General features: G+C 53.5%; 112 protein-coding genes, 1 tRNA gene, 1 other RNA gene and 1 riboswitch (2 of these 115 running past the window's edge). Of the genes, 69 read left to right on the top strand and 45 right to left on the bottom strand.

Annotation, left to right across the window (positions count from 1 at the left end; translation table 11 throughout):
- Positions 1-72, bottom strand: partial view of an RrF2 family transcriptional regulator gene (locus AC6CHM_RS13095; protein WP_307280830.1) — the start only. The gene continues 414 nt to the left of window position 1, outside the view; 72 of the gene's 486 nt are visible here — the first part of the coding sequence; it begins with the start codon at positions 70-72; its stop codon lies beyond the left edge, outside the window.
- A 415-nt stretch (positions 73-487) separates the two neighbouring features.
- On the opposite strand from AC6CHM_RS13095, the gene AC6CHM_RS13090 reads away from it, so the two are divergent.
- The 6 genes from AC6CHM_RS13090 to phoB all read left to right on the top strand — a co-directional run bounded on the left by AC6CHM_RS13090 (position 488) and on the right by phoB (position 7,016).
- Entirely contained in the window at positions 488-1,537 is a 1,050-nt protein-coding gene (locus AC6CHM_RS13090; protein ID WP_115054150.1) for a PstS family phosphate ABC transporter substrate-binding protein, read from the top strand.
- 88 nt (positions 1,538-1,625) lie between these two features.
- Complete coding sequence (gene pstC, locus AC6CHM_RS13085) at positions 1,626-2,999, top strand: phosphate ABC transporter permease subunit PstC (RefSeq protein WP_115054151.1); 1,374 nt, start codon at positions 1,626-1,628, stop codon at positions 2,997-2,999.
- Entirely contained in the window at positions 2,992-4,731 is a 1,740-nt protein-coding gene (gene pstA, locus AC6CHM_RS13080; RefSeq protein WP_498173459.1) for a phosphate ABC transporter permease PstA, read from the top strand. The genes pstC and pstA overlap by 8 nt, the downstream gene beginning before the upstream one ends.
- A gap of 14 nt (positions 4,732-4,745) precedes the next feature.
- A complete protein-coding gene (gene pstB / locus AC6CHM_RS13075; RefSeq protein WP_307280822.1) occupies positions 4,746-5,561 on the top strand; it encodes a phosphate ABC transporter ATP-binding protein PstB in 816 nt (271 codons plus the stop codon).
- 23 nt (positions 5,562-5,584) lie between these two features.
- Positions 5,585-6,313 carry a phosphate signaling complex protein PhoU gene (gene phoU, locus AC6CHM_RS13070; RefSeq protein WP_115054154.1) on the top strand — a complete coding sequence of 243 codons (729 nt, stop codon included), beginning with the start codon at positions 5,585-5,587 and terminating at the stop codon, positions 6,311-6,313.
- A gap of 16 nt (positions 6,314-6,329) precedes the next feature.
- Positions 6,330-7,016 (top strand): phosphate regulon transcriptional regulator PhoB, encoded by a 687-nt coding sequence (gene phoB / locus AC6CHM_RS13065; protein WP_008128223.1) that lies wholly within the window; start codon positions 6,330-6,332, stop codon positions 7,014-7,016.
- Between the two features lie 163 nt (positions 7,017-7,179).
- Here phoB and AC6CHM_RS13060 read toward each other — a convergent pair whose 3' ends face one another.
- Positions 7,180-9,033, bottom strand: coding sequence for an ABC transporter ATP-binding protein/permease (locus tag AC6CHM_RS13060; RefSeq protein WP_498173674.1), 1,854 nt, complete (start codon positions 9,031-9,033; stop codon positions 7,180-7,182).
- Between the two features lie 166 nt (positions 9,034-9,199).
- A complete protein-coding gene (locus AC6CHM_RS13055) occupies positions 9,200-10,993 on the bottom strand; it encodes a chloride channel protein (RefSeq protein WP_498173457.1) in 1,794 nt (597 codons plus the stop codon).
- A gap of 271 nt (positions 10,994-11,264) precedes the next feature.
- On the opposite strand from AC6CHM_RS13055, the gene AC6CHM_RS13050 reads away from it, so the two are divergent.
- The 9 genes from AC6CHM_RS13050 (at position 11,265) to AC6CHM_RS13010 (ending at position 20,548) form a co-directional block, all read left to right on the top strand.
- On the top strand, positions 11,265-11,498 hold the full coding sequence (locus AC6CHM_RS13050; protein WP_115054158.1) for a hypothetical protein: 234 nt from the start codon (positions 11,265-11,267) through the stop codon (positions 11,496-11,498).
- 212 nt (positions 11,499-11,710) lie between these two features.
- Entirely contained in the window at positions 11,711-12,709 is a 999-nt protein-coding gene (locus AC6CHM_RS13045) for a BMP family protein (RefSeq protein WP_115054159.1), read from the top strand.
- Between the two features lie 273 nt (positions 12,710-12,982).
- Positions 12,983-14,545, top strand: a complete 1,563-nt coding sequence (locus AC6CHM_RS13040) for an ABC transporter ATP-binding protein (RefSeq protein WP_498173454.1) — start codon at positions 12,983-12,985, stop codon at positions 14,543-14,545.
- Positions 14,545-15,630: an ABC transporter permease gene (locus AC6CHM_RS13035; protein WP_115054161.1), complete on the top strand. Its 1,086-nt coding sequence runs from the start codon at positions 14,545-14,547 to the stop codon at positions 15,628-15,630. The genes AC6CHM_RS13040 and AC6CHM_RS13035 overlap by 1 nt, the downstream gene beginning before the upstream one ends.
- A 1-nt stretch (position 15,631) precedes the next feature.
- Positions 15,632-16,573: an ABC transporter permease gene (locus AC6CHM_RS13030; protein WP_498173453.1), complete on the top strand. Its 942-nt coding sequence runs from the start codon at positions 15,632-15,634 to the stop codon at positions 16,571-16,573.
- Between the two features lie 7 nt (positions 16,574-16,580).
- Entirely contained in the window at positions 16,581-17,873 is a 1,293-nt protein-coding gene (locus tag AC6CHM_RS13025; RefSeq protein WP_498173673.1) for an amidohydrolase family protein, read from the top strand.
- Between the two features lie 111 nt (positions 17,874-17,984).
- Positions 17,985-18,932: an ABC transporter substrate-binding protein gene (locus tag AC6CHM_RS13020; protein ID WP_115054163.1), complete on the top strand. Its 948-nt coding sequence runs from the start codon at positions 17,985-17,987 to the stop codon at positions 18,930-18,932.
- Between the two features lie 57 nt (positions 18,933-18,989).
- Entirely contained in the window at positions 18,990-19,766 is a 777-nt protein-coding gene (locus tag AC6CHM_RS13015; RefSeq protein WP_307280797.1) for an ABC transporter permease, read from the top strand.
- Complete coding sequence (locus AC6CHM_RS13010) at positions 19,763-20,548, top strand: ABC transporter ATP-binding protein (RefSeq protein WP_307280793.1); 786 nt, start codon at positions 19,763-19,765, stop codon at positions 20,546-20,548. Before AC6CHM_RS13015 ends, AC6CHM_RS13010 begins: the two co-directional genes overlap by 4 nt.
- A 5-nt stretch (positions 20,549-20,553) precedes the next feature.
- Here AC6CHM_RS13010 and AC6CHM_RS13005 read toward each other — a convergent pair whose 3' ends face one another.
- Positions 20,554-20,811 carry a GlsB/YeaQ/YmgE family stress response membrane protein gene (locus tag AC6CHM_RS13005; protein WP_115054166.1) on the bottom strand — a complete coding sequence of 86 codons (258 nt, stop codon included), beginning with the start codon at positions 20,809-20,811 and terminating at the stop codon, positions 20,554-20,556.
- Between the two features lie 348 nt (positions 20,812-21,159).
- Between AC6CHM_RS13005 and AC6CHM_RS13000 the strand changes: the two genes are divergently transcribed.
- The 6 genes from AC6CHM_RS13000 (at position 21,160) to AC6CHM_RS12975 (ending at position 26,941) form a co-directional block, all read left to right on the top strand.
- Positions 21,160-22,200, top strand: a complete 1,041-nt coding sequence (locus tag AC6CHM_RS13000; RefSeq protein WP_115054167.1) for a glutamine synthetase beta-grasp domain-containing protein — start codon at positions 21,160-21,162, stop codon at positions 22,198-22,200.
- Positions 22,201-22,337: 137 nt separating this feature from the next.
- A riboswitch (cobalamin riboswitch) is annotated at positions 22,338-22,561 on the top strand.
- Between the two features lie 102 nt (positions 22,562-22,663).
- Entirely contained in the window at positions 22,664-22,927 is a 264-nt protein-coding gene (locus tag AC6CHM_RS12995; RefSeq protein WP_498173450.1) for a hypothetical protein, read from the top strand.
- Positions 22,924-23,697: a precorrin-6A synthase (deacetylating) gene (gene cobF, locus AC6CHM_RS12990; protein ID WP_498173448.1), complete on the top strand. Its 774-nt coding sequence runs from the start codon at positions 22,924-22,926 to the stop codon at positions 23,695-23,697. The genes AC6CHM_RS12995 and cobF overlap by 4 nt, the downstream gene beginning before the upstream one ends.
- Positions 23,698-23,836: 139 nt before the next feature.
- Positions 23,837-24,808 carry a GAF domain-containing protein gene (locus AC6CHM_RS12985; RefSeq protein WP_307280781.1) on the top strand — a complete coding sequence of 324 codons (972 nt, stop codon included), beginning with the start codon at positions 23,837-23,839 and terminating at the stop codon, positions 24,806-24,808.
- A 170-nt stretch (positions 24,809-24,978) separates the two neighbouring features.
- Complete coding sequence (gene adh, locus AC6CHM_RS12980) at positions 24,979-26,496, top strand: aldehyde dehydrogenase (RefSeq protein ID WP_115054171.1); 1,518 nt, start codon at positions 24,979-24,981, stop codon at positions 26,494-26,496.
- A gap of 94 nt (positions 26,497-26,590) precedes the next feature.
- The gene (locus tag AC6CHM_RS12975; RefSeq protein ID WP_460897140.1) at positions 26,591-26,941 is read left to right on the top strand and encodes a DUF779 domain-containing protein; all 351 of its coding nucleotides are present in this window, start codon (positions 26,591-26,593) and stop codon (positions 26,939-26,941) included.
- Here AC6CHM_RS12975 and AC6CHM_RS12970 read toward each other — a convergent pair.
- On the bottom strand, positions 26,934-27,344 hold the full coding sequence (locus tag AC6CHM_RS12970) for a DoxX family protein (RefSeq protein WP_307280773.1): 411 nt from the start codon (positions 27,342-27,344) through the stop codon (positions 26,934-26,936). The two genes, AC6CHM_RS12975 and AC6CHM_RS12970, sit on opposite strands and share 8 nt — an antisense overlap.
- A gap of 132 nt (positions 27,345-27,476) precedes the next feature.
- Here AC6CHM_RS12970 and AC6CHM_RS12965 point away from each other — a divergent pair, with 132 nt between their 5' ends.
- Complete coding sequence (locus tag AC6CHM_RS12965) at positions 27,477-28,031, top strand: DNA-3-methyladenine glycosylase (protein ID WP_307280770.1); 555 nt, start codon at positions 27,477-27,479, stop codon at positions 28,029-28,031.
- A gap of 35 nt (positions 28,032-28,066) precedes the next feature.
- Here the strand turns inward: AC6CHM_RS12965 and AC6CHM_RS12960 are convergent, their stop codons facing one another.
- The 6 genes from AC6CHM_RS12960 to AC6CHM_RS12935 form a co-directional block, all read right to left on the bottom strand.
- Positions 28,067-29,509, bottom strand: a complete 1,443-nt coding sequence (locus tag AC6CHM_RS12960; RefSeq protein ID WP_115054175.1) for a TRAP transporter large permease — start codon at positions 29,507-29,509, stop codon at positions 28,067-28,069.
- On the bottom strand, positions 29,506-30,114 hold the full coding sequence (locus AC6CHM_RS12955) for a TRAP transporter small permease subunit (RefSeq protein ID WP_115054176.1): 609 nt from the start codon (positions 30,112-30,114) through the stop codon (positions 29,506-29,508). Before AC6CHM_RS12955 ends, AC6CHM_RS12960 begins: the two co-directional genes overlap by 4 nt.
- A 151-nt stretch (positions 30,115-30,265) precedes the next feature.
- Positions 30,266-31,318 carry a response regulator gene (locus AC6CHM_RS12950; protein ID WP_307280762.1) on the bottom strand — a complete coding sequence of 351 codons (1,053 nt, stop codon included), beginning with the start codon at positions 31,316-31,318 and terminating at the stop codon, positions 30,266-30,268.
- Positions 31,315-31,752, bottom strand: a complete 438-nt coding sequence (locus tag AC6CHM_RS12945) for a response regulator (RefSeq protein WP_115054177.1) — start codon at positions 31,750-31,752, stop codon at positions 31,315-31,317. Before AC6CHM_RS12945 ends, AC6CHM_RS12950 begins: the two co-directional genes overlap by 4 nt.
- A gap of 4 nt (positions 31,753-31,756) precedes the next feature.
- A complete protein-coding gene (locus tag AC6CHM_RS12940; protein ID WP_498173443.1) occupies positions 31,757-33,244 on the bottom strand; it encodes a sensor histidine kinase in 1,488 nt (495 codons plus the stop codon).
- A 102-nt stretch (positions 33,245-33,346) separates the two neighbouring features.
- Positions 33,347-34,219: a DMT family transporter gene (locus tag AC6CHM_RS12935; protein ID WP_498173441.1), complete on the bottom strand. Its 873-nt coding sequence runs from the start codon at positions 34,217-34,219 to the stop codon at positions 33,347-33,349.
- Between the two features lie 229 nt (positions 34,220-34,448).
- On the opposite strand from AC6CHM_RS12935, the gene AC6CHM_RS12930 reads away from it, so the two are divergent.
- Complete coding sequence (locus AC6CHM_RS12930) at positions 34,449-35,603, top strand: fumarylacetoacetate hydrolase family protein (protein WP_498173440.1); 1,155 nt, start codon at positions 34,449-34,451, stop codon at positions 35,601-35,603.
- 8 nt (positions 35,604-35,611) lie between these two features.
- On the opposite strand, the gene AC6CHM_RS12925 is transcribed toward AC6CHM_RS12930, so the two are convergent.
- The 8 genes from AC6CHM_RS12925 to AC6CHM_RS12890 form a co-directional block, all read right to left on the bottom strand.
- Positions 35,612-36,553 (bottom strand): phosphatidate cytidylyltransferase, encoded by a 942-nt coding sequence (locus AC6CHM_RS12925; protein WP_115054181.1) that lies wholly within the window; start codon positions 36,551-36,553, stop codon positions 35,612-35,614.
- Positions 36,546-37,202: a lysophospholipid acyltransferase family protein gene (locus tag AC6CHM_RS12920; protein ID WP_337354271.1), complete on the bottom strand. Its 657-nt coding sequence runs from the start codon at positions 37,200-37,202 to the stop codon at positions 36,546-36,548. Before AC6CHM_RS12920 ends, AC6CHM_RS12925 begins: the two co-directional genes overlap by 8 nt.
- Positions 37,199-37,609 carry a hypothetical protein gene (locus AC6CHM_RS12915; RefSeq protein ID WP_115054183.1) on the bottom strand — a complete coding sequence of 137 codons (411 nt, stop codon included), beginning with the start codon at positions 37,607-37,609 and terminating at the stop codon, positions 37,199-37,201. Before AC6CHM_RS12915 ends, AC6CHM_RS12920 begins: the two co-directional genes overlap by 4 nt.
- Positions 37,602-38,939, bottom strand: a complete 1,338-nt coding sequence (locus AC6CHM_RS12910; protein WP_336442056.1) for a phosphatase PAP2/dual specificity phosphatase family protein — start codon at positions 38,937-38,939, stop codon at positions 37,602-37,604. Before AC6CHM_RS12910 ends, AC6CHM_RS12915 begins: the two co-directional genes overlap by 8 nt.
- Complete coding sequence (locus tag AC6CHM_RS12905; protein ID WP_498173438.1) at positions 38,936-40,711, bottom strand: bifunctional alpha/beta hydrolase/class I SAM-dependent methyltransferase; 1,776 nt, start codon at positions 40,709-40,711, stop codon at positions 38,936-38,938. Before AC6CHM_RS12905 ends, AC6CHM_RS12910 begins: the two co-directional genes overlap by 4 nt.
- Positions 40,712-40,735: 24 nt before the next feature.
- Complete coding sequence (locus AC6CHM_RS12900) at positions 40,736-41,344, bottom strand: CDP-alcohol phosphatidyltransferase family protein (RefSeq protein WP_115054186.1); 609 nt, start codon at positions 41,342-41,344, stop codon at positions 40,736-40,738.
- A 294-nt stretch (positions 41,345-41,638) separates the two neighbouring features.
- A complete protein-coding gene (locus AC6CHM_RS12895; RefSeq protein WP_498173436.1) occupies positions 41,639-41,875 on the bottom strand; it encodes a hypothetical protein in 237 nt (78 codons plus the stop codon).
- A 250-nt stretch (positions 41,876-42,125) separates the two neighbouring features.
- Entirely contained in the window at positions 42,126-43,136 is a 1,011-nt protein-coding gene (locus tag AC6CHM_RS12890; RefSeq protein WP_337354276.1) for a DNA topoisomerase IB, read from the bottom strand.
- A 130-nt stretch (positions 43,137-43,266) separates the two neighbouring features.
- Between AC6CHM_RS12890 and ku (AC6CHM_RS12885) the strand changes: the two genes are divergently transcribed.
- Positions 43,267-44,067 (top strand): non-homologous end joining protein Ku, encoded by an 801-nt coding sequence (gene ku / locus AC6CHM_RS12885; protein ID WP_115054189.1) that lies wholly within the window; start codon positions 43,267-43,269, stop codon positions 44,065-44,067.
- On the opposite strand, the gene ligD is transcribed toward ku (AC6CHM_RS12885), so the two are convergent.
- From ligD to AC6CHM_RS12855, 6 genes are all read right to left on the bottom strand, one after another.
- The gene (gene ligD / locus AC6CHM_RS12880) at positions 44,064-46,625 is read right to left on the bottom strand and encodes a DNA ligase D (protein WP_498173434.1); all 2,562 of its coding nucleotides are present in this window, start codon (positions 46,623-46,625) and stop codon (positions 44,064-44,066) included. The genes ku (AC6CHM_RS12885) and ligD overlap by 4 nt on opposite strands.
- 3 nt (positions 46,626-46,628) lie before the next feature.
- Positions 46,629-47,480, bottom strand: coding sequence for a non-homologous end joining protein Ku (ku, locus tag AC6CHM_RS12875; protein WP_354343401.1), 852 nt, complete (start codon positions 47,478-47,480; stop codon positions 46,629-46,631).
- Between the two features lie 60 nt (positions 47,481-47,540).
- The gene (locus tag AC6CHM_RS12870) at positions 47,541-48,845 is read right to left on the bottom strand and encodes a CynX/NimT family MFS transporter (RefSeq protein WP_498173433.1); all 1,305 of its coding nucleotides are present in this window, start codon (positions 48,843-48,845) and stop codon (positions 47,541-47,543) included.
- Complete coding sequence (locus AC6CHM_RS12865; protein WP_336442063.1) at positions 48,842-49,519, bottom strand: FadR/GntR family transcriptional regulator; 678 nt, start codon at positions 49,517-49,519, stop codon at positions 48,842-48,844. Before AC6CHM_RS12865 ends, AC6CHM_RS12870 begins: the two co-directional genes overlap by 4 nt.
- A gap of 105 nt (positions 49,520-49,624) precedes the next feature.
- Positions 49,625-50,071 (bottom strand): GNAT family N-acetyltransferase, encoded by a 447-nt coding sequence (locus tag AC6CHM_RS12860; RefSeq protein ID WP_115054270.1) that lies wholly within the window; start codon positions 50,069-50,071, stop codon positions 49,625-49,627.
- Positions 50,072-50,083: 12 nt separating this feature from the next.
- Positions 50,084-50,683 (bottom strand): DUF1993 domain-containing protein, encoded by a 600-nt coding sequence (locus tag AC6CHM_RS12855; protein ID WP_115054194.1) that lies wholly within the window; start codon positions 50,681-50,683, stop codon positions 50,084-50,086.
- A 142-nt stretch (positions 50,684-50,825) separates the two neighbouring features.
- Here AC6CHM_RS12855 and ssrS point away from each other — a divergent pair.
- The 7 genes from ssrS to AC6CHM_RS12820 all read left to right on the top strand — a co-directional run bounded on the left by ssrS (position 50,826) and on the right by AC6CHM_RS12820 (position 55,170).
- Positions 50,826-50,982: non-coding RNA, 6S RNA (ssrS, locus tag AC6CHM_RS12850), on the top strand.
- Between the two features lie 46 nt (positions 50,983-51,028).
- On the top strand, positions 51,029-51,634 hold the full coding sequence (locus tag AC6CHM_RS12845; RefSeq protein WP_498173432.1) for a 5-formyltetrahydrofolate cyclo-ligase: 606 nt from the start codon (positions 51,029-51,031) through the stop codon (positions 51,632-51,634).
- A gap of 19 nt (positions 51,635-51,653) precedes the next feature.
- Positions 51,654-52,478, top strand: a complete 825-nt coding sequence (locus tag AC6CHM_RS12840) for a TIGR00282 family metallophosphoesterase (protein WP_115054195.1) — start codon at positions 51,654-51,656, stop codon at positions 52,476-52,478.
- 85 nt (positions 52,479-52,563) lie between these two features.
- Positions 52,564-53,304 (top strand): TerC family protein, encoded by a 741-nt coding sequence (locus AC6CHM_RS12835; RefSeq protein ID WP_115054196.1) that lies wholly within the window; start codon positions 52,564-52,566, stop codon positions 53,302-53,304.
- A gap of 32 nt (positions 53,305-53,336) precedes the next feature.
- Entirely contained in the window at positions 53,337-53,912 is a 576-nt protein-coding gene (locus AC6CHM_RS12830; protein WP_440810502.1) for a biotin transporter BioY, read from the top strand.
- Positions 53,909-54,337 (top strand): DUF1284 domain-containing protein, encoded by a 429-nt coding sequence (locus tag AC6CHM_RS12825; protein ID WP_440810500.1) that lies wholly within the window; start codon positions 53,909-53,911, stop codon positions 54,335-54,337. The genes AC6CHM_RS12830 and AC6CHM_RS12825 overlap by 4 nt, the downstream gene beginning before the upstream one ends.
- A gap of 83 nt (positions 54,338-54,420) precedes the next feature.
- Complete coding sequence (locus AC6CHM_RS12820; protein WP_115054198.1) at positions 54,421-55,170, top strand: YebC/PmpR family DNA-binding transcriptional regulator; 750 nt, start codon at positions 54,421-54,423, stop codon at positions 55,168-55,170.
- A 66-nt stretch (positions 55,171-55,236) separates the two neighbouring features.
- Here the strand turns inward: AC6CHM_RS12820 and AC6CHM_RS12815 are convergent, their stop codons facing one another.
- From AC6CHM_RS12815 to rpmE, 3 genes are all read right to left on the bottom strand, one after another.
- On the bottom strand, positions 55,237-56,658 hold the full coding sequence (locus tag AC6CHM_RS12815) for an APC family permease (protein ID WP_115054199.1): 1,422 nt from the start codon (positions 56,656-56,658) through the stop codon (positions 55,237-55,239).
- A 62-nt stretch (positions 56,659-56,720) separates the two neighbouring features.
- Positions 56,721-57,368, bottom strand: a complete 648-nt coding sequence (locus AC6CHM_RS12810; RefSeq protein WP_115054200.1) for an Asp/Glu racemase — start codon at positions 57,366-57,368, stop codon at positions 56,721-56,723.
- A gap of 84 nt (positions 57,369-57,452) precedes the next feature.
- A complete protein-coding gene (gene rpmE / locus AC6CHM_RS12805) occupies positions 57,453-57,674 on the bottom strand; it encodes a 50S ribosomal protein L31 (RefSeq protein ID WP_115054201.1) in 222 nt (73 codons plus the stop codon).
- A 214-nt stretch (positions 57,675-57,888) separates the two neighbouring features.
- Here rpmE and AC6CHM_RS12800 point away from each other — a divergent pair, with 214 nt between their 5' ends.
- Both AC6CHM_RS12800 and AC6CHM_RS12795 read left to right on the top strand, forming a co-directional pair.
- The gene (locus tag AC6CHM_RS12800; RefSeq protein ID WP_498173428.1) at positions 57,889-59,703 is read left to right on the top strand and encodes an ABC transporter transmembrane domain-containing protein; all 1,815 of its coding nucleotides are present in this window, start codon (positions 57,889-57,891) and stop codon (positions 59,701-59,703) included.
- A gap of 24 nt (positions 59,704-59,727) precedes the next feature.
- Positions 59,728-60,081 carry a DUF1304 domain-containing protein gene (locus AC6CHM_RS12795; RefSeq protein ID WP_498173427.1) on the top strand — a complete coding sequence of 118 codons (354 nt, stop codon included), beginning with the start codon at positions 59,728-59,730 and terminating at the stop codon, positions 60,079-60,081.
- Here the strand turns inward: AC6CHM_RS12795 and AC6CHM_RS12790 are convergent.
- The 6 genes from AC6CHM_RS12790 to AC6CHM_RS12765 all read right to left on the bottom strand — a co-directional run bounded on the left by AC6CHM_RS12790 (position 60,078) and on the right by AC6CHM_RS12765 (position 65,585).
- Positions 60,078-61,109: a peptidoglycan -binding protein gene (locus AC6CHM_RS12790; protein WP_498173425.1), complete on the bottom strand. Its 1,032-nt coding sequence runs from the start codon at positions 61,107-61,109 to the stop codon at positions 60,078-60,080. The two genes, AC6CHM_RS12795 and AC6CHM_RS12790, sit on opposite strands and share 4 nt — an antisense overlap.
- Positions 61,110-61,111: 2 nt before the next feature.
- Positions 61,112-62,134, bottom strand: a complete 1,023-nt coding sequence (locus AC6CHM_RS12785) for a MotA/TolQ/ExbB proton channel family protein (protein WP_115054273.1) — start codon at positions 62,132-62,134, stop codon at positions 61,112-61,114.
- A 155-nt stretch (positions 62,135-62,289) separates the two neighbouring features.
- Positions 62,290-63,081 carry an inositol monophosphatase family protein gene (locus tag AC6CHM_RS12780; RefSeq protein WP_498173424.1) on the bottom strand — a complete coding sequence of 264 codons (792 nt, stop codon included), beginning with the start codon at positions 63,079-63,081 and terminating at the stop codon, positions 62,290-62,292.
- Between the two features lie 72 nt (positions 63,082-63,153).
- Positions 63,154-63,717 (bottom strand): elongation factor P, encoded by a 564-nt coding sequence (gene efp / locus AC6CHM_RS12775; protein WP_498173423.1) that lies wholly within the window; start codon positions 63,715-63,717, stop codon positions 63,154-63,156.
- A 115-nt stretch (positions 63,718-63,832) separates the two neighbouring features.
- Positions 63,833-64,903, bottom strand: coding sequence for a tetratricopeptide repeat protein (locus tag AC6CHM_RS12770; protein WP_115054274.1), 1,071 nt, complete (start codon positions 64,901-64,903; stop codon positions 63,833-63,835).
- Positions 64,904-64,922: 19 nt separating this feature from the next.
- Positions 64,923-65,585, bottom strand: coding sequence for a thiamine phosphate synthase (locus AC6CHM_RS12765; protein ID WP_498173421.1), 663 nt, complete (start codon positions 65,583-65,585; stop codon positions 64,923-64,925).
- Positions 65,586-65,786: 201 nt separating this feature from the next.
- Here AC6CHM_RS12765 and AC6CHM_RS12760 point away from each other — a divergent pair, with 201 nt between their 5' ends.
- From AC6CHM_RS12760 to AC6CHM_RS12660, 21 genes are all read left to right on the top strand, one after another.
- Positions 65,787-66,560: a TSUP family transporter gene (locus AC6CHM_RS12760; protein WP_115054208.1), complete on the top strand. Its 774-nt coding sequence runs from the start codon at positions 65,787-65,789 to the stop codon at positions 66,558-66,560.
- A 134-nt stretch (positions 66,561-66,694) separates the two neighbouring features.
- Positions 66,695-67,876 carry an OpgC domain-containing protein gene (locus tag AC6CHM_RS12755; RefSeq protein WP_115054209.1) on the top strand — a complete coding sequence of 394 codons (1,182 nt, stop codon included), beginning with the start codon at positions 66,695-66,697 and terminating at the stop codon, positions 67,874-67,876.
- A gap of 171 nt (positions 67,877-68,047) precedes the next feature.
- Positions 68,048-69,697: an acyl-CoA synthetase gene (locus AC6CHM_RS12750; RefSeq protein ID WP_498173420.1), complete on the top strand. Its 1,650-nt coding sequence runs from the start codon at positions 68,048-68,050 to the stop codon at positions 69,695-69,697.
- Between the two features lie 394 nt (positions 69,698-70,091).
- Entirely contained in the window at positions 70,092-70,625 is a 534-nt protein-coding gene (gene rcdA, locus AC6CHM_RS12745) for a protease adaptor protein RcdA (protein ID WP_498173672.1), read from the top strand.
- 74 nt (positions 70,626-70,699) lie between these two features.
- Positions 70,700-71,227 carry a crossover junction endodeoxyribonuclease RuvC gene (gene ruvC, locus AC6CHM_RS12740; protein ID WP_440810487.1) on the top strand — a complete coding sequence of 176 codons (528 nt, stop codon included), beginning with the start codon at positions 70,700-70,702 and terminating at the stop codon, positions 71,225-71,227.
- A complete protein-coding gene (gene ruvA, locus AC6CHM_RS12735) occupies positions 71,224-71,841 on the top strand; it encodes a Holliday junction branch migration protein RuvA (RefSeq protein ID WP_115054212.1) in 618 nt (205 codons plus the stop codon). Before ruvC ends, ruvA begins: the two co-directional genes overlap by 4 nt.
- Positions 71,842-71,880: 39 nt before the next feature.
- Positions 71,881-72,921, top strand: a complete 1,041-nt coding sequence (gene ruvB, locus AC6CHM_RS12730; protein WP_115054213.1) for a Holliday junction branch migration DNA helicase RuvB — start codon at positions 71,881-71,883, stop codon at positions 72,919-72,921.
- Positions 72,921-73,358, top strand: a complete 438-nt coding sequence (ybgC, locus tag AC6CHM_RS12725; RefSeq protein WP_115054214.1) for a tol-pal system-associated acyl-CoA thioesterase — start codon at positions 72,921-72,923, stop codon at positions 73,356-73,358. The genes ruvB and ybgC overlap by 1 nt, the downstream gene beginning before the upstream one ends.
- Before the next feature lie 238 nt (positions 73,359-73,596).
- Positions 73,597-74,304: a protein TolQ gene (tolQ, locus tag AC6CHM_RS12720; protein ID WP_008128090.1), complete on the top strand. Its 708-nt coding sequence runs from the start codon at positions 73,597-73,599 to the stop codon at positions 74,302-74,304.
- A gap of 39 nt (positions 74,305-74,343) precedes the next feature.
- On the top strand, positions 74,344-74,793 hold the full coding sequence (tolR, locus tag AC6CHM_RS12715; RefSeq protein WP_115054215.1) for a protein TolR: 450 nt from the start codon (positions 74,344-74,346) through the stop codon (positions 74,791-74,793).
- A 6-nt stretch (positions 74,794-74,799) separates the two neighbouring features.
- Complete coding sequence (gene tolA, locus AC6CHM_RS12710; protein WP_115054216.1) at positions 74,800-75,906, top strand: cell envelope integrity protein TolA; 1,107 nt, start codon at positions 74,800-74,802, stop codon at positions 75,904-75,906.
- 38 nt (positions 75,907-75,944) lie between these two features.
- Positions 75,945-77,261 carry a Tol-Pal system beta propeller repeat protein TolB gene (gene tolB / locus AC6CHM_RS12705; protein ID WP_115054217.1) on the top strand — a complete coding sequence of 439 codons (1,317 nt, stop codon included), beginning with the start codon at positions 75,945-75,947 and terminating at the stop codon, positions 77,259-77,261.
- A 231-nt stretch (positions 77,262-77,492) separates the two neighbouring features.
- A complete protein-coding gene (gene pal, locus AC6CHM_RS12700) occupies positions 77,493-77,993 on the top strand; it encodes a peptidoglycan-associated lipoprotein Pal (RefSeq protein WP_115054218.1) in 501 nt (166 codons plus the stop codon).
- A 158-nt stretch (positions 77,994-78,151) separates the two neighbouring features.
- Entirely contained in the window at positions 78,152-79,111 is a 960-nt protein-coding gene (ybgF, locus tag AC6CHM_RS12695) for a tol-pal system protein YbgF (protein ID WP_498173415.1), read from the top strand.
- Positions 79,086-80,459, top strand: coding sequence for a tRNA lysidine(34) synthetase TilS (gene tilS, locus AC6CHM_RS12690; protein ID WP_498173414.1), 1,374 nt, complete (start codon positions 79,086-79,088; stop codon positions 80,457-80,459). The genes ybgF and tilS overlap by 26 nt, the downstream gene beginning before the upstream one ends.
- A 93-nt stretch (positions 80,460-80,552) precedes the next feature.
- Positions 80,553-82,484, top strand: a complete 1,932-nt coding sequence (gene ftsH, locus AC6CHM_RS12685; protein WP_115054277.1) for an ATP-dependent zinc metalloprotease FtsH — start codon at positions 80,553-80,555, stop codon at positions 82,482-82,484.
- 256 nt (positions 82,485-82,740) lie between these two features.
- The gene (gene glmM / locus AC6CHM_RS12680; RefSeq protein WP_115054220.1) at positions 82,741-84,084 is read left to right on the top strand and encodes a phosphoglucosamine mutase; all 1,344 of its coding nucleotides are present in this window, start codon (positions 82,741-82,743) and stop codon (positions 84,082-84,084) included.
- A gap of 199 nt (positions 84,085-84,283) precedes the next feature.
- Positions 84,284-85,057, top strand: coding sequence for an outer membrane protein (locus AC6CHM_RS12675; RefSeq protein ID WP_115054221.1), 774 nt, complete (start codon positions 84,284-84,286; stop codon positions 85,055-85,057).
- Positions 85,058-85,225: 168 nt separating this feature from the next.
- Positions 85,226-86,401, top strand: a complete 1,176-nt coding sequence (locus AC6CHM_RS12670) for a phosphoserine transaminase (protein ID WP_498173411.1) — start codon at positions 85,226-85,228, stop codon at positions 86,399-86,401.
- A 71-nt stretch (positions 86,402-86,472) separates the two neighbouring features.
- On the top strand, positions 86,473-88,068 hold the full coding sequence (gene serA, locus AC6CHM_RS12665; RefSeq protein WP_115054223.1) for a phosphoglycerate dehydrogenase: 1,596 nt from the start codon (positions 86,473-86,475) through the stop codon (positions 88,066-88,068).
- A 15-nt stretch (positions 88,069-88,083) separates the two neighbouring features.
- A complete protein-coding gene (locus tag AC6CHM_RS12660) occupies positions 88,084-88,599 on the top strand; it encodes a GNAT family N-acetyltransferase (protein WP_115054224.1) in 516 nt (171 codons plus the stop codon).
- Here AC6CHM_RS12660 and AC6CHM_RS12655 read toward each other — a convergent pair.
- Positions 88,577-89,488 carry a DMT family transporter gene (locus AC6CHM_RS12655; RefSeq protein WP_307280645.1) on the bottom strand — a complete coding sequence of 304 codons (912 nt, stop codon included), beginning with the start codon at positions 89,486-89,488 and terminating at the stop codon, positions 88,577-88,579. The two genes, AC6CHM_RS12660 and AC6CHM_RS12655, sit on opposite strands and share 23 nt — an antisense overlap.
- Positions 89,489-89,674: 186 nt before the next feature.
- On the opposite strand from AC6CHM_RS12655, the gene AC6CHM_RS12650 reads away from it, so the two are divergent.
- Together AC6CHM_RS12650 and AC6CHM_RS12645 are read left to right on the top strand one after the other, a co-directional pair.
- Entirely contained in the window at positions 89,675-90,967 is a 1,293-nt protein-coding gene (locus AC6CHM_RS12650) for an adenylosuccinate synthase (protein ID WP_115054226.1), read from the top strand.
- Positions 90,968-91,021: 54 nt separating this feature from the next.
- The gene (locus tag AC6CHM_RS12645; RefSeq protein ID WP_498173408.1) at positions 91,022-92,605 is read left to right on the top strand and encodes a transcriptional regulator; all 1,584 of its coding nucleotides are present in this window, start codon (positions 91,022-91,024) and stop codon (positions 92,603-92,605) included.
- Between the two features lie 54 nt (positions 92,606-92,659).
- Here AC6CHM_RS12645 and rpoH read toward each other — a convergent pair whose 3' ends face one another.
- Together rpoH and AC6CHM_RS12635 are read right to left on the bottom strand one after the other, a co-directional pair.
- A complete protein-coding gene (gene rpoH / locus AC6CHM_RS12640) occupies positions 92,660-93,571 on the bottom strand; it encodes an RNA polymerase sigma factor RpoH (RefSeq protein ID WP_115054228.1) in 912 nt (303 codons plus the stop codon).
- Positions 93,572-93,797: 226 nt separating this feature from the next.
- The gene (locus AC6CHM_RS12635; protein ID WP_115054229.1) at positions 93,798-94,799 is read right to left on the bottom strand and encodes an RluA family pseudouridine synthase; all 1,002 of its coding nucleotides are present in this window, start codon (positions 94,797-94,799) and stop codon (positions 93,798-93,800) included.
- 92 nt (positions 94,800-94,891) lie between these two features.
- On the opposite strand from AC6CHM_RS12635, the gene AC6CHM_RS12630 reads away from it, so the two are divergent.
- Together AC6CHM_RS12630 and AC6CHM_RS12625 are read left to right on the top strand one after the other, a co-directional pair.
- Complete coding sequence (locus AC6CHM_RS12630) at positions 94,892-95,290, top strand: fimbrial protein (RefSeq protein WP_115054230.1); 399 nt, start codon at positions 94,892-94,894, stop codon at positions 95,288-95,290.
- Between the two features lie 76 nt (positions 95,291-95,366).
- Positions 95,367-95,441, top strand: a tRNA-Glu gene (locus AC6CHM_RS12625).
- Between the two features lie 22 nt (positions 95,442-95,463).
- Here the strand turns inward: AC6CHM_RS12625 and AC6CHM_RS12620 are convergent.
- Together AC6CHM_RS12620 and AC6CHM_RS12615 are read right to left on the bottom strand one after the other, a co-directional pair.
- Positions 95,464-96,099 (bottom strand): glycosyltransferase family 29 protein, encoded by a 636-nt coding sequence (locus tag AC6CHM_RS12620; RefSeq protein WP_115054231.1) that lies wholly within the window; start codon positions 96,097-96,099, stop codon positions 95,464-95,466.
- 4 nt (positions 96,100-96,103) lie between these two features.
- Positions 96,104-97,294, bottom strand: coding sequence for an alpha-hydroxy acid oxidase (locus tag AC6CHM_RS12615; protein ID WP_498173405.1), 1,191 nt, complete (start codon positions 97,292-97,294; stop codon positions 96,104-96,106).
- Between the two features lie 173 nt (positions 97,295-97,467).
- Between AC6CHM_RS12615 and AC6CHM_RS12610 the strand changes: the two genes are divergently transcribed.
- Positions 97,468-98,391, top strand: coding sequence for a 2-hydroxyacid dehydrogenase (locus AC6CHM_RS12610; protein WP_337354297.1), 924 nt, complete (start codon positions 97,468-97,470; stop codon positions 98,389-98,391).
- A gap of 33 nt (positions 98,392-98,424) precedes the next feature.
- Here AC6CHM_RS12610 and purU read toward each other — a convergent pair whose 3' ends face one another.
- The 5 genes from purU to cobG form a co-directional block, all read right to left on the bottom strand.
- On the bottom strand, positions 98,425-99,279 hold the full coding sequence (gene purU / locus AC6CHM_RS12605) for a formyltetrahydrofolate deformylase (protein WP_115054234.1): 855 nt from the start codon (positions 99,277-99,279) through the stop codon (positions 98,425-98,427).
- A gap of 157 nt (positions 99,280-99,436) precedes the next feature.
- On the bottom strand, positions 99,437-100,852 hold the full coding sequence (cobJ, locus tag AC6CHM_RS12600; protein ID WP_498173403.1) for a precorrin-3B C(17)-methyltransferase: 1,416 nt from the start codon (positions 100,850-100,852) through the stop codon (positions 99,437-99,439).
- Positions 100,849-101,589, bottom strand: a complete 741-nt coding sequence (locus AC6CHM_RS12595; RefSeq protein WP_115054236.1) for a precorrin-2 C(20)-methyltransferase — start codon at positions 101,587-101,589, stop codon at positions 100,849-100,851. Before AC6CHM_RS12595 ends, cobJ begins: the two co-directional genes overlap by 4 nt.
- Positions 101,589-102,215 (bottom strand): precorrin-8X methylmutase, encoded by a 627-nt coding sequence (locus AC6CHM_RS12590; protein WP_498173402.1) that lies wholly within the window; start codon positions 102,213-102,215, stop codon positions 101,589-101,591. Before AC6CHM_RS12590 ends, AC6CHM_RS12595 begins: the two co-directional genes overlap by 1 nt.
- The gene (gene cobG / locus AC6CHM_RS12585) at positions 102,208-103,590 is read right to left on the bottom strand and encodes a precorrin-3B synthase (protein ID WP_498173671.1); all 1,383 of its coding nucleotides are present in this window, start codon (positions 103,588-103,590) and stop codon (positions 102,208-102,210) included. Before cobG ends, AC6CHM_RS12590 begins: the two co-directional genes overlap by 8 nt.
- A gap of 120 nt (positions 103,591-103,710) precedes the next feature.
- Between cobG and cbiE the strand changes: the two genes are divergently transcribed.
- From cbiE to surE, 10 genes are all read left to right on the top strand, one after another.
- On the top strand, positions 103,711-104,925 hold the full coding sequence (cbiE, locus tag AC6CHM_RS12580; protein ID WP_498173400.1) for a precorrin-6y C5,15-methyltransferase (decarboxylating) subunit CbiE: 1,215 nt from the start codon (positions 103,711-103,713) through the stop codon (positions 104,923-104,925).
- Between the two features lie 147 nt (positions 104,926-105,072).
- Positions 105,073-106,119, top strand: a complete 1,047-nt coding sequence (locus tag AC6CHM_RS12575; protein ID WP_115054240.1) for a DUF475 domain-containing protein — start codon at positions 105,073-105,075, stop codon at positions 106,117-106,119.
- A gap of 65 nt (positions 106,120-106,184) precedes the next feature.
- The gene (locus tag AC6CHM_RS12570; protein WP_498173398.1) at positions 106,185-106,982 is read left to right on the top strand and encodes a mechanosensitive ion channel family protein; all 798 of its coding nucleotides are present in this window, start codon (positions 106,185-106,187) and stop codon (positions 106,980-106,982) included.
- A 185-nt stretch (positions 106,983-107,167) separates the two neighbouring features.
- Complete coding sequence (locus AC6CHM_RS12565) at positions 107,168-108,175, top strand: AI-2E family transporter (protein ID WP_307280600.1); 1,008 nt, start codon at positions 107,168-107,170, stop codon at positions 108,173-108,175.
- A gap of 271 nt (positions 108,176-108,446) precedes the next feature.
- Positions 108,447-108,812 carry a hypothetical protein gene (locus AC6CHM_RS12560; protein WP_336442095.1) on the top strand — a complete coding sequence of 122 codons (366 nt, stop codon included), beginning with the start codon at positions 108,447-108,449 and terminating at the stop codon, positions 108,810-108,812.
- Positions 108,813-109,161: 349 nt separating this feature from the next.
- A complete protein-coding gene (locus AC6CHM_RS12555) occupies positions 109,162-110,148 on the top strand; it encodes an ABC transporter substrate-binding protein (protein WP_337354303.1) in 987 nt (328 codons plus the stop codon).
- Between the two features lie 228 nt (positions 110,149-110,376).
- Positions 110,377-112,080, top strand: a complete 1,704-nt coding sequence (locus tag AC6CHM_RS12550; RefSeq protein ID WP_307280592.1) for an ABC transporter permease — start codon at positions 110,377-110,379, stop codon at positions 112,078-112,080.
- Positions 112,068-113,135, top strand: a complete 1,068-nt coding sequence (locus tag AC6CHM_RS12545) for an ABC transporter ATP-binding protein (RefSeq protein ID WP_498173395.1) — start codon at positions 112,068-112,070, stop codon at positions 113,133-113,135. Before AC6CHM_RS12550 ends, AC6CHM_RS12545 begins: the two co-directional genes overlap by 13 nt.
- A complete protein-coding gene (locus AC6CHM_RS12540) occupies positions 113,135-114,286 on the top strand; it encodes an MBL fold metallo-hydrolase (RefSeq protein ID WP_498173393.1) in 1,152 nt (383 codons plus the stop codon). Before AC6CHM_RS12545 ends, AC6CHM_RS12540 begins: the two co-directional genes overlap by 1 nt.
- 12 nt (positions 114,287-114,298) lie before the next feature.
- Entirely contained in the window at positions 114,299-115,036 is a 738-nt protein-coding gene (gene surE / locus AC6CHM_RS12535; RefSeq protein ID WP_498173392.1) for a 5'/3'-nucleotidase SurE, read from the top strand.
- On the opposite strand, the gene AC6CHM_RS12530 is transcribed toward surE, so the two are convergent.
- A protein-coding gene (locus tag AC6CHM_RS12530) for a DMT family transporter (RefSeq protein WP_115054248.1) crosses the window boundary here: on the bottom strand, positions 115,037-115,343 show its end. The gene runs 584 nt beyond the window's last position; only the last 307 of its 891 coding nucleotides appear in the window; its start codon lies off the right edge, out of view — the gene reads right to left on this strand; the stop codon is at positions 115,037-115,039.

Genomic DNA, 115,343 nt, shown 5'->3' with positions numbered 1-115,343 from the left:
ATGGTTTTCCGGCAGCCCGGCCAGAAGGGCGCAGCAATGGAGTACCCATTCGACCTGACTTTTCAGTATCATTGCTCAATCCTGCCCATGACAGTTTTAGGGCTCAAATGCTTGATTTAAGGATAATCAATATCCTTAAATAGGAAATTTGTAAATCATATCAACGGCAGGGCGAAAATGGGCCTGAAATTTTTGCCAGCATTGCGCAGGACAAGAACGGACATCCATCAAATGGAGAGCTGCATCCCCTTTCGACGGGCTCCGGATATCGTGATATAATTCAACAGGGATGTAATTCGCCGCCGAAGTTTCATTTGCTGCCACGGGAATAAGCGTGGCTAAAATATATAATAAATACAAATGTTTAATCGTAACGCTTTTGCGGCTCGCTCATTGTGATCAAACCGTAATATTAGTGTCACATGACTGTTATAAACCTTCTGTAGATAGCGGTGACTTCAAAAGTTTTCAAACAGGAGTAAAACCCATGAACAAGCTTTTTTCAACGGTGGCAATTGCGGCCATCGGCATTGCAGCCTCGCTCGGCACTGCATCTGCACGCGATCAAATCCGCATCGTCGGGTCCTCGACGGTTTATCCTTTCACCACTGCTGTTGCAGAAAATTTCGGCAAGACATCCGGCATGAAGACGCCAGTTGTCGAATCCACCGGCACAGGTGGTGGCATGAAGCTTTTCTGTGAAGGCGTTGGCGAAAAGTTCCCGGATGCAACCAATGCATCGCGCGCAATCAAGAAGAGCGAATTTGCCGATTGCAACAAGAACGGCGTCAAGGACATCGTTGAAATTCTTGTTGGCTTTGATGGTCTGACCGTTGCCCAGGCAAAGGCCGGTATTCCTCTGAAGCTTTCGCGCAAGAACTTCTTCCTCGCTCTTGCCAAGGAAGTTCCGGGTGCTGATGGCAAGCTCGTTGCCAACCCATACAAGAATTGGTCTGAAATCGATCCTTCATTGCCTAACGAGAAGATCGAAGTACTTGGCCCGCCTCCAACATCCGGCACACGCGATTCCATGCATGAGCTTTTCATGGAAGCCGGTGCGCTTGAAATTCCTGCTCTGAAGGAATTGAAGGGTAAGGACGCCAAGGCATTTGAAGCTGTCTGGAAGTCACTTCGCGAAGATGGCGCCTATGTGGAAGCAGGCGAGAACGACAATGTGATCGTTCAGAAGCTTGAAGCAAATCCAAAGGCATTTGGCGTATTCGGCTATTCCTTCCTTGAGGAAAATGCATCGAAACTGGCCGGCGTGCCAATCGACGGTGTTGTTCCGACCTTCGAAACAATTTCCGACGGTACTTACAAGCCTTCTCGTGAACTTTATGTCTATATCAAAAAGGCCCATGTCGGCGTTATCCCGGGTCTGGACAAGTTTGCTGCTGAATACGTATCGGACACTGCAAGCGGCGAAGAAGGTTACCTTTCCGAAAAGGGCCTCGTGCCACTGCCAGCAGAGCGCCATGCTGAAGCTGCCAAGGCTGTTCTGGCCATGGAGACCATCAACGGCGACAAGCTGAAATAAGCTTTATATCAAGAATGGCAGCCGGTGATCTGACCGGCTGCCATTCAAATACATTGAAGCCAAGCCTTGGACCTGGATCGGTAGGCCTATGACCGCAACATATTTCCTGATACTCGCGCTATTGACAGTCTCGCTGTTTCTGGTGGGTCGCCAAAGGGCGTCATCCCTTGCCGGAGCGGAGCCTTCGTCTCTCCATTCGCTTCCGTCCTATCACGGCATGTTTCTTGCGGCTTTGATCGCGCTGTCCATGCTTCTGGTCTATGTTCTGGGAGCGCCGCTTGCCAATCGATATGTCGAGGCTCAGGCACTTGCGGGTATTGACCCGGCCACTATTGCTGATGGTCTTGGCCGCAGCGCGGTGTTTCGCGACATTCATTCAATTCTTGCCGGTACTTATGCAGGCACTGCCTCGCCCGAACTGGCCAATGCCGCATCGGCCTATTCAAGCGCTGTCAGCCTTACTGGCTGGTTATTGCTGATTGGCGGCGTTGCCCTTGCATTGGCCGCCGCAATGATGGGTTTTCGTCTGATCGGGCCGCAGTTTCGCGCGCGAAACAGCGTCGAGCGACTGATCAAATATGTCTTGCTGGCCTGTTCGGCCATTGCTGTCCTGACGACAATCGGCATTGTTTTTTCCGTGGTTTTCGAAACCATCCAGTTCTTCACCAAAGTATCGCCGATCGACTTTTTGTTTGGTCTGCAATGGTCGCCGCAAACGGCGATCCGGGCTGATCAGGTCGGTTCATCCGGCGCATTTGGCATCGTGCCGCTGGTGGTCGGCACATTGCTGATCACTGTGATCGCTATTGCAGTTGCTGGTCCGCTCGGCCTGTTTGCAGCGATCTACATGGCTGAATATGCCAGCCCGCGCACGCGTGCAATTGTGAAGCCTATTCTCGAAATTCTGGCCGGTGTGCCTACTGTTGTGCTCGGCTTCTTCGCTGCCTTGACAGTCGCGCCATTCATCCGCGGATGGGGCGAAACCTTCGGTCTCTCGGTTTCGTCGGAATCGGCACTCGCTGCCGGGCTTGTCATGGGCATGATGATTATCCCCTTCGTGTCGTCGCTTTCGGATGATGTGATCAATGCCGTGCCTCAAAGCCTGCGCGATGGTTCCTATGCGATGGGCGCAACAAAGTCCGAAACCATCAAGAAGGTTATCCTTCCTGCGGCTTTGCCGGGCATCGTGTCGGCATTCATGCTGGCAATTTCCCGTGCAGTCGGCGAAACGATGATCGTGGTCATGGCAGCCGGACTTGCTGCCAACCTCACATTCAATCCGCTCGAAGCGGTTACGACCTTTACCGTGCAGATCAAGACCATTCTGGTTGGAGATCAGGAATTCGACAGTGCCAAAACGCTCTCGGCTTTCGCTCTCGGCTTCGTGCTCTTCTTCTTCACGCTTGTCCTCAACTTCATCGCGCTCCAGATCGTCAAGAGATATCGGGAACAATATGACTGACATCACCATATCCAACGGCATTCCCGTTACCGACTACCCACGCGATGCATTGGTCAAGAAGCGCTACCGCGCAGAGCGGCGCTTCAAGTTCTACGGGATCGCGGCAATTATTCTGACGGCACTGTTTCTGTCGGTTGTTCTGCTCGATGTTCTGTTCAAGGGCTTGCCCGCGTTTTCAGAATATCGGGTGGATCTGAAGGTTACCGCAGATCAGGCGGCACTGGATCCACAAAATACCCGCGATCCTGTGACGCTTCTTGCTGGTAATTACGACAAGATCATTCGTGACGCATTGGCTGCTCAGTTTCCTGATGTTTCAACCCGTGCGGAACGTCGCGCGTTGAATGGCCTGCTCAGTTCAGGTGCATCCGACGATTTCCGCCGCATGATTTCGGGTAATCCTTCGCTGATCGGTCAGGAAGTGACCGTCCCTGTTCTGCTTTCAGATGATGCAGATCAGTTCCTGAAGGGTTATCAGACATCGGAAATCGTGCTGGAAGGGACGGGAACGCTTTCCCAGACCCTTAACGGCGAGACCTATTCGCTGCGTTCAACGGGTGATGATTTCGCCAAGGCTTTTCAGGAAATGCAGGGTTTTCTATTTGAGCGTCTGGAAAAGTTGACGACAGAATCCGCACGTCTTGAAAAGCTGATCCCTGGCCTTGATGCAAATGCAGCAAGCTCGTTGCAAAGCCAGATCGATGCGATCAAAGCAGAGGCGCAGACGCTGAATGCCCGCATCACCGACACTAATGTCGCTATTGAGTTGGATGAGAAGCTGCCAAGCCTGCTTGTCAACGTTAATGGCGGGACGATCAAGGCGAGCCAGATCAGCCCCTCGGGTATTGATGGCGTCAAGCTGATAACACCTGCAAGCGCCGAAGCTGCTGCTCCCGGCAGCTGGTCCATGCTGACGCTTGTCACGCCGGAATCAAACCGCCGCGTGCAGGATCAGGCTGCGATCTGGCTCACAAAGATGAAGTCCGAGGGCCTGGTGGAACGTGCTTTTGCGACCCGCTTCTTCACCTCGGGTGACTCGCGTGAGCCTGAACTTGCAGGTATTCGCGGTGCATTGACCGGAACGCTCTGGACGCTCGCCGTAACATTGCTACTCTGCCTGCCACTAGGGGTCGGCGCTGCCATATATCTTGAAGAGTTTGCGCCGAAAAACCGCGTGACCGAGATCATTGAAATCAACATCAACAATCTTGCAGCCGTTCCATCAATTGTCTTCGGCTTGCTCGGACTGGCGATGTTCCTGAATTTCTTTGACCTTCCACGTTCCGCCCCTTTAGTTGGCGGGCTGGTGCTGGCACTGTTGGTAATGCCGACAATCATCATTGCATCGCGCGCTGCACTTCGCTCCGTACCTCCTTCAATCAAGGAAGCGGCGCTGGGCGTCGGTGCATCGCATCAGCAGGCCATCTTCCACCATGTGCTGCCTCTGGCCATGCCCGGCATCATGACCGGCACGATTATCGGCATGGCGCATGCTCTGGGCGAAACGGCTCCGCTGCTGATGATCGGCATGGTCGCGTTCATCGTCGATATTCCTGGTGGGATAACCGACGCTTCGACGGTGCTGCCGGTGCAGATTTATCTGTGGTCCGACCTTCCTGAAGTCGCCTTCCAGGCAAAGACTGCCGCAGCCATTCTGGTGTTGCTGGTGTTCCTATTCGTGATGAATGCTGCGGCGATCATGCTGCGCCGACGTTTTGAACGTCGCTGGTAATGAGGTACAAGGACATGAACATGTTATCCGAAGTTGATGTGGAAAAGAAATTGCATAACTCCTCGAACCAGCCTGCGATAAAGATGAAGGGCGAAAACGTCTCCGTATTTTACGGAGCCAAACAAGCGCTCTTTGAAGTCAGTCTCGATATCAGGGAAAAGGAAGTCACCGCGCTTATCGGACCATCGGGTTGCGGCAAGTCGACTTTCCTGCGTTGCCTGAACCGCATGAATGATACGATTTCGATCTGCAGGGTCACGGGCAATATCACGCTTGATGAGCGCGATATCTATGATCCCAAGATCGACGTGGTTCAGTTGCGCGCCCGTATCGGCATGGTGTTCCAGAAGCCAAATCCATTTCCGAAGTCGATCTTCGAAAATGTTGCCTATGGCCCGCGCATTCATGGTCTTGTCAAAAGCAAGAGTCATCTCGACGAAATCGTGGAAAAAAGCCTGCAGCGCGCAGGCCTGTTTGCGGAAGTGAAAGACCGTCTGCATGAATCTGGCACCGGTCTTTCCGGCGGACAGCAGCAGCGTCTTTGCATCGCGCGCGCCATTGCGGTCAGTCCGGAAGTGATTTTGATGGACGAGCCTTGCTCGGCGCTTGATCCTATCGCGACGGCAAAGGTTGAAGAACTGATCGACGAATTGCGCCAGAACTACACGATCGTCATCGTCACGCACTCAATGCAGCAGGCGGCACGCGTGTCGCAACGCACGGCAATGTTCCATCTTGGAAATATTGTTGAAGTCGGTGACACTGAAATGATGTTTACCAGCCCTACCGAAAAGCGCACGCAGGACTACATTACCGGACGTTTCGGTTGATCTCACGGGAAGAGGGTTAGACAATGACTGACACAGCACAACACACCGTCCGCTCTTATGACGATGAACTGAAGTTTCTGACGCACAAGATTGCAGAGATGGGCGGACATGCGGAGCGCATGGTCGAACAGGCTGTGTCGGCCATGGTCAATTCGGACAATGCGCTTGCCCAGCGCGTGATCTCTGATGACCTTATCCTCGACGCCGGTCAGCGCGAGATTGACGAAAAGGCGATCACCATCATCGGCAAGCGCCAGCCAATGGCGATCGACTTGCGCGAAGTAATCGGCACGATCCGCATTTCATCCGATCTTGAGCGTATCGGCGATCTTGGCAAGAACATTGCCAAGCGTGTCGTAGCCGTCAACGATACGCGCCAGACGCTCTCTGTCTATCGCGGCCTGCAGACCATCGCAGAACTGGCATTGACACAACTTAAGGATGTTCTCGACGCTTATGCAACACGCTCGGTGGCACAGGTCAATATCGTCCGTGAACGCGATGATGAGATTGATGCGCTTTACACGTCGCTGTTCCGCGAACTCCTGACCTATATGATGGAAGATCCGCGCAATATATCCGCTTGCACGCATCTTTTGTTCTGCGCCAAGAATATTGAGCGCATCGGTGACCATGCCACCAATATCGCCGAGACGGTCTATTACATTGTAACGGGAACACAGCTTCCGGCGGAACGCCCGAAGGAAGATCAGTCGCATACCGTTATTCTTGACGAGCCAGTAACGCCATAATTGCCGGAAGCAGACCATGCCTATAGCTCCCAGAATCACAGTCGTTGAAGACGAAGATGCCCTCAGTGTTCTCCTGCGTTATAATCTGGAGGCAGAAGGCTATATTGTCGAAACCATCAGCCGTGGTGACGAAGCCGAAATCGCCTTGCGCGAAAAGGTGCCGGATCTGCTGATCCTCGATTGGATGCTTCCAGGCCTTTCCGGTATTGAACTTTGCCGCCGCCTGCGTGCTCGGCGCGAGACAGAAATCCTGCCGATCATCATGTTGACCGCGCGCGGTGAAGAAAGCGAGCGTGTTCGCGGTCTTTCAACCGGTGCGGATGATTACATGGTCAAGCCGTTCTCGACACCGGAATTGCTGGCACGCATCAAGTCCATGCTACGCCGGGTCAATCCAAGTCTCTTGTCGCATGTGTTGAGCTTTGGAGATCTGAAACTTGACCGCGAACAGCACAGGGTTTTCCGTAAAGAGCGTGAACTCAAGCTCGGACCGACAGAATTCCGCCTGCTGGAATTCCTGATGCAGTCCCCAGGCCGGGTGTTCTCGCGCGGACAGCTCCTGGACAATGTATGGGGCGCGGATATTTACGTCGATGACCGTACGGTTGACGTGCATGTTGGCCGTTTGCGCAAGGCAATCAATATTGGCAGATCGCTTGATCCGATCCGGACCGTACGCGGTGCAGGCTATTCCTTCGGATAGGATTAAATCGCGTTTTTCTTTATCGAATTCCTGTCTCGGCCGGGAAACAGAATTGGCGTTATATGAGCCAATTTGCGCTAGAGACGGCTTGCGCAAATGACCGGTAGTCTCATTTAAACAGAACTGCTTCTGCCGGACAAAAAGTGCCGTGTTCCGAAAAGGGCTATTCGGCGGCAATCAGCGGGAAGTTTGTTGCTCGTAGCGGATCTGGCTCGACCAATGTCTCCAGAAGTGGCCGCTGGATAGCTGTGCCGCCATTGATCTCCAAAATATGCGTATAGAAGTTTTCGCCGGTAACCGAGCGTGGCGCTTCGATCTCATGCATCACGCTGATGACGGTGGTTCCGGCACAATGATCCTTGATGGCCTGATGGAAGGCGATCTTGGAGTCCGGGTCCAGCGCGCCGGTTGCTTCATCAAGAAACAAAACCGCAGGCTTGTGCAGCAATATGCGCGCAAGCACCAGTTTCTGCTTCTGACCACCCGACAGGAGCTGGTCCCAAGACGTGCCATCGCGGCATTCTTCACCAAGGTTTTCAATAAAGTCGCCCATGCCGGCGCGGTGCAGGGCGGCCGCAACGGAGGAATCGCCAAAACGGCTCTCATCCATTGGGAGGCATACGAGCTGTTTCAGCGAGACGCCGGGAAGTTTGACCTCTTGCGCCGCATACATCGTTGCCGCATCTTTCGGGTAAAAGATTTCACCACGGCCATAGCCCCAAAGCCCGTTCATTGCTTTGAGCAAACAGGTTTTTCCACTACCGGAATCGCCCTTGATGTAAGCCCATTGGCCCTTGCGCAACCGCATATTTCCAAGCGTGAGAAAAGCCTTGGCCTCGCTGTCGCGGTGCATCAATTCAAGTCCCCGCACCGAGACGCCAAAGGCTTCGTGCTGTGTTGCAAATTTGAACTCACTGACACCGGTGGACCGATAATATTCCGAGGGCTGGCTGACACGCTCGACCGCTTGGGCCAATTCGGTAACGCGCCGTGCATTTGCCTTCAAATTGGCAATTGCGGGCATGACATGGATAAACCAGGAGCATTCATTGATCATCGAACCAACAAGCTCGGAACCGGTAATATAGTTCTTGAAGCTGATCGTATTACCCATATAGGGCAGAAGACCGGGTATATAGGCGACAATACGGGCGGAAAAGAAATTGTAGATCGAGGTGAACGACATATAGCAGGCATCGAACACATTGAAACGCCCCCAATTATTGTCGACGCTTCTGTAAAGCTTGTCATTTAACGACTTTTGAACAGTCTCGCCATTGGCAGCGGCAACCTGAAAGCTGCGGCGCAACAATGTGGTCAGCTCACTTCTGTAACTGCCTTCGGATTGCTGCATGGCGAGGGTGAGTTTTTCAAGAGCGCGACCAATACGCATGGCAATCCATGTGCTGACCGGCACGTAGAGCGCAATGGCCGTAAAGGCCAGCGTGGCACTGCCATAATCTCCAAGAAAATCAAGGCCGGGTATTGGCGTTGAAAGTTCAATGAGTTTCTGGCCCACGAAAAGAATGGACATTGTGACGCCCAGCACGCCCATGGCCAGCCCAATGGCGCCGCCGGTCATTCCCTTGATGGATTCCTGAATGCGCTGGTCGATATTGTCGGGAGTCTGCTCCGCCGAACTTCCCTGCTGCAAATGATAATGTGTGTGCTGTTCATCAAGCAGCGCCTCACCGAAGCGGCCATTGAGCCAGCCGCGCCATTTACGATGCAAGGTTGTCGAAAGGAGATGACGGACACCGATGAAGCCAATTTCCTTGACTGCAACAATTGCAACGAGAATACCGGCATTTGCGAGGATCACATTGAGCGGATTAACGACAAAAGGGTCGTGTATATCGACCAGCGAGTTGATCAACTCGCCCGACGCCATCGCCATCCAGACGCTGGCCTTGCTGGCTGCGGCGGTCAAAAGCGCAATGGCGATTGTCAGCGTCCAGGCTTCAACCCAGCGCTCGGAGGTCCAGTACGCCCTAAGCAGTCCCCAGAAGCTGCACATTGATGCCAATGCGGAGTTTCCGTTGACGGGAGATGATTTCCCAACTGACTTGGTGCCTGATTGCAAGAGATTGCCCCGGTTTGATTCCAATTACAGTAACACAATGTTACGCATTGCAACAAACCGTGGTTAAAATGGGGTTAAAATTTGCGAATATGATGAGCGATCAGATTTCGCCGGACACGTGTCGGCGTTGCCGGTCGAGCTCTTCACTGTATCGCCGCAGCGTGTGGCTTTCGCTCAAAAGCCCGACGACCTTCAGTTCCACAATGTCATTAACGACGGCCAAAGCTTCGGCTTCGGCATTGTCGAACAGGCGTACGGCCTGTCGCGCATTCATTTGCGGTTGTAGATACTCACCCTGATATTTGATCAATGGGCCAATAGGTTGCGCTTCATCGGTTGTCTCCGTGATGCCTGAATGCGCTTCCGCAACGATTATGATGCCGACATACTTATTCTCATCGCTGACAATGATGACACGTTGCGTTGAGCCGAGCGGAAACTCCTGACGGAATTCGCTGATGCTCATCTTGTCGGAAGCCGTGCGCACATCTGTACGCATCAGCTTGGCCACTGTCAGATTGCGAATCCAACCCACATCATGGGCGCTACGGATGCTTTCACCCCGCAAGTGAAAGCGCCATGTGGCAAAGGAGTAGCCGAATGTGTTCCGGACTGTAATGGATGCCGCAATGACAGCGGCAAGCACAAGAACCGTTATCGGAAAGTCCCCTGTGATTTCCAATGCGAGGAAGGTCATCGTCAAAGGGCCACCGATCACCGAGACTGCCAGAGCGCTCATGCCGACAACCGCATAGGTCACGGGCGTCAGGGTTGCGTGGGCAAAGACATAGGGTGCGGAAAAAGCAAAGAGTTTGCCAAGGAGTGCACCTAGGAAAAGTGAGCCGAAGAACAGGCCCCCGCGAAAACCCGAACCGATGGAAATGGCGGACGCAAGCGCTTTCAGCAGGATAATACCGATAATGCCGGCAATAGGCCCTGTGTAATCCAGATTGAGATGCAGCGCGCCATGACCTCCCGACAGCACCTGCGGTGAAATCAAGGCCAGTCCGCCGACAACCGCACCGCCAAGGACGGGTCGCATCCAGAATGGGATGAAGCTTTTGCGGGCGAGTTCTTCAACGAAAGCGACGCCCTTCATCAGCGCGATACCAGCACCGGCACAAAGCAAGCCGAGGAGAAGCGCCGGGACATAGTCGGCGGGAACAACGGTGCCGAACTCGCCAATGTCGATAACGAAATTATCACCGGCAAGTGCCCGCGCGACAAGATTGGATACAAGTGCGGCGGCAACAACGGGTGTCAGGCTTAAAATAGTATAGGAACCAATGATCAGCTCGAAGGCATAGAATGCGCCAGTCAACGGAGCGTTGAACGCGGCGGCGATAGCGCCGGCAGCGCCGCAACCAACGAGGATGCGCATATCCGAACGTCTCAAGCGCAAGGACAGACCAAACTTTGACGCCAAACCGGAGGCGAGCTGGGTATAACCTGCCTCCAGTCCCACGGAAGCGCCAAAGCCATTGGAAATCAGATTCTGGACGGTGACGATGATGCTGTCATTGAGTGAGAGACGGCCACCATGCAGGGCATTCGCCTCAATCGGATCGACAATCGGCTTTTTACGGTAGAGCGCCAGAAGGAAGAGCAGGACACCAAGAATAGCACCCCCCACAATTGGAGCGAAAAAGAGCGCCGTATGACTTGCGGACATTGATGATGACAGACGTTCACCGGGTTGCAGGTTGAAGATCACCAAGTGCAGATATTGGGCGATGCGGCTCATCGCGGTCACGACGAAACCTGAAAAAATGCCGACGAGTACGGCAACCAGAACAAGGCCTGCTTCATGACTTCGTGCAAAGGCACGCAAGCGGCTCGGTGCGAGAAAAATGGAGAAGACGCCGAGACGACGCAATGTAAACTTACGGAGCATGGAACGGTCTTTGAATTATTCGAACTGCGGGAAAATATGCCGTTTCGGGCGTCTTTTGGTTATAGCGACAAGCCCTGACCCTAAGCCGCTTGGCAGCAAAATTCAAATGATGCATGCGCATGCGTCCATTGATTGCTTTTGGAGTTTTCCACTTTATGGCAAGATTTTTCAGATCGCCTGAAGCAATTCTTACAACCGCCATAATGACGACATGCAAGCGACATTGAGCGCGGTCAGATTGCCAGCACTGTCATCATTTGAGGAGAGAATCATGCTGGAAGCGATTGAACCAACACTGAACGAATTGCTGGCTGAACCGATCATCCGTCAAATGATGGCGAGTGATGGCGTGAAGTCGGATGAGGTTCGCACATTAATGGCGCGCGTCGGCAGGCTGAGCCAGGCACCGCAAAGACAGGAACGCGCATTTCACGTTCTGAAAATGCCACCCAATTGGCTTTATCGTCCGGGTGCGGCAGAGCGTTCAATGTGCTGCCCGAAATAGAGCTGCATGATATACCGGACCTTCCGGCATGAGATGGCGCCTGTCCTGCCCGACACGGCGCCAATTTCTTTTGGTGCTCTTGCGCAGTTGAGCTGTGCAGAATTTCGATAATCCTCTTGTCATTTTCCCTTTCACATTGCGAAAAACTGCCATTGCCTATTAAGTAGCGGTGATGGGGTTGTGATCAAAAAATAAACAATAAGGGGAATGATATGAAAACTGTTTTCCAATTAGGCCGCAGGGCTTTCATCGGGCTCGTCGCTGGCGCTGCCTTGACAATGGCCGCTTTTGGACCGGCGGCAGCTCAGGAAAAAATCAAAGTGGTTGGCATCTACACGGTTCCGATTGAGCAACAATGGGTTAGCCGGATTCATCTGGCGCTAAATGCCGCCAAGGAGCGTGGCGATATTGACTATTCCTACTCGGAAAATGTCTCCAATACGGATTATGAGCGCGTTATGCGCGAATATGCCGAACAGGGAGCAAATCTGATTGTTGGCGAGGCATTTGGCGTTGAAAAGCCCTCGCGCGCTGTTGCCGCCGAATATCCAGATATCAAATTCCTCATGGGTTCTTCGCTACCGCCGGTAGAGCCGAACTTTGCCACCTTTGATAATTTCATTCAGGAGCCTGCCTATCTGACCGGGCTCATTGCTGGCGCCAAGACCAAAAGCAATATAATCGGGCTTGTCGGTGGCTATGCAATTCCGGAAGTTAACCGGCTGATGAATGCCTTTATTCAAGGCGCCAAGGAAACCAATCCTGACGTCAAGTTCCTCGTGACCTTTATCAATTCCTGGTATGATCCGCCCAAGGCCAAGGAAGCGGCATTCGCGATGATCGATGCCGGTGCGGACATTATGTATGCCGAACGCTTCGGCGTGTCCGATGCTGCCAAGGAGCGCGGCGTTCTGGCCATTGGCAATGTGATCGATACATCCAAGGATTATCCCGGGACAGTTCTTGCCAGCGCGCTTTGGCATTTTGAGCCGACGGCCGACAAGGCGATCGCGGAGGTGAAGGCGGGCAGCTTCAAAGCGGCTGATTTCGGGATCTATTCATTCCTCGGTGCCGGCGGCGGCAGCATCGTCGTCGATGAAAAGCTTGCAACCCCGGAATCAATCACGATCGCAAAAGCCAAGGAAGCCGAGATCAAGGCGGGGACGCTGAAGATCGAGATCAATGACGCGGAACCCAAATCGACGAAATAGGGCAATCAAGGCAGACTATAACGCATTGAAGAGGGTGGATTAATTGCACAGTTTGCGCTGCGTGGTTCGCCCTTCGACAAGCTCAGGAAGCTCGCCACGAGGGAGGTGGGTTGATTGCGTGGATAATCGCGACTGTGCAAATCATTGCTTCTTGCCAAACGCCACCTTCCTCATGGTGAGCTTCCTGAGCTTGTCGAAGGGCGAACCACGCATGATGTGTATGCCAAGGATAATATGGGAAATGGACAAGATCGCTTTTGGTGAGGCAGAGACATGATACAGACAAAAGGACAGGCGGAGAATGGCTCTGTCGTCCTGGCTCTCGACAACATCACCAAGCGCTTCGGTTCTCTCGTTGCCAATGATGATTTGAGCCTTTCCCTCAAACGGGGTGAGATACTCGCGCTTCTCGGCGAAAATGGCGCCGGGAAGACGACATTGATGAACGTTCTTTTCGGGCATTATGTGCCGGAAGAGGGAGCCATACGTGTCGCGGATGATTCAGGTATTCTGCATGAATTGCCCAAAGGCTCGCCGAGTGCAGCTCTGGATGCTGGTGTCGGCATGGTGCATCAGCATTTCACATTGGCCGAAAATCTGACGGGTTTCGACAATATTGTGCTTGGCACGGAATCGCTATGGCAGGTCTGGCGCAGCCGTCGCGCCTTGCGCAAACGGATCGACGCAATCATGCGTGAAAGCGGGCTGACGGTCGATCTTGACGTGAAAACCGCCCAACTGAGTGTCGGTGAAAAACAACGTATCGAGATTCTCAAGGCGCTTTACCGCGATGTGCGGGTGTTGATTCTGGATGAACCGACCGCAGTATTGACGCCGCAGGAAGCGGACGGGCTTTTTATTATTCTACGCCGGCTTGCTGCAAGCGGATTGGGCGTTATTTTCATCTCACACAAGCTGGGTGAAGTATTGGCGGTTTCACACCGCATCGCGGTGTTGCGGGGCGGCAAGAAGGCCGGAGAATTGACTACGGCTTCTGCGGATAAACGTTCGATCGCTGATATGATGGTCGGGCGCGCTGTGCCGCCATTGCAGCGCAAGCCATCGCAGATTGGCGCGGCAGTGCTGGAATTTGATCAAGTGTCGTTGAAACGCGGATCGGTGCGTCAATCGCTCAACGAGGTTTCCTTTGTCATCAAGGCAGGGGAGATTGTCGGCGTGGCGGGTGTGTCAGGCAATGGCCAATCGGCAATTGCGGCTTTGGTTTCAGGCCTTGAGACAGTCGATAAAGGTTCGGTGCGGCTCTATGGCAAGCCCATGAAAACTGGCGATCCGCGCGCTTTGGTTGCGGCGGGCGTTGCACGCATGCCGGAAGATCGCCAGCATGATGGTGTGGTCGGGTCCATGTCGGTGGCCGAAAATATTGCTATAGAAGATCTGCACGGCAAAGAGTTTCAGACCGCCGGATTCATCAAGCGCAAGGCCATGCGCAAAAGGGCGAGCGATGCCATCAAGGCCTATGACATACGCTGCCAGGGACCAGATGCACAGGCGCGGCTTCTTTCGGGCGGCAATATCCAAAAGCTCATTCTGGCGCGTGTATTGGAGCGTTCTCCCAAACTTATCCTCGCCAATCAACCAACGCGCGGCCTCGATATTGGCGCCCAATCGGAGGTCCATCAGCGTATTCTCGCTGCCCGGGATCGTGGTGCAGGCGTGCTTCTGATCTCGGAAGATCTGGATGAGTTGTTTGCACTTTCCGACCGGCTGCTCGTGGTGCATACGGGCGAAGTGATGGATGCAGGACCAGCAGAAGGACTGGACCGGGGATCAGTAGGAATGATGATGGCGGGACATACCCTACAGGTGGCATCGTGATGCGGATATCGTTGCAGCCTCGTAATGATGTTTCGCTCAATGCGCGCATCATCATTTCCGTTATAGCTGCGCTTGCCGCTTTTGCCTTGGTGGCTGTGCCGGTGAGTTTTGCGGGCGTATCGCCGCTGACGGCCTATTGGCTCATGTTCAAGGGCTCGTTCGGTTCCATGTTTGCCTTTTCCGAGACGCTTACCCGGGCAACACCGCTCGTTTTGACCGGCCTCGCCGCTGCCATCGCATTCCGTGCCAAGCTCTGGAACATTGGTGCGGAGGGCCAGCTTTATGCCGGAGCTCTCGCGGCAGTTGGTGTGGGCAGCGGGCTTTTATCCTTGCCGGGACCTTTGCTGATACCCGCCATCATCCTTGCCGGTATCATTGCCGGTGGTCTGCTGATGATCGTTCCTGCGCTGCTGAAACTACGCTTTGGTGCCGATGAAGTCGTGGTGACATTGCTGCTCAATTTCATCGTCATACTCTTCGTTCAGATGCTGATAGAGGGGCCGATCAAGGACCCGCTTGCGTTGGGCTGGCCACAATCGGTTCCATTGGCCGATGCAGCTGCCTTTCCCAAACTCTTTGCGCGCATGCGTGTCCATGGCGGGCTGATTATCGGCTTGGTCGCAGCGCTCATTTTGTGGATTACCGTTTCCAAAACTGTTCTCGGTTTTGAAATCAGGGCTGTGGGTGAAAACAAGCCAGCGGCGCGATTTGCCGGAGTGCCTGTAAATGCGACTGTGCTGAAAGTGGCCTTGATCTCCGGTGGACTTGCAGGTCTGGCAGGGGTGAGCGAGGTGGCCGGTGTCAAGGGCTATCTTTCCGCCGACCTGTCGCCCGGTTTCGGTTACTCCGGCATTGTCGTTGCGATGCTTGCTGGTCTGCATCCCCTTGGCGTCGTCCTTGCGGCACTGTTTGTGGCGGCAGTCTTTGTCGGCGCGGATTCCATGAGCCGCGCGACGGGCGTTTCCAACTATCTTGCTGATCTCGTGGTCGCGCTGTCGCTGCTTTGTGTTCTCGTGGGCGGATTTTTCCTGCGCTACCGTTTGAAATTCGAACGTGGCATTTCGCCCCTGCAGGCAGGAGAGTAGAATGGAAATTCTCGAAATCCTGTTGACAGTAAATTTCTGGGCGGCAGCCATCCGCATCGCAACGCCATTGATTTTTGGCGTGCTCGGAGCATTGCTCTGTGAGCGTGCCGGCGTGCTCAATCTCGGCATTGAAGGCATTTTTACTGCTGGCGCGATGGCCGGGTGGATGGCGGTCTGGATGGGCTGCGGCCTATGGACCGGCGTGCTGGTCGCGGCGCTGGCAGGAGCAATCTTCGGATTGCTGCATGCAATTCTGACGGTGGTGCTGGGCCTGTCGCAGCATGTTTCCGGCATTGGCATAACGCTGCTGGCAACAAGCATGGGATATTTCACCTATCGCACGGCCCTGCCCAATGTGTCGACGCCACCGCGCATTGTCCCGTTTCAGCCGCTTGATATCCCGGTTCTTTCCGATATCCCGTTTATTGGTCCGGTACTGTTTCAACAGACAGCATTGACCCTATTGGCTTTCGTCCTGGTCGGCGTGGTCGCGTGGCTGCTTTACCGCACGCCGCTTGGCCTTGCATTGAGGGCTGTTGGCGACAATCCATCCTCAGTGGAAGCGCAGGGCCTTTCGGTGCGCGGCCTGCGTATAGGTGCGGTAATTGCCGGATCTTCGCTTATGGCTCTTGGCGGTGCATTCCTTACAATGTCAGCCTTTGATGCTTTCTTCTTCGGCATGGTCAACGGACGTGGCTGGATATGCATTGCGCTCGTCGTATTCGCGTCATGGCAACCGGGAAAAGCGCTGCTCGGAGCCTTGCTGTTTGGCGCATTTGATGCGTTTCAAATCAGGCTGCAAACCGAAGTGGGAGCATTCGTTCCAGGACAGGTTTTCCTGATGATGCCCTATCTCCTTTCCATTCTGGCGCTGGTTCTGGTTGCCCGCAAGGCTGACTATCCGGGCTCATTGCTCGTGCCCTGGTTCAAGGGTCAAAGATAAAGGTTTCATCATGTTCGATCTGAAAGTAACCAATGCAACCCTGCCTGATGGTCGCTCAGGCATGGATATCGGCGTAATATCCGGGCGTATTGCAGCGGTTGAAGCCAATGTGACCGGCGAAGCGGGTGAGGTGATCGATGCGGCGGGTCTCCTGGTATCGCCGCCTTTCATCGACTGCCATTTTCACATGGATGCAACGCTGTCGCTGGGTCAGCCGCGTCTGAACGAGAGCGGCAGGCTGCTGGACGGAATTCAGATATGGGGTGAGTTGAAGCCGCTCCTGACGCATGAAGCCGTGATTGAGCGCGCAATGCGCTATTGCGATCTGGCGGTCACGCAAGGGCTGCTTGCTATCCGCACCCATGTCGATATTTGCGATGATCGACTGCTTGGCGTCGAAGCCTTGCTTGAGGTCAAAAAGCGCGTTGCGCCCTATATTGATTTGCAACTCGTGGCTTTCCCGCAAGACGGTTACTATCGCTACCCCGGCGCGGTCGATCTGCTTAAGCGCGCACTGGATTTGGGTGTCGACGTTGTCGGCGGCATTCCTCATTTCGAGCGCACCATGGCAGATGGGGCGGCAAGCGTTCGGGCCTTGTGCGAAATCGCTGCCGAGCGCGGGCTGATGATCGATCTGCATTGCGACGAGACTGACGACCCGCTGTCACGCCATATCGAAACTCTGGCCTATGAAACGCAAAGGCTCGGACTTGGCGGTCGCTCGACAGGCTCGCACCTGACATCCATGCATTCGATGGATAATTATTATGTCAGCAAGCTCTTGCCGCTGATTGCAGAAGCTGGTGTGGCCGCAATCGCCAATCCGCTGATCAATATTGGCATTCAGGGCCGCCATGACACTTATCCCAAGCGCCGCGGAATGACACGCGTTCCGGAACTTCTGGCTCATGGCGTTACTGTCGCCTTCGGCCATGATTGCGTGATGGATCCTTGGTATTCGCTGGGGCAGGGCGATATGCTGGACGTTGCCAGCATGGGACTGCATGTGGCGCAGATGACCAGCCGCGACGCCATGCGCCAGTGCTTTGCTGCGGTGACGACAGAGCCGGCCAAGATTTTGAATCTTGAAGGCTACGGGCTTGATGTCGGCTGCAAGGCCGACATGGTGCTGCTGCAAGCCGCCGATACGATAGAAGCCATACGCCTGAAGGCAACCCGCCTTGCTGTTATAAAGGGCGGCAAAGTGATCGCGAAAACACCGGCAAAGGTGAGCGCGCTTGATCTTGCAGGCAGGCCAGAAAATATTGATCCTGCAAGTTATGCGCCGCGGCTCGGGTGAGTTGGGTTCACATAAATTCTTCGAATATGTGTAGACAAAAGAAACCCGGCCTGCCTATCATATAGTCAGATATCTGCTTGCCAAAAAAATAAACAAAGGGGTTCTGTCACGATGAGTTTAAAAAAATACATCGCAATCGCGTCTGTTGCTTTTGCACTTTTTCCCACCGCTGCACTTGCAGAAACAGCAGTTTCCGTCGGCCTTTCCGGATGGACAGGTTTCGCGCCGCTGACGCTGGCAAAGCAGGCCGGAATTTTTAAGAAGAACGGTCTTGATGTGACGCTGACCAAAATTCCGCAAGCCAGCCGTCATCTGGCGCTTGCTTCCGGCGATGTTCAATGCGCGGCAACCACCGTGGAAACATGGATTTCGTGGAATGCCAATGGTGTCGCGACGAAGCAGATTTTCCAGATGGACAAATCCTTTGGCGCGGACGGAATGGTGGTACGCAGCGATGTCAACGCGATTGCTGACCTCAAGGGCAAATCTGTTGCGGCCTCTGCACCTGGCACCTCGCCTTATTTCGTGCTGGCATGGATGCTGAAGAAGAATGGTCTTTCGATCAAAGACGTGAAAGTAGTCAATATGGAACCTGGACCGGCGGCACAGGCTTTTGTCGCTGGGCAGAATGACGCGGCCATGACCTATGAGCCATATCTGTCCACTGTTCGCGCTGCGCCAGACAAGGGCAAGATCATCGCCACCACATTGGATTATCCGGCTGTGATGGATACTTTCGGCTGCACGAATGAGTTTCTGGAGAAGAATCCTGAAGCTGCAAAAGCGCTGGCCAAAAGCTATTTTGATGCATTGGCCTTGATTGCTTCAGACAAGGATAAATCCTTTGAGATCATGGGAGCAGATGTAAAGCAGTCCGGTGCAAAGTTCGCAGAATCTGCCCAATACCTGAAGTGGCAGGATCAGGCTGCAAACAAGATCTTCTTCGAAAAGGAATTCATGACCTTTTCTGAGGAAGCTGCAGAATTGCTGCTTGAAATTGGCATCATCAAAAAGAAGCCCGATCTTTCAACAATTGTAGATACCAGCTTCATACAATAATGAGGCTTGCGCGAAGAGCGGGCATTGTCCGCTCTTCGTTTTTGCCAAGGGGACTTTATGTTCAGACCTTTACAGCCCATCGGGGCGCAAGCGCGGATACTTCTGGGTATTCTGTTTTTCATTCTCTTTGTCGGTGGCTGGTCTTTTGCGACTTTCGGCGGCTTTGTATCCAGCACCTTTCTTGCAGACCCTCTGACCATGGTGAATGATGGCTGGATTTTGCTGTCGGAGCAGAACTTTCTCTATGATATCGGAATGACGATCTGGCGTGTTGTTGGCGGCTTCATCATTGCTGCCATTATCGCCGTGCCGCTTGGCATTGCGATGGGAGCTTACAAACCGATCGAAGCCCTGCTTGAGCCATTTGTATCCTTCGCGCGTTATCTCCCTGCATCGGCATTTATTCCACTTCTCATTTTGTGGGCGGGTATCGGCGAATTGCAAAAGCTGCTGGTGATTTTCATCGGTGCCGTTTTTCAAATCATTCTCATGGTTGCCGTTGCCGTTGCCAATACAAGGCGAGACCTGGTGGAAGCGGCCTATACACTCGGCGCCAATGACCGAGGTGTGGTCAAGCGCGTGCTTATTCCTGCCAATGCCCCGGACGTGGCTGAGACATTGCGGCTGGTTCTAGGCTGGGCGTGGACCTATGTCATCGTGGCTGAAATGATCGGCGCATCCTCCGGTATCGGGTATATGATCATCAACAGTCAGGCGCTGCTCGCTACAGGTCAGATTATTTTCGGCATTATTGTTATCGGCATTATCGGTTTGATTTCAGATTTCCTGTTCAAGTCGGTCAATCGCCGCCTTTTTGCATGGAGGCTCGCATGAGCACGCTCATCATTAAAGGCGTGAGCCGTGTCTTTCCGGGTGTTCGCGGCGGGCAGCCTGTGCAGGCGCTGCAACCGACGGATTTGACTGTTCCGCACAATGATTTCGTGTCCATCCTCGGACCATCCGGCTGCGGAAAATCCACGCTGTTACGTATTGTTGCGGGGCTTGACCGGCCGACCACGGGCACGGTCACGCTTGATGGCAAAGAGGTGAAAGGTCCAGGCGCAGATCGCGGTGTCGTGTTCCAGTCCTATACGCTGTTTCCATGGCTGACGATCGAACAGAATATCGGTTTCGGCCTGACAGAACGCGGCGTCGGCGCAAAGGAAAAAGCTGAAATTGTCGCCTCTTACATCGACAAGGTGGGACTTAAAGGATTTGAAAACCATTGGCCAAAGCAATTGTCCGGTGGCATGCAGCAGCGCACGGCAATTGCCCGCGCCTTGGCGAATGATCCGAAAATACTACTTCTCGATGAGCCTTTCGGAGCGCTGGATAACCAGACGCGAGGCTTGATGCAGGAACTGCTGCTCAGTATTTGGGAGCGGGAACAAAAGACAGTTATCTTTGTCACGCACGATATTGAAGAAGCGATTTTTCTGGCGTCACGCGTGGTTACGATGTCAGCGCGGCCGGGCCGTATCAAGTCGATCACGCCGGTACCGCTGGGACATCCGCGCCATTACACGGTTAAAGCCGCACCCGAGTTTGCCCGGATACGGCTTCAATTGACCGAGGAAATTCGCAGCGAGGCTATACTCGCTGCCGTTTCTCATTAATCAAATCAGGCTGTTCGTTTGAACATGCGGGCAACAGCGATAAGAATACAGGCGCCGATAAAGCCTGCAATCAAATAGCCCAGCCAGCCTGTAAGGACGACGCCGACCATGGAAAGGATCGCGTTGGCGATTATCGCGCCCACGATCCCGAGTATGATGTTCATGATGACGCCCATGTTGCTCTTCATGAACATCTCTGCAAGCCAGCCCGCAACGCCACCAATGATGATTGCTGCGATCCACCCGATTCCGGCACTTTCCATAATACTCTCCATTTCGTTCATTCCAGATCGTTAATCCGGAAGTGAGTTATTGGTTCCAAGCTCGCGACAGAATTTGCGCCTTATCATGCCTAGAAATTCCGCACCTGCCTAAAAATGCATCAACGTGGCGATTGGTAAAAGCGGTTTTTTTGAGCCGTCAGCATAGCAATGGCAGCTTCAAACTGCAAAAAGCACCGCTAAAAATATCCGGCTAATATGTTTTTCAAATTTTTGCGATCCGGCTGAGCGAATTGGCACGCTGTTTGCATTGTCAATTCTATCTGCGAACTGCGCTCCACGATGCAGGCCTCGCAACCGGTCTGCACAATAAAATATGAGAGAAACGGAATGGCAAAATATAAACTCGAATATATCTGGCTCGACGGTTATGTCCCTTCGCCAAATCTTCGCGGTAAGACGCTGATCAAGGAATTCGACGTATTTCCGACGCTGGAACAATTGCCGCTTTGGGGCTTCGATGGAAGCTCGACAATGCAGGCAGAGGGCAAAAGCTCGGATTGCGTATTGAAGCCTGTTTCTCTTTATCCGGACAGTGAACGCAAGAATGGCGTTCTCGTCATGTGCGAAGTCATGATGCCCGATGGCAAGACACCGCATCCTTCCAACACCCGCGCAACAGTTCTTGATGATGACGGCGCATGGTTCGGCTTCGAACAGGAATATTTCTTCTACAAGAACGGCCGCCCGCTCGGCTTCCCTGAGACAGGTTTTCCTGCGCCGCAGGGCCCATATTATACAGGCGTTGGCTACAGCAATGTTGGCGATATCGCCCGCAAGATCGTTGAAGAACATCTCGATATCTGCCTGAATGCCGGCATCAACCATGAAGGCATCAATGCTGAAGTGGCAAAAGGCCAGTGGGAATTCCAGATTTTCGGAAAAGGTTCCAAGAAGGCTGCCGATGAGGTCTGGATTGCACGCTATCTCCTGCAGCGCCTGACTGAGAAATACGGCATCGATATCGAATATCATTGCAAGCCGCTCGGCGATACTGATTGGAATGGTTCGGGCATGCATGCCAACTTCTCCACCACCTATATGCGTGAAGTCGGCGGCAAGGATTACTTCGAAAAGGTCATGGCGGCATTTGAGCAGAATTGCGCTGCCCATATCGCCGTATATGGACCGGACAATCATATGCGCCTTACCGGCAAGCATGAAACCCAGTCGATCCACCAGTTCAGCTACGGCATTGCTGATCGCGGTGCATCAATCCGCGTTCCGCACAGCTTTGTAAACAATGGCTATCGCGGTTATCTTGAAGATCGCCGTCCGAATTCGCAGGGCGACCCCTACCAGATCGCGTCGCAAATCCTGCGGACAATTTCTGAAGTGCCGGAAGATGCGGAAGAAGTTCTCGCCGCTTGATCTTGTTTGAATAGTTTGGAATGGCGCGGGCACCAGCCTGCGCCATTTTCTATTGGTGATACGCCGCATTCAGCCGTTTACCGGTTTCCCCCCGATAAATTTACGCCTGCCCTGTTGACCTCAATAGGTGGGCTGGGTTCTTATAAGAGTGTTCCGGTTCTCCCCGTGCTGCAAAGCCGGGAGCTAAGAGGGAAGCCGGTGAAGTGATATTCACCAATGCCGGCGCTGCCCCCGCAACTGTAAACAGCGAGTTGCTGTCGCTTGAATTCGTTCAGGCAAAAGGTCACTGGGATTTCCCGGGAAGGCCAGACAGCAATACTGACCTGTGAGCCAGGAGACCTGCCGAAACATGATGAACGTCCACGGGCGGGGTGTCCCGGTGTGTCGCTTGCAATGGTTTGCCGCAGGCTGACTATCTGCAATCTTCGCGCTTGACCCTTGTCCCCAACAATCGGGGTTAAGCATGATACTCGGCGCCAATACAAATCAATATAGCAACCCACAATCGGTCAACGCGGCAACTGTGCCGGAAGACGTGTTTTTTGCCTGGCTGCTCTCCCGGCCTCGCGGCACCAATATCGTTGCAGCTGCAAGCCAGGAGATTATAAAGCTTGAGGCCTATGCCGGAAAACATGTGGGGGCAAAACGCCTCCACGAACTGTTCTGTGCTTTGATCGAAGAGAGTCAAAGGTCGGAACTATCGTCGGCCTCGCGTGTGCCCCAGTGAAACGCAAAGTGCTCATCATCGGAATTGGCGCGGGCAACCCAGACTACGTGACCATACAGGCAGTCAATGCGCTCAATCAGGTGGATGTATTTTTCATTCCGGATAAGGGTGCCGAGAAAGAGCAGCTATCGCGTATCCGCCGGGAAATTTGCGAGCGGTTCATTACCGACCCAAACTATCGCATGGTGGATTTTGAAACACCGCTGCGCCAGAAGCCTTCCTCGACCTATCGTGCGAGTGTCAATGACTGGCATGATAAGGTGGAGGCAACCTATGAGCATCTGCTGATGGAGGAACTGGGCGATGATGAATGCGGCGCATTCCTCGTCTGGGGTGATCCATCGCTTTATGACAGCACGATCCGCATTCTCGACAGACTGAACGCAAAGGGCAATTTCGAACTGGACTATGATGTCATTCCCGGCATTACCAGCATTCAGGCGCTCACGGCAAAGCATAAGGTTGTGCTCAATCGAATCGGCGAGTCCATTACGATAACCACCGGGCGCAAGCTTGCCGAAGGTTTTCCGAACAATTCGGAAAGCGTGATTGTGATGCTCGATGGCGAGGGCGCGTTCAAGGCAATTGATGAAGATGTCGATATTTATTGGGGTGCTTACATAGGAACGGAAGACGAGATTCTCATGTCCGGCAAGCTGCGCGATGTCGTTGACGATATTGAGCGGTTGCGAAATGTTGCGCGCACGCAAAAGGGCTGGATCATGGATACATATTTGCTGAAAAGGTCATATGACGAGATTGGAGAATAGCTGCGATTATAACCGGGGGCGTTTTGGACCTACGCCTTTAAATCGCGTCGGTAGAGCAGCCCCGGTTGCCGCCATCAATAGGTGACTTGACGTAGGCGAGAACAGGCGTCACCCTGTACATGGACTTCGGAGGAGGACCATGGGAACGCAGGATGACGGCTTACATGCCGAGCATATCCAATCTGCCGTGACAGGTGACGCTGCCGCGCAGTCAGCGGTTGTTGCATCCTGGGGGCGTTCAATGCGTCTCTACGGCTTGAAGCCTGATGAGGGCACGCCGCCAAACATGCTGACCGATCAGGAATTGCGTGAAGCGCGTGAAGAGCTGGGATCTCTCATAGAAACCGCAGAAATCGCACTCGACCGGCTTTATTCGGCGGTGGGTGGTGCGGGATGTTGTGTCCTTTTAGCGGACAAGAATGGTGTTCCAGTCGATCGCCGGGGCTATGAGGGCGATGATGCCACCTTTTGCAAGGCGGGACTTTGGACGGGCGCAGTCTGGAGCGAAGAGTGCGAGGGCACCAATGGCATTGGCACAGCGCTGGCTGAACAACGTGCCCTGACGATCCACCGCGACCAGCATTTCCGCAGTCGCAACACAGCGCTTTCTTGTACTGTAGCACCGATTTTCGATCATCGCGGGCGGCTGATGGCGGCGATTGACGTATCGTCGGCACGTTCCGATCTGACCGAGGGCTTTGTCAAACTCATTGCCATGGCTGTGGTGGATGCCGCCCGGCGGGTGGAAGCGGAAAATTTCCGATTGGCCTTTCCCAAAGCGCGCATCGTCATGGCACAGGGTAGCGAACGCGGCCATGACCGGGCTTTGAACGCATTGATTGCAGTGGACGAGGATGATCTTGTGGTTGGCGCATCGCGTTCGGCGCGTGCACTTCTCGGGCTGACTGACGAAAGCTTGAACAGTCCGTTGCCGGCGGCGAATCTGCTCGGGCAGGATACCGATGCGGAACGAGGATTTGCAGCCGCCGAACGCAGCGTGATCCAGCGAGTTCTGCGAAAAGCAGATGGCAATGTTTCCATTGCCGCGAACATGATGGGCATGAGCAGGGCTACCCTGCATCGCAAGCTTAAACGGCTTGGCTTGAACTGAGACTTTCATGTGTCTCAATATTGCGACAAATCCTGCATTCGCTTTGCCTGCCAGGGATGACACTCAAGGTGTAAAGCGCGATCCTCTGAATATGCCGCGAGGAGGCGGTATGGAAATCGTGCAATGCGTCCGGTCCTTACCCTGACGCGTTGCTTCAGGGAGGAAGTTCAATGAACAAGGTAGAATTCAACCGAACCGTCAAACCCAACTTCAAGAAACGCTACGGCAACTTCATTGGCGGGAAATTCGTCGAGCCGAAGGCAGGCCGTTACTTCGAGAATACATCGCCGGTCAACGGGCAGGTGCTGTGCGAAATTGCCCGGTCTGATGCCAGCGATGTGGAGGCCGCGTTGGACGCCGCTCATGCTGCAAAGGATGCCTGGGGCCGGACAAGTGCCGCTGAGCGCAGCGTCATGCTCAACAAGATTGCACAGGTAATGGAAGATAATCTTGCTGTGTTGGCGCAGGCTGAAACCTGGGACAATGGCAAACCAATCCGCGAAACGACGGCAGCCGACATGCCGCTTGCAATCGATCACTTCCGCTATTTTGCCGGTGCCATCCGTGCGCAGGAAGGCGGAATTTCAGAGATTGACCACGATACTGTGGCCTATCACTTCCACGAACCGCTCGGTGTTGTCGGACAGATCATTCCGTGGAATTTCCCAATATTGATGGCTGTGTGGAAACTCGCCCCGGCATTGGCGGCGGGCAATTGCGTGGTGCTTAAACCTGCCGAGCAGACCCCGGCCTCCATTCTGGTACTTGCGGAACTGATTGCCGATATCCTGCCGCCGGGTGTTCTCAACATCGTCAATGGTTTTGGTCTGGAAGCAGGAAAACCGCTCGCGTCGAGCCCGCGCATTGCCAAGATCGCCTTTACCGGCGAGACCACGACGGGTCGTCTGATCATGCAATATGCCAGCCAGAACCTTATTCCCGTTACGCTGGAGCTGGGCGGCAAGTCACCAAATATATTCTTCAAGGATGTGGTGGCTGAGGATGATGACTTCTTTGACAAGGCCATCGAGGGTTTCGTCATGTTTGCGCTTAACCAGGGCGAGGTCTGTACCTGCCCGAGCCGCGCGCTCATTCACGAGTCAATCTATGATCGTTTCATGGAGCGTGCCCTTAAGCGCGTGGAAGCCATCGTACAGGGCGATCCGCTTGATCCAGCGACCATGATTGGTGCGCAGGCATCCAGTGAACAGCTGGAAAAAATCCTGTCATATATGGACATTGGCAAACAGGAAGGCGCTGAGGTTCTTATCGGCGGCGAACGCAATGTTCTGTCCGGCGATCTTGCCGGGGGGTATTACGTGCATCCGACCGTGTTCAAGGGTCATAACCGGATGCGGATTTTCCAGGAAGAAATCTTTGGCCCTGTCGTTTCAGTGACGACGTTCAAAGATGATGACGAGGCCCTGTCTATCGCCAATGATACGCTTTACGGCCTCGGCGCAGGCATTTGGAGTCGTGATGCTAACAGGTGCTACCGCTTTGGCCGCGCCATTCAGGCCGGTCGCGTCTGGACCAATTGTTATCACGCCTATCCGGCTCATGCCGCGTTTGGCGGATATAAGCAATCGGGCATCGGCCGTGAAAACCACCTGAAGATGCTTGATCACTATCAGCAAACCAAGAATATGCTGGTAAGCTATAGTCCAAAGAAACTCGGCTTCTTCTAAAAACCCATAATTCAACCTGGCGGGCATCTCGGCTCGCCAGGTTGAGTTTCCAAAAGGTTTTACCCAAGGATTGGCAATAGAAGGTATGGGAAACATGGAGGAGAGAGTTGAAGACAAGGTGAGCGCCACGCCTGCTGCGCTTGAATTGATCGCAACCTTGCAATCGGAATATGGGCCGATCCTGTTTCACCAATCTGGAGGCTGTTGCGATGGCTCATCGCCCATGTGCTATGCGCAGGGTGACTTTATCATCGGCGATAATGATGTGAAGCTTGGTGAGATTGGCGGTGCGCCGGTTTATATCAGCGCGTCGCAATATGATGTCTGGAAGCATACCGAGCTTATTATTGATGTGGTTCCCGGCCGCGGCGGAATGTTCTCGCTGGATAATGGCCGGGAAGTCCGATTTCTGACGCGATCGAAAGTTTGCGCCACTCCTAATTGAATGGGATAAGAGCCCGAAGGCGACGGTCACGCAGATAAAGACCTCCCCACATGATCAGGCCAAGATAAACGCCGAAGAACAGATGCGTAAACAGCGGATTGCCAATGCGCAATTGTGTGAGGATTGCGCCGCCGAGATAGCCTGTGAGCAGGATCGCACCCAGTATGGAAGTGCGCGGCCAGGCATAGAGAGCGGTACAGACCAAACCCAAGATACCAAGGCCGCGCGCGAATGCCACCGTGGTTGGAAGCCCGATTTCAGCGCTTGTCTGGATAACAATATCCAGTGGTACGAGCTTGATGCCGCCATCAAAGATCATGAACAGTATAAAAATGCCGCTGAGGATACGGCCAACCCACAGGCTCTTGCCGGAAATGTTGCCGGCATATGCGATATTTTCCATCTTCGTTCGTCCTTTTGAGTGTGATGTAGTGCCTCAAGGACGAACCATGGGTAATATCTCCTACAAGTGCTCTTAAATTTTTTCAAAGCGTTGAAGGATGAAAATTGTGGCGGCTAATTTAAAGGAGGTGCGATGATTACGCCGGAGTTCTTTCAACGTGACGCGGTTACAGTTTCAAGAGATCTTATTGGCGCGAAGCTCTTTCTTCATGGTGTCGGCGGACGGATTGTCGAGACTGAAGCCTATACGCAAGACGACCCGGCATCGCATAGTTTCAGAGGCCCTGGCCCTTCCAACAAGGCAATGTTCGGGCCAGCGGGAAACGCCTATGTCTACCGATCATACGGCATTCATTGGTGCCTGAATATTGTCTGCCTGCCCGGCTCCGCAGTTTTGATCAGAGCATTGGAGCCTTTGCTGGGTATGGAGACGATGAGTGAGAGGCGGTCAACCGACAATCCACGACTATTGTGCTCGGGGCCGGGCAGGGTTGCGCAGGCTCTCGGTGTTACCAAGTCCCACGATGGTTTGCCTATTCTGGAAGCGCCCTTTTCTCTGGAACAGCGCGCGGATCCGATTGAACTAAGCATCGGACCGCGTATCGGCATCACAAAGGGCGCGGAAACGCCTTGGCGGTTTGGCGCGAAGAGCTCCCGTTTCCTCAGCAGAAAATTTGCGGAAGGTTAAATCGGCGAAATTTATACTTCGCCGATTTATAGCAATCATTTGAACGAGGGTGGCTGGCCGAGGTCAAATGATGGTGCGTTGCCAAGATCATTCGCTGGCGCATTGGGCAGCTCGATCTTGAAGTTCTCCATATCCACGGCCACAGCAGGATCAAGGAAATAGGTCACCATGCCGGGGAAGGCAATGAGGAGGCCAACCAGAATCAATTGCAGCACCAGCCATGGGATTGCGCCCATATAAATATCGCTGGTCTTGATTGATTTGGGTGCAATACCTCGCAGGTAGAACAGTGCAAAGCCGAATGGCGGGTGCATGAAGCTGGTCTGCATGTTGGCGCAGATCATGACGCCGAACCAGATCAGATCGATGCCCAATGCGCTGGCGGCGGGGGCCAAAAGCGGAATAATGATGAAGGCGATTTCAAAGAAATCCAGGAAAAACGCGATGACGAAGATAAAGATATTGACGAAGATGAGGAAGCCGACAACACCGCCAGGCAAGGATGTCAGCATACCTTCGATCCAGTGACTGCCGCCCACACCCTGGAAAACCAGGCTGAAAACGCGCGCGCCGAGTAGGATGAAAACAACCATGGCGGTTAGCCGCATGGTCATGGTCATTGCTTCATAGACGAGTTTCCATGTGAGGCGGCTGTTCAGCCAAGCCATGAGCATGGCGCCAACAACGCCCATCGCGCCAGCTTCTGTCGGCGTAGCAAGGCCCATGAAAATGGTGCCGAGAACGATGAAGATAAGGGCGAGCGAGGGGATCATGCCGCGTGCACAACGAACAAATAGCGGCCAGCCGCGCAGGGTGCGAGCTTCCGGAGGAAGTGCGGGAACGTAATGTGGCTTGATAATGCTGAGGATGAATACCCAACCGGCAAACAACAGAACTTGAACGATGCTGGCCCCAGTGGCGCCGATATACATGTCACCCGGCGACTTGCCGAGCTGGTCAGCAAGAACGATCAGGACGAGCGACGGTGGAATGAGCTGTGTTATTGTTCCGGATGCCGCGATGACACCCGTGGCATGCCGGATATTATAGCCATATTTAGCCATGACAGGCAGCGATATGAGGCCCATGGCGATGACAGAGGCAGCCACCGTGCCGGTGATTGCGCCAAGGATGGCGCCGACAAGGATGACCGCATAGGAAAGGCCGCCGCGTACGCCGCCGAATAATTGTCCGAAACCATCGAGCAAATCTTCGGCAAGGCCGCATCGTTCGAGAATCACGCCCATGAAGGTAAAGAATGGGATAGCGAGGAGCAACTCGTTGGAGAGCACCGAAAACATCTGATAGGTTAGATTTCCAAGGAAGTCCGGACCGATAGCCCCCATCTCGATGGCGATGAACCCGAAAAACAGGCCAACAGCTGCAAGAGAGAAGGCGGCAGGATAGCCGATCACCATAAAGATGATCAGCCCGAAGAACATCAACGGGGCAAGATTATCAGCAAAAAATGTTATCATTGAACAGGCTTCTCGTAGGCGAATTCACGCACGTAATCGGATGTGAGGGCGAGATAGCATTTGATTATTTCCGAGATGCCCTGAAGGCCCACGAGCGCAAATCCTACGGGCAGGCTGAGCTTGACCGGCCAAAGTGGCAGGCCGCCAGAATTTGACGATGCTTCATTGGTGACCCATGAAAGAACAAACCACGGCCAGGTGAAGTAGATCATCAAGGCGCAGATCGGCAGCAAAAAGAAGATCCCACCGAGAAGATCGATCCATGTTCTGGTTCTTTCGCTGACCGAACCATAAACGAGGTCGACGCGGACATGTTCATTCAGCTTGAAGGTCCAAGCGCCGCCTAACATGACCATTCCGGCAAAAAGGTACCATTGCGCCTCGGAAAGCGAATTGGAATTGCGTCCATAAACGCCCAGAATTCCGCGGAAAAGCCCGGCACCGCCCACATTCTGTTCCAGCCAGATCAGGCCTCCGATGCTGTAGCGCAAGAAGGCATTAAACGCACAAACCAATGAGGCAAAGAGAACGAAATAAATCGCAACAATACCTATCCGACGACTGAGTTCGTCGATCCAACCGGTGACAGTCAGCAACGGTGACATTCAGGCCCCTCCCATATCAGTTACGCAGATCCTCGAATTTGCTGCGCTATTGCCGCCCACAGTTCCTTTGCGGATATCAGTGGGGCTTTTGCGGAGTACAGAGTTAACCCATGGATTTGCACGATGCAATGACGGAATCCGAGCGTTTCGATCAGCCAGCAGCGTTGACGGCCATTTCGGCCCGCGTTCCCTTATCGCGTGCAGTGTAATCTATTTTAGTACCGAGACTTGCAGCCATGGCCTTGACGATGCGGGTGCCAAGTCCAGTGCCCTTTGGCTGGTCGCCTTGTTTCAAGCCAACGCCATCATCTTCGACAGCCAGCACTGCCTTGTCGTCTCCGGAGCGAAGAAACGATATTCTGATCTCACCGTCATTGGTTCCGGGATACGCGTATTTATAGGCATTTGTGACCAGTTCCGTTACCACCATGCCAACAGATACAGCCTGATCCGACGAAAGCCGGATGTCTTGCACATCGAGCGAAATCACAAGTTTACGATCAGCGTGTTCCAACGAACTGCGAAGTTCCGAGGTGAGGCTGGCGAGGTATTTGTCCATCTCGACCTGGCGCACATCATCGGAACTGTAGAGACTGCGATGCATCCCGCCAATGGCCGTGATGCGTGCTTGCGCCTCGGTCAGCGCGTGCTTGACTTCCTCATTGTCGATGCTTGAAATTTGCAATCGTATCAGGGCCGCAACGAGAGCAAGGCTGTTGCCGACACGATGATTGACTTCGGCAAGCAGTACCTCGGCACGTTCCTTGCCGCGTAGAATTTCCATATCGGCCCGCTCACGGTCACGGCGTAATTCCGCAGTTGCAATAGCCTGCGCTACGGCGCTTTCAAGCAAGGGCATAAACTCTTCGCCGACTGTCTTTATGACATAATCGGCAGCGCCCGCCTTCAGGGCATCAACGGCGATCTTCGCTTCACTCGACCCTGTCACGTAAACAACAGGAACAGTTATCCCGTTCTCGCGCAGTATTTTCAGAAATTCGGTGCCAGTCGTGGTTTGCAAATAATGATCAAGGACAATTACGTCGATGTCGCCCTGGCCGAGTATTTCCAGCCCGGTAGCAACATTATCGGCATGAACGATCTCGAAACCCGAACGACCCAGCGCTTTTTGCACCAGACGAACGAGCGCTGGATCATCATCAACATAGAGAATTTTGCCCGGCATGATTTTCGGATCGATCAAGGAATTTGCATGACGGAGAAGAATAGACCCAACTGCCGGATGGCATTGGCAAAACTGTCATATTCAACTGGTTTGGTTATATAGACATTCGCCCCGAGGTCGTAACAGCGTTGGATCTCGCCTTCATCATCGGTTGTCGTCAAAATAACCACGGGCAACCGCTTGGTATGCGGATTGCTCTTTATTTTCTCCAGAATATCAATGCCAGACATATCGGGCAGGTTGAGATCCAGCAGGATAAGAAGATAATTATTCTTGTTTCCTTCGCCGGTACGCTCCTTGCCCAAAATGAAATCGAGCGCGGAATTGCCGTCGGAAAAGGGAACAATCGGATTGTTGACGCCAGCACGCCGAACATTCTTTTCGATGAGGCGTGCGTGACCTTCATCATCTTCGATCATAACGATAGTGACTTCTTTGCCAGTACCTTGCACGCCGCTAAACTCCTACTACTTTAGTCAAATCCGAGGGAAGCCGTAGCACAAAGGTGCTGCCTTTTCCAAATGTTGATTTTACGAAGATATCGCCGCCAAGCTTTCGGATAAGAGAGCGTACATGGGCAAGTCCTATACCTTCCCCTGGCTTGTCCTGCTGGCCCGAACGCCGGAATAGTTCGAAGACACGTTCAAGGTCGTCTTCGGAAATGCCGCGTCCATTATCGGAAACGTCTACGCGTATGAATTTGTATCCGTCATTATAGGCGCGGACTGATAATTCCAGTCGTCGGTCCGGGCTGGCATATTTAACGGCATTGTCGAACAGGTTTCCAAAAATCTGCTCAAGAGACAGCCTGTCAGTTGTGATCTTTGGCATTTTACCAGAGATATCCACCTTGCCGTCCAGTTCAGCGATCTGGTGGTTTATGCTGGCTGCGCTCACTTCCAGCAGGGCCTTGAGATCGATTGGCTCCGGCTTCAATTCACGGCGGCCATCGCGGGAGATTTTAAGGATCGCGTTGATTAACCCATCCATTTTCTTCGTTGATGACCTGATAAAGGAAATGGCTTCCGGCAAATCTTCGCTGGCTGCGATCCGTGCAAGTTTTGCGTCTTCTTCAGTCAATGGCTCGCCGTCGTTCAGAATATAGCCCTGGATCGCCTTGAGAGAGGTTTCAAGTTCGCTGGTGAAGCCCATGATATTGACGAGCGGCGCGCGCAGGTCATGGGTAACAATATAGGCAAATCGCTGGATTTCCTGATTGGCCCGAATGAGGTCTTCGGTGCGCTCATTGACGCGTTCCTCAAGGCTGGTATTGAGAAGTTCAACCTCGCGGCGTGCCGTCGACAGGTCGCGGACATGCTGGAAAATAATAAAGATCGCGCCGCCAAGTACAGCCACAATGGCTACTGCGCCCACTATTGTCGCCCGTTGCAATGCCGCGATCGCACTGGACTGCTCGTCCATTCCGCGCTGGAGGTCAAGCTCAGACTCGACCATGAGCGCACTTAACAATTCCCGGATGCCGTCCATTGACCTCTGCCCGGAGCCTGCACGAACGATGCCAATGGCTTCGGCTGTCTTGCCGCTACCGGCAAGCTCCAATGTCCGGTTCATTTCTTCTGTCTTCAGCGTGATGAGCCTGTTCAACTCCGGCAGGCGGGCGGCAAATTTCGGGCTGTTTTTAACGCTTCGCTCCAGTGCCTCCTGCCGTGCGGTAAGGGTTGCCAATGCGGTTTTATAGGGGTTTAGAAAACTGTCCTCTTGAGAGAGAAGATAGCCCCGCTGACCTGTTTCGGCATCCTGCATGGTTGAGAGAAGATCGGCTGAGTTGCTGCGAATGCTGCGCGCAGCGACAACATTATCGAAGCGCTGGCGGCTTTCGGTAACCAGCCAGATCGTCGAGGCAACGATACCGAGCAGGATAAGAACCCCCACGGTGAGCATGATCAAGGTAGAGCGGGCGAAGGAAATGTTGGTCGCGGCCATTATTGTCTGCCAGTACGCTGAGGCGCCGGTTGGCACCAAGTAGGATATGCTTCAGGAATGACCGGAGAGCGGCCAGTCGTCAACCGTTGAGAGCAGGGATGCTCAACTTAGAATGGGTGCTGGCTTGCTTTTCGACGCGTTGAAAATGATGTGAAGCATGACAGCGCCAAAGACAATGCTGCCGCCAATCAAGGTGCTGCTGCCCGGTATTTCTCCGAATGCGATCCATATCCAGAGCGGAGCGAGTGGCGCGTCCAGCGAGCCGATAAGGGCTGTTTCAATGGGTGGAAGATGCTTGGCGCCGAGCGCGAAGAGAGCAACGCCAACCGCGGACACCATCAGCCCAAAGAGGGCGATCAGCAGCAGATTCTGATGGGATACTGCAAGAGCATCGCCAAACGGCCAGCATATGACAGAACTGAACAGGGCAGATAGACAAGTTGCAGGCATGACGGCGATATCTGGATGACGGCGGACAATAATCATGAGGACTGCCATTCCCAACGTCATGCCAAAAGCAAGAAGATCGCCGAAGAGTGTACCTTCCGTGCCCAAGCCGACCATGATGACCACACCAGCGAGCGCGGCCAAGCTGGCCACTATCGCGCGGATTTCCGGCTGCTCGCCCATAACGAGCCAAGCTAGCGTCGCCGCACAGAAAGGAATTGTCGCGTAGATTACCGCCACATGGGCAACGGTGGTTTCCTTGAGTGCATTTATAAAGAAGACCATGCAGATGCCCGACACAATTACAAAGAGCCAGCCCGGCTTGCCGATACGGAAGATTTCTTTCCAATGCTTGCCGCGCTCGGTGATCAAGATCACCACGGCAAGGCCGATAGCACCAAATATGCCTCGCCACGACAGGATGGTCCAACTGTCCAGGGGTATGATTTGGGTGAACAATCCGGCAAGGCTCCAGGCGATTGCAGAAGCCGTTACAAATATCAGCCCCAGCCGGTATGGAGATATCATTCTGGTTGTTCCATCTGTCGTATATCCAAAACAATTAGAGCCGGGTTCGACTGGACATGCAATGAAGCAGCAGCAGCAAACTCACGCCTGCTGACATATCGGTGTCAGCAGATCTGCGTCTGGCAAAGTTTACGCTGCGGCCTTGATTGGCGCAGTCTTGTGCCGCATAAATGATACCAGCCTATCCCCGCCCATGAATTCTTATTGCAAGTCTGAAGGAAGTCGAGCCATGTCCAGTGCAACTGTTCCTGACAAGGGTATTCTACTCGGTAGAGCCAAATTGCCGGGTTGCAACTATCCGCGTGTCATCACTGTGCGTGGGGGGACAGTCTTCGATATAACGAGTAAATCAGCGCCAACGGTTCGCGATATAGCTGAACTGGAAAACCCCGCAGCTTATGTGGCGCAGGCTGAAGGCGTGGAAATCGGCGATATCAACACGATTGCCGAAAACAGCTGGTCGGAAACCACCAATTCCGGCGCACCGTCTCTGGTATCGCCCATCGATTTGCAGGCCGTGAAGGCTTCAGGTGTTACCTTTGTGGCATCAATGCTTGAACGTGTCATTGAAGAGCAAGCAAAAGGCGACAAGGCAAAGGCGGATTCGCTGCGTTCCGATGTTCTCAATCTGATTGGTGCGGATTTATCACAGATCGTGCCAGGTTCCCCGGCAGCCATGAAGGTCAAGGAAGCCTTGATTGCCCGAGGCGCGTGGAGCCAATATCTCGAAGTGGGAATTGGACCCGATGCGGAAATCTTTACCAAGGGCCAGCCGATGTCGACAGTCGGCTACGGTTCTGATGTGGGTCTCCATCCAATTTCAAGCTGGAACAATCCGGAACCGGAAATTGTGCTGGTGGTTTCGAGTGCCGGGAGGATTGTTGGTGCGACGCTTGGCAATGATGTGAATTTGCGCGACGTTGAAGGTCGTTCGGCACTGCTTCTCGGCAAGGCCAAGGATAATAATGCGTCGGGGGCAGTCGGGCCGCTCATTCGTCTTTTCGATGGAGATTTTACAATCGAAACGGTGAAGAACGCCGAGCTCAGCATGCGTGTCGAGGGCACGGATGGCTTTGTTCTGGATGGTGCGTCGAACATGGCCAAGATTTCGCGCACGCCAGAATCGCTGGTGGAAGCGACTATTGGCCGGCACCATCAATATCCGGACGGTCTGGTGCTCTATCTCGGTACCATGTTCGCACCGGTCAAAGACCGCGATGGTCCGGGCAAGGGCTTCACCCATAAGATGAATGACGTGGTTTCAATTTCCACGCCGACGCTGGGTACATTGTCGAACCGTGTCAGGCTTTCGACCGAGTGTGCAGCCTGGACTTACGGAACAAGCCATTTGCTGCGTGATCTCGCCAAGGCGGATTTGCTCTAGGGTCTGACCTAGGGAACCCAGAAATAGCGAACGATGTGAAAAAAGACCGGGGCGGCGAAAATCAGGCTGTCCGCCCGGTCGAGCATACCGCCATGGCCTTCAATCATATGGCCCCAATCCTTGACGCCGCGATCCCGCTTGATAGCTGAAGCAACGAGGCCGCCGAAGAATCCCATGATACAGGCAAGACCGGCCATCAGACCGGCTTGAATCACGGTGAATGGTGTCAGCCACGCCAATGACGCTCCCAGCAACGAAGCGCTGATAATGCCGCCGATCAGACCTTCCCAAGTTTTGGAAGGGGAGATTTTGGGCGCAACCTTGTGCTTTCCAAACAGCTTGCCAAATACATATTGCAGCACGTCACTGCCTTGGACGGTGGCGATCAGGAAGGCGATGAGAAGCAGGCCTTTGCCTTCAAAGCCTGGGATCGGCAATGTCAGCAGCGCGGGTACATGACTGATGCAATAGACCGACAGCATGATGCCCCATTGCTGCTCGCTGACACGTTCAAGAAAGCGTTCCGTATCACCGGAAATCGCAGTCAGGGCTGGCATGGCGAGGAAGCAATAAACCGGCACGAAGATTGAGTAGAGGCCGTACCATTCAATCCACAGCAGGTAATATTGGATGGGAATGATGACCAGAAACATGCCGATGAGGATATGATGATCGCCGCGGCGCGTATGGGTAAGGGTGACATATTCGCGTAAAGCCGCGAATGAGACGAAAGCGAACAGGAGAATAACGCCCTGTTTGCCAAACAGGAAGGCGACGGAAATGCCGCCAATCATGATCCACCACGCCTTGATGCGCGAGTTGAGGTTGACCAGCGTGGAGGGCAGAACATCCGCTGTGCGCCGACTTTTCCAGGTCAGCATGGTCGCAATGGCGCTAGCAAGCGTGAGCACGCCGAGCAAGCCGATAAAGAGCCAGACCGTTTCAGCCATGATTAAGCACCTTCTGCCGTTCCGGCGAAAGATCGAGCAGGGATTGGCGTGCTCTCGCGAGGAAATCCTTGCGGTCCTCATTCGGCTCAAGCACCACTGGCGTGCCAAAGACCACGCGGCATAGTAGCGGGACTGGCAAAAATGCGCCTTTCGGCAAGACGCGTGACATGTTTTCGATCCAGCAGGGCACGAGTTCAACATCGGGGCGCGCTAGGGCAAGATTATAAAGCCCCGAGCGAAAGCGCAGCAGCGGTTCCTCCGTCATGTTGCGCGTGCCTTCGGGAAAGACAATCAGCGAGCTGCCTTGCGCAAGTGCATCGAGCATGATGACCATCGGATCATCCGCACGCTCGACCCAATTGCGATCAACCAGCACCGTATTCAGCAAGTCCTTTGCCAGAATGTGCCGCAATTTATTGCGCTTCCAGTAGTCGGCCCCGGCAACAGCACGTGTGCGCTCGCGTTCACGCGGCGGCAGACTGGAAGAAAGCAGGATAAAGTCGCCGTGACTGCAATGGTTGGCGAAATAGATACGCTGGCGATCTGATGGTGAGCATCCTTGCCAGATTGGACGAACACCCGTGATACCGCGTGCCAGCCCGGCCAGCAGCATTGCGCAGCTTCGTCTCATCATTGCTTTTAAATTCATATGTGCCCCCACAACCCATAGGTTGTAATGCCAGCGAATAGAACAAGAAAAACAACAAATGCAAGATGCAGCTTTAACAAGAGGCGGTTTGTGCCCGCCATTCGCGCATCCAGCATGCGTGTCGCCTGCGGAAATCTTCGCAAATGCAGCTTTGCCAGCAATTTATCCACGGCACGGCAGCCTTCTTCTTCGCTTGGCTTTGAAGCTATGAGCCTGAAAAGAGCGGCTTCAAAAAGCATATAGGCGGCGAGAAACAAGACGATGAAGCCGCTGGCGGCAGTCGCGATATGACCCCATCGCCGGGCTTCGCCAAAAAGAAGGATCAGCATCAGGCAAATAGTGACGATGCCAAAACCCATGCCTTGGCGCTGGAGGCGAGAAGCAAAGGCTCCGGCTCGCTCATTCATGCGGATTTGGCGCTGAAAAAAGCATGTCTTCTGTTAGATGAATGCGCCTGCCTTTGGATGCGACTATCTGGATAGCATCGGCAGCAGTTTTGGCGCTGTCATACTGCATGAGCCACATGGCAATTGCGGCAGCGCTGCGCTGGAAGCCGAGAGCGCAGCAAACAAGAACGGGACCCTTGTTTCGGGCGAGCTCTATAGCGTCAGCTGCTCGCTGCAGTTCAGCGGATGGCGGTGAAACGAGATCCAGAAGTGGGACTGATTGCCAGTCAACATTTATACCGGAAGGCTTTGCCAGCTCAGCAGTGAGATCAATGATTGTTGCAAATCGCAACTGCTCGTCTCTTCGCGGCAACCGGCCCAGATGAATGTTCTTGCGAATGGCAACAGAGGCCGTAAGATTGCGTGTCCAGATGCGACTATTGATGATCGCGCCGAGGCGGTAGGGCGCCAGCAGCCATTTGCTGGCAAAAGAAAACGTGCCCTGAAAATTCTTTTGAAAGACAGCGGGCCCTGCACCCAAATAGCCAAGAGACACTATTGCGAGTGCAAGAGCTGGCCACAGGCAAAACAGAAATGCGGGCGATGATGCCGTTCCAAAAATGGCAGCTAGCAGAAACAACAGGCTTCCTGCCGCATAATAGGTGCCAATGCGTCGCGCTTTGGTATCATTGGTCAGGCGGAACGCCGCGAGAGGTGAAGGAGCCCGCGCCGGAAAGAGCCATAGCGCAAACAGGCCTAGAAGCAGTCCTGTCGGGATGTCGATGAAATGGTGCTGGTAGGTGGTGAGAACCGAAAGCCCAATCAATGCACACCAGATATGCCACATCCAGCGGGTGATGCCTGACAGTCGTATGCGCCAATGCGACCAGATAATCGCCAAAAGGGCGATGTGCAGCGATGGCGCTTGATTGAATGGTTTGTCGAAGCCTCCAAGCATATCAAAAAGAAACCCGGCAGCGCCGCTGGTGGCGGGCTTCTGGAAGATTGCGGTCAGTGGGAATGCGATGAAGCAGGCAACGGCGATGAGTTGCACTGTTAAATAGCGTTTTGCCAAACGATCAACTTCAAGTGGGGTGTCGTTGAAAAACAGCGAAAGGCCATAAAACAGATTGATCGACCAATAGGGAAAGATCGTCCATGCAATAAAGGGAATGGCATGTTCCCAGGCAAAGGTGATGTTGGGAACATCTGCACGCTGCGATGCCAGCCAATTGGCAGTTCCGTAACTTGCGTAAAACAAGGGCGCAAGACAAACAAGCCAGATCAGTGCCCGTTTGGCGACAGTCTGGTCGAAGCGCCATGCTCCGATGGGTGTGGTTTGTTCCGTCATATGCGTTCGGCGACGCAAACAGTGAAGATGCCCCACTCATCGATGCGCTGGTCAATCTTCCTGAAACCAGCCGCCGCGACCAGTTGATCCATTTCCGCTTGAGTGCGGCGGCGCATGACCCAGGCCTCGCCGCCACGATGCGAAGTGAGCGCTCGTGCAATCATTTCAAGTTGAGGATGCCATGGCTGGTTGGTGTAGATCAGAAGGCTGCCAGCCTGCATGGATTTGGCAAGGCCACCAAGCGAGCGTTCGATGAGGGCATTATCCGGAAAAAGCTCGTAGAGACCGGAGACAATCGCCAGATCCGGCGCGGGCTGGATCGCGGCAAGTTTTTCGCCATCAAAAGCGTCAGCCTGATGGAAACTTGCGATCTCTTCCAGCTTACGCTCTGCGATGGATTTCCGCCCGGCATCCACATTAATCGGCGAATAATCCTGCAGCCGGACGCTTGTCGGTTTCAGCGTGGATTTAGCAATCGCATCAAGCACGTAGCGGCCATGACCAGCAGCAATATCGAGAATATTGGTGCTTCGGCCTGCTTGCTGCAACTTTGCCAGAGCAGTGTCGATAAGCTCTTCCAGATGCACTTTGCGCTGGCGGATACCTCGCCAGCCGATGGCTTGCAGAAATTGCTTGTCGATTAATTTGCCGCCGGGACCCATGCCACGCGGTTCATTTTCGTAGACATAATCAAGTGTGGAACCGGAATCGAAACCGGTATCAACGCCTGTTTTCAAGCCCTTTGAAAAAAGTGCACTAAAGCGAATGGAGGCGCGATAGAGCGCCCAGTAAAGGCCTTTCAAGGAAAGCAGGTCATGCGGCGATGACAATCTGTCCTGTTCATCGCGGGTAAAACCTGTCTGATGGGCTTTTGTGACATCAAGCGCCTCTGGCTTTACATCAAAACATTCAAGTATGAACCGCCTTGCATGGGCAACGGCGATTGCGCGATCTTTCTCGCCAAGAGTATCGTGGTAAAAGCCCTCTAGCACATGTCGTTCTTTTAAAGGATGGGCCAGATTCTCGTAGAACCGATGCTGGGGAGAATGTCTGACCACCCAGTCGCTGCCGGAAATAAGCATTTGCGTTGGCACAATGATGGCGCGCGCATCGTTCACAACGCGTTCGGCAGTTGTGTACAAGTCAAGCAATATATTGGAGGCAATAGCGCGAGTGATGAGCGGGTCATTGTCAAAGGAGGCAATACGCGCGGGATCGTGGGTGAGAAATTTGGCTTTAACGTAAGAGTTTACGAAGAACTGCCCCTTCAGTTTCTGCCAGAGCCAGATGGCTTCACGCGCAAATGGCACATAGAGTTTCACGCTGAAAGCCGGGGAGGCGAGCACCAGCGCGCGGATCGGCGGCGCATAGTCATGGACCCATGTCGCCGCCAGAACGGCACCCACTGATTGCGCAATGACCGCGATATCTTCGACTGCAAAGCCACCCGTTTCGCATATATGTTTTACAAAGCTGTCGAGATCGCGGACAGAGGCCGCAAAGGATGGAGAATAACCACGTTCGCCAGGTGAACGGCCATGACCACGGGCATCCCAGGCATAGAATGCGAAGTCACTCAGACCAAGCTCCTCAACCAGATGGGAAACACGGCCACCATGTTCATGCCCCCTGTGCAGAAGGACAATCGCACCCTTCGGCTTTTTGGATTTCGCTGGCCACTTGCGATAGAAAAGCTCGGTTCCGTCGTGGGTGCGAAAGGTAGTTTCCTCGACGCCATCTGTTGCGGGATCAAGAGTTGAGTCAACGGACATGGGTTTGCTCCCGCAGAGGTGATTTCAGGAATTGGCGCGGCGAAGACCGGCGCGGATACGATTTATCATGGTAAAGACGGATAGAAGCGCCATAGCCGGGAATACCCAGCCAAACCACGAAGGTAGATCAAGACCGCTGCCGATCAAGGCGGCGATAATGCCCAGCGCCAGAGCGCGGTCGCTTTTTCCGAATGGGCCGTCATAGGCGCGGCCACCGCCTGTCATCACCCCCAGCACACCTGCATATTCTGCTATGATTGCGGTAATGGCGAACGCCACAACCTCGACAGGTTCGAAGGGCCATACCAACGTAAACGGCAGTATAAGAGCTACATCCGAAACAATGTCGCCGATCTCATTCAGATAGGCACCAAGCTTGGATGCCTGACCAAACTCCCGCGCCATCATTCCATCAATCGCATTAAGGGCCATGCGAACGAAAAGTACCAAGGGCAACAGCCAGAACAACAATGTGTTATCGGGGAAAAGCGCGATCACAACACCTGTGGCCACGGAGATGAGCGTAGCGGCGACAGTGACCTGATTTGCAGTGGCGCCGATTGCCACAAGACGTCCAACCAAGGGGCGGAGCAAATTCTGAAAAGCCGGTTTTATCGAGTAAAGTGTCGGCATGTAATCACCCCCAATGATTGTATTGAATTTAGCCGTTCAATTGCATGTAGCAGAGAATTTGTTCCAAACCAGTTTTCCGGCTGAAGATATTGGGGGAAGACGGACTAATCTTTGGCGAAAAGGCACTTGAGGCGGTGAAAATGCGAGGGGGAGGGTGAAATAGCCGACCGAGGGCCTCAACGGATGTCGGGGTCCGGATGAATTGTCTGATATGGTCGTTTCAACGTCAGGCAAATATGATTGAATCTTGCTGGCAAGATTCAATCATCGTATGTTCCGTCTGCAGCAGTCTTTTTAATGACGATTCTCGCTTATCACCGATGATGATTTGAAGGCGAAGGGCTTTTGAAAATAGCCCGTTACGGCCAGATGACCGAGTTCACGATTGGCGGCCATTGCCGCCAATTCGTCGACATCTCGAATACCACTGTCAAAGAGCGCCATAACGGTTCTCGCCAATTCGTTGCAGCGGGAATGGGTTTTCGGGCAGCGGTCCAACATTTGCGAAGCCTTGTCGTGTGCTCGCTGCATGACCTCCCAGTCACTGGTTGCAAATATGCGCCTGTCTCTATCTAATAGTGCCATCATACGCCTCCATTGTTGGGCGCGAGCACATATCAAGCGTACGTGGGACACGTCCCTGATGCTCGGCAATCCTGCCAAGCTAAGCGTATTTTCTCACGTCCCGCAAACTGCATTTAATTTGCTTTATCTGTGCGCTACTTACCGCAATGCAAAATTTCCGGCCGAACAGAAAATTTAGCGTGGCCTGTTTTTTCGGTTAAGTGCCAGCTTTCTCAAGGAGGCGCATAAGGCCGGTTTCGGGTCCTGTCAGGCCCTTGCGATGGGGCGCGCGCAGCAAGGAACGATCCAGTTCGCCGGCAAAGAAACTCTCCGTGACCAGGGGATGGACGTAGCTTGAGCGGGTAACCGCTGGGGTATTGCGCAAGAAGTTGCTTACATCGCGCATGGCTGCCGCGACCGCACGTTTTTTCTGCGTATCGGTTTCAGCTTCCACTTCCGCAAGAAATGCCAGTGCGCGTGCAGATCCGTGGAATGTCCGAAAATCCTTGGTGCTAACTTTTGAGCCGGAAACTTCGCGTAAATAATCGTTGAGCTCTTGAGCATGAAGGCTGCGCCATCGTTTATTGTCCTTGTACTGAAACAATCGCCCACGTCGTTTCAGCGCCTTCAAGCGCTTGACGGCAGAGCGATCCGCGATGGAAATCTTGTTCGTTTTCTTTGATTTCCCGGCGAAAATAAAGTTGGCGATATTGCCGTTGATCTTCAAGTCACTGCTTTTGAGCGTGGCAATGCCGCGTCCCCCATCCTTGGCATATTTTTCATGCCCGGCCCGAAAAGCCTTCTTGTCGATGAGCTTTACGGCCAGGGCTGCAAGAGATTTACCTGATGTGGGGGCACGCTGGATGTCACGCGCAATCCGTTTGCGGATTCGCGGCAGTGCTTTGCCGAATGCCAGCAGGCGATGGGTCTTCGTGCTATTGCGGACAGCTTCCCAATTTGGATGATAGATGTATTGACGCCGCCCAAGGACATCGTAGCCGATAGCCTGAATATGTCCGCAATCGTCGTCGCAGCATAAAACGTTGGTCCAGGCCGGTGGGATAGCAAGGGCGAGAATACGTTCAATATGCTTCTTTGCGGCAGGGCGGCCATCCACGCGAATGTAGCGGGCGCCGTTTTTTGCCGTTTCGCGTTTGAGTGTAAAAGTTTCCGGGTCGACCAGCTTCAATCCCAATTTTTTCGCGTAGTAAGCGTGGTCGAACTGCATATTATCTCCCCTTGTCGCCGGAGTGTAACGCTGATCCGGTCTTGCTGTTCCGACAGCTGGAAAAAACCATTGCTGGAACAAAATGCAGGATGAATCCGTTGCGTGAAACGTATGGGAAAGGTTTGCGCTCATGGCACCGCGTTCATTCTGGAAAGGTTACCTGAAGCTCTCGCTGGTGACATGTCCCGTCGCCATGGCTCCGGCTACGACCGACAATGAAAAGGTCAAGTTTCGTACTTTGAACCGCAAGACGGGTAACCGCGTCGTCAGCCAATATGTGGATGGCGTTACCGGCAAGGCCGTCGACGAGGATGACGAGGTCAAGGGGTATGAGCGCGGCGAAGATGAATATGTCATGCTCGAAGAGGACGAAATTGACGCCGTTGGTCTGGAGAGCACCCGAACCATTGATATTGAAATGTTTGTCCCGCGCGATAGCATCGATTGGATATGGTATGACAAGCCTCATTATCTGACGCCGGATGATCCCGTCGGCGAGGAGGCTTTTTCAGTGATCCGGGATGCCATGGAAGCAACGGGGCGCGTTGGCATTTCAAGGCTTGTCATGTATCGGCGCGAGCGGGCAGTCATGCTGGAACCACGCGGCAAAGGCATCATTTTATGGACGTTGCGATATGGCGACGAGGTTCGCAGTCGCGATGAATATTTTGGCGATACCAAGAATGGCAAGCCCGAGAGCAAGATGATGGCGCTGGTCAAAACCCTCATCGATGAGCGTACCAAGCCTTGGGACCCAAAAATGGTCGATGATCCGGTTCAAGATCGATTGCTTGAGATCATCGCAGCCAAGAAAAAGGGTAAGAAGCGTCCGCCAAAACCCAAGGTCGAGGCCGAGAAGCCGAGCAATGTCATCAATATTATGGATGCGCTGCGCAAGAGCATTGCCAGCGAGGGCAAGAAAAAGAGCTAAGCCTGCTTCTTGCCTCGCGTGGTCTTGGTCTTCTCGATTGGTGCTGCGGCGGCGCGAAAGTCAGCCCAAGGATCGCGTTTGATCGATGCCATTCGGGTCGGCGCGTTCAACACTGTGAAATAGGCAGGGCCGATCCCGGGGGTAAGCTCATCCCATGCGAGCGGCATGGATACGGCCGCGCCGGGCCTTGCGCGTGTGGAATACGGTGCTACCGCAGTCATGCCTCGTTGGTTGCGCAGATAATCAATGAGTATTTTGCCTTTACGCTTCGACTTGGTGATGGTCGAAACATATTTATCAGGACTGTCGGCTGCCATACTGTCTGCAATAGCTTTGGTGAAAGCCTTTACATCGGGCCAATTTGCTTTGGGCTTGATTGGCGAGACGACATGCAAGCCCTTTCCGCCAGATGTCTTGACGAAGGCGGCCAGTCCAGCCTGCTGTAACCGGTCGCGGGTTTCATAAGCTCCGGCAATGACTGTTTCCCAATCCACACCTTCGCCCGGATCAAGATCCATGATGATCATATCCGGGTGCTCCCAATCCGCCACGGTCGAGCCCCACGGGTGGATTTCAAGAACTGCGGATTGGACCAGACCGATCAAACCATCGAGATCATTAATGCTGATCAGGGGCTCGTCATCCTTGTCCTTTGGATCCTTGACCAGCGTGATATTGGGGTTCAGCCCTTTCCACGCATGTTTCTGGAAGAAAGCCTGTCCATTTATACCCTCAGGACTGCGCAGCAATGCCAAGGGCCTTTTGGTGATGAATGGCTCGATATATTTCCATATATCGGTGTAATAATCGGCGAGACCTTCCTTGGTCACGCCTTCCTCTGGCCAGTAAATGCGATCCGGATGGGTGAGTCTCACGGTGCGCCTCTTAGGTTGAGATTGTGAAGTGACTGCGGATTTCGGTATTTCCCGCACCACATCGGTTGGCACTTTATCTTCCCGCAAACCGCGAAAAGCAGCATGACGCAGGTTACCGTCGCCGGTCCAGGCACGGAACTCCACCTCGGCAACAAGCTGTGGTTTGGTGTATCGGACCTTTCTTGACGCATCAGCACTCAAGCGCTCGGCAAAGGGGCTTTCCGGGGAGCGAATGCGCTCAAGCCGTTTGAACAGGTCTTCTGCCACGGCGGCGCTATAGCCTGTGCCAACGCGGCCCACATGCTCGAGCTTCTTGCCATTATAGACGCCCATGACCAATGAACCGATGGCTCTGCGGGAAGTTGTTGAAGGGACGTAACCAGCAATGACAAACTCCTGCCGCGACGAACATTTTGCCTTCATCCAGCTTTTGCCGCGCCCGGAACGATAAGGGCCGTCTCGCAATTTTGAGACAATGCCTTCGAGGCTAAGACGGCAAGCATGACTGAGAACGGTAGCGCCATTTTCGTTGAAGTGACCGCTGTAGCGAATGGGGTCCGTTGAATTGGCCGCGAGCTGTTCCAGCATTGCCTTGCGCTCAATGAGCGGAAGTGCGCGTAGATCATAACCATCGAGATAGAGCAGATCGAACACGTAGAATATAAAACGGTCGGTGCGACCTTCGCTCAAATCGTTTTGCAATGAGGAAAAGTCTGATGCGCCAGCAGAGGTTTCGACCACCAGTTCGCCGTCAATCATCGCTGTACCTATCGGCAAATCCTGAAATGCGCCGACAACCTCTTTGCCAAACTTCTTTGTCCAATCGAGGCCGGTGCGCGTGAGCAGTTTAACGCGTCCGGCTTCAATGCGCGCTTGGAGGCGATAGCCGTCATATTTTATCTCATGAATCCAGCGGTCTCCCTCCGGCGGTTTTGCGGTTAGCGTTGCAAGAGTGGGTTCGACGAATTCGGGAAGCGGAGCCTTTTTGGCACCTTTAACATCTGAAGGGTCTGGCACATCGGGTTGGACAAGCTCTGTTTTTGCGGGTTTTGCAGTTTTGGATTTTGTTGGTTTCTTCTTTTCAATTTTGCCCGTCTTGGATGACCAGCCGGGTTCTTCCCCCGCCACAGCGGCAAGGTCACGACCGGTCTTCACAGAATTGGGCTGTTCTTTCAAAATATCGGGATCTTTGGAAGTACGGGCCACATCGTCGTCACCCTTGATCAGCAGCCAGTTCTCCCGTTTTTCGCGCGGCCTTCCATGCATACGTACAAGATGCCAGCGTCCCTTCAGTTTTTCGCCATGCAACTCGAATTCCAAATGGCCTTTGGCATAACCGCGTTCGGGATCATGGATGGGCTCCCATGTGCCGCGATCCCACACGATGACAGTACCGCCCCCATATTCGCCTTTTGGGATTGTGCCTTCGAAATCGCCATATTCGAGCGGATGGTCCTCAACATGAACCGCCAGCCGCTTTTCCGTTGGTACAAGGCTTGGGCCCCGTGTCACTGCCCAACTTTTCAAAACGCCATCCATTTCCAGACGTAAATCATAATGCAGCCGCGTGGCGTCATGTTTCTGTATGACAAAGCTGTTTCCGGCTTTGCGAGCTTTGCGTCCTTTAGGCTCCGATGTTGTGTTGAAGTCGCGTTTCTTGCGGTATGTTTCAAGCGCAACCATGGATCAGCTTGCCTTCCGTCGTGCCGGTTCTGCTTTGGTTTTGGCTTTGGTTTTGCTGGCAGTGTCTTGCTTTTTGCCGCCCAGCGCTTTGGCGCTCTCGCGCAGCGCTTCCATGAGGTCCACCACCTTGTCGGACTTGACCGGTTTTCTGGCTTCGATCTTCTTGCCCTCAAGTTTTGCCTTCACCAGTTCGGCCAAGGCTGCCTCGTAGCGGTCTTCATATTTTGACGGGTCGAATGAGCCTTTTTTGGTCTCGATAATATGCTTTGCGAGATCGAGCATCTCGCCCTTGATCTTCATTTCCGGAATATCGCTGAAAGCATCCTTGGCGGAACGGACTTCGTAGTCAAAATTCAAGGTTGTTGCGATCAGGCCCTGATCTTCAGCCCGAATGAGGAGTGTTCGAGCGCGTCGGAAAATCACTGTCTGGGCAAGAGCGACAACTTTCTTGGCTTTCATTCCTTCCCGGATCAAAGCGAAAGCCTCTTCCCCGTTTTTATCGCTTGGCGCGAGATAGTATGGCTTGTCAAAATAGACGTCGTCGAGATCGTCAACTCCGACAAATGCCTCAATCGAAAGGGTCTTGTCGCTTTCCGGTACGGCGGCCGCTACTTCTTCGGGTTCAAGCACAATATAATCATTGTCGCCAACCTCGTAGCCTTTTACCTGATCTTCCCGTTCAACAGGCTTACCGCTGTCACTATCAACGAATTGGCGATGGACGCGATTGCCGGTCGTGCGGTTAAGGGTATGAAAGGCGATGCGGTCAGATGTCGAAGCCGCGGTATAGAGCGCGACAGGGCAAGTCAGTTCGCCAACTTTCAAATAGCCCTTCCAATTTGCTCTCGGTGCCAAAGCTCAACTCCTTACACGCCATTTGGAAGAATGCGGGTAAGGAGTTTTTGTTCCAAGCGCCTACTTATTGGATGGCTTGCCAGAAAGCTCGACAGTGCGCGCGCCGACATGGAGTGCACGACCGGCACCCCAACCGAAAAAGGCAGCACCCAGAGCCAGCAAAACAAATAGTATCGATGTGGCGCTATAACTGTCTGTCAATTTGTGGATGAGGCCAACGAGCAATGGTCCTATCGCAGCAAGTGTATAGCCAACACATTGCGCCATGCCTGACAAATGAGAAGCAATGTGAGAATCCGGAGAGCGCAGAACGATGATCGTCATCGCCAGTGCGATCAAACCACCTTGGCCTATGCCTTGGATGACTGCCCAGAGCCATACGCCTGACAATGGTGCAAACAGCATTCCCAGTAGCCCAATCAGAGCAAATGCGACGAGAGTGACGCTGACAAGCCGTTGATCCTTGCACCGGACGGCGACGGAGGGAACGCCAAGGCACGTGACCACTTGGGCCATGATGGAAACTGAAACCACCACACCTGCCGTAACGCCGTCCATTCCCCGATCACGCAGGATCGGCGACAGCCAGCCAAAGATGCAATAGGCAAGAGATGATTGCAGGCCCATGAAGAGGGTGACCTGCCAGGCGAGGCGGTCGCGCCAAAGACCTTCAACGCGAAATCCCGCATGCTTGGTTCGAACTTTACGGAAAAATGCATGCGGGAACCAGATGAGCGCAACCACCAAAGCCGGTACCGCCCAAGCACCCAGTGCTAAAGACCAGGACCCGCTAAATACATGCTGCAATGGTGCTGTGACGCCTGCGGCACTTGCCGCGCCTGCACAAAGTGCCATTGTGTAGAGGCCGGTCATCATGCCGGTGCGGCTGGCAAAGTCACGCTTCACCAATCCCGGAAGCAGGACATTGCCGACTGCTATGCATGCACCGGCGAGCGCAGTTCCAATGAAAAGCAAGGGCAGGGAGGAGAAGCCACGCAAGGCCGTGCCCAAGGCCAGCAAAAGGAGAACGCCAAGCAATGTGCGCTCCGCGCCAATCCGTTGTGCCAATCTCGGCGCTATGGGTGCAAACGCACCAAGGCAAACAACGGGAAGCGTTGTCAGAACGCCAGCGCCGAATGACGATAATCCGGTTTGCGCAATGATTTCCGGCAGGAGTGCGGAGGCGCTGGAAAATAGAGGTCGCAGGTTGAATGCGATCAGGACGAGACTCATGCCGGTTATGATCTCAATCGTCCTGCTTGCAAAAACCGGTGCGCGCGGTGTTGGCGTGGAATCGATTTCGGCGTCGATCAACTGCTCGATCGTTGCGGGCTGAGCGTCATTGGAAGGCATATGTTGGTTCATGATGTGAGAAGCCGATCAAGTTCAGCAAGGATAGGTGCCATGAAGGCGCGTGTGGTGGCTTCGGCCTTTTCGGGATTTCCCGATTCAATGGCGTCGATGATCGCGGCATGAGCCGCCATATCAGGTTCGGGCAATTCGCCCGTGACGGTTGCCTTGATGATTTCCCCTATGGACAGCGAAAAGAAATCATAGACTTCCATCAAAGCCCGGTTGCCCGATGCGGCCACCACTGCCTTGTGGAACTTCAGATCACGCTCGATGTAACGATCATGAGCGGCAGGATTATACTCGCCGCGATCTGCAAGTATGTCGCGTAGCTTGATGATTGTTTCCGGCGTGAAGCGCGTGGCAGCCAGCCGGGCCGCTTCAACCTCCAAAGCACAGCGGGTTTCGACCTGATCACGCAGGCCCGTGCGGCGGATACGCAAAAGACGGTCTTCCGATCCGGTAATAGACTGGACATAGGTGCCAGAGCCCTGCCGCGTATCGAGAAAGCCCTGCGCAACGAGAACGCGGACAGCTTCACGTACGGTTCCGCGGCTGACGCCCAGCATGTCCGCCAGCGTCGCTTCATTGGGAATGCGCTCGCCCACCTGCCACCGTTTGGCGGTAATTTCAGCCCGTATATTACTGACCGCATTGTCGGCAAGATTTGTTCGCGCGGCAGGCTGCATTCCAAAGTCCTCAAGTCATCTGATGACTTGATTAATATGCTTGGGTATCGCCCGCGTCAAGGTGGGCGATTACTACCGCTAGGAATTCTTAGCTGAGGAGTTCAGTCAGATTGATTTAACGTATTTGATAAAGGGCGTTACTTTCGCGATCCGATCATAAAGCTGGCGAGCGGTGTCGTTGTTCTGATTGGTCAGCCAATAAACCGAATGGGCACCGGCCTTTTTTGCTTCAGCGTGAACGGCTTCGATCAATGCCCGGCCGACGCCTTTGCCGCGTATTTCAGGGTCAGCATAGAGATCCTGCAAATAGCAGACATTTTCAATGCTCCAATTATGCCGGTGAAACAGATAATGAGTAAGGCCGACCGGCTTGCCATCAACCTCAGCGATCAGGCCGCTATATTCATGATCATCACCGGAGTTCAAACGGGCGAAGGTGGTTTGGTAAACGTCCTCCGATACTTTCGTTTCGTAGAAATCGAGATAACCGGTCCATAGACGGCGCCATTCTGCTTCGTCCGATTTTTGCAACGGGCGTATTTGAACGCTCATGATCATGCATCCTTAATGCTGCCAAGTCTGGTGTGGGCCTGCTGGCCCGGTGGAATAGACGGGGGTGCCTTCGAAATCCTGTTTCCCCAGAGGAACTCCGGCAATACGCAAGATCGCGTAGCTGATTGTCAAATGAAAATAAAAGTTCGGCAGCGCGTAATCGCGAAGAAATGGCAGCCCGTGAAAATAGCGGGTATTGCCACGCCATGTAACCTCAACGGGTGTGGTTTCGCTGCCTTCCAGCTTAGCCGGCGGAATGGCATCCAGATAATCAATTGCGTCGTGAAGATAGGCAATCAGTGATGTAAAGGTCTGATGGGACTCGACGAAATCCTGATGATACCCGCGGTTGAACACCGCAAACTGCCCGGCATCCGGTGAAGGCAAAGCCTGCTCTGCAAGTCGCGCCACGCAACCGCGTGCGCCGTCGGCCAAGATTTGTATTTGAACTTTCAATGGAAACATATCGGAGGCCAGCTTCGCCTCGATCATTTGCCGTGTGTCACCGCCGCTTGAAATGGCGTGAGCCTCGGCCTTCTTGAGAATCGCTATGCAATTATCCAGCAATCGCTGAAAAACCGGAACGGATGCCTGGTACATTGTGATCGTCATATATCGAGTCTCCCCCTCAACGCGCACAAACTATCGCGACAGGCAGCTATCAACAACATGGTTACAGACAATGTTGTGTCAGGAACAGAAAATCGTGTTCGATCTACTGGCGCTATTGCTACAGGCGTCCTATATTCGGATCGGCGCTCTGCGCCTCACGACAGGAGAGACATATTCCCCGGGGCCTTAATGATCCCTTAGGGAGCTGTCCCTGGAGAGGCCCGTGGGCTTCTTCACACGGCACCCACCTACTTTGTAGGTTCCCGGGATCGACTTCTCCATCGGTTGTGTGGACGCCACTGTTTCATCCCGAGCCGGTTTCCGGCGCCTCATGAAATTATCGCTTTGCAAACCCAATCCCCGATCAAAGAACTGAAGAAAGCGCTGCGTCTCAAAGCTTTGGCGCGCCGCGATGCCTTGTCCGCCGATTATAGGAGCAACGCATCATTACAGCTTGCCACCCACGGCCTGTCGGGCATCTCGCTGCAACCGGGCGAAATTGTATCGGGTTTCTGGCCGATACGTTCGGAAGTTGATCTGCGTCCGCTGTTGTTTGCTTTGCGCGATAAGGGTGCCCGGCTTTGCCTTCCAGTCATTATCGACAAGCAGACGATCATATTTCGGGAGCTGACCCAAGACGCGCCGATGATTGAAACAGGATTTGGAACGTCGGGACCGCCGGACGATGCACCTGTCATCGACCCTTCCTTTATGCTGGTGCCTTTGGCTGCTTTTGACGAGCGCGGTCATCGTATCGGCTATGGTGCGGGCTATTATGACAGGGCAATAGCAAGATTACTGGCACTCGGCGCCAATCCCACCTTGCTTGGGGTCGCATTTGACTGCCAGAAAGTCGAAATTGTGCCTGACGAGCCGCATGATGTGCCGCTCGAAGCAATCTTGACGGAAAGCGGGTTGCGCAGCTTTGGCAGTATCGATAAAGCCAATTAACGAAATTCAGGATGTATGCGTGAGATTACTTTTTCTTGGTGACATGGTGGGCCGGTCCGGGCGGACAGCAGTTTACGAACAACTGCCCGGTTTGATTTCCGATCTGAAACTCGACTTTACCATCGTCAATGGTGAGAACGCCGCGGGCGGCTTCGGTATCACCGAAGAAATATTCCACGATACGATCAATGCCGGCGCAGATGTCGTCACCACCGGAAATCATGTGTGGGATCAACGCGAAGCCCTGATATTCGCCGATAGGGAGCAACGCTTTCTGCGCCCCGCCAATTTTCCGCTTGGCACAGCAGGCAAGGGTTCTGGTGTATTTCTCGCCAAGAATGGCGCGCGTGTTCTTGTCTCCAACATTATGGGACGCGTTTTCATGCATCCCGATCTGCATGACCCGTTTACGATAGCCGAGGAAATTCTCAAAGCCTGCCCTCTGGGTGAACAGGCCGATGCTGTGATCTTCGACTTTCATGCGGAAGCCACCAGTGAAAAGCAATGTTTCGGCCATTTCGTTGATGGTCGCGCCAGCTTTGTTGTGGGTACGCATACTCATGTGCCGACTGCTGATGCACAGATATTGAATGGCGGTACGGCCTATATGTCTGATGCGGGCATGTGCGGCGACTACGACTCGTCACTGGGCATGGACAAGGAAGAGCCGCTGAACCGGTTTCTTTCCAAGGTGCCAAAGGGGCGATTTGAAGCGGCGAGCGGCAAGGCTACAATATGTGGTGTCGGTGTTGAAATTTCTGATAGGACGGGACTTGCCGAAAAGATCGCTCCATTGCGTATCGGTCCGCGACTTGAAGAAACAATTCCCGCATTCTGGAAATAAATTGACGTTTGGTTCCGTACACTCCCAGTGGAGTGAATTGATATTTGCATCCCATCCGGTCATTTAACAAGGGACATACGACCCCATGGAAACCTTCCTTTCTTATTTCGATTTCATTTATCAACCAGCAGGACTTATCGCGCTTGTAACGCTGGTCGTCATGGAGATCGTGCTCGGGATCGATAATCTGATCTTTATCTCGATCCTCACCAACAAATTGCCGAAAGAACAGCAGGCTCGCGCCCGTCGCCTTGGTATTGGCGCCGCGCTGGTTCTGCGCATTGCGCTGCTGTTTACCATATCGATTATCGTACAGCTGACAGAACCGGTCTTCGAAGCTTTCGGCCATGGGTTCTCGTGGCGAGATCTAATCCTGATCGCCGGTGGTCTCTTCCTTGTGTGGAAAGCTACGAAGGAAATCCATCATACGGTCGATCATGAAGACGCCAAGGATGACATTATCGGTAGAAAGGTCACCTTGACCATGGGCGCCGCCATTGGTCAGATTCTATTGCTCGATCTGGTTTTCTCTGTCGACTCAATCATCACGGCGGTGGGTATGACCGACGAGATCGTGATTATGGTTATCGCGGTTCTTGCTGCTGTTACTGTCATGCTTTTTGCAGCGGAGCCCTTGTCGAAGTTTATCGCCAATAATCCAACCATTGTCATGCTGGCCTTGGGCTTCCTGCTCATGATCGGTATGACACTGATTGCGGATGGTTTCGGCTTCCATGTACCGAAGGGCTATATCTATGCCGCGATGGGCTTCTCTGCTCTTGTCGAGGCGCTCAATATGTTTGCGCGCCGCCGCAAGAAGCATTGAACTTTATTCAACCTCACTGGGGAAAAGTGAAAATGACACAGACTAATCCTGCTCAAGCCTTCGTGCCTTTAAAGCTAGCCAATCGTTCGCTTGGTTTTCAAGCTTTGGCGGTGGTTATAGGCACGATGTTTCTGGCCGTAAGTTCATGGATATCCGTACCCATGATTCCCGTGCCGATAACGATGCAAACCTTTGCGGTCACCATGGTTGGCGCACTGTATGGCTGGCGTTTGGGCGGGATTACCGTGGTCGCATGGCTTCTGCAATCCTTCATCGGACTGCCGGTTCTCGCCGAAGGGATGCCCGGCCAACTGGCCTTCGCCGGGCCCACGGCAGGTTACTTGTTTGCATTCCCAGTTGTTGCCGCGATGGTTGGTTATCTGGCTGAACGCGGGTTTACACGCAACCCGTTCAGTTCGGCAGTGGTCATGCTTATGGGCAATGCGCTCTGCCTTGCTGTCGGCGGATTGTGGCTGGCAGGTCTTTTTGGATTTGATGTCGCCTGGGCTTCGGGCGTTGCGCCATTCATTCTTGGCGGTGTTCTCAAATCTGCATTGGCTGCTGCAATGCTTGAAGCTCTGCGTCGTTCGGGTATCCGCTTGTCTTGACGGTAAAGCTTCGTCCGCACCATCTGCTTTGCATGCTGACCTATGTCGGCAAAGGCTATAGTCAGGCCTTTACCGACAATTACGACAGGGTCATCGAAAGGCTGGCTGGGGGCGAAGAAATAATTATCGGGGAGGGGCCGGACGAGATTTGTCAGCCCCTTCTCGAAACTACTGAGCCACACTGCCACAATGTGAGTGTAACAGAGCGCGATACGCAAGCGCTGCTCGACGTTGGCAAGCTGCTGGGGCGGACATTGCAGGTCGGTGACCGGCTCAAGATAAATCTTTCGACGCTTGAAGGATTGCGCCAAAGCTTTGCTGGTGGAACGACGCGCACGGCCTGTGTAGGCTGCGAATGGTTCAAACTTTGTACGACCGTATCCGCAGACGGCTATGACAGTGTAAAACTGCACATTGTTGAATGAATTTTGGCGGTGCTGGACGGCGCGGCTGTTTTTACTTATAAGGGCCCCCATTCCAAAACCGCAGACAAGCATGCAGGGGTGCCATGGCAGGCCATTCACAATTCAAGAACATCATGCACCGCAAAGGGCGTCAGGACGCCGTGCGGTCGAAAATCTTTTCCAAGCTGGGTCGCGAAATCACTGTCGCTGCTAAGCAGGGTCTGCCTGACCCGCTGATGAACCCACGCCTGCGTCTGGCTGTACAAAACGCCCGCGCGCAATCAATGCCAAAAGATAATATCGAGCGGGCCATCAAGAAGGCATCCGGTGGCGACGCCGAGAATTATGATGAAGTGCGCTATGAGGGTTACGGCCCGGGCGGCGTTGCTGTCATCGTCGAAGCGCTGACAGATAACCGGAATCGCACAGCGTCCAATGTGCGTGCAGCCTTTACGAAGGCGGGCGGCGCGTTGGGTGAAACCGGATCGGTTGGCTTCATGTTCAACCGAGTTGGGGAAATCACCTACAAGGTTGATGTTGGCGACGCCGACAAGGTTATGGAAGCAGCGATCGAAGCTGGCGCTGAAGACGTTACAAGCGATGAAGAAGGCCATGTCATTATCTGCGCCTTTGAAGACATTGGCGACGTATCGAAGGCTCTGGAAGCGGCACTAGGCGAAGCTGAATCCGTCAAGGCCATCTGGAAGCCTGCAACAACGGCTCCGGTCGATGAAGAGAAGGCACAGTCTGTGCTGCGTCTGCTTGCGACCTTGGACGATGATGATGACGTGCAGAATGTTTATGCGAATTTCGAGGTTAGTGACGAGGTTCTCGCCAAGTTAAGCGCTGCCTGATTTGAGGTTCCGTACAAGCTAAAAACCCTGCCGGATGAAAATCCGGCAGGGTTTTTTGCATTTAACTTAGTTCACTGGTCCGTCGCCGCCCAAAGCACTGAGGTCGGACTTTTCCGTAACGCCGGTAGCGCGATTGACGAGTACTGTGACGATCCACAGCACAACCCCAACGGCTATCAAAACTCCGGCGATTTTGTATTGAACCGGATCGCGGCCAGTCCATGGACCTGCGAAGAAAGCGCAGGAGATGGCACCTATAACAGGAAGGAAGGTCGGTGTGCGGAAATGCTCATGCTCGACTTTCTCCCGGCGCAAGATCAGAACGGCTATATTGACGATTGTAAATACGAACAGCAGCAGTAGCGCGGTTGTCCCGCCCAGTGCAGGGACCTCGCCGACAAACAGGATGAGCCCAAAGGCCAGAAGGGTCGTGAAGCCGATGGCAAGATAGGGCGTCCGACGCGTTGGATGCACCTTACCGAATATGGGCGGCAGGACATGTTCGCGGCTCATACCGTAAACCAATCGGCTTGCCATGAGCATATTGATCAAGGCGCTATTGGCTACTGCGAACATTGTTATGAAACCAAAAATCCAAAGCGGGAAATTGGGAGCTCCAGCCTGTACCACTTTGAGCAAAGGTGTTTCGCCTTCGCCAAGATCGGCAGGCGAAACGAGTGTGATGGCTGAAATCGAAACCAACACATAGATGGCGCCGGTAATGAAGAGCCCGGTGAGGAGTACTTTCGGGAAAATCCCGGAAGGGTTTTTGCATTCCTCAGCCATATTGACGGAATCCTCGAAGCCGACCATTGCAAAAAATGCCAGGGTGGTCGCTGCCATGACTGACCAGAAGATGCTGGAATCTGGAGTGCTGGCAAATTGGGTGATGCGGGAAACGTCGCCTTGACCGGCGCTGATGGCCCATAAGCCTATGAAAATAATGATTAGAAGGCCGGTAAGCTCAACTATTGTGAGAACCACATTGGCTTTCACGCTTTCTCCGACACCGCGAAAATTGACGATTGCAACCAGCGCCATGAAACCAAGGCCAACGAGCGAGATACCTATCCCGGACTCAAGATTGAGTTGGAATGCACCGGAGAGATTGGCGGCAAATGCGCGCGAGGCTGTCGACGCCGAGGTGATGCCGGAACACATGACAGTAAAGGCAACGAGGAATGTAACGAAGTGAATTCCGAAGGCTTTATGCGTGTAGAGAGCTGCCCCCGCAGCCCGCGGATATTTTGTTACCAGTTCCAGATAGCTGAATGCCGTGACAACGGCCACAACGAAAGCGATCAAAAATGGAAGCCAGACTACGCCGCCGACCTGTTTTGCGACTTGTCCGGTCAATGCATAAATGCCTGTGCCGAGAATATCGCCAACAATGAAAAGCAGGAGAAGCCAAGGTCCCATCACCCTATGCAAGCTTGGCTCAATCTTCGCGCCAGGCACTGTGCTGGCTCCGGAAGTTACGTCAGTCATTGCATGGTCCCTCCCTATGCACGCAGATGTATGAGAAAAGCTATTGGCGAAACAGCAGCTTGTCAAACGCTGGGGCGACAGGCGGCAATCGCTGCCGCCAGCCCTGAACTTGGCGAATCGAAAGGTCTTGGGCCTTTGGTAACATTGCCGGCTGCGCCCGCCATTGATGCTTGAGCCAAGGCCACAATATCGGCTCCCGCTTCATATGCAGCATCCGCTGCCTTGGCAATTGCCGCGCAATAGGCGATGTGATCACCGGCCAGAAGAAGGTCCCAGATTTCCGGAATCAAGCGCACATCAATCGTTGCATCAGTACCCTCCGCAGCTTGTGTAAAAAGCCGCGTCGTTGGCTCGATCGTTGTATCGAGAGCGCAAAGCGCAACCACCAAGCCGCCATTGCGGACAGAGCGTTTTGCCAGTTCCGCATCGACGCGCAGGACAGGGACGCCGGTTGATCCAAGCTGTTCAACTGAAGGGCCGAGTGTGGAGCAAGTCAGCATAACCACGTCGGCATCCCCGGTCAGGGCTTGCAATGCCGCTGCCGTCTCCTGTGCGATAGATGGCGTCAGCTTGCCTGCCTCACGCGCGGCCTGCAAAAGATCGGCCCGCACTTTGTGCATAAGTGTCCCGGCAGAAAGCCCGATTTTCATGCCAGCCTCTTCGAAGCCCGCAATATTGCTTTCGGCGGTATGCAGCAGAGCAATTTTCACGAATGGTGTCCCCCGAAAAAATCCGCAAACAAAAACGGCCCTGCAGAGCAGAGCCGTTTAAAGATGCCATAAGGGCAAAAAGAATTATATGCCGAGATTGCCGAAGCGCGTCTTGAACTTGGAAACGCGGCCGCCACGATCGGAAAGCTGTGCGTTGCCGCCTGTCCAGGCTGGGTGTGTGGAAGGATCGATATCGAGGTTCATCGTATCGCCTTCCTTGCCCCATGTGGAACGGGTCATATATTCTGTACCATCGGTCATGACGACTTTGATGTTATGGTAGTCAGGATGAATGTTGGCTTTCATCGGTAGTGTCCTAAACTGGAGGGCGCAAAACCGGAACCACTTTGGTTGTGGTAGTGCCGGTCAGGAGCCGATTGTTAAAGATGAAGCCAAACGCCACAGGGACTGCAGACGGTTGGGGCTTCCAAAACTGTTGGCGAGCCTATACATCAGCCTTCAAGCAATAACAAGGCCGTCTGGCTGCAAAGTCGCGAAAGCGATGTGAGGATATTGATTAATGGCAGATTCGGCTCAATCTCGCCTCGACGAGACAGAGAGAAAGCGCCGCTCGCTAAGGCCGTTGAGCCGCATCTTCCCCTATATGTCCCGCTATAAGGGCATGCTGGCAGGTGCTCTGGCTTCCCTGACACTGGCCGCCGTGACGACTTTAACCTTGCCGCTTGCAGTGCGGCGCATGATTGATCACGGTTTTAGCGGCGCCAATGGTGCATTTATCGACAATTATTTCGGTATGCTCGTTTTGCTCGCCGCTCTGCTGGCAGTCGCTTCGGCTGGCCGCTATTATTTCGTCATCACATTGGGCGAGCGGATTATTTCCGATTTGCGCCGCGATGTCTTTTCACATTTGACCAAGCTGTCGCCGGCATTTTTTGATGGCACCCAGTCCGGCGAGATCGTCTCTCGTTTGACCGCCGACACGACGCAAATCAAATCTGCTGTGGGTGCAACGGCATCCATTGCTTTGCGCAATCTGATTCTGGCCCTTGGTGCTATTTTCATGATGGTGATTACAAGTCTGAAACTTTCCAGTCTCGTTATCGCGGCGATTCCCGTTATTATCATTCCGCTCGTCGCATTTGGCCGGTCTGTGCGTAGGCGCTCGCGCCGGGCACAGGATACGCTAGCTGGTGCCACAGCCTATGCCAGCGAATCCATTGTTTCCGTGCGAACATTGCAGGCTTTCACCAATGAAACGCTGGCAACCTCGCGCTATAGCGCTGCGGTTGAGGATGCATTTTTGGCGGCGCGGGCTTCGGTCAAGGCGAGGGCGGTGCTGACGGCATTTGCCATTTTCATGATTTTCTCCAGCGTTGTTGCAGTTCTCTGGTTTGGATCACGCGATGTTCTCTCCGGGATGATGACGCCCGGAACATTGGGGCAGTTTCTACTCTATTCCGTTTTTGCGGCAGGTGCCCTGGGTGCACTTTCCGAGGTTTGGGGAGAGTTGTCACAAGCGTCCGGCGCCGCGGAGCGATTGACAGAAATTCTCAATGAGCAGCCCGCTATTGCAGCTCCGGCAAATCCAGTCGCCTTGCCTGAGCCACCAGTGGGCTCCGTTGCGTTTGCTCAGGTGCAATTCAATTATCCGGCACGGCCTGACGCGCCAGCATTAAAAGGGCTCGATTTTGTGATCCAGCCCGGTGAGACGGTTGCCATCGTTGGACCATCTGGTGCGGGTAAAAGCACCGTCTTTTCACTGTTGCTACGCTATTACGACCCGCTATCAGGGCGTATCGAGCTGGATGGTGTTGATATTCGTGACGTTGATCCAGCAGAGTTACGTGCTCGTATCGCCATTGTCCCGCAAGACACGACTATTTTTGCTGCCACTGTTGGCGAGAATATCGGTTTCGGTCGCCCCGGTGCAAGCGAAGCTGACATTGAGGCCGCAGCCAAGGCAGCACTGGCGCATGATTTTATTAGCGCACTCGATCATGGCTACGACACTCAAGTCGGAGAGCGCGGTGTAACGCTTTCCGGCGGTCAGCGCCAACGCGTTGCAATTGCACGGGCGATTTTGCGCAATGCACCGATATTGCTGCTTGATGAAGCAACGTCCGCGCTTGATGCGGAAAGCGAAATGCTGGTGCAGAAGGCGCTTGATCATTTGATGGAAGGGCGGACAACGCTGGTTATCGCTCATAGACTTGCAACAGTCCTGAAGGCTGATCGTATTCTGGTCATGGAAAATGGCCGCATTGTCGAAGAGGGCACGCATCAGGCACTGGTGAAAAAGAACGGCATCTATGCCAATCTTGCGAAATTACAATTCGAAGCGGGCGCGGATGCATTTAAAGGCGCAGCTGAATAGGCGTCAGGATCGAGGGGATCGAGGATGGTTGCGAATATTCTGATTGCGCTGGTGGCTCTGCTCCATGTCTATTTCATGTATTTGGAAATGGTTGCCTGGGACAAACCGCTGGGTTTGAAGACATTCCGGCTCAGTCAGGAATTCGCCACAGCGTCCAAAGCTTTGGCGATGAATCAAGGGCTTTATAATGGCTTTCTGGTTGCTGGCCTTGTTTGGGGTCTGTGGCTCGGCGAAAGCGGTTTTGCGATCAAGATATTCTTTCTCGGCTGTGTGTTCGTGGCTGGCATTTTCGGCGCAATAACTGTTGGCAGGAAGATATTATATGTTCAGGCACTTCCGGCCCTGATCGCAATATTGGCAACAATTTACGCGATTTAACGCTCGGTTAGCTTCAGCTCGATACGGCGGTTTTTTGCACGCACTTCTGGAGTGTCACCCGGTTCAAGCGGTTGGAATTCGCCAAAGCCGGCGGCAACCAGCCTGTTTGCCGGAACGCCATTAGCAATCAGGAATTTTACCACTGAGATGGCACGAGCCGAAGAAAGCTCCCAATTGTCCTTGAATTGGCCTGTACCGGACAACGCAATATCGTCCGTGTGACCGTCGACGCGCAAAACCCAATTGATATCCTCGGGGATTTCCTTTTGCAGATCGATCAGCGCCAGTGCCAGCTTCTTCATTTCTTCAGAACCGGCGGGATTTAATACTGCGGCACCTGACGGGAACAAAACTTCCGACTGGAAAACAAAACGATCGCCAACAATGCGAATATTCTCACGATCCGACAAGATTTCGCGTAACCGTCCAAAGAAGTCAGAACGATAGCGATTCAACTCCTGTACACGCTGTGCCAAGGCAACATTGAGCCGTTTGCCGAGATCAGCGATCTTCGCATTAGACTCTTTATCACGCGATTCAGAGGCGTTCAGTGCTTCTTCGAGCGCACCGATTTGTCTGCGAAGGGCCGAAATTTGCTGATTGAGCAATTCCACCTGGGACAGTGCGCGGGCGCTGATCTGTTTTTCATTCTCCAGCCCGGTCGACAGTTCGTTGATCTTGCCTTCTGCCGCGGCACCGGCACCAGCACCTTGCGACAATAATGATTGCAGACGCGATTGCTCGCTTTGCGCATTGGTCAAGGATGCCTGCAGATTTGCGATCGTGTCTTCCAGATCCTGCTTATTGCCTTGCTCAAGCGAAAGCAGCTGCGTCAATTCATTGATCTGAGAATTGAGCCGGTTGAGTACCGCGTCCTTGCCCGTAATTTCCTGACTCAAGAGAAATTGAGCCAGAACAAAGACCGACAGCAGAAACATGATGGAGAGCAAAAGCGTCGACAAAGCGTCAACGAAGCCCGGCCAATAATCCACATGACGGATGGGGCGGCGTTTGCGACCAAGACCCATCGTCAGCTTGCCTTGTTGCGTTCGATAGAATCGCCGAGCTTATCGAGCGTCTTGCGGATGGCTTTTTGCTCGTCGGCTTGTTTCTCAACCCAATCGCGCATGATTTGTTGTTCTGCTCGCATGTTTTTGACGAGGCCCTGAATACCTTCGGCAAGGCTGGCCAAGGCAGCCGTCGTTCGCTGACTTGAACCGCCGGTTTCCTGGATGTTTTGCAAGCGCTCGGAAAGGGCGCGCAATTCGTCGGATGTCCCGCTGTTCACCGCATCAATTGCGTGCAGGTCGGAACCGAGATCAGTGACGCTGGAAAGCCAGTTCTCCAGCTCGGTATAGAAACGGTTCTGGGCGCGCCCGGCCTGCAAGTCGAGAAAACCAAGGATCAATGAGCCGGAAAGACCGAAGAGGGATGAGGAAAATGCTGTGCCCATGCCGCGTAGTGGCGACTCAAGACCAGCCTTCAAGGAATCCAGAACACTATTGGCGTCGCCCGCGCGCGGGTCGAGAGACTGAATGGTTGTTCCAATAGAACCGATCGTTTCCAGCAAACCCCAGAACGTACCGAGCAGACCGAGAAAAACCAGAAGCCCAATGAGATAGCGCGAAATATCCCGCGTTTCGTCCAACCGGGCTGCAATGGAGTCAAGCATTGAACTCATGGCGCTTGTTGAAAGAGCCATGGATTGACGCCGGCCGATCAGCGCGCGCATTGGCGCAAGCATGACAGGTCGTGCATCCGGATCAACATTGCCGCGCCGGAATGAATTGACCCACCGCACCTCGGGAAACAGACGGATGACCTGACCGAAGCCTAGAAGGATGCCGACAACGAGCACGCCGATGATGAGACCATTCAAGCCGGGATTGGTGGTGAAAAACCCGGATATTTGGCGAAAGAGGATGGCGCCCAGAAATGCAACGATGACCAGGAAAATCGCCATCGACAAAAGAACGAACCTTGGGCTTGAAAGCCGGTAGGGATCGTAATCATCGTGGTCCAGCCCTTGGCGGGTCGAACTGAAATCAGCCATCATATCGTCTCCGCGGTTCGGTTGGCTGCGCGCTTCAAGCGCGTGCCAAATCGATTTCTGCGAACCCTAACCGAAAATGCGCTGCAATTGAAAGACGCAATAGGGCAACGATGGAACAATAAATTCCATTCGAGTGACGCAGGCGGTGGTTCGGATCAGACGGGCTTCTTGAGGGCTTTTACCAGTGCCTTCTGGACTGCTTCATTGCCAGCCACGATCGCTTTGCTCTCAACCACATCCTGACCGCCATTAAGGTCGGTCACATAGCCGCCAGCTTCCCGGATCATGATGATGCCTGCGCCGATATCCCAAGGGTTCAAGCCGTCCTCCCAGAAGCCGTCAAAACGTCCGGCGGCTACATAGGCGAGGTCAAGTGCAGCAGCGCCCATCCGGCGAACGCCCGAAACTTCACCCATGATGTTGCGCAATTGGAGCAGGTAGTTGCCGTGGTCACCACGGCCAAGATGAGGAACACCTGTGCCGATGATGGAGTCCACAAGTTTTGTGCGTCCCGAAACGCGCAGCCGGCGATCATTGAGGAATGCTCCACCGCCACGTTCTGCGGTATAAAGCTCATCCATGGCTGGATTGAAGATTACGCCGGCAACGATCTGGCCCTGACGTTCAAGCGCGATTGAAACGGCAAACATCGGGATGCCATGTAGGAAATTTGTCGTACCGTCCAATGGATCAACCAACCAGCGATGCTGTCCGTCAGTGCCTTCGACCGCGCCGGTTTCTTCCATCAGGAAGCTATAATCGGGGCGGGCACGCTTCAGCTCGGCATAGATGATTTCTTCGGCTTTCCTATCGGCCTGACTAACATAATCGCCGGGGCCTTTAAGCGATACCTGCAAATTCTGAACTTCGCCAAAATCACGAGCGAGCGACCGGCCTGCCTTCATTGCAGCCTGAACCATCACATTGAGTATCGCTGAACGCGCCATTCGACTTATTTCTCCGTAGTATAGAATGAGTGCGGCAACACGCTTTCAATGTGCTGCCGCTTGTGTCCGGTCTTAGTCAGCCCGACGAACATATGTCAGTTCATTGGTGTCGACGATGATACGTTCACCGGACGAAATGAATGGCGGCACAAGAACGCGAATTCCGTTTTCGAGGACAGCAGGCTTATAAGAGGACGCAGCGGTCTGGCCCTTGACGACAGGATCAGCTTCCGTGATTTCAAGCGTGACATAATCTGGCAGGGAAATACCAATCGGGCGCTCATCATAAAGCTCGACGGTAACCATCATGCCATCCTGAAGGAAAGCGGCGCGGTCGCCAACGAAATCTTTCTGCAGTTCCAGTTGTTCGTAGCTGGCTGTGTCCATGAAGACCAGCGCCTCGCCCTGTTCGTAAAGGAAGGAGAAGTCCTTCTGTTCAAGGCGAACTTTTTCAACTGTTTCAGCGGAACGGAAACGCTCGTTCAACTTTGTGCCATTGATCAGGTTCTTCAGCTCTACCTGATTATAGGCGCCGCCTTTGCCGGGTTTGACATGGTTTGTTCTGACCGCGACCCAAAGTCCGCCATCATGTTCAATCACATTGCCAGGACGGATTTCATTACCGTTGATTTTCATTTGTCTATCCGGATTGAAGTTGAGAGTTGGCGCCAACATGAAAAGCGGCGTCCAATAATGGCGCTCCAAGACCACAAATTCGCGCAATAGGCAAGCGAAAGCGCAAAAACAGCTACTAACGGAGCTTATTTGCCTCGGTAATTGCTGCTTTCATCTGATCGTCATCCAGCCCATCCATGAAAGAATTCAGATCAGGATCGTTCAGTCCGGCACGTCGTGCCACGATGTACCATGCTGCTGCCTTGATGCTGTCGCCTTCCACGCCCAAGCCATCGCGATATAGTTTTGCAAGCCGTGCCTGTGCGGCAACATTGCCTCCCACCGCAGCACGAAGCATCCAGCCGAAACCGGACTTATAGTCGCGTTTGCCGCCGCGCCCTTCCACAAGCCATGTTCCAAGGTCCATCTGGGCGGTATCATAACCCTTAATGGCAGCCTTTATCAGATATTGGCGCGCTTTAGGCTCATCGCGTTGAATCTTGACTGTACCATTGGCTAAAATCTGGCTGACGGCATACTCGCCATCAGCGAGGCCCTTTTCTGCGGCCTGCAGGAACCACGGATAGGCATTGTCCAGCCCGGTTTCGCCCGGATGCTCCTGCATGAGAATCTGTCCAAGATTGAACTGCGCTGCGGCATTGCCCGCATTGGCTGCCGCTTTCATTAGTTCCTTGGCTTTGACGGGATCTTTAGTTGCATATTTGCCTTCAAGCAGAATGCCTGCGTAGCGAAATTGCGCTTCCGGTTGGCCCTGCTCGGCCGCCTTGGCATACCATTTTGCCGATTCAGCAAGACTGGCGGGAACACCCAAGCCTCTGGCGAGAATATCTGCAACGAGTACCTGCGCTGTCGCATCGCCAGCTTCGGCACGCGGCATCGCCAGATTATAGGCGGTCTTGTAAAGCCCGCGTTGATAAGCGCCAAAAGCTTCGTCTTCGGCGCCTTTACCAAAACGGGTGGGATTAATTGGTTCGGTAACGGGAGCGCCCAAAGGTTTGGGCTTATCTTGCTTGGGAGTTGTATCGGGTGATTCAAGCTGTGCGGGTGCAGGATCGGTTGGATTTTGAGCGGGGCTGGTGATGGATGGCGATGTGTCAGGCGTTTGCTGCGCAAAACCAGAGCCTGCCAGCACTGCCATCAAAGCTGCCGAAAAAAAACTTAAGAGAGCAACGCGCTTCAATTCCATCAGTCCTGCTTCGCTTTCATCAGTTTCCGTCTTCAAATGCGGGTGCGTGCTCGTCAAGCAGGCGATTGGCCTCTTTAATCGCTGCGGCAGGGTCCGCACCGTCGAATATCGCGGCACCCAAAGCAATAAATTCGGCGCGCGTGGAAACTGCATCCGGGATGCTTTCCAGCGTATTCCCCGCCTGGATGATGCAGGGGATTTCGACCATCGACGCCCACCAATCAGCCAAATCAATATTTCGCGGATGCGCTTCCGGTTTATTGTCGGCACCAATTTTACCGAAAAGCACATAATCCGGAGCTGCCTCGCCAATTTCAAGCGCGGTGTGCCGGTTTTTGATGTTGCCTGTCCCAACGATCATCTTGGGCGAAAGCCGCGTAATAGTGTCGGCAAGCTCGGCAACGGGGCCTTCAAAATGCAACCCATCAGCTTTGACCCGGCCCGCAATCTGGGTGTTGCCAACAATAATGGCAGCCGCTCCCGATTCCTGAATCAGCGGAACCGCAGCCTCGGCCAAATTCTGGAATGTGGTTTCGTCCATTTCATAGGGAGGCAACAGCACCGAAGCCACGTCACCGCCACTCAGCGCCGCGCCGAGTTTTGCTACAAGCTCGCTGACACTGGCGGCATTGGGCGCAACCAGAACAATACGGCAACGCTTTAGATTCGGTTCGCTGTTCATCTGTTACCCCGACTATCGTTCTTCTTTAACTGTTAAATCATGATCGAATTCGGGCATAAAGGATGGTGTGTGCTTTGAACAGACCCTGCGCGGTTTCTGAAAACGGCAAGTTGATTTTTTTCGGTGATTTTCCGGAGAAAGCATTTCTCAATATCTGCGATCAGGATTAAGACAAATCTCCTCTCTACGGGTCTTCCTGCCATGTCCGATCTTTTATTGAACCCTTGGTTCTATGCCGCTGCCGTGCCTGCGACTATTCTCATAGGATTGTCAAAAGGCGGTCTTGGTGGCGCTATGGGGCAAGTGGGCGTGCCGCTCATGGCTTTGGTCATGCCGCCGGTTCAGGCCGCAGCAATCATGTTGCCCATACTGATCGTCATGGATGTTGCCAGCCTCTGGTCATGGCGCGGCCACAGCGATGCTAAAACGCTCAAGCTGATGCTGCCAGGCGGCTTGCTTGGCATTGGAATCGGCTGGCTGACGGCCTCTGTCGTAACTGACGACATGGTTAAACTTATCGTCGGCCTGGTCGCGATCATCTTTTTTGCGCGATATGTTTTTGCCAGCGCTGAACGGCGAGCCAAGGCGCAGCCTCACAATACGATAGCAGCGACTTTCTGGTCAGCCATAGCCGGGTTCACAAGTTTTGTCGCTCATGCCGGGGGGCCGCCCTATCAGGTTTACGCTCTCCCTCTGCGTCAGGATCCCAAAGTTTATAATGGTACCAGCGTGATTTTCTTCGCTGTCGTGAATGCGGTGAAAGTCATACCATATTTCGCGCTTGGGCAATTTGATGCGACGAATCTTGAAGCATCGGCGGTTCTCATGCCGCTCGCGCCACTGGCGACTTTTGCGGGAGCATGGATCGTCAAACGCATGCGGCCGGAGGTGTTTTACCCCTTCATGTATGGGATGATTTTGCTGATGGGGCTCAAGTTAACATACGACGGAATTGCCTCGTTGTTATATTCGTGAACCAAAGTTGATCGGCGCTGCCGCAACTTTTGCCTTACCTAGGCATTATCAAATCGCAACTGCCCAAATGAGTCGTTCCCAACGAGGCCGGGAACGCAATGCTTGCATAGTATTGATAGGAAATGGTGAATTTCATGACACAGTCCCTGACAAAACAGCGGGATACCCGCATTGACGTCTTTCGGGCTTTGGCGCTGCTGACCATTTTCGTCAATCACATTCCGGGCACTATTTTCGAACATTTGACGCATAAGAATCTGGGATTCTCCGATTCCGCAGAGGCATTCGTTCTGATTTCAGGTATCGCCGTTGGTTTAGCTTACGGCTCCAAATTCGAGCCAGGCAATCGTATGCTTATGACGTTGAAGGCTTGGCGGCGCGCAGCCACGCTCTACAGCACACACATTCTGACCACGATAGCGACGCTCACCGTTTTCTGTGCCGCAGGCCTTTATTTGAAGCGTCCTGAATTCATGTCCTTTATCAATATTGGACCGCTGATGGATCAGCCGGCAAAGGCGCTGATCGGGCTGGCAACGATGGGCCATCAGCTAGGCTATAATAATATTCTTTCCATGTATGGCGTGCTGCTTTTGATGCTGCCATTGTTCTTGGTAATTGGCAGCATCAGTCTGAGCGCCATGATTGGTGTTTCGGGCGTGTTGTGGCTGGTTTCAGGTATCTATCAGATCGCACCACCAAACTATCCGACGGATGGCGTGTGGTTCCTCAATCCGCTGTCGTGGCAATTCCTGTTCGTCATCGGTATTGCGGGTGTCATGCATGTTCGTCGTGGCGGGGCCATTGCCTTCAACAAATATCTGTTTGGTCTGTCGATCGCTTATATTCTGATCGCGCTGGTTTGGGTGCGCTGGCCGCTTTGGGGCGTGGATACGTCGCTTGGACTGCCCATGGTTCTGACAGGCTTTGACAAAACATTCTTGTCTTTGACCCGCTTGGCTCATGTTCTGGCGCTTGCTTATGTGATCGTCTCGGTGCCTGCGCTTTCCAATCTTGCACGCACCTCGCAGGATCATCCACTTGCGATTCTGGGTAAACATTCACTGCCAGTGTTTGTGGCAGGGACGATTCTTGCCATGGTTGCGCAGGTCGTCAAGGTCATGAACCCAGGTGGACTGCTAGATGACACATTGCTGGTCGCCAGTGGTATCATGGCCCAATTTGCCCTTGCCTATTATCTGGAATGGTTGCCCCGCATTGGTTGGGGCGGGCGTCCGGTTCAAAAACCGAGTCCGGCAAAACCTGTGCTGGTCGGAAAAACCATGGCCGTGACCACTTTGAAGGCCGTGACATAAGCAGCCAAGCCCAATCAGATCGCGCTCGTAATTTTGTTTTTGCGGGCGTGACCACTAGAGCCTTTCCCGCTTAAATAGAAATAGAACTGCTTTTATTTAAGCAGAAAAGGCTCTAGCCCCCGCCGACAAAGCTAAGTTAAGATGGCTTCATCGTTGTGGGAGGCGACCTGTATGGGCAATATTTTCGAGCAGGATCTGGATCGCAACCCGGCAAACCATCAGCCGTTGACGCCGCTTTCCTATCTGGAGCGTGCGGCGCGTGTTTATCCTGGCAGAACTGCCATAATCCATGGCTCGCAAAAGACTGATTACGGCACTTTTTATCGACGGGCGCGCCAACTTGCTTCCGCCTTAGCCCACAAGGGCATCGGTAAAGGTGACACCATTACGGTGATGCTCTCCAACACGCCGCCTATGCTTGAAGCACATTTTGGCGTGCCCATGACAAAAGCCGTATTGCACTCACTGAACACGCGGCTGGATCCGGCTATTATTGCTTTTCAACTCGACCATGCCGAAACGAAGATCGCGATTGTCGATACCGAGTTTTCAAAGGTATTCAACGAAGCGCTCAAGCTGGCGAAAGTTAAGCCCATTGTCATTGATTTCGTGGATACGGAATATGCCGAGGATGCGCCTCATGCACAGGGGCCCAGGATTGGCGAACTGGACTATGAGGCTTTCGTTCAAAGCGGCGATCCGGACTATCTCTGGTCGATGCCTGATGATGAGTGGGATGCAATAACGCTCAATTATACATCCGGCACCACGGGCAATCCCAAGGGTGTGGTATATCATCATCGCGGCGCAGCCTTGATGGGTTATGGCAATATTGTTGCCTCAGGGCTCGGGCGTTATCCCGTTTATCTCTGGACGTTGCCAATGTTTCATTGCAACGGCTGGTGCTTCCCCTGGACGTTGGCGTTGCAGTTCGGGACCCATGTCTGTCTTCGCTGGGTCAGGGCAAAGCCGATTTACGATGCGATTGCCGATCATGGCGTCACGCATCTTTGTGGCGCACCCATTGTCATGTCGACCTTAATCAATGCCGCCGAGAGCGATAAAAGGACATTCCCCCAGACGGTTTCGTTTAACACCGCGGCAGCTTCGCCGCCTGAATCCATACTGGCCGGTATGGCAGAGGCAGGGTTTGAAGTGACGCATCTTTATGGGCTTACGGAGACCTATGGCCCTGCGGTGGTGAATGAATGGCAGGATGAATGGAACCTGCTTTCTCCATCGTCACAGGCTGTCAAGAAATCACGGCAAGGGGTCCGCTATACAGCGCTGGAGAACCTTGCAGTGCTCGATCCGGAAACCATGGAGCCAGTGCCGGCAGATGGCGAAACTATTGGCGAGGTCATGTTTCGCGGCAATATCGTTATGAAAGGTTATTTGAAAAATCGCCAAGCAAGCGATGAAGCCTTTGCGGGCGGATGGTTTCATTCCGGCGATTTGGGCGTGACCTATCCGGATGGGTATATTCAACTTAAGGATCGTTCCAAGGACATCATTATCTCGGGCGGAGAGAATATTTCCTCCATAGAAGTAGAAGACGCGCTCTATAAATTTCCGGGTGTGGGTGCCTGTGCCGTAGTGGCCCGACTTGATGAAAAGTGGGGCGAAACCCCCTTGGCTTTTGTCGAAATGAAACAGGGATATACAGCGACTGCCGAGCAGTTGATGGCTCATTGTAAAGGGTTGCTGGCGGGCTATAAATGTCCCAGGCATGTGGTGTTTGAGGAAATACCCAAAACATCAACCGGCAAAATCCAAAAGTTTGAATTGCGCAAAAGGGCACGTGAAATAGGTGATCTGTAACCAGCAGGAACGAATGCAGCTTTTTAGGCAAATTTTCTCGACTTGTTCAGGTTAACCACTCGTTAAGCATTACAATCTATAAATAAGTCATCCAGTTTTCTGGATTCTTACCAAGTGGTTTGGCCACTTTGTTTGACGCCTCCCTGTTAGACTCCTGAGAGCCGCCTCGTTTTTGCGGCTCTTTTTTTATGTTTATATCCTCTGTCCATTCGCTGATCGCCCTGCCGTTAACCCTTTATTAAGGATAAACTTGCGTCACTGTGCACATACGGGCAGGTTGCGGGGATTACTGCCCGCCGACCGTTGTGCTGTTCCGGCTCCTCCTTCAGTAAGGGGCTACTGCTTTGACGAAAATAGCGGATTGCGGCAGCGCATATTTTAGATGACAGGGCATATGATGGGTGAACAGGAATTCAAGGCAGACAACACGATCCGGCTTGCAGATCGTATGGTTCGCTCCGAAAGTTTCAATCACATCTACGATGAAGGAATGAACCTTGTTGAGGAGGCGGCGGCCTATCTTGACGGCGAGGGTCGCGAGGCCGCGCGTCGGCTTTCACGGACCGCAGCCACGCTTTACGCTGCCGAATCGATGCGCTTGACGACACGCTTGATGCAGGTCGCTTCGTGGCTTTTGCTGCAAAGGGCGTCGCGCAGTGGCGAGATGACGCTTGAACAAGTCATGTCAGAAAAAGCCAAGGTTCGGCTTGATACGGATTCGGCGCCTGAGACAGTGGAAGGTTGGGATGAGATTCCGCTTTCCTACTGCGATATTGTTCATCGTTCATTGAGGCTGCAAGCGCGCGTTCGCCAGATGGATGATGAAATCTACAATGACGGAGCGGGCATTGAGCATGATCGCTTCATGTCGACGAATCCCGTGTCGGATCAGCTCAGCCTTTTGGCAACTGCTTTCGGGCATCGATAATTTTTCTAACGTTTGTTTCGCTTTTGTTCACCTTTGTGCTGTCATGTTAAATGACACGCAGATAAGGTTTGGCAATGAAAGAAGCGATTCGCATCATCGGTATTGATCCCGGCCTCCGCCGCACAGGCTGGGGCATCATTGAAACGCTGGGTAATTCGCTGCGTTTCGTTGCTTCCGGGACGATTTTGTCCGATGCGAAACTTGATCTCGCCTCCCGGCTTTGCCAGTTGCATGATGGGCTTGCCGGTGTCATCCACGATCAGAAACCGCACGAGTCGGCTGTCGAGCACACTTTCGTCAACAAGGACGCGACTGCTACGCTGAAACTGGGGCAGGCACGAGGGATTGCTCTTCTCGTTCCCGCGCTTGCAGGACTGAAGGTTGCGGAATACGCTCCCAACGCTGTCAAGAAAGCCGTCATCGGTGTCGGCCATGGCGAGAAGAAGCAAATTCATATGATGGTCAAGGTTTTGATGCCGAAGGCAGTGTTCGATACGGATGATGCGGCCGATGCTATAGCCGTCGCCATTTGCCATGCACATCACCGACAGAGCGCAATCGGCCGTCTTTTGATCGAACAAAAATTGGCGGCAATGGCATGATTGGTAAACTCAAGGGTACTGTAGACGAAATTGGCGAAGATCACGTGATCGTCGACGTGCACGGTGTTGGCTATGTTGTATTTTGCTCAATGCGCACTTTGTCCAATCTCCCGGCGGCTGGCGAAGCGGTTGTGCTCCTGATTGAGACCTATGTGCGTGAAGACCTTATCCGCTTGTTCGGCTTTGGAACCGCTCTCGAGCGCGAGTGGTTTCGGCTCTTGCAGAGCGTTCAGGGAATTGGTGCCAAGGTTGCTTTGAGTGTACTCGGCACTCTGACGCCATCTGATCTTGCCAACGCGATAGCGCTGCGTGACATTGCGATGGTTTCAAGAGCCCCCGGCGTCGGCAAGCGTGTTGCCGAGCGAATCGTGACGGAGCTGAAGAACAAAGCTCCCGCCTTTGCGGGTGAAGCAATGGGAACCATCGGGCTCAAACAGGAACTGGGTGAGGGCGTCGCCCCTGCGCCAGTTACAGATGCTGTTTCAGCGCTGACCAATCTTGGCTATTCACGCGACCAGGCTGCCAATGCCATTGCCGCCGCGTTAAAAAATGCCGGCGAGGATGCGGATTCGGCAAAATTGATACGGTTGGGGCTGAAAGAGCTGTCGCGGTGATGCATTGTCTGAACGTTCAGTCTATGCGAGGACAGGCGCATGAGTGATGCAAGCCGTCTGATAACACCGGAAAAGCGCGGGGAAGATCTTGATACTTCGCTGCGCCCGCAAACCCTTGCCGACTTTGTGGGTCAGGCAGCGGCGCGCGCCAATTTGAAAGTATTCATCGAAGCTGCCAAGTCGCGCGGTGAAGCGCTGGATCATGTGCTCTTTGTTGGCCCTCCCGGTCTCGGCAAAACAACATTGGCGCAGATCATGGCCAAAGAACTTGGCGTCAATTTCCGTTCGACCTCCGGACCAGTGATCGCCAAGGCAGGCGATCTTGCGGCGCTCCTGACCAATCTGGAAGAAAATGACGTTCTTTTCATTGATGAAATCCATCGGTTGAATCCTGCAGTCGAGGAAATCCTCTATCCTGCTATGGAAGATTATCAGCTCGATCTGATTATTGGCGAGGGGCCAGCGGCCCGATCCGTGAAGATTGATCTTGCAAAATTTACACTTGTTGCCGCGACCACCCGGCTTGGCTTGCTGACAACGCCTTTGCGTGATCGGTTTGGGATTCCCGTCCGGTTGAATTTCTATACCGTTGAGGAGCTGGAGCACATTGTGCGTCGCGGTGCGCGTATCATGGGAATCGGCATGACGGATGATGGCGCACTGGAAGTTGCCCGGCGTTCACGCGGGACACCGCGCATTGCCGGACGCTTGCTTCGCCGGGTGAGGGACTTCGCCATTGTCGATGGTAAAGACAAGATCGACCGTGAAACTGCCGACTCGGCGCTATTAAGGCTGGAAGTTGACAGGCTTGGCCTTGACCAGCTGGACCGACGCTATCTGGCGATGATTGCCCATAATTTTGGTGGCGGGCCTGTGGGAATTGAAACAATAGCCGCTGGGCTTTCAGAGCCGCGTGACGCTATTGAAGATATCATTGAGCCCTACATGATCCAACAGGGCTTTCTCCAACGCACGCCGCGCGGACGGGTATTGACCGTGAATGCCTGGAAACATCTGGGATTGACCGCGCCTGCCGACATTGTTCAGCAGCAGATCGCGCTTTTTCAGGATGACGACTGATGAGCGGGTTGGCTGGCGCGCTGACAGATGAGGGGCACAGGCTTGAGGCCCGGGTCTATTATGCCGATACGGACTTCTCAGGTGTCGTCTATCACGCGCGTTATCTGGAGTTTCTGGAACGCGGTCGCACGGATTATCTGCGCTTGCTGGGGGTACACCATACGGAACTTGCCGAAGGAAAACTCGGTGAAAATCTCGTCTGGATCGTTCGCCGGATGGAAATCGATTTCAGATCGCCCGCCCGCATCGACGATGTATTAACGGTTGAAACTCACACTGCCGCCATATCGGGAGCGCGGGTGGAAATGCATCAGGCTATAAAACGCAACGGTGATTTGCTCATCTCGGCTGTTGTCGAGGCAGCGATGGTCAATAATGCAGGTCGTCCGCGAAGATTTCCGGCAGAGTGGGTCAAGCTTTTCAATCCACGGACATAAGATATTGCCATTTATATTGATCAGTCCCATGAATCATAACTGATCCTTAACCATAACAAATCATGAATAAGGCTATGAAACGGGGCGTTTGGCGTTAACGCCTTCGTTTTACCAAAATTAACGTAAAGAAGCCGCGTTAAGGTTACTGGAAATAAATCCGGTTTTTAAACGTGGCTCATCTGGATTGAAACGATTGTGCCCCGGTCAACAAGCCGGGTTTTCGGATTCGAGGATAAATATGGAAGATCTAACAGCCGTTGCCGTTCATACAGATGTTTCCCTCTGGGGATTGTTCTGGCAGGCAGGTTTTATCGTCAAGCTCGTGATGGTGGGATTGCTGGGTGCATCAATCTGGACCTGGGGTATCATTCTCGACAAGAGTCTCGGCTTTGGGCGGGCCAAACGTGCATTTGACCGCTTCGAGCAGGTTTTCTGGTCCGGCCAATCGCTTGAGGAACTCTATCGCAATCTTGGCGATAAGCGCACAACGGGAATGGGCGCTATTTTCATCGCTGCGATGCGCGAATGGAAGAAGTCGTTCGAAAAGGGCGCCCGCTCACCCATTGCTTTGCAGATGCGTATCGACAAGGCGATGGACGTGGCACTTGCCCGCGAAAGCGATTATCTCGCTGCCCGGCTGACTTCGCTCGCTACCATCGGTTCCGCCGGTCCATTCATTGGTCTGTTCGGAACTGTTATCGGTATCATGACATCGTTCATGGGTATTGCGGGTTCAAAGTCGACAAGTTTGGCTGTCGTCGCACCGGGTATTGCTGAGGCGCTTTTGGCGACGGCAATTGGTCTCGTCGCCGCTATTCCTGCGGTTATTGCCTACAATAAGCTTTCAAGTGATGCCGGTAAATTGACCGCCCGCATGGAAGGCTTCGCCGATGAGTTTTCCGCCATACTATCGCGGCAAATCGATGAGAAACTGCCGCGTACATAAGCCTGCGCAACAGATACAGCAATTGCGAGAATTAATGCCATGGGCATGTCTATAGGAAATAATGGTTCTGGTGGCAGCCGCCGCCGTCGCGGTCGGCACAGCAAGGGCGTGATGAGTGAGATCAACGTGACACCGCTGGTCGACGTCATGCTCGTGCTGTTGATCATCTTCATGGTAACCGCACCGATGATGACCGTTGGTGTGCCGATCGATATGCCGGAAACATCGGCACAGACGCTGAATAGCGAAGCGGATCCGATCTATGTAACGATCAACCAGCAAGGTCAGATCTATCTCCAGGAAACAGAAATTCCTCTTGAAGAAATCGTGCCCAAACTGCAGGCAATCGCCAAGACAGGCTATAAAGAACGCATTTTCGTCAAGGGCGACAAGGCTGCTGACTACGGTACGATCATGAAGGTTATGGCACAGATATCGGGTTCGGGTTTCAAGAACATCGGTCTCGTAAGTCTGCCGGAAGGTAACTAATCCATTATGCGGGGCAGCATCACATCTTCAGCAATAATCCACGCCGCTTTGCTCGGCTGGGGTCTGTTGTCGTTTTCTGCGCCAACCCCGATGGATATGGCTAACTCGGAATCTATGCCCATTGATATTGTGTCCGATGTGAGCCAGCTGCAAAAAGGCGATAAGAAAGCCGAGAAGAACGAGAAGCCGGCACCAAAGCCGACACAGAAGCCGCAAACGATTCCTGACGCACAAAATGTCGGTGACAGCGAGACGGATGTGGAAACCAAACCCGCAACCGAGACAAAAGCGAAGCCTGTAGAGGCGGCAGAAGCGCCCAAGCCTTCGGAAACGCCTGTCGCCAAACCGGACCCTCAGCCTGAACCAAAGCCGGAAGTAAAGCCTGAGCCGAAGCCAACACCTGTACCCGCTACAGAAGTCAAGCCAGAGCCGGAGCCCAAGCAGGAGGTCAAGCCTGATCCTGTTGCGGAAGCAATTAATGATGTGAAACCTGTACCGGCACCCGCTGAAACGCCAAAGGCTGAACCTGCTCCGCAAGCCGAAAAGCCTGCCGAAGAAGAGTTCAAGTTGCCGGAAAAGGTTGCGATGCCGCAAGCCAAGCCAACGCCGCCAGCGCAGACCGCCAAGACACCTGATCGTAAGGAAACGCCTGAGAAACCGAAAACGCAGACCGCTTCGACCCCATCAAAGGAAAAGGACGGTATCGCGGATCAAGTTGCGGATTTGCTCAACAAGCAAAAAGCATCAGCTGGCGGCGCAAAACGCTCAACCGACCAAGCTTCGCTGGGTGCAAGTAAAACGACGGGCGGCAGTTCTCTCAGCCAGAGCGAGATGGACGCATTGCGTGGTATCATTGAAGGCAATTGGAACAAGCCGGTTGGCGCGGAAGAATCGCCGGATATGAAGATTATTGTGCGGTTCCGCCTTACTCAGGACGGCCAGATTGACGGTAGCCCTGAAGTTAGCGGCACTGGAGCGGATGCCGGACTTTTGAATGCAGTCAAGAGCAGCGCATTGCGAGCTGTTATGCGATCTGCGCCGTTCAACCTGCCGCAAGACAAGTATGATACCTGGTCGACTGTCGAATTGACATTCTATCCGGGTGCAACCTGAAAATCACCATAGGCCAGCCAAAAGAGGGCCCTGAACTAATGCTGAAATTATCCCGTTTATTCCTCTCCGCAGTTGCGCTGGTCATGGCGACGTCCATGATTGCAACTTTGCCAGCCCGCGCTGAGCTTAAACTCGACATCACCAGAGGTGTTGTGGAGCCTATGCCCATCGCGATTACAGATTTTCTGTCCGGCGATCAGCTTGGCGCTCAAATCTCCGGCGTTATCGCTGCCGACCTTGAACGCTCAGGATTGTTTGCTCCGGTCGACAAGGGAGCCTTCATCGAGAAGATATCCAATCCAGATGCTGCACCCCGTTTTGAAGACTGGAAGGTTATCAATGCGCAAGCACTGGTGACCGGCCGCGTGACCAAGCAAGGTGATGGCAGGCTGAAGGCAGAGTTCCGGCTTTGGGATACATTTGCCGGCCAACAGCTTGAAGGTCAGCAGTTTTTTACCGCTCCTGACAGCTGGCGCCGTGTTGCTCATATTATCGCCGATGCGATTTATGAAAAGCTGACGGGTGAAAAAGGCTACTTTGATACGCGCATCGTGTTCGTCGATGAATCCGGCACCAAGGAAAAACGCATCAAGCGTCTTGGAATCATGGATCAGGATGGCGCGAATGTGCGCTACCTGACCAATGGCAAGGACCTCGTTCTGACACCGCGCTTCTCACCGAGCCGTCAGGAAATCACTTATATGTCCTATGAAGGTGGCAAGCCGCAGATTTACCTGTTGCAGCTTGAGACCGGCCAGCGCGAACTTGTCGGAAATTTCCCCGGCATGACGATTGCGCCGCGCTTCTCGCCAGATGGGCAAAAGGTTGTGATGAGTCTTCTGCAGGAAGACGGCAGTGCCAATGTTTATGCGATGGATCTGCGCAGCCGCACGACGACACGTCTGACGAGTACTTCTGCAATCGATACCGGCGCATCCTACTCGCCAGATGGAACGCAGGTCGTGTTCGAGTCTGATCGCGGCGGACGCCCGCAGATTTATAAGATGGGCGCCGATGGCTCCAATCCGCAGCGTATCTCATTTGGCGACGGTTCTTATTCAACTCCGGTCTGGTCTCCTCGCGGTGATCTTATTTCCTTCACCAAACAATCCGGCGGACAATTTTCCATCGGTGTGATGAAAACCGATGGTTCCGGCGAGCGTATTCTGACAAGCGGTTATCATGATGAAGGTCCTACATGGGCGCCAAACGGTCGCGTGCTGATGTTCTTCCGCATGCCTCCCGGCTCAAACAGTCCGCATCTCATGACCGTCGATCTGACAGGACGCAACTTGCGGCAAATCCAGACTCCAAATCTGGCTTCTGACCCGGCTTGGTCGCCATTGCTGGAATAAAGGCACCTGTTTTGATGAATTAAGGCGATTCCCGGCGTTGTTTTCCAACATCGCCGGGAATGTCGTTTTTCCGCCGCATTCCTTGCATTAAGGATGCGGCACAACCATTAAGTTTCGCCGTTAATCCTGATGTTAAGAGTGGATTAACCCTGTTTCTTGAATTGGTCTTAACCTCAATATGGTTACTGCTTGTTCACCGAAACAAATCCAATTCTCAAGGAGTTCAGGCTCATGCGCCGCTTCGAAATGATCGCTCGCAGTCCAGTTTTCGTCGCCCTCTTCCTGTCGCTCGCTATCGCGGGTTGCGCAAAGAAGCCAGTCAACAGTGCCGGCGACCTCGGCCTGGGTGCCGGCGCTGCAACGCCCGGTTCGACGCAGGACTTCACAGTTAACGTTGGCGACCGTATTTTCTTTGACGTTGACTCGTCAGTTATCCGTGCTGATGCTCAGCAGACCCTGTCAAAGCAGGCGCAATGGCTGCAGCGTTATCCTAACTATGCAATCACTGTTGAAGGTCACGCCGACGAGCGCGGCACTCGCGAATACAATCTGGCCCTTGGCCAGCGCCGTGCAGCCGCTACCCGCAACTTCCTGGCGGCGCGCGGAGTTCCAGCCCAGCGCATCAAGACACTGTCCTACGGTAATGAACGCCCTGTCGCGGTTTGCGATTCGGAATCCTGCTGGTCGCAGAACCGTCGTGCAATCACCGTTCTCGGTGGCGCTGGCAGCTAAGCCTACTGTTAAAAGTTGATAAAAAGCGGTTTTAGGGCCGCTTTTTGTATTTTATAACATGTTGAAACAAAATTTGGCCGAAGTCGCCTTGCTCATGATAGATAGGGCTGCTGCAAAAGGTTGCAGTGTTAAATTCCCATATCAGGGGCGGTAAAGGAATGAACAAACGATTGAAGAGTTTTGTAGTGGCGATGACGCTGGTGCCATTACTGGCAACCGGCGCGAGCCACGCGGCCAGTGGAGGCGGCGGGTTTTTTCCGCCAGCTCCCAAGGCGACGGTCGGCGCTATGGATGCGCCTGTTCTGATGGCACAAGCGAGTGATCCTCGTGTCAGCCAGTTGGAAGAGCAGATCAGGCAGCTGACTGGTAAAATCGAAGAACTGAACTTCCAGCTTTTGCAAATGCAAGAGCAAATGCGGAAAGTTCAGGACGATAATGAGTTCCGCTTTCAGGAACTTGAAAAGGGCAAGCGTTCCGACGCTGGCGGCAAGGGCGACCGGACGGTCGCCGAAGCTCCCCGCGCGCCGCATAATACGGAGGCATCGACAGATGCCTCCACCGATTCCGCTGCTATTGACCCACAGATTGATCCTTCCAACAATTCGGTGTTTGGCGTGCCGCCGCAAACGCTCGGACAGATTCAATTTGATGCCAATGGCAACGTAATCGGTGGAACGCGCAACGAAAATCCTGAGCAGGCGGATAACACAACTGTCGCCGCTCTACCGCAGACCGATGATCCGAAAGCACTGTACAGCCAGGCCTATCAACTTTTCCTGTCGGGCGATTATCGCAGCGCAGAGCTTGCATTCCGTAGCCATGTCGACCGCTTTCCCAATGATCCAGCTGATGCCGACGCCCGCTACTGGCTTGGAGAATCGCTTTTCGGACAGGGCCGCTACCAACAGGCTGCATCGGTTTTTCTGGACAATCACAAGCAATTTCCAGATTCAAAGAAAAGTCCGGAGAATCTGCTCAAACTAGGCATGACGCTGGCAAAAATGAAAGATCATGATGTGGCTTGCGCGACATTTGCATCAGTTACTTCCAGATATCCAAACATTTCGGCGGCGATCAAAGAGCGCGTGAAGAATGAGCGTGCTGCCAACAAGTGCTGAAAAAACGATCGATCTGAACGGCATCTTCTCGGCAATTGATTTTGAAGGCTCGCGATCGATCGTCGTTGCGGTTTCCGGCGGCAGTGACTCTTTGGCGTTGCTCCATCTGCTTCTCGATTATCGTAAATCCCGGCCGTCCCTTCCCGAAATAATTGCTGTAACAATTGATCATGGGCTTCGACCAGAATCCCGCGATGAAGCAAATTATGTCGGAGAACTTTGCCAAAAAGCAGGAATTTCCCATCGGATATTGTCATGGCACGGACAAAAACCAGACACGGGCCTTTCTGCCAAGGCGCGTGAGATACGTTACAAGCTTCTGTGTGATGCAGCGCGCGATGCCGGAGCAGGGATAATCCTCACGGGCCATACGCTTGATGATCAGGTTGAAACATTCCTGATGCGCTCTGATCGCAGCGTTGCTGATAGCAGCGAGCGTGGGCAGGCGGGCATGGCGCTTGCGACCTTGCTGGAGCGCGAAGTGTGGCTGGTGCGACCGCTGTTGAACATGCGCCGTGAAGAGCTTCGAGATTATCTGCGGATGCTTGGAGTGACGTGGAAAGACGACCCCTCCAACGATAGTCTTAAATATGAACGTGTCCGGGTTCGAAAAAGCATTCAGGAAAATGATCTCGACGAACTTCAATCAAAAATCAAGCACAAGGCATCAAAGCGGCTGAATCTCAACGCGAAGGTAGCGACGGCATTGCCGAGCTGCGTAACGGTATTGGGCGGCATCAAGGCGCAGATCAACCGGGAAAATTGGTATCAACAGAAGCCGGAAGTGCAAGAATTGGCTGTTGGCGTGCTGCTTGCTATCATGGGAGGCCAATCTTTTTTGCCCTCTGCAACATCATGCAGAAAAGCACTGAAATTTATCGAAGAGGCTGACACGCATAGCAAGCTCTCGATCGGGCGTTGCATCATTGAAACGAGACCAGAAAATACTTTGCTCTATCGCGAAATGCGTTCAATTCCTGCGCTGACCGTTGAGCCGGGAATGTCCGTGATCTGGGACGGACGCTATAGATTGACCAATGCCGGAAAGCGCTCTGTAATCATTGATGCTTGCGGCGCGCAGGGACTTGCTGAATTGAAAAGCCGGATGGACAATGTTCACGGTCCGTCGGCCCAGTCGAGCCCGGCTATTGTCATTAACGGCGTCAGGCACTGTCCTGTCTTCGATGATCACGGTAAATTGCCTGAAGGATTGATAATCGAGCGTTATGTTGGCTTGTTTGACAATATTCTCGTAGGATACGACCAATTATTGGCGCAATGCGTTGCTACAATGCTCAAAATACCGGCTTACAAGCGCTATCCTGTAAACCAGATTAACAAGAATTGAGCTGAAGTCGAATGCTAGCCTTGGCAAGGGCGCGCTTCGAACCTATGTTACATGCAAATTCCGCGTTTGCGGGTGCAATTGATGGGACCTGACATGAATCCTAACTACCGGAACTTCGCGCTGTGGGCGATAATAGCTCTGCTTCTGATTGCGTTGTTCAATCTTTTCCAAAGCCCTACATCGCGTTCAGCATCGAGTGATGTGCCGTATTCGCAATTCATCACTGATGTGAACAGCGGACGCGTGAAGTCGGTAACCATCACTGGTGATCGCATCACAGGCACGTATACGGACAACAACTCCAACTTCCAGACCTATTCACCCGGCGATCCGGGTCTGGTCGGCCGTCTGGAAAGCAAGAATGTTCAGATCGCTGCCCGCCCTGAATCTGACGGTTCGACCTCATTGGTTGGTATGTTGATTTCCTGGCTGCCGATGATCCTTATTCTCGGCGTGTGGATTTTCTTCATGCGGCAGATGCAAGGCGGCTCGCGTGGCGCTATGGGGTTTGGCAAATCCAAGGCCAAGCTTCTAACCGAAGCGCATGGCAGGGTTACTTTCCAGGATGTAGCTGGTGTCGATGAAGCCAAGGAAGATCTTGAGGAAATCGTCGAGTTCCTGCGTGACGCTCAAAAATTCCAGCGCTTGGGCGGACGTATCCCACGCGGTGTCCTGCTCGTCGGGCCGCCCGGTACCGGTAAAACCTTGCTTGCCCGCGCCATTGCCGGCGAAGCCAATGTGCCGTTCTTCACCATTTCCGGTTCGGACTTTGTGGAAATGTTTGTCGGTGTGGGTGCTTCCCGCGTTCGCGACATGTTCGAGCAAGCCAAGAAGAATGCTCCTTGCATTATCTTCATCGACGAAATCGATGCGGTAGGTCGCCATCGTGGTGCAGGTCTTGGTGGCGGTAATGATGAACGCGAACAGACATTGAACCAGTTGCTGGTCGAGATGGATGGTTTTGAGGCAAATGAGGGTGTTATCCTGATCGCCGCCACCAACCGTCCGGATGTTCTTGATCCAGCATTGCTGCGTCCGGGTCGTTTTGACCGACAAGTCGTTGTTCCAAATCCTGATGTTGCCGGTCGTGAGAAAATTCTCAAGGTTCACGTGCGCAACGTACCTTTGGCACCAAATGTCGATCTTAAAGTATTGGCACGTGGTACGCCGGGTTTTTCGGGCGCCGATTTGATGAATCTTGTCAATGAAGGTGCTTTGATGGCTGCACGGCGCAATAAACGCCTTGTCACCATGCAGGAATTCGAAGACGCTAAAGACAAGATCATGATGGGGGCCGAACGCCGCTCGACGGCGATGACGCAGGCAGAAAAAGAACTGACCGCCTATCACGAAGCAGGTCATGCCATCGTGGCGCTGAACGTAGCACTGGCAGATCCCTTGCATAAGGCGACGATCATTCCGCGCGGTCGGGCTCTTGGAATGGTCATGCAGTTGCCGGAAGCGGATCGTTATTCCATGAGTTACAAGTGGATGATTTCCCGCCTTGCAATCATGATGGGTGGACGAATTGCTGAGGAACTCAAATTCGGCAAGGAAAACATCACCTCCGGTGCCTCGTCAGATATTGAACAGGCAACGAAGCTTGCCCGTGCCATGGTTACGCGTTGGGGTTTCTCCGACAAACTCGGACAGGTTGCTTATGGCGAGAACCAGGAAGAAGTGTTCCTCGGCCATTCAGTCGCTCGCACGCAGAATGTTTCTGAAGAAACAGCGCAGTTGATTGATGCGGAAGTGCGTAAGCTGATTGACGATGCCTATAGCGCTGCTCGCACCATTTTGACGAAGAAGAAAAAGGAATGGATTGCGATTGCGGAAGGCCTTTTGGAATATGAAACGCTGACCGGCGAAGAAATCAAGGCATTGATGGCTGGCAACAAGCCTGCCCGCGACCTTGGGGATGATACACCGCCTTCGCGTGGATCGGCTGTGCCCAAGGCCGGAGCCAAGAAACCACGTAAGGGCGATGAGCCGGACAAAGGTCTAGAACCTCAACCGCAATCGTGATTGCAACAAGAATGAAAAAGGCGGCTGGTGAAAACCGGCCGCTTTTGCACGAATTGTTTAGGCCTCGGTATTTAGAGTCCTTCTTGCTTAACTAGAATTGTTCTGCGGGAGGGATTTGTGAACGAAACTTGCTCTAGTATAATCCTCACACAATTTGTGAACTGCGAAAGAGATGTCCTTCTGCAATAAGCAAGACCACTCAACCATAATCGTAGCCGTTATACGCCTACGTGTCGCAACAACTGGATAACCGTATATGGCTCGCAAATATTTTGGCACCGATGGCATTCGTGGACAGGCAAACGCCTATCCCATGACACCCGATATCGCCATGAAAGTTGGCATGGCTGTCGGACTCGCCTTCAAACGCGGTGAGCATCGCAATCGCGTCGTTATCGGCAAAGATACCAGACTTTCCGGTTATATGATCGAAAACGCTTTGGTGGCTGGCTTCACGTCAACCGGAATGGATGTTTTCCTTCTGGGCCCGATCCCGACGCCCGCAGTGGCGATGCTGTGCCGGTCGTTGCGCGCTGACATAGGTGTAATGATATCGGCTTCGCACAATCCGTTTCAGGATAACGGCATCAAACTGTTCGGGCCGGACGGGTTCAAGCTTTCGGATGCTATCGAACTCGAAATTGAACGATTGATGGATGAAAATCTTGCCGATCGGCTATCTGCTTCCGAAGCGCTTGGACGTGCCAAGCGTGTGGATGGTGACATCTATCGCTATATCGAGTTTGCCAAGCGTACCATGCCCAAGAATATCTCGCTGGCTGGGCTACGCATTGTTGTCGATTGTGCCAATGGCGCAGCTTACAAGGTGGCACCGGCCGCCCTGTGGGAGCTGGGCGCCGAGGTTGTTACCATCAACAATGAACCGAACGGCACAAATATTAACGAAGATTGCGGTTCCACCCATCCTTTGGGCCTAATCAAGAAGGTGCATGAGGTTCGCGCCGATATTGGTATTGCGCTGGATGGTGATGCAGACCGTGTGCTTATTGTTGATGAAAACGGTGCGATTATTGATGGCGATCAGCTGATGGCGGTGATTGCCCAGTCATGGCAGGAATCGGACCGCCTTGTCGGGGGCGGTGTTGTCGCTACCATCATGTCAAATCTTGGATTTGAACGCTTCCTTGACAATCGGGGCCTGACACTGGCGCGCACGCAAGTGGGGGATCGTTATGTCGTTGAACATATGCGAAACCATGGTTTCAATATTGGTGGTGAGCAATCGGGGCATATCGTACTTTCAGATTTCTCGACCACGGGTGACGGTCTCGTATCAGCCTTGCAAATACTTGCAGTCGTTCAACAATTGCAAAAACCTGTCAGTGAGGTTTGCCGCAAATTCGAACCTGTCCCGCAACTTCTCAAGAACGTTCGCACGACGGGAACAAAGCCGCTTGAGAACAAGCACGTGAAAAGCGCGATTGACGACGCACGCGGTCGTCTGGGCACATCGGGCCGCCTTGTCATTCGACCGTCTGGCACAGAACCATTGATCCGCGTCATGGCGGAAGGGGACGATCGCAAGCTGGTGGAGTCAGTTGTAAATGACATTATTTCGGTCATTTCGTCAGCTGCATAGAATGTGAATTTCACCAAGTTAAGAAAGGGCCCCTTGTGGGCCTTTTTTATTGTCCGTTGTCGCGGTGAGAATTTATTAACGTTAATGGATATGGTGAATAAACACGGTTAAGCGTGATTTAACTTTTTCCACTCATAGTACGGATCACAACTATTGGTGGCATCCGCTGCGATGACTTTTGGCCTATGAGGGAACAGAAATGAGCGCCTTTAACAAATATGCTGCACTGAGCGCAGCACTTCTTTGCCTGGGGGCTGCCCCCGCCTTCGCTGCGGATATTCAGGAGGCACCCATCGTCGAGGTAGAGCAATTCGGTGGTTGGTACCTGCGCGGCGATCTCGGTATGAGCAACCAGCGGTTGAAGGGCCTCAGCTACTCAGCTTTTTCTGGTCCCGAGGATTTCGGGTGGAACAATGATGGCGAGTTTGACGCTGGGATGACCGGTCAGATCGGTGTCGGCTATCAGTTCAATGATTGGCTTCGTGCAGACGTCACGGCGCAGTATCGCGGGAAAACCGATTTCAGTGCGCAGGATTACTACGATACAGACGGCGTTCCTGGTGGTGGCGATAATGGCACCAATGATTATAGCGCGAAAAAATCCGAATGGCTGTTCCTCGCCAATGCCTATGCCGATCTTGGAACCTATGCGGGCATAACACCTTACCTCGGTGCTGGTATCGGTGCATCGCGCAACACAATCTCCGGGTTCCGGGATGTCAATGTTGTGACAAATGGCGGCGGTTATGCAGCTAGTGAATCGGAATGGAACCTTGCATGGGCCCTGCATGCGGGTGTGGGCATCAAGGCGACTGAACGCATGACTATTGATCTTGGCTATAGTTACGTCGATCTCGGTGATGCCAAGACGGGCACGTTCTACAATAATAATGGATCAAATCGTGGTGAGTCAGTGAAGTTCAAGGATATTACTTCGCATGACTTCAAGCTCGGCGTGCGTTACGCATTCTGATAGAACCGGCTAATCTCAACAAAGCGGCGAGGCGGATGGCTCGCCGCTTTTGTTTTCTGTGTCGCACATAAACATATTTCTTGACTGCAAACGACATTTCTCCTAATTCCCGCAGTGGGCCACCTCTCCCCAACGAGAGGCAAGCTATCTGAGAGGATAGGAGAAAACATGACGACGCTTTCCAAGCCGGCGCAGCGCCCGGCTAACCCCAATTTTTCATCAGGTCCCTGTGCCAAACGTCCCGGTTGGTCGCTCCAAGCGCTCGCCGACGCACCGCTTGGTCGCTCGCATCGCGCGAAGCTCGGCAAGACCAAGCTGAAACAGGCAATTGATCTTACCCGTGAAATTCTGCAGGTGCCTGCCGATTATCGTATCGGCATTGTTCCTGCCTCAGATACCGGTGCTGTCGAGATGGCACTTTGGTCGCTGCTTGGTGAGCGCGGTGTCGACATGGTTGCCTGGGAGAGCTTTGGTTCTGGCTGGGTTACAGATGTCGTGAAGCAGTTGAAACTTGCCGACACCCGTCTTATCGAAGCAGGTTATGGCGCGTTGCCGGATCTTTCCAAGGTGGATTTTGACCGCGATGTGGTCTTTACCTGGAATGGCACAACTTCGGGTGTGCGTGTGCCGAATGGCGACTTCATTCCGGCTGACCGCAAAGGCTTGACGATTTGTGACGCAACATCGGCTGCATTTGCGCAGCGTCTGGATTTTGACAAGCTCGATGTCGTGACCTTCTCATGGCAAAAAGTGCTTGGCGGCGAGGGCGCGCACGGGATGCTTATCTTGAGCCCGCGTGCCGTACAGCGTCTTGAGACCTATAAGCCCGCATGGCCTCTGCCAAAGATTTTTCGCCTTACATCTGGCGGCAAACTGATCGAAGGCATTTTTGCCGGCGAAACGATCAATACGCCTTCAATGCTCTGCGTCGAGGATTACCTCGATGCGTTGAACTGGGCAAAGTCTATCGGCGGGCTCGATGGTCTGGTTGGCCGCGCCGACGCAAATTTTGCGGTGCTTGATGCCTTCGTTGAAAATTCGCCATGGCTTGGCAATTTGGCTGTTGTCCCATCAACGCGCTCCAACACCTCAGTTTGCCTGACGATTATTGACCCAGAAATCACGGCTCTCGAACCAGACGCGCAGGCAACCTTTGCCAAGAACATCGTGACGGCACTGGAAAAAGAGGGTGTCGCTTTCGATATTGGCGCCTATCGCGATGCGCCTTCAGGCCTGCGTATATGGGCGGGTGCGACGGTTGAGGCTTCGGATCTCCAGGCTCTGACATTGTGGCTTGACTGGGCTTTCCAGTCACAGAAAGCCGCGTTGAAGCAGGCAGCCTGATTTCATTCAGTGGTGGCCGCAACCATGCGGCCATTCCCATTCAATCATGTGATCTTAAGATGGAGGCCATCATGGCACCACGCGTACTCGTATCCGACAAGCTTTCTCCAACTGCCGTGCAAATATTCAAGGATCGCGGCGTTGAAGTCGATTACCTTCCTGATCTTGGCAAGGACAAAGACAAATTGCTCGACGTCATTGATCAGTATGACGGGCTTGCTATCCGCTCTGCGACCAAGGTTACGGAAAAGCTCATAGCTGCCGCCAAGAACCTCAAAGTCATCGGACGCGCTGGTATTGGCGTCGACAATGTTGATATTCCGGCTGCATCCCGCCGCGGTATCATTGTGATGAATACGCCGTTCGGCAACTCGATCACAACGGCAGAACACGCCGTTGCGCTGATGTTTGCCGTTGCTCGCGAATTGCCGGAAGCTGATGCATCGACACGTGCAGGCAAGTGGGAAAAGAACCGCTTCATGGGTGTCGAGATCACCGGCAAGACCCTCGGTGTCATTGGCTGCGGCAATATCGGTTCAATCGTGGCCACGCGTGGTGTTGGCCTCAAAATGCATGTCATAGCTTTCGATCCATTCCTTTCGGAGGGACGCGCCGAGGAACTCGGTGTTGAGAAAGTTGAACTGGATGAGCTTCTGGCGCGCGCAGATTTCATCAGCCTACATACGCCGATGACGGACAAGACCCGTGGCATCATCAATGCTGATGCTATCGCCAAGATGAAAGATGGTGTTCGCATTATCAATTGCGCACGTGGCGGTCTGATCGTGGAGAAAGATCTCGTCGCAGCTTTGAAATCCGGCAAGGTTGCCGGAGCCGGTATTGACGTTTTTGAAGTTGAGCCGGCGACTGAAAACGAATTATTCCATCTTCCAAACGTGGTTTGCACTCCGCATCTTGGTGCCTCAACCAGTGAGGCGCAGGAGAATGTCGCCTTGCAGGTTGCCGAACAGATGGCGGATTACTTGGTCAAGGGCGCAGTATCCAATGCGATAAACATGCCTTCGATCACCGCTGAAGAGGCACCTCGACTGAAGCCATTTGTCAAACTGGCGGAAGTGTTGGGCGCATTTGTCGGCCAGGTTACCGAAGAGCCTATTGAGGAAGTTGAAGTTCTTTTCGATGGTTCAACAGCCGCGATGAACACACGCGCGCTGATCAGTGCGGCCCTGGCTGGTTTGATCCGCCCGCAGGTCGCCGACGTCAACATGGTCTCCGCGCCAGTTATGGTAAAAGAGCGTGGGATTGTGCTGTCTGAAGTGCGCCGCGACAAGTCGGGCGTATTCGATGGTTATATCAAGCTCACAGTTAAAACCGCGTCACTCACGCGTTCAATTGCTGGAACCTGTTTTTCTGACGGCAAGCCCCGATTCATTCAGATCAAGGGAATCAACCTCGATGCGGAAGTGGGCCAACACATGCTCTATACAACCAACAATGATACGCCTGGCATGATTGGCACGTTGGGAACTATTTGCGGCAGGAACGCAGTCAATATTGCGAACTTTTCGCTTGGCCGCGATCATCCAGGCGGCAATGCGATCGCACTGCTTTATCTTGACGAACGTATTCCAGAGGCAGTTCTGCAGGAATTGATCGACAATAAAGCGATCGTTTCCGCCAAGCCGCTGGAGTTCGACGTTTCCTGATAGTAGAAGCCATTTATGGTATCCGGTTCACAAATATTGCAATGGCGCCCGATGAAGGTGAGCGATCTTGCCTCTGTCAGCGCCATGGCAAATATTATCCATACGGATTTCTTCGAGGCGGATGCCGTTTATCAAGAACGGCTGCAGCTTTATCCGGATGGATGTCATGTCCTGCAGGATGGCGATGGGAAGCTGATTGGATATGCTCTTACCCATCCATGGCTCCTCTATACAATGCCGGCGCTCAATAGCCTGCTTGATCAATTACCCAGCGAACCCACGACGTACTATCTGCACGATATAGCTTTGCTGCCTCAATCCCGCGGCACCGGCGCTGCGCGAGAAATCGTGTCTATTCTTGCTGATCATGCGCAAAGGTCCCGATTCGCAACAATGTCCTTGATTGCGGTAAATGGCTCCACAGGATTCTGGCAAAAGCAGGGATTTAAACCGGATGATCGACCGGAGCTCGAAACGAAGCTTCGGACCTATTCTGACGATGCGCGTTTCATGGTGCGATATCTGGGCTGACTGTTGCATGTTTGCGGCCACTAAGCTCCGCAATCCATATGCCGCCAAGAACGAGTATGAGAGCCACGGCATGGTAAGGCTGGAACGCTTCACCGAGCAGAAAGACTGCGAGAAAAGTGCCAAATATTGGCACGGCATTGATGAAAAGCCCGGCGCGATTTGCGCCGATATATTCGACACCCTTGATGAAAAGCACCTGTGCTACAATTGAAGGCAACACGGCTGTATAGATCACAACAGTCCAGCCGGTTGTGTCCGGCAGCATTGCCGCCCCGACTTGCCATTCCCAAAATGCAAAAGGAACTGCGGTCAGGAAGGCGAAAAAGGTCATCGCCGCCATCAGGCTTTGCCAGTTTAGCTCCGGGCGAAAACGTAGTGCCACCGTATATCCGCTGTAAACAAGAATGGCGATCAGCATCAAGGCGTCGCCAAGATTGACCTTCAAGCCCGATAGGCTGGCAAGGTCGCCATGGCCAGCCGTCAATGCGACGCCGATGAGCGACAGGCTAAAGCCGAGCACTTGCCCCAGGCGAACACGTGTCCCAAACAGGATAAGATTGGCAATGAAGATCACCATCGGAATACCTGCCTGCTCAATGGTGACATTGATAGCCGACGTGTAATTCAAGGCGCTGTAGAGGGCCATATTAAAGAAAGTAAATCCGAAAGCACCGAGTGCGGCAAGCAAAGGCATGTATTTGCGCAGAACAGGCCAATCCTGCCGCAATTGGCGGTTGCTTATAATGGCGACGATCAAAAAAGCAAAGAGCCAGCGCAGCACGGTCAAAAGCATGGGAGAAATATGTCCAACGGCAAATTTCCCAGCAACTGCATTGCCACCCCAGAGGAAAGCAGTGATCAGAAGATAGATATAGGCGGTACGATGCATGGGATCAGCTTTTCTGTTTGCACGATTGCTACAACCATTTGGAGCAACATTAGGTTTATTCGTCACAGAAAGCCAAATAGTCGCTCGCAAAGCGTAAAGAATAGTCGCGCTTTTTCAAACCAGCCTGTATAGAAGCACCGCATTTAAGCAAAATGCGTTGGTAGGATTCGACTCAAGGAGTTTTGAATGGCAAACGTTGTCGTGATCGGTTCGCAATGGGGTGACGAAGGCAAAGGCAAGATTGTCGATTGGCTTTCAGAGCGGGCTGATGTCATCGTTCGCTTTCAAGGCGGGCATAATGCCGGCCATACGCTCGTTGTTGATGGCGTCACCTACAAGCTTTCGCTTTTACCTTCGGGCGTTGTTCGTACGGGCAAGCTTTCTATTATCGGAAATGGCGTCGTTTTTGATCCTCACGCCTTCATCGCGGAAAAGGCAAAACTGGAAGCGCAGGGCGTTAAAATTACGCCAGAGACGCTGAAGATTGCCGAAAATACGACGCTTATTCTATCAATCCATGGTGAGCTGGACCGCCGCCGCGAAGCTTCGAATTCGGGCACCAAAATCGGCACGACAGGCCGTGGCATTGGACCTGCCTACGAAGACAAGGTTGGACGTCGCGCTATTCACGTTCTTGACTTGGCCGATCCCGATACATTGCCTGCAAAGATTGAACGTCTGCTCGCACATCATAATCCGCTGCGCCGTGGCCTTGGCATTGAAGAAGTTGACGGAGCAAAGCTTCTAGCCGAACTGAAAGATGCAGCCCCGCATATTCTGCCATTCATGGACCGCGTATGGTACGTCCTTGACCAGAAGAAGCGCGCAGGTGAGCGAATTCTCTTCGAAGGCGCGCAGGGAACATTGCTCGATATCGACCATGGTACTTATCCGTTTGTTACCTCGTCAAATACCGTGGCGGGTCAGGCATCGGCTGGCTCAGGCATCGGACCCGGTTCGCTGCATTACGTGCTTGGCATTACGAAAGCTTACACCACGCGCGTAGGTGAGGGGCCTTTCCCGACCGAGCAGCAAAATGAGGTCGGCGAGTTCCTCGGCCAGCGCGGCCATGAATTTGGCGTGGTCACAGGTCGCAAGCGGCGCTGCGGCTGGTTCGATGCGGTTTTGGTTCGTCAGGCTGTGGCAAATAACGGCATCAGCGGTATCGCTCTTACCAAGCTCGACGTCCTTGATGGGCTTGATGAGATCAAGGTTTGCACCGGTTATGAACTGGATGGCGAGGTCATTGACTATCTTCCGGCAGGCCAAGGCCAGCAGGCTCGCGTCAAGCCAATCTATGTGACATTGGAAGGCTGGAAAGATACCACGGCTGGTGCTCGCAGTTGGAGCGAGCTTCCTGCACAGGCAATCAAATATGTCCGCTACGTGGAAGAATTGATCGGTGCGCCGATCGCACTTTTGTCGACCAGCCCGGAACGGGACGATACGATACTTGTTACCGATCCGTTTCATGATTAGAGTCGTGCGGGTGGCTTGAGGTTAATCTCACAACAAAACCATAGGTTTGGGTGAATGGCAGATTTCGTTGCAGTATTGAGGAAGACAATTGACGGGCTTGCGGACCCAACTCCCGAGCTCCGTCAACGTGTATATGCAAAGGCTCGTGCAACGATCGAGCAAAAACTTGTCACATTGAATGCGCCTGAAGCCGTGTCGAAGCGTCAGATCGCTGCGATTGATGATGCCATTGCCGAAGTGGAAGCCAGTTTCGCACCGGTGGAGGAAAAGGCAGTGACCATTCCGGAGCCGCTGCCGGTTGCTCCACCACCACCCGTTCCAGATCTTGCACCGCCCCCCACTGCAAACACAAGGCAGGAAGCTGCCCCTTCGTGGTCACGGAGCGAGCCGGTTGCCGCTGCGCCAGTCTTTACGCCGATCGAATCGCAACCAGACGCGCTTGAAGATTTTCTTTCCAGCCAGGACAAGCCAGGTGCCGATAACGAAGAAGAGGACTTCCCAGGCGCGCCTGCCCGTTCGGACCTTTCTCGCAATGAGATTGACGAGAAAGAATTTGGCATCAGCAGTGTTGATGATTCACGCAATGATTATGGAGTCTATACCCGCGGGCCGCTTAAACAAGCTGAGCCGAAACGGTCCTTTGCGCCGCTCTTGAGCATCGTTGCCCTGCTCGCTGTCGTCGCCGGTGTAGCTTATGCGGGGTATACTTGGCGAGAAGATATCTCGAAGCAGGCTGTTGCCGCCAAAGATTATATTGCCAGCCTGATGACCAGCTCTGAGCCCGAAACGGCCACAAATCCGGCTGAGACGGCTGCCAATCAGCCTGCGCCACAACAGCCAGCCAAACCCACGCAACCGGCAACGACGCCCACGGCAACACCCAACTCAACGGAGCCGAAGGGTGAGCCAAAGCTCACGCAAAGGCTGTTGCCTGATGGGCAGGAGATCGATCCCGGCCGTGCCAATGACACGCCGTCAGTGGGCGAAGGTACGTCTGTAGCAACCTCTACATCCGATCCGGCAGCGCAACCGGAAACGTCAGGTCAGCAACCTTCAGGACAGACCCAACCTCCTGCGGCCTTGCCGATTGGTCAGAAGGCGTTCTTCTATGAGGAACGATCCGGGCAGGATGCGCAAAGACGCGAAGAAGGTGGCGTCGTATGGTCCGTCGTCCAGGAATCTCCCGGCAATGATCTGCCGCCGGAGCCTGCGATTCGCGCTGAAGTGACGATTCCGGAACTTGCGATCAAGCTGCGCATGATTATCCGCCGCAATGGTGACAAGACCCTGCCTGCAAGCCATCTCATCGAGATGATTTTCACGGTGCCTGAAGGTTTTGCCGGTGGCTCTATCGACAATGTTTCCCGCATGACTTTCAAGGACAGGGAAGAAGCGCCGGGCAGCCCGCTTGTCGCCATTCCAGCCAAGATCGCGGATAATTTCTTCATTATTGCGATGAACGATGCAAAAACGGCCGTCGATACCAACACTTCGCTGATGCGGCGCATGTCCTGGATTGATATTCCTATCGCATACAAGACTGGCCGCCGCGCGCTTATCACCCTTGAAAAGGGTTTGCCGGGCGAACGGGCCTTTGATGAAGTGCTCAAATCATGGGCGACAAAGGTCGGTGGTTAATAGGTATAAAAAAGGCCGCTTAAGCGGCCTTTTTTAATTGAGTAAAGATGTCTGTCAGTTTGCGTCGGCACCACTGGAAACCAGCGCTTTCTGCTGGCGAATGGCTGCAGCCTTCACAGCATCCTGAACTTTTTCAAAAGCGCGAACTTCGATCTGCCGGACACGCTCGCGGCTGATGCCAAATTCGGTAGACAGATCTTCGAGCGTAATTGGATCGTCCGCCAATCGACGGGCTTCGAAAATCCGGCGTTCACGATCATTCAAGGACGACATGGCGCCGGAGAGCATTTCGCGGCGATTTTCCAGCTCGTCCTGTTCGATGAGCATGGTTTCGGCACTGTCGTGATCATCAACCAGCCAATCCTGCCAATCGCCACCTGCCTCGCCATCCGAAGAACGGATCGGCGCATTAAGTGACGCATCGCCGGAAAGACGGCGGTTCATCGAGATGACCTCATCCTCGGACACGCTCAAGCGGGTTGCGATTTCCTTGACCTGTTCAGGATTCAGATCGCCATCATCCAGCGCCTGAATCTTGCTCTTTACCTTACGCAGGTTGAAGAACAGGCGTTTTTGATTGGCGGTCGTTCCCATTTTGACCAAGCTCCAGGAGCGCAGGACATATTCTTGAATGGAAGCTTTGATCCACCACATGGCATAGGTCGCCAGACGGAAACCACGCTCAGGCTCGAAGCGTTTGACGGCCTGCATTAGGCCGACATTGCCTTCGGAAATAACTTCGCCGATTGGCAGGCCATATCCGCGATAACCCATCGCAATTTTTGCAACGAGACGAAGATGGCTTGTTACCAGCTTATGGGCGGCTTTAGCATCAGTATGCTCCAGATACCGCTTGGCGAGCATGTACTCTTCCTGCGGTTCAAGCATTGGAAACTTGCGGATTTCTTCTAGGTAACGGGTAAGTCCGCCGTCACCGCCTAGAATACTTGGAAGATTTTGGGCCACAGAGCACCCCTCCTCATTTTGAAATGAACCTCCATTATCGGCAGGTTCGCAGCATCCACCCGCCCAGAAACATTGGCGCGAGCAGATTAATGCTATGCATATATAGGTATCATTTTGTCAAAAACACGGTGCATTTCGTCATGAAACAAAGCGTCACATAAATGTGAACAATCGTGTCATATATGTTCACCGAGCGAAACGCGCCAGAAGCCGAAAGGTTCCCTTGTTATTGATATCCGCGGAATGCCTCAAGCAGTTCAGCCATATCGGTGGGAAGCGGGGCTTCAAAACGCATAAGATCGCCTGTCACCGGATGTTCAAAGGCCAGAAGCCGCGCGTGCAATGCCTGGCGATTGAAGCCTTTGACAATAGATTGCAACGGCTCATCAAATTTATTTGCCTTGGTTTTGTACGCACCGCCATACTCCATATCGCCTACCAGCGGATGGCCGATATGAGTCATATGTACGCGGATCTGGTGTGTTCTGCCGGTCTCAAGCTGGCATTCGACCAAGGATGCAAGCGCTGTGGAATCTTCGCGAGCACCAAAACGTTCAAGCACTTCAAAATGCGTGACAGCATGGCGGGCGTCGTCCCGTTCTTCGTGAACAATAGCCTGTTTGGTCCGGTCTCGGTGCGAGCGGCCAAGATGGGCATCTATCGTACCAGTTGTCCTGTCGGGCGTGCCCCAGACTATTGCCAGATAAGCACGCTCAAGGTCTCCGGTGCGGCCATGATCAGCAAATTGTGCACTCAAATGCCGGTGGGCAAGATCGTTCTTAGCGACCACGATGACACCACTGGTTTCCTTGTCGAGGCGATGAACAATCCCGGGCCGTTTTACGCCGCCAATGCCTGATAGCGTATCCCCGCAATGGTGTATCAAGGCATTGACGAGCGTGCCGGACCAGTTGCCATTGCCGGGATGAACGACAAGGCCAGCCGGCTTGTTGATAACAATAAGATCTGTGTCTTCATAAAGAATATCGAGAGGAATGTTCTCCCCGGATGGCGCTGCATCTTCCGGTTCTGGAATTATGATCTCAATGCTCATGCCGTCGCGAAGCTTATATTTGGTCTCGCTGATGACTTTGCCGTCAATGGTTACCTGACCGCCGCCTATCAGCGCCTGAATACGATTTCGCGACAGGTCAGGCGCCAGTTGAGCAGACAACCAAGCGTCGAGACGCTTGCCTGCAGCATCGATATCGGTAATTAGCGCTTTCAAAAACCTAGTCCCTTCGTTACAGAGGCCTACCGCGCTGCGTCCGCTAGCCTAAGCGAGATGCGAGTGCGAGTTAAAACTCGGAGATGCCGTGCATGGCAAATATAAATCCAGACCTGGATGGCGAAGAACAGCCTCTGGACCCGGCAATGGAGCGGGTTCGCCGCAAGATGATCCGGCTGCTAGCTGTGTCCATCGGTATTATGGTCATTGGTCTTATGGCGGTGCTTGCGGCGATTGTCTACAAGATTAACCAGCCTGTAGCGGATGTACCAGTTGCGCCTAGCGTCGTTTCGCCCGGCCAGGCTCTTGGTGCGGCGCTGACGGGAGAATCGATTGTTCTAGATCCCGGCACCCGAATATTATCGCACAACCTTTCCGATAACACGCTTTCACTGGAAACCAGATTGGCCAACGGCACTCGGCAAATCCTTATTTATGACATAGCGACCAAGCGCGTCGTAGCCCGTATTGCCGAAGCGACCGGTAATTAGGCAAAGAGTGTGGTGGTTGCAAATGACCATTGCACTTTTCGCCTGCCTTGATTATACCCGCGACATCGACTGCGATGCGCCCATCGTCTAGCGGTTAGGACGGCGCCCTCTCACGGCGCAAACAGGGGTTCGATTCCCCTTGGGCGTACCAATTCATCTTTATTGTCAGGTCTTTAAACCAGCGGGAAAATACGTCCCTGTTGTATCTGTTCGTCGACCCAATGCTGTTCATTTCCCCAGGAATGCCTTTTCCAGCCTTGCCAGCTGAAGCCGCAGAACTCAACACGGGTTGAATCCGTTCCGAGAGTTTCAATCACATAGCGGATAGCCAGCACTCCGGAGCTTGGAAAAACCTTACTGAAATCGCTGGTAGAGATATCAAGTATCCGGCAGGTTTCGTAGTAAAATTCGGCGGAGAGGACGGTCGTCTTTTTGCCCAGTGCCTGGACCTTTTTCAATGTTTCTGCCGTCCAATCTGCCTTGCGACCCTTTAAACGGGACAGGAGGTTTGGCCGCGGATGATACTGTCTGACGATTGACGGGTGGTAGGGGAGAATAATCTCCTTCGCATCTCGCACAAACGGCTCTTGCCAATAAGAGGGCGTTTCCAAACGTGCCTGCATTGATTTGCCGGAGTTCATCAGGAAGAGAATATCAGTCTTGCTGCCGGTCAATTCAGGAATGATAACAGCTTCATTGAACCGGATAACGATGTCAGCGCTATCTATGGCGTGAGCCACGCCCGGCCCTACAGGTCCATTGCCAACGATGACAATCCTTTTGAACAGACCTGAGAGCGAACGCGTCATTTTATCAGCCAGTTTTCTTTTTCTTGACCTGAGCCATGCGCGGTTTGGTTTCCAGACCGCTCTTATAGAGATTGTTGCGATCAAGGAGCTTCACATCCCGTTCGCCGCATAAAGCCATCGTAATATCGAGCTCCTTGCGGATAATCTCCAACGCTTCCGTCACACCGGCCTTGCCACCAGCGCCCAGACCATAGAGAAAAGCCCGGCCAATGAAGGTCCCTTTGGCGCCAATGGCAAGTGCTTTAAGAACGTCCTGCCCAGAACGAATACCGCCATCAAACAGAACTTCAATCTTGTCACCGACGGCGTCGACGATTTCGGCAAGCACGGAAATGGAAGAGGGAGCGCCATCCAGCTGCCGTCCTCCATGATTGGACACGATGATTGCGTCAGCGCCCGTGGCCGCAGCAATTTTGGCATCTTCAACGTCAAGAATACCCTTGATGATGAGCTTGCCGCCCCATCTTTCCTTGATCCATGCCACGTCACTCCAGGAGAGGCGCGGATCGAACTGTTCAGCGGTCCAGACACCCAGCGACGCCATACTCTCTACACCCTTGACGTGACCGATGATGTTGCCGAACCCACGGCGTTTCGTTTTCAGCATGCCCATGCACCATTGTGGGCGGGTCATCATCTGCCAGAGAAAGGATGGTGTTATTTTGGGTGGGGCGGACAGGCCATTGCGAATATCCTTATGGCGCTGGCCGAGAATTTGAAGATCCAGCGTTAGGACAAGAGCTGAGCATTTGGCCGCTTTGGCACGATCAATCAGATTATTGATAAAGTCGCGGTCACGCATGACATAAAGCTGAAACCAGAATGGCTTTTTCGTAACTGATGCAACGTCCTCGATAGAGCAGATGCTCATGGTGGACAGGGTAAACGGAACACCGAAATCTTCTGCGGCTTGAGCTGCGAGCATCTCGCCATCCGCATGCTGCATGCCGGTCAGGCCGGTCGGTGCCAATGCGACTGGCATTGAAACTGGCTGGCCAACCATTGTTGACTCCAAGGTCCGCTCTGCCATGTCGACAGCAACACGCTGACGTAATTGAATCTTGGCGAAATCCTCCTCATTGGCGCGATAGGTGCTTTCGGTCCAGGCGCCTGAATCAGCATAATCAAAGAACATTTTTGGAACGCGACGCTGCGCGATTCTTTTCAGGTCAGCTATTTCCAGATTCTTGGCCATATTCTTCCCGCTTTAAATATCTGTTTTTCATATGAGTGGCTCGGTGAGGCAAGCACTTTGTACGCGATAATCATATACGAGTGAGCGCTTCACGAGTAAATGGTTTGTCATTGTTATCGAAACATCGTTATGTTCAGCATATTCTTCACGCATGATCCATAGGACTCATTCTCATGTCAAAGCAACCACTTCTCATTCTCGGACCGCTTATGCCCTATCTCATTGAAGAGTTAGGTAAAAAGTACGAGATCGAGAAGCTATATGAGGAGAAGGATGCGCTGGGTTTTCTGCAAGCCCATGCGCCACGCTTTGAGGCGGCTGTGACGAGCACTTTCACGGGGCTGAAGGCAGACATGATTGACCTTCTAACCGCCGTGAAAATTGTTTCGTCATTTGGCGTCGGCACCGACTCTCTTGACGTGGCCTATGCCAATAAGAAGGGCATAAAAATTGCCAATACGCCGGATGTTCTCAACGAAGACACAGCAAACATGGCAATAACACTTTTGCTTGCCTCAACGAGAGACATCGTCGCCAATGACCGGTTTGTACGGGAAGGCCGATGGGCGAAGGGCGAAGCCGCTCCTCTGGCGCTCGGCATTGAGGGAAAGAAAGTCGGGCTTGTCGGGCTGGGGCGGATTGGGAGCGTAATCGCGACCAAGCTCTTGGCTTTTGGCTGCGATGTTGTCTACCACACGCGTAACAAGAAGCCCGACATCTCATTTAAGCATTATGACAATCTGGTTGAGATGGCCGGCGACTGCGCAGCATTGATTGCTATCCTGCCGGGCGGCGAGGCAACGCAGGGTATCATTTCTCGCGAAGTTTTGCAGGCACTTGGGCCCCAGGGAACATTCATCAATGTTGCTCGCGGAACCGTCGTTGATGAAATTGCACTGGTCGAATTGTTGAAGTCAAAGGAACTCGGCCGGGCCGGTCTTGACGTTTTTGTTGACGAGCCCAACGTGCCTGCGGACTTGTTCGCATTGGATAATGTAGTTCTACAGCCGCATATGGGCAGCGCCACGGTTGAAACCCGCAAGGCCATGGCTGACCGCGTTGTCTCCAATCTCGATAATTATTTCGCGGCCAAATAGGCCGCGAGCAACTTCCGTTCAGGCAAGAAAGCTTTAGCCGAAGACGACTGTCTTGTGGCCATTGAGCATAACGCGCGATTCAAGATGCTTCTTGACCGCGCGGGCCAACACTCGGCTTTCGATGTCACGGCCCGTGGCTACAAAATCTTCTGCGCTCATGGCGTGGGTTACGCGTTCAGTTTCCTGTTCGATAATGGGACCTTCATCAAGGTCGGGCGTCACGTAATGAGCCGTTGCACCAATCAGCTTCACGCCTCGCTCGAAAGCCTGGTGATAAGGCTTTGCACCTTTGAAGCTTGGCAGGAAGGAGTGGTGAATATTGATAACCTTGCCAAACAGCCGCTTCGAGAGATTGTCGGAAAGGACCTGCATGTAGCGGGCAAGAATCACAAGATCAGCACCAGTGTCTTTGACAATTTTGAGCAGCGCATCTTCTTGCTCTTTCTTGTTGTCCTTTGACACGGGAAGCACGTGATATGGGATGCCTTCGTGGTCGGCAAAACGTCGGCTGTCTTCATGATTGGAGACGATCGCCGCGACTTCCGCATCGAGCCAGCCTACCTTGATCTGATAAATCAAGTGCAGCAAAGCGTGGTCGAAACGCGAGACCATGATAATGATTCTTGGCTTCTTTGATTGATCGATGAGGCTTGTCTTCATATCGAAGCGAGTAACAGCAGGTTTGAGCGCTCGCTCTACATCGTCTTTCGATGTTCCTTCGGCAGCCGTAAATGCAATGCGCATGAAGAAGCGGTTGGTTTGGCGATCCCAGAACTGATTGCTTTCAGCAATATTGGCATCCATGCCTGCTAGTTCTGTGGTTACCGAGGCAACAATTCCTGGCCGGTCTTCACAGGTAAGCGTCAGGACATAATTCTGGTCTGGCATGGGAACTCCGTCTGTCGTCATTCAGTGATCTTGGCAATTGTGCGGGATCATAGGGGGCACCGTTGAAATGCGTCGACACAAAAACGAAGTGCTCAGTCCTTTTTCCGGCATCCTTGACCGAGGCGATTGTCTTTTGTCGATTAGATGATGGATTGCATCAGGAGTCAGGCTTGATACCATACCATCGGGGTGTGTAAGTCCATTCCCCGCCATCCGTTTTGGGAAAACTGCGCGTTAATGACGAGCCGACAATGATGACCGTGCGCATGTCGACCTGTTCTGGCGTTAAGTCTTCCAGCCGTATCGTCCGCAGGGTCTCCGCCGGGCGGCCAATATCACGGCCCAGGACAACTGGCGTATCGGGATTGCGATGCTGGCGCAGCAACTCTATCGCCCGGGGCAATTGCCAGGGCCGCGGCTTGGAAATCGGGTTGTAGAAGGCAAAAGCAAAGTCTGCTTCGGCGGCCAGTGAAATGCGTTTTTCGATAATCTCCCAAGGCTTCAGATTATCCGACAATGAAATGATGCAAAAATCATGACCAAGGGGCGCACCGCTTTTGCTCGCTGCAGCAAGTGCAGCAGAGACACCCGGCAATATTTCCAGCTCTACACTATGCCATGCGGGATTGTCGGAGTCGTGCAAAGCTTCGATCACCGCTGCAGCCATGGCGAAAACGCCGGGGTCACCGGAAGAAACCATGACCACGGACCGGCCTGTTGCAGCAAGTTCAAAAGCATGGCGGGCACGCTGCATCTCTTCGCGATTATCGGTCGCATGGATGGTCTGGTTGGGCCGAAAGGTTCCAGCCATGCGAATATAGGTTTCATAGCCAAGAATGTCTTGAGCCTGTTGCAGTGCATGTTTGACGGCGGGAACCATAAAATCGGGATTGCCCGGGCCAAGACCTATAACACTGAGTTTTCCTCGTGGACGAGTCTGATCGACCTGCGCTGTTGATTGAAATACCAATTCATTTTCGCCTGCGACCACGTCATCGGGTGTCACCCGGATAAGCAATTCGCCCTCATCATTCAGCGGCAGACGTGCATCGGCAAGCCAAGGCGCACTTCCTTCTATGCGCACGGTCTTTCCGGCAAGCATATCGGCAATGAACTTCTTGGCATTTCCGGGATTCTTCAACTGGAATTCGGGCGGTGGATTTAGCAGGCATGTCCCGAAACGAAGCTCGCCAGAGGTAGTGATAGCAGCCGGAACATTGAGAATCGTAGCAATCTGGCGCGCCAGAATATTGACGCCAGTCGTTCCGCCGAGCAGCGGGACCACTGTGCTACCATCATCCGCGACGGCAAGTACAGGCGGCTCCGCGCCCTTGTTCTCCAAGATAGATGCGAGCGAACGAATGATAATTCCTGCCGAGCAAAGTGCGATAATGGGATGGCCTGCCTGATAAAGCTTGCGGACAGTGTCACCAAAATTTTCGAAGCTTTCGTCAGCCCCTTCGACGCGCGTATCAAGCCCGTAGATGGTGCTTCCATCCAAGGCCGACTTAATTTGCAATGCTGTTTGCAAACCTAAGGCGGAGAGAACCAAAATAATGGGGGAGGCCATCATTCGCCGTTGCCTTGCCACTTTTCTCCGGGAACCAGAATCAGCGAGAAGTAGGGGGATGACGCCGGATCCACTTCGCTGAGCGGTACGATTTTCTGGGCGTCCATAGTCGCCCGTTCAACGTAAAGCGCGCGGTCCATCAGGCCGAGCTCAGCAATAACATCACGCACCTTTGCGAGGTTTTTGCCAAGCTTCATAATCGCTGCGGCTTCCGTGGCGGCAAGTCTTGTCTTCAATTCTTCCGCCGGAAGCACTCCGGAGAGAACCGTCAGGGTTTGATTGCGGTAGACAAGCGGTGCGCCAAGAACTGCCGCGCCGCCCAGGACCGAACACACACCGGGCACGACCTCTGTCTGATAGTCTTCGGCCAGGCGATCATGGATATACATGAATGAGCCATAGAAAAAGGGATCGCCTTCAGCGATGACTGCCACATCTGATCCCGCATCCAGATGAGTGCGCAAAACGCCGGTGATTTCGCTGTAAAAATCGCTGACAATCGCCTCGTAATTCATGTGGGCTGGCAATATCTCGGTTGTAACCGGATAAATCAGCGGCACCAGCAACTGGCTGTCGCTGAGGTATTTTTCAACAATGGTCAGAGCATTACCTTTTTTGCCCTTTGCGGCATGGTAGGCTACGACCGGCGCAGACTGAAGTAGCCGTAACGCCTTCAATGTGATGAGCTCCGGATCGCCGGGACCGACGCCCAGTCCGAACAGCCTTCCCTGCGCCGCCATTATTCTTTCTCCGACGCAAGCGCATTAATGGCGGCTGCAGCCATGGCGCTGCCACCACGACGCCCATGAACAACGACAAAAGGTATGCCATGGGTATTTTCGGCAAGCGCAGCTTTTGATTCCATTGCACCGACAAAGCCAACTGGAAAGCCAAGCACCAGTGCGGGACGCGGAGCGCCTTCCTCAATCATTTCGAGAAGCCGAAAAAGCGCGGTTGGAGCATTGCCAAAGGCAACGACAGCCCCCTCCAAATGAGGACGCCAGAGTTCGAGAGCCGCAGCAGAGCGTGTGTTACCCATCTCCTTTGCCAGTGCTGGCACGGAGGGGTCGTTCAATGTGCAGATGACTTGATTATCACGAGGCAAGCGGGCGCGTGTGACGCCCTCCGCAACCATGCGCGCATCACACAAGATCGGTGCGCCTGCAAGCAAGGCGTTTCGTCCTGCTCTCGCCGCGCCATCCGAAAATGCCAGATCCTCAATCACATCAACCATCCCGCAGGCATGGGCAACGCGCACGGCAAGCTTTTCCAGATCGGCAGGAATGCGGCTTAGGTCAGCCTCAGAGCGAATGATAGCGAAGGAGCGATCATAGATCGCTTGGCCATCGCGAATGTAGTCAAGCATGTGATGGCCCCCCGGAGCCGAAATTAGCGCCGATCAGTTCGGCCGATTCCTCGATAGTGCGGTTGCTAGCCAATAGCTTGCCAAATCGCGACGGTCCATTGGTCGCTTGCAGAAAGATATCATAGCGACCCGCAGAGGTTGCTACGAGCGTTACGGGTTTTGCCATAGGTGAGGCGCAGGACTTGCTGCATCCGGTAAGGTGTATTTGCGGCATCTCGGATTTGCCGGCAAGCAAGGTGGCGAGGCGGATACCATCCGATTGCGTCGCTGCCAGCGCGGATTTGCAGCCAGCCGATCCGGAGCAGCTGATCATCGTTGCAATGGGCTCCAGAGGATCACTGGTAAGCCCAAGTGCACGCAGTGCATCGAGCGCATCTTCGGCATGATCCTTCGCTACTCCGGATAAAAGCACACTTTGCCATGGCGTCAATTGCAGCGCCCCTGAGCAGTAACGATCGGCAATCGCGGCCAGATTACGCAGCATATCGGGAATTAAGCGACCAAGTGGTGGCATTGCGCCGACCATCTGGAAACTCGCATTGGAGGTTTTCACGATACCCAGATGACCATTTGCCTGCGGTGGAGTCCTGCGCCACTGACCGAGATCTGCATTGCGGAGAGACTCGTCAACTCGCCCCTCAACACGACCAATAAAGTGGTCCCGGCCCAAATCCGCAAGCATATGGCGTAAACGCGATGCATCTGGATTGGCAATGTTCCATTCGATGAAAAGATCGAGAATGGCGGTTACCAGTTCGAAGGATTTCTCTGTGCTGACTAGTCCCAGAGCGGATTGATCCCCTGCAAGAACAGGGGGAGTGCCAGCGATACCAAAGGCGTAGGCAGAAGCCGGATTTTCCGGGTTGATCGGGCTTAGCCAAAGATCGTGCGGATGAGTGACCATAGCAACATCCTCACCTCCATCGATGAGTATACAGAATTTGGGTGAGAGCGTCTGATAGCGGGGGTTTGTCTGCAATTCTGTCAGAATGCGCGTAGCCAGAGGCCTGATGTCGCTTTTTTTATCGTCTTGTCCGACAAGCGGGCTGATCATGACATTGCGTATGTCATCCCCCTTGTCAGTCAGAGGCCCCAACCCGAGCGCGAGCAAACTGTCGACAAGCGCGTCTTCGCTGTGCGGGCGAACGCCGCGGATTTGCACATTTGCCCGATTGGTAATGTCGATGATTCCATTACCAAACTCTTCAGCGGCCCGGGCTATCCCTCTTGCCTGATCGGAAGTGAGGTTGCCGAACGTCAGTTTTACCCGGCATATTCCGCCATCCAGCGCTTGTGCCATACGAAACAACCCCGGACAGGCGGAGCGCCGGTCGTGGACTAAAGTTTTGCGGACGGGTTTCTTTATCAGGCTCATGGCTTTGACGGTTTTACAGGATGGCGCAGGGTGTGCCAACCATTCTCATCGCTGTAACCTTCGTTGACCCATCTTGCGCTTTCGGGCATGCATTGCATTGAATGCTCAACGGGATAGATGATGGCGCAGTGGCTTACGATAATCGGGATTGGTGAAGACGGATATGAGGGGCTTGGGCAGAATGCACGGGCCGCCCTGAAAGCTGCGGGCACCATATTCGGCGGCAAGCGTCACCTTGATCTCCTGCCCGAAGAATTTGGCGCGAAGCGTATAGCATGGCCGACACCGTTTTCAGACGCCTATGCGATGCTGCTTGCCTTGCGTGGAAACGCAGTTGTCGTTCTGGCAAGCGGCGATCCGATGCATTACGGCATGGGGGCAACGCTCACGCGGTACCTGAGCGCGGACGAAATGCTGGTTTTGCCTTCGCCTTCATCATTCTCGCTTGCTGCTGCTGCCATGGGTTGGCCCATACAAGACATAGAGTTGCTCAGTGTTCATGGACGAGCGCTCGAAACCTTGGCGAAGTCCTTTGTGCCTGATGCAAAGCTGCTTATTCTCAGCAATGATGGTGAAACGCCTACCCATGTGGCACGGCTTTTGATCGAATCGGGCTTTACTACGGCTCGTCTGACTGTGCTCGAGCATTTAGGAGGCGAGAATCAACGGCGCATTGATGGTGTTGCACAAAGCTGGAACCAATTGCGTTGTGCAGACCTCAATGTTCTTGCAGTGGATTGTGGGCAGCCTGATCAATTCTCGCTCTCATATCCCCTTATGGCGGGTCTGTCAGACGAGGCTTACCAACATGACGGGCAGTTGACGAAGCGGGATGTGCGAGCAGTAACCTTGGCGCATCTGGCACCCTTGCCGCGCGAATTGCTTTGGGATGTCGGAGCAGGATGCGGCTCGATCGGCATTGAGTGGATGCGCTCGCATCCGACATGCAAGGCGATTGCGATCGAGGCCGACGAGAAGCGGCAGGCTCTGATTGTCCAGAATAGTAAAACGCTTGGCGTGCCCGGCCTCGAACTTGTGCGGGGGCAAGCGCCGGATGCACTGGCGGAACTCAACACTCCCGATGCGATTTTCATCGGCGGTGGCGTGACTGATCCCGGGGTTTTGGATGCATGCTGGCTTGCATTGAAGCCGGGTGGCAGGCTTGTCGCAAATGCTGTTACCATTCAAAGCGAAATGGCGCTGGTCGGTTGGCGGGAAGTGCATGGTGGAGATCTCATCAAGCTCAGCGTGTCGCATGCGCAGCCGCTTGGAAGCTTTGATAGTTGGCGATCAGCCTTGCCCGTTACTATTTATACCGTTCGCAAGCAGGTGTAAGGAGTTCGCGACAGGATTAAGACAGGATTATGCTTTCTAAGGGTAGTGGGAGATTGCATTCGGGTGGAAATTCATATTCTTAACGTAATAAAAAACGTTGAAGTCCCGTCCTGATGGCAATCAGGGAGTCAGGAGCAGGAAACACGCATGGCAACTTATAAATATTTCATCTGGCCAATTCTTTTCACAATTTTCGGATTGGCGGCCGGGGCCTGGATAGGCTTCATCTACTCCGGAAATATACAGGGCGCATTGTCGGTGCTGTTTATCTGCGCTGTGCTTGGTGTATTGGAAATATCGCTGTCATTCGACAACGCCATCGTAAATGCCAAAATACTCAAGGACATGGACCCGGTCTGGCAGCATCGCTTCCTGACATGGGGCATCATCATAGCCGTTTTCGGCATGCGCATTGTTTTCCCGCTTGCCATTGTGGCAGTTGCCGCCTGGATTGATCCGATTTCCGCGATGAAACTGGCCATCTCCAATCCTGAAGAATATGCGCGCATAATGAAGGAGGCGCATGTCGGGATCGCTGCTTTTGGCGGTACTTTCCTCCTGATGGTGGGGCTTAAATTCTTCTTCGATCATGAGAAAGACGTTCATTGGATCAAGCTCATCGAAAGCCGTGCATCCCGCTTTGCATCAATTCAGGGCATTGAAGTCGGCGTTGTTCTTGTCCTGATCATTTTCTTCTCCCGCCAACTCGTTGGAGAAGACTCGGTAACGTTCCTGACGTCGGCCATTTACGGGCTGCTTACATTCCTCGTTGTCGAAGGCATCGGCGCAGTGCTGGATGCCACGCAGGAGCAGATGGATACTGTTCACAAGGGTGGATTGGGCGCATTCCTGTACCTCGAAGTGCTGGATGCGAGTTTCTCTTTCGACGGTGTCATTGGCGCTTTTGCCCTTTCAACCAACCTTTTTGTTATCGCCATCGGCCTTGGTATCGGTGCGTTCTATGTAAGGTCGCTCACAATCATGCTGGTCGAAAAGGAAACGCTCGGTCAGTATCGATATCTGGAGCACGGCGCATTTTATGCGATCCTCGTTCTAGCAGTCATCATGTATTGCCAGACACTGTTCCACATTCCGGAAGTAATCACCGGTCTGATTGGTGCAACGCTGATAGTATTCTCGCTGGTTTCGTCGATCATTTATCGTCGCCGTAATCCGGAAGCTATCGAAGCTTAGCCGTTTGACGGAACTATCCGAACGCCATAGGGGTTGAACCTTCTTGCCAAAAGGAGACCACCCCTATGGAACTTGATCCCCAGAACTCTCTTTCCACCATTCAGGCAGCGATTGATCAAGCCAGAGTGCTGATCGTCACCTATTCATTCTCGGTCATAGGCGCGATCTTGTTGCTGGTCGTCGGCTTTCTTGCCGCTCGTTTGGTAGAGCGCTGGGTCTATGCTGGACTTGGGCAGGTGAGCGGGTTTGACATGACCCTGCGCCGGTTCTTCTCAAAGATTGCGCGCTATATGGTCTTAGGCCTTGTAATCGTTATGGTTCTTGGCCAGTTCGGAATTCAAACCGCGTCGATGATAGCTGCCATTGGCGCAGTCGGTCTGGCCATTGGCTTGGCGCTGCAGGGAACCTTGCAGAATATTGCTGCGGGGATCATGTTGCTTGCGCTTCGTCCTTTGCGTATTGGCGAATATGTAGAGGTCGGCAGTATTTCGGGCACCGTCGAGGAAATCGGACTATTCGCAACACGTTTGCGCTCTGCCGATGGTATATATTTGCTTGCTCCAAATTCAACTCTTTGGACTCAGCCGGTGAAGAATTTCACGCGCAATGGTGCAAGACGAAATGACATCACGGTTACTATTGATAATGCTGACGACTTCGACGAGATACAAGCAACGCTGACCGCTCTTGCCGTAAACAGTCCTTATGTGAAAGAAACTCCCGCCCCGGATACATTCATTGCTGAGTTGGGCGAAACGACGATGAGTGTAACGCTACGATATTGGACGACCGTCCCGGATTTTCTTTCCGCAAAAATCGAGCTGAACAAGAGCGTAAGAAAAGCGTTGAATGTCAAAGAATAGCGGATAATCAAATCATTTGCATTGCGTCGGTAAGTGATCGGTTTTTACGGATGAAATACCAAAAAATAATCTGTGCCAGGCGACTATTGCCATAGCGGAGCATCAATTCTTGTAATTGGCCTTGCGCAGCAAGAGGTTTCAAGTCTAGGAACGTTCCATCCATTTTCTCCTTGTTTGGTGACCTCTTGCAGACGATCTCAAAGCCTCAAATAGCTTCGTATATATTGGCACTTGTCGCACTTGTAGGCGCCCTTCAACTTGGATTGCTTTCCGCGCTTCTGGCTGGACTTCTGGTCTATAGTCTGGTGCATATGGCCGCCCCTTTACTTGGAAGAATGGGCGTTTCCAATGGTTTAACAAGAACATTGGCGCTGGCGATACTTGCGCTAATTTTTATACTTCTCGTCGTTATTGGTGTGATGCGGGGCATGGTGCTGCTGACCGATGGGTCGGAAGGCATAGTTTCACTGTTCCAAAAAATGGCTGAGATCATTGATACAGCGCAGCTTCATCTGCCGACTTGGGCGCGTGACTATTTTCCATCCAACCTTGAAGAGCTGGAAAGCTTTGCCGCCGCATGGTTACGCAATCATGCCGGGCAATTACAGCTCGTCGGTCGCGATATTGGTGTCCTGCTCATACGGATCATCCTTGGCATGGTCATTGGTGGATTGATCGCGCTGACATCTGTATCACCGACCAAAAAGCCCGGCCCTCTGGCTGTAGCCCTGACAGAGCGCGCAGCATTGTTAAGCAATGCATTTCGCAATATCGTCTTTTCGCAGTTGCGTATTTCTGCGTTAAACACATTTTTTACCGGAATTTTCCTGGCCGTAGTATTGCCAGCGTTTGGCATTCACTTGCCATTGGTCAAGACCATGATTGCAGTAACATTTTTTGTCGGTTTGCTTCCAGTCATAGGCAATTTGATATCAAACACTGTAATCGTCATTGTTGCGCTCAGCGTTTCCTTCGGCGCCGCGGTCGGATCTCTTGCATTTCTGATTATTATTCATAAGCTCGAGTATTTTATGAATGCGAAGATTATCGGGTCGCGCATCAAGGCTGCCGCCTGGGAATTGTTGCTTGCAATGATTGTTTTTGAAGCCTGGTACGGCATTGCTGGACTTGTCGCTGCGCCTATCTACTATGCTTATCTCAAGGACGAGCTGAAGCTGCGCGGCTTGATTTAAATGGCGGCGATATGTCTGTTGGCCAATGTCGCGAAGCGCCCCCATTCAACCAAGCACAACTAAAACACATCCTTGGATTGTAAATTTTGGGCAAGAATCGAAGGTTTTTCAGCAAATCTTCGGATCTTTCCGGGAAAAGAGAGGCGGGACCCGATTTTCTCTGCCACTTTTTCACATATTTGAGACTCCGTTGGGCCAGTCCTATAAATTCCACTGGCCCGACCGGCACCATCATTATAAGTTACATGTAATTTGAAATCTGGAGTTGCACATGTCGTCATTTCCAAATGAGGTTCGTTCCATCCTCAATCGAGTCATTGGATCTTCTCCGGCTGACCTTCGTCTGGTTGCCCAGCGTCTGCATGACCATGCCGTTGAAGAGCGTATGCCCGTTGACGAGGTGAAAACAAATCTCGCGCTGCTGGGCTATGCCACGATTTCAGATTTTTGCCGTGATCTCGATTTGCCGCCTCATGTGGCAGAGCGCTGGGAGCGTTTTGGCGTATCATCAGAGATGAAACAGGTTTTCGGCATGCTGCTTAATCAGCGTAAAAAATTTGCCGCTGCCGCTGCCGAGTTTGAGGCCATTACCCATGTCGGCCTGATGGATTTTTTACGCAGCCGAGGTGTGCTTTAAAATAAGTCGAGCCGATCTATCGAATGTCTTGTCATAAGCTTGACGATCAGCCCCGCTATGGGTTCCGGACCGGGCCTTTCGGTTCTAAGACCCTGATCAAGATGAGATGCGAACACTAAAATCTGTCGGCTAAGTTTTCTAACCGTCACCGGGTCTCCAGCGATTTTTTATGAATTCAGTTTTGTTTGTCACATAAGTTTCATTGTTCAAATGTATTTGACAAAAGACAATTGAACATGGACACTCCTCCGGCATGACAGGTCGAAAAGAACCTGGAATGCACGGAGGAGGATTTTTCGTGGGCACATGTCCCCCCGATTAAACCGAATCCCCTTTGGGAGGAGAAAAAATGAATAAGTTTCTTAAAATGACACTCGGCGTGCCAGCTCTTTTTGCTGTGTCGCTGGCTTTTGGTGCGGCCAATGCTGAAACGCTTAGCCTTTACACATCACAGCCCGATGCTGATGCAGCGAAAACCGTCGAGGCCTTCCGCAAGGTTAATCCAGATATCGAGGTGCAGGTGTACCGGTCCGGTACAAGCGATATTTTGAGCAAGCTCGCGGCGGAGTTTTCTGCCGGTGCCACACAGGCCGACGTATTGCTGATCGCCGATGCGGTGAGCATGGAAGGCCTGAAGAAACAGGGTAAATTGCAGGCCTATGAGAAGGCCAATGTCGAAGGTTTCAGCAAAGACTCTTTTGATAAGGACAAGACCTATTTCGGTAGTAAGCTGATCACTACAGGCATCGCCTATAATTCAGCTGCAACGGCCAAGCCCGAACATTGGGCAGACCTTGCCAAGCCGGAATATAAGGGCATGATCGTGATGCCAAGCCCGCTTTATTCTGGTGCCGCAGCCTATCTGCTGAGCGGTTTCGTCGGCAATCCCGAACTTGGCTGGGACTATTTCGACAAGCTCAAGGCCAATGAAACAGTAGCCGTACGCGGCAATGGCGCGGTGCTGAAATCCGTAGCCAGCGGCGAGAAGCCTTATGGCATCCTTGTCGATTTCATGGCGCTGAATGCAAAGGCCAAAGGCTCTCCGGTTGAATTCGTTTTCCCCTCGGAAGGTGTTCCTGCGGTGACGGAACCAGTCGCGATCATGTCTGGCACGAAGAACCTTCCTGCCGCGCAGAAATTCGTAGACTTCATCCTTTCGGATGATGGACAGAAACTGGCGCTTGCACAGGGCTATCTGCCTGCCAAACCATCGATTGGCCGTCCTTCCTGGCTGCCTGAAGGTGTTGAAATCAAGGTAATGCCAATCGAAACTCTGAAGGTTCTCGAAGCGACTGACGCTGACAAGGCGAAATTCTCCGGAATGTTCGGCGGCTAAAACTATTCCGGCAAGAGAGTTTAATTGAGTTCTCTTGCCGTTTCCAGTTTGGCAATCGCGCTGTGCGTGGTTCGTCCTTCGACTAGCTCAGGATAGCTCACCATGAGAAAGTGGTGGTTTGCAAAGGGCATTGTTCTGAGACGTTGCAGATAGGTTTTGCAACTATCCACCCTCTTCATGGTAAGCTTGTCGAACCACGCATGGCAAAAATGCAATATGGGACTGTGAATGACTATATTTGCTGAAAAGCGTCAGGGTACTGATACAGCCCTGATTGCAGGGGTGGCGGTCATTGTCGCGATGCTTTCCATCGTACCAATGCTGCGTCTCGCTTTCGAGATCGTCATGCCGCAAGGCAGCCTTTCTGCGGCACCGCTTCGCACGGCACTTTCCGGTTCGGCCACCTGGACCGCCACGTGGCACTCATTGCAGGTGGGCATAGGCGGCACATTGCTGGCAGTTATTCTTGGCACTGCCGTTGCCCTTCTGGTGAGCCTGACCAATGTGCGCGGTCGCAGCACTTTCGTTCTGCTCTATGTCGTTCCACTTCTCATCGCCCCGCAAGTCACGGCACTGGCATGGTTGCAATTGTTCGGGCCTGCAAGCCCGTTCCTCAAGCTGATTGGCATGGCACCAGCGCTGGGCAGCAAAAATCCGCTCTATTCGACGACCGGCATAATTGCACTGCTTGGCGTGCAATATGGCCCCCTGGTTTTCCTGATGGTTCGGGCCGGATTGCGCAAGCTGCCGCGTGAACTGGTGGAAGCCGCCTTAAGCAGTGGTGCAAGCCGTCTAACGGTACTTCGTACAATCATCCTGCCACTGATGACGCCATCCATCATTGGTGCCACCGCATTGGCTTTTGTTTCCTGTGTGGGCAATTTCGGCATCCCGGCATTTCTTGGCATCCCGGCAGGCTATCTCGTCTTGCCGACATTGATCTATCAGCGGCTGGCTGGCGGTGGTCCCGCTGTTCTTTCCGAAGTTGCTGTTCTTTCCATGCTCATCGGGCTCATCGCCATGGCCGGAATTCTGGCGCAGGATTATGCCTCCCGCCGCCGCGATTATCGTATCGCTTCCACCTCCCTGCCTGCCGCGCCCTTCGAGCTTGGGCGCTGGCGCGCTTTGGCGGAATTCGCCATGTGGCTATTGATTGTCATTGTGCTGGTTCTGCCGATTGTCGGGTTGTTTTTGACCTCGCTTGTCGCGGCATATGGCGTGCCGCTGAGCATGAAGACAGTCACGCTTGCCAATTACGCTTTTGTGCTGTTTGACCACGCGGCGGCGAAACGCGCATTTTTCAACAGTTTCGGTCTTTCCCTTGCCGCAGCGGCCTTCGCAGTGCTCGTGGCAGTACCGCTTGGCTATCTCATCACCTGGCGCAAAAGGTGGTGGACGAAGTTCCTGAATCTTTCCGCAGAATTGCCCTATGCACTGCCCGGCGTGGTTCTGGCGATTGCCTCGCTGCTCTTGTTCCTGAAGCCACTGCCGATCATCGGCTTGCAGATCTACAATACAATCTGGATCATTCTCTATGCCTATCTTGCGCGGTTTCTCGTATTGGCATTGAGGCCCACAATCAGCGGCCTGCACCAGATTGACCGCTCGCTTGAAGAGGCGGCGCAAGTTGCCGGTGCCGGACTTATAAGGCGCATGCGAACCATCGTATTTCCGCTCGTCGCGCCCGCGACGCTTGCCGGCGGCGTGTTGATCTTCATGACGGCCTTCAGCGAATTGACCGTTTCAGCCCTGCTATGGGCTTCCGGCTCGGAGACGATCGGTGTGGTGATCTTTTCTTTTGAGCAGGGCGGCGATTCCAACTACGCCGCCGCCATATCAACCCTGACAATTGTCGTGATTTTTGCGCTGATGCTGTTGACCAATCTGTTTGCACGCAGCCTTCCAAACGGAGTTCTGCCATGGCGGGATTGAAAATTGAAAATGTGACCAAGACATTTGGCGACTATGACGCCTTGTCGAATGTCTCGCTGGATGTCGCCAATGGCGAATTTGTTGCAGTGCTCGGACCTTCCGGCTGCGGGAAGACGACGCTCTTGCGCCTTGTTGCCGGTTTTGAACAGGTCAATCAGGGCACAATCACCGTTGGCGGGAAGGAGATGTCCAACCCGAAATTGAACGTCCCGCCTGAGCAAAGACGTGTCGGCATCGTTTTCCAGAATTATGCCTTATGGCCGCATATGAGCGTTTCAGAAAATGTTGGCTATAGTCTGAAAGTGGCAAAGGTCGACAAGGCAGAGCGGGACCGGCGCATTTTGGAAGCGCTCGAACTGGTCGATCTGCAAGGATATGGCGATCGCCGCCCGGCCAATCTTTCCGGCGGGCAAAGACAGCGCGTGGCTTTGGCCCGGTGCCTTGTGTCAGCGCCATCGCTGGTATTGTTTGATGAGCCGCTTGCCAATCTGGATGTGCATTTGCGCGCCTCGATGGAAGATGAGTTTGCCTCGTTCCATAAACGCACGGGCACGACGATTATTTACATTACCCATGATCAGGCCGAAGCCATGGCTCTGGCGGATCGTATTGCTGTCATGGACAAGGGGCATCTCGTGCAGTTTGCAACGCCGCGCGAACTTTATGAACAACCGGCGACGCCCATGGTGGCTTCGTTTATTGCCCAGGGTATGGTGTTTCCGGCCAACGTTCTGACTGTCGAAGAAAACGGGCAATGCAAGGTGGAAGTGCTCGGACAGGAGGCTGTTTTTCGCTGCCGTCCCGGCCAAGGCGTGACAGGCGATGCAAAGGTGTGCATTCGTGCCGCCGATATCATCCCGGCAGCCAAGGACGGAATCGAAGTTTCCGTGAAGCGCAGCATCTATCGCGGGGGAGGCTCCCGCATCGAGGCAGTTGCTGGCAATGAAACACAGGAACTGCATTTCGATCTGGCTGATCCGAAGCGGCTTGCCGAAGGAGAAACGACACGCGTTGCCATCGCCTCGGGCTGGGTCATACCGGAGGCAAATGTCTGATGCGGATTGATCTACATGGCGGCTTTGGCGAAAAAGGCCGGACCAGTGTCGGCATTTCGGGCGGCGGCAAGAGCATACTTCTGGATGTTGGCATCAAGGTTGGGGCGACGGGCCGCGACTATTATCCGGCAATTGACGATGCAGCGATTGCCAAGCTTGATGCCGTCTTTGTTTCCCATGCGCATGAGGATCATATTGGCGGGCTGGCCTGGCTTTTGTCGCGCGGATTTCGCGGCCGTATCTTCATGACGGCAGAAACATCGACGGAAGCTGCTTCCATGCTGGGGCAATATGGCGAGCAGGGTCACATGCAGGCCTTCGAGATTGCCGCACATTCTGCCGAAGTTTTTACGGCGGGCGATATCATTCAGCTTGGAGAGTTGAGCGTTTCAACCGGACGTTCCGGCCATGTGGCAGGCGGCGTTTGGTTTGCGGCAAGTGACGGAGTCAAGTCCGCCGTTTACACCGCCGATGTGGTGCCGGACAGCGCGGTTTTCGCAATGGATGCAATTCCGCGCTGCGATCTGCTGGTGCTTGATGCCTCCTATGGCGATGATGCCATATCGAGCGATGAGCGCGTTTCCGCGATCCGGCAATGGATCGAGATGCAACCGAATGGTTGCCTGCTGCCCGTGCCGCTTTCCGGTAAGCCGCTGGAACTGATGGCTATCCTGCCTCAGCGCTTCGCGATCCATGCAAGCATGCGCGATGCTGTGGCGGCACAGATCGCCGCAAGAGATGCTTTCCATCCAGGTATTGGAGCAGAGCTGACACAGCGGCTGGCTAATGCGCTGGACTGGTCGGAATTGGATGCTTTGCCGGACTGCCCGCTCATGAGTTTCGATGGCATGGGAAGCGCCGGGCCTTCGGTGGAGGCGATCAAACGCGCGGCAGATCAAGGATATCCCATTCTGTTGACGGGGCATATTCCACCCAATACACCTGCTTCTGCTTTATTTGAGGCAAAGCGGGCAGAGTGGATAAGGCTGCCGACCCATCCGACCCGGCAAGGCAATGTGGCGATATGGGAAGGGGCAGGGCGTCCTGCAACGCTAGGGCACTCGTGCTCGCTCGCCGCACTCAGTGCATTGAAACAATATCTGCCCGCGCTGAACGATACGGTGCGCACCGGCGACCATATTGACGTATAGAAGGCGAATGCGATGAGAATTCTGGTTTGCAATGATGACGGGATTGACGCGCCGGGACTGGCAGTACTGGCAGAGGCGGCCAAGCTGATAACGGATGATGTCTGGGTAGTCGCGCCGGATGGCAAGCGCACTGCCGCAGGCGCTTCGATCACCGTTGGCAAACCTTTGATAATGCGGGAGCTCGCACCCAAACGCTATTCCTGTTCTGGCACGCCTGCCGATTGTGTCGTCACCGCGATGAGCTGGCTGTTCAAGGATCAGGACCGGCCCGATCTGGTGCTTTCGGGCATTAATGATGGGCGGAACGTAGGCGAGGATCTGGCCTATTCCGGTACGCTGGGCATTGCCCGGGAAGCCTCATTTTGGGGCATTGCTGCAATCGGATTTTCGCGGGTTAAGAAGCCGGAGCAGGCGGAGAATGACGTCAAATGGCTGGCAGATTTTGTTCGCACCCTTTGGAACGAGCGTGATGAATGGGTGCTGGAGGGGCATTGGCTGAGTGTCAATCTGCCGACCCTGTTGCCAGCGGAAATTCGCCAGCCGCGCATAGGCCGCGACAAGATCGCGCTACGCTCGGAGGTGGTGAGCGCGGAGGGTGAATTGACCACGCTGATCGTCCCGCGCGGCCGCGCTCACACCAGCGAAGAGGGCGACGACAACGATCTGATCGATCGTGGCTATGTCTGCATTAACCGGCTGAACTGGTTCGGCGAGGCGCAGCTTGATGCAGGTCTGCTCGGGGAATTGTAGTCAGCCGCGGCGGGCGACAAGGATACCGAGGATCACGATAACGCCGCCTATGGCCTGCATCAGACCTATAGGCTCGTTGAGCAGGAACCAGGCCAATGCTGCGGCAACGACCGGCTGCAGGAGCAGGGTCAACGATGAGAAGGCGGGAGGCAGGAAGGCGAGCGCATAGGTGATCATCCCCTGGCCCGCCGCATGAGAAATGAAGGCCAGACCTGCCAGCACTGCCCAGGCAAACAGCGTCAGCGGTATGAGGTTTGTTTCAAAGATCAGCGATACGGGCAGCATGCAGATTGCCGCGGACGCTGTG

Source organism: Phyllobacterium sp. GQ127, assembly GCF_059758635.1.
This window is presented reverse-complemented; position numbering and strand designations above follow the sequence as displayed.

Coding starts and splice junctions, on each gene's coding strand:
- AC6CHM_RS13060 (WP_498173674.1), bottom strand. CDS start 9,033: ATGTGCAGCTTCTGGGGACTGCTTAGGGCGTACTGGACCTCCGAGCGC.
- pstC (WP_115054151.1), top strand. CDS start 1,626: ATGACCGCAACATATTTCCTGATACTCGCGCTATTGACAGTCTCGCTG.
- AC6CHM_RS12620 (WP_115054231.1), bottom strand. CDS start 96,099: ATGACGCGTTCGCTCTCAGGTCTGTTCAAAAGGATTGTCATCGTTGGC.
- AC6CHM_RS12575 (WP_115054240.1), top strand. CDS start 105,073: ATGGCAACTTATAAATATTTCATCTGGCCAATTCTTTTCACAATTTTC.
- AC6CHM_RS12890 (WP_337354276.1), bottom strand. CDS start 43,136: ATGCAGTTCGACCACGCTTACTACGCGAAAAAATTGGGATTGAAGCTG.
- AC6CHM_RS12760 (WP_115054208.1), top strand. CDS start 65,787: ATGTCCGATCTTTTATTGAACCCTTGGTTCTATGCCGCTGCCGTGCCT.
- AC6CHM_RS12935 (WP_498173441.1), bottom strand. CDS start 34,219: ATGATATCTCCATACCGGCTGGGGCTGATATTTGTAACGGCTTCTGCA.
- AC6CHM_RS12660 (WP_115054224.1), top strand. CDS start 88,084: ATGGTATCCGGTTCACAAATATTGCAATGGCGCCCGATGAAGGTGAGC.
- AC6CHM_RS12930 (WP_498173440.1), top strand. CDS start 34,449: ATGTCCAGTGCAACTGTTCCTGACAAGGGTATTCTACTCGGTAGAGCC.
- AC6CHM_RS13090 (WP_115054150.1), top strand. CDS start 488: ATGAACAAGCTTTTTTCAACGGTGGCAATTGCGGCCATCGGCATTGCA.
- AC6CHM_RS12630 (WP_115054230.1), top strand. CDS start 94,892: ATGGCAAATATAAATCCAGACCTGGATGGCGAAGAACAGCCTCTGGAC.
- AC6CHM_RS12940 (WP_498173443.1), bottom strand. CDS start 33,244: ATGGCCGCGACCAACATTTCCTTCGCCCGCTCTACCTTGATCATGCTC.
- AC6CHM_RS12790 (WP_498173425.1), bottom strand. CDS start 61,109: ATGGGTCTTGGTCGCAAACGCCGCCCCATCCGTCATGTGGATTATTGG.
- AC6CHM_RS12915 (WP_115054183.1), bottom strand. CDS start 37,609: ATGAATGAGCGAGCCGGAGCCTTTGCTTCTCGCCTCCAGCGCCAAGGC.
- AC6CHM_RS12645 (WP_498173408.1), top strand. CDS start 91,022: ATGGCAGATTTCGTTGCAGTATTGAGGAAGACAATTGACGGGCTTGCG.
- AC6CHM_RS13050 (WP_115054158.1), top strand. CDS start 11,265: ATGCTGGAAGCGATTGAACCAACACTGAACGAATTGCTGGCTGAACCG.
- AC6CHM_RS12545 (WP_498173395.1), top strand. CDS start 112,068: ATGGCGGGATTGAAAATTGAAAATGTGACCAAGACATTTGGCGACTAT.
- AC6CHM_RS12865 (WP_336442063.1), bottom strand. CDS start 49,519: ATGCAGCCTGCCGCGCGAACAAATCTTGCCGACAATGCGGTCAGTAAT.
- adh (WP_115054171.1), top strand. CDS start 24,979: ATGAACAAGGTAGAATTCAACCGAACCGTCAAACCCAACTTCAAGAAA.
- AC6CHM_RS12960 (WP_115054175.1), bottom strand. CDS start 29,509: ATGATAACATTTTTTGCTGATAATCTTGCCCCGTTGATGTTCTTCGGG.
- AC6CHM_RS12675 (WP_115054221.1), top strand. CDS start 84,284: ATGAGCGCCTTTAACAAATATGCTGCACTGAGCGCAGCACTTCTTTGC.
- tolQ (WP_008128090.1), top strand. CDS start 73,597: ATGGAAGATCTAACAGCCGTTGCCGTTCATACAGATGTTTCCCTCTGG.
- tilS (WP_498173414.1), top strand. CDS start 79,086: ATGAGCGTGCTGCCAACAAGTGCTGAAAAAACGATCGATCTGAACGGC.
- AC6CHM_RS13015 (WP_307280797.1), top strand. CDS start 18,990: ATGTTCAGACCTTTACAGCCCATCGGGGCGCAAGCGCGGATACTTCTG.
- surE (WP_498173392.1), top strand. CDS start 114,299: ATGAGAATTCTGGTTTGCAATGATGACGGGATTGACGCGCCGGGACTG.
- AC6CHM_RS12830 (WP_440810502.1), top strand. CDS start 53,337: ATGACACAGACTAATCCTGCTCAAGCCTTCGTGCCTTTAAAGCTAGCC.
- AC6CHM_RS12595 (WP_115054236.1), bottom strand. CDS start 101,589: ATGGCGGCGCAGGGAAGGCTGTTCGGACTGGGCGTCGGTCCCGGCGAT.
- AC6CHM_RS12800 (WP_498173428.1), top strand. CDS start 57,889: ATGGCAGATTCGGCTCAATCTCGCCTCGACGAGACAGAGAGAAAGCGC.
- glmM (WP_115054220.1), top strand. CDS start 82,741: ATGGCTCGCAAATATTTTGGCACCGATGGCATTCGTGGACAGGCAAAC.
- phoB (WP_008128223.1), top strand. CDS start 6,330: ATGCCTATAGCTCCCAGAATCACAGTCGTTGAAGACGAAGATGCCCTC.
- ku (WP_115054189.1), top strand. CDS start 43,267: ATGGCACCGCGTTCATTCTGGAAAGGTTACCTGAAGCTCTCGCTGGTG.
- ruvC (WP_440810487.1), top strand. CDS start 70,700: ATGAAAGAAGCGATTCGCATCATCGGTATTGATCCCGGCCTCCGCCGC.
- tolA (WP_115054216.1), top strand. CDS start 74,800: ATGCGGGGCAGCATCACATCTTCAGCAATAATCCACGCCGCTTTGCTC.
- AC6CHM_RS12540 (WP_498173393.1), top strand. CDS start 113,135: ATGCGGATTGATCTACATGGCGGCTTTGGCGAAAAAGGCCGGACCAGT.
- AC6CHM_RS12765 (WP_498173421.1), bottom strand. CDS start 65,585: ATGAACAGCGAACCGAATCTAAAGCGTTGCCGTATTGTTCTGGTTGCG.
- AC6CHM_RS13055 (WP_498173457.1), bottom strand. CDS start 10,993: ATGCTCCGTAAGTTTACATTGCGTCGTCTCGGCGTCTTCTCCATTTTT.
- AC6CHM_RS12895 (WP_498173436.1), bottom strand. CDS start 41,875: ATGCAGCGAGCACACGACAAGGCTTCGCAAATGTTGGACCGCTGCCCG.
- rcdA (WP_498173672.1), top strand. CDS start 70,092: ATGATGGGTGAACAGGAATTCAAGGCAGACAACACGATCCGGCTTGCA.
- ybgC (WP_115054214.1), top strand. CDS start 72,921: ATGAGCGGGTTGGCTGGCGCGCTGACAGATGAGGGGCACAGGCTTGAG.
- AC6CHM_RS12655 (WP_307280645.1), bottom strand. CDS start 89,488: ATGCATCGTACCGCCTATATCTATCTTCTGATCACTGCTTTCCTCTGG.
- pstB (WP_307280822.1), top strand. CDS start 4,746: ATGAACATGTTATCCGAAGTTGATGTGGAAAAGAAATTGCATAACTCC.
- AC6CHM_RS12670 (WP_498173411.1), top strand. CDS start 85,226: ATGACGACGCTTTCCAAGCCGGCGCAGCGCCCGGCTAACCCCAATTTT.
- AC6CHM_RS12650 (WP_115054226.1), top strand. CDS start 89,675: ATGGCAAACGTTGTCGTGATCGGTTCGCAATGGGGTGACGAAGGCAAA.
- AC6CHM_RS12550 (WP_307280592.1), top strand. CDS start 110,377: ATGACTATATTTGCTGAAAAGCGTCAGGGTACTGATACAGCCCTGATT.
- purU (WP_115054234.1), bottom strand. CDS start 99,279: ATGCCAGACCAGAATTATGTCCTGACGCTTACCTGTGAAGACCGGCCA.
- AC6CHM_RS13005 (WP_115054166.1), bottom strand. CDS start 20,811: ATGGAAAGTGCCGGAATCGGGTGGATCGCAGCAATCATCATTGGTGGC.
- AC6CHM_RS13045 (WP_115054159.1), top strand. CDS start 11,711: ATGAAAACTGTTTTCCAATTAGGCCGCAGGGCTTTCATCGGGCTCGTC.
- ruvA (WP_115054212.1), top strand. CDS start 71,224: ATGATTGGTAAACTCAAGGGTACTGTAGACGAAATTGGCGAAGATCAC.
- AC6CHM_RS12995 (WP_498173450.1), top strand. CDS start 22,664: ATGATACTCGGCGCCAATACAAATCAATATAGCAACCCACAATCGGTC.
- ruvB (WP_115054213.1), top strand. CDS start 71,881: ATGAGTGATGCAAGCCGTCTGATAACACCGGAAAAGCGCGGGGAAGAT.
- AC6CHM_RS12970 (WP_307280773.1), bottom strand. CDS start 27,344: ATGGAAAATATCGCATATGCCGGCAACATTTCCGGCAAGAGCCTGTGG.
- AC6CHM_RS13000 (WP_115054167.1), top strand. CDS start 21,160: ATGGCAAAATATAAACTCGAATATATCTGGCTCGACGGTTATGTCCCT.
- AC6CHM_RS12770 (WP_115054274.1), bottom strand. CDS start 64,903: ATGGAATTGAAGCGCGTTGCTCTCTTAAGTTTTTTTTCGGCAGCTTTG.
- AC6CHM_RS12905 (WP_498173438.1), bottom strand. CDS start 40,711: ATGTCCGTTGACTCAACTCTTGATCCCGCAACAGATGGCGTCGAGGAA.
- AC6CHM_RS12965 (WP_307280770.1), top strand. CDS start 27,477: ATGATTACGCCGGAGTTCTTTCAACGTGACGCGGTTACAGTTTCAAGA.
- AC6CHM_RS12590 (WP_498173402.1), bottom strand. CDS start 102,215: ATGCTTGACTACATTCGCGATGGCCAAGCGATCTATGATCGCTCCTTC.
- AC6CHM_RS12870 (WP_498173433.1), bottom strand. CDS start 48,845: ATGAACCAACATATGCCTTCCAATGACGCTCAGCCCGCAACGATCGAG.
- AC6CHM_RS12615 (WP_498173405.1), bottom strand. CDS start 97,294: ATGGCCAAGAATCTGGAAATAGCTGACCTGAAAAGAATCGCGCAGCGT.
- AC6CHM_RS12570 (WP_498173398.1), top strand. CDS start 106,185: ATGGAACTTGATCCCCAGAACTCTCTTTCCACCATTCAGGCAGCGATT.
- serA (WP_115054223.1), top strand. CDS start 86,473: ATGGCACCACGCGTACTCGTATCCGACAAGCTTTCTCCAACTGCCGTG.
- cbiE (WP_498173400.1), top strand. CDS start 103,711: ATGGCGCAGTGGCTTACGATAATCGGGATTGGTGAAGACGGATATGAG.
- AC6CHM_RS12785 (WP_115054273.1), bottom strand. CDS start 62,134: ATGGCTGATTTCAGTTCGACCCGCCAAGGGCTGGACCACGATGATTAC.
- AC6CHM_RS12955 (WP_115054176.1), bottom strand. CDS start 30,114: ATGTCACCGTTGCTGACTGTCACCGGTTGGATCGACGAACTCAGTCGT.
- AC6CHM_RS12860 (WP_115054270.1), bottom strand. CDS start 50,071: ATGAGCGTTCAAATACGCCCGTTGCAAAAATCGGACGAAGCAGAATGG.
- ligD (WP_498173434.1), bottom strand. CDS start 46,625: ATGGTTGCGCTTGAAACATACCGCAAGAAACGCGACTTCAACACAACA.
- AC6CHM_RS12815 (WP_115054199.1), bottom strand. CDS start 56,658: ATGACTGACGTAACTTCCGGAGCCAGCACAGTGCCTGGCGCGAAGATT.
- AC6CHM_RS12985 (WP_307280781.1), top strand. CDS start 23,837: ATGGGAACGCAGGATGACGGCTTACATGCCGAGCATATCCAATCTGCC.
- pal (WP_115054218.1), top strand. CDS start 77,493: ATGCGCCGCTTCGAAATGATCGCTCGCAGTCCAGTTTTCGTCGCCCTC.
- AC6CHM_RS12750 (WP_498173420.1), top strand. CDS start 68,048: ATGGGCAATATTTTCGAGCAGGATCTGGATCGCAACCCGGCAAACCAT.
- AC6CHM_RS12835 (WP_115054196.1), top strand. CDS start 52,564: ATGGAAACCTTCCTTTCTTATTTCGATTTCATTTATCAACCAGCAGGA.
- AC6CHM_RS12900 (WP_115054186.1), bottom strand. CDS start 41,344: ATGCCGACACTTTACTCGATAAAACCGGCTTTTCAGAATTTGCTCCGC.
- ybgF (WP_498173415.1), top strand. CDS start 78,152: ATGAACAAACGATTGAAGAGTTTTGTAGTGGCGATGACGCTGGTGCCA.
- phoU (WP_115054154.1), top strand. CDS start 5,585: ATGACTGACACAGCACAACACACCGTCCGCTCTTATGACGATGAACTG.
- AC6CHM_RS13030 (WP_498173453.1), top strand. CDS start 15,632: ATGGAAATTCTCGAAATCCTGTTGACAGTAAATTTCTGGGCGGCAGCC.
- rpmE (WP_115054201.1), bottom strand. CDS start 57,674: ATGAAAGCCAACATTCATCCTGACTACCATAACATCAAAGTCGTCATG.
- AC6CHM_RS12560 (WP_336442095.1), top strand. CDS start 108,447: ATGTCGTCATTTCCAAATGAGGTTCGTTCCATCCTCAATCGAGTCATT.
- pstA (WP_498173459.1), top strand. CDS start 2,992: ATGACTGACATCACCATATCCAACGGCATTCCCGTTACCGACTACCCA.
- AC6CHM_RS12975 (WP_460897140.1), top strand. CDS start 26,591: ATGGAGGAGAGAGTTGAAGACAAGGTGAGCGCCACGCCTGCTGCGCTT.
- AC6CHM_RS12795 (WP_498173427.1), top strand. CDS start 59,728: ATGGTTGCGAATATTCTGATTGCGCTGGTGGCTCTGCTCCATGTCTAT.
- AC6CHM_RS12780 (WP_498173424.1), bottom strand. CDS start 63,081: ATGGCGCGTTCAGCGATACTCAATGTGATGGTTCAGGCTGCAATGAAG.
- AC6CHM_RS12820 (WP_115054198.1), top strand. CDS start 54,421: ATGGCAGGCCATTCACAATTCAAGAACATCATGCACCGCAAAGGGCGT.
- AC6CHM_RS13040 (WP_498173454.1), top strand. CDS start 12,983: ATGATACAGACAAAAGGACAGGCGGAGAATGGCTCTGTCGTCCTGGCT.
- AC6CHM_RS13010 (WP_307280793.1), top strand. CDS start 19,763: ATGAGCACGCTCATCATTAAAGGCGTGAGCCGTGTCTTTCCGGGTGTT.
- efp (WP_498173423.1), bottom strand. CDS start 63,717: ATGAAAATCAACGGTAATGAAATCCGTCCTGGCAATGTGATTGAACAT.
- cobG (WP_498173671.1), bottom strand. CDS start 103,590: ATGAGCCTGATAAAGAAACCCGTCCGCAAAACTTTAGTCCACGACCGG.
- AC6CHM_RS12755 (WP_115054209.1), top strand. CDS start 66,695: ATGACACAGTCCCTGACAAAACAGCGGGATACCCGCATTGACGTCTTT.
- ftsH (WP_115054277.1), top strand. CDS start 80,553: ATGAATCCTAACTACCGGAACTTCGCGCTGTGGGCGATAATAGCTCTG.
- tolB (WP_115054217.1), top strand. CDS start 75,945: ATGCTGAAATTATCCCGTTTATTCCTCTCCGCAGTTGCGCTGGTCATG.
- AC6CHM_RS13035 (WP_115054161.1), top strand. CDS start 14,545: ATGCGGATATCGTTGCAGCCTCGTAATGATGTTTCGCTCAATGCGCGC.
- AC6CHM_RS13020 (WP_115054163.1), top strand. CDS start 17,985: ATGAGTTTAAAAAAATACATCGCAATCGCGTCTGTTGCTTTTGCACTT.
- cobJ (WP_498173403.1), bottom strand. CDS start 100,852: ATGATGGCCTCCCCCATTATTTTGGTTCTCTCCGCCTTAGGTTTGCAA.
- AC6CHM_RS12910 (WP_336442056.1), bottom strand. CDS start 38,939: ATGACGGAACAAACCACACCCATCGGAGCATGGCGCTTCGACCAGACT.
- AC6CHM_RS12855 (WP_115054194.1), bottom strand. CDS start 50,683: ATGACGATCACAATGTACCAGGCATCCGTTCCGGTTTTTCAGCGATTG.
- AC6CHM_RS12610 (WP_337354297.1), top strand. CDS start 97,468: ATGTCAAAGCAACCACTTCTCATTCTCGGACCGCTTATGCCCTATCTC.
- AC6CHM_RS12920 (WP_337354271.1), bottom strand. CDS start 37,202: ATGAATTTAAAAGCAATGATGAGACGAAGCTGCGCAATGCTGCTGGCC.
- AC6CHM_RS12925 (WP_115054181.1), bottom strand. CDS start 36,553: ATGGCTGAAACGGTCTGGCTCTTTATCGGCTTGCTCGGCGTGCTCACG.
- AC6CHM_RS12555 (WP_337354303.1), top strand. CDS start 109,162: ATGAATAAGTTTCTTAAAATGACACTCGGCGTGCCAGCTCTTTTTGCT.
- tolR (WP_115054215.1), top strand. CDS start 74,344: ATGGGCATGTCTATAGGAAATAATGGTTCTGGTGGCAGCCGCCGCCGT.